The sequence below is a fragment of the Humibacter sp. RRB41 genome, assembly GCF_022761015.1.
GTDB lineage: Bacteria > Actinomycetota > Actinomycetes > Actinomycetales > Microbacteriaceae > Humibacter.
Window position 1 is genome coordinate 1 of record NZ_JAKWJQ010000006.1, and the last position, 115,343, is coordinate 115,343.

The 115,343-nt window shown below is 66.4% G+C and carries 98 protein-coding genes (1 of these 98 running past the window's edge); 68 read left to right on the forward strand and 30 right to left on the reverse strand.

What is annotated here, in order from left to right; all coding sequences use genetic code 11:
* The 11 genes from MJ603_RS15065 to MJ603_RS15115 all read left to right on the forward strand — a co-directional run.
* Window positions 1–3,724, forward strand: a 3,724-nt coding sequence (locus MJ603_RS15065; RefSeq protein WP_243064570.1) for an Ig-like domain-containing protein, incomplete at its 5' end; no start/stop codon positions are given.
* A gap of 57 nt (window positions 3,725–3,781) precedes the next feature.
* Window positions 3,782–4,750, forward strand: coding sequence for a MoxR family ATPase (locus MJ603_RS15070; protein WP_243064571.1), 969 nt, complete (start codon window positions 3,782–3,784; stop codon window positions 4,748–4,750).
* Window positions 4,751–4,754: 4 nt separating this feature from the next.
* Window positions 4,755–6,047: a DUF58 domain-containing protein gene (locus MJ603_RS15075; protein ID WP_243064572.1), complete on the forward strand. Its 1,293-nt coding sequence runs from the start codon at window positions 4,755–4,757 to the stop codon at window positions 6,045–6,047.
* On the forward strand, window positions 6,044–8,380 hold the full coding sequence (locus MJ603_RS15080) for a transglutaminase family protein (protein ID WP_243064573.1): 2,337 nt from the start codon (window positions 6,044–6,046) through the stop codon (window positions 8,378–8,380). The genes MJ603_RS15075 and MJ603_RS15080 overlap by 4 nt, the downstream gene beginning before the upstream one ends.
* An 8-nt stretch (window positions 8,381–8,388) precedes the next feature.
* Window positions 8,389–8,871, forward strand: a complete 483-nt coding sequence (locus MJ603_RS15085) for an FHA domain-containing protein (RefSeq protein ID WP_243064574.1) — start codon at window positions 8,389–8,391, stop codon at window positions 8,869–8,871.
* Window positions 8,872–9,100: 229 nt separating this feature from the next.
* Window positions 9,101–10,594 (forward strand): 3-isopropylmalate dehydratase large subunit, encoded by a 1,494-nt coding sequence (leuC, locus tag MJ603_RS15090; RefSeq protein ID WP_243064575.1) that lies wholly within the window; start codon window positions 9,101–9,103, stop codon window positions 10,592–10,594.
* 3 nt (window positions 10,595–10,597) lie between these two features.
* Complete coding sequence (gene leuD, locus MJ603_RS15095; protein WP_243064576.1) at window positions 10,598–11,197, forward strand: 3-isopropylmalate dehydratase small subunit; 600 nt, start codon at window positions 10,598–10,600, stop codon at window positions 11,195–11,197.
* Between the two features lie 47 nt (window positions 11,198–11,244).
* Window positions 11,245–12,564 carry a UDP-N-acetylglucosamine 1-carboxyvinyltransferase gene (gene murA / locus MJ603_RS15100; RefSeq protein ID WP_243064577.1) on the forward strand — a complete coding sequence of 440 codons (1,320 nt, stop codon included), beginning with the start codon at window positions 11,245–11,247 and terminating at the stop codon, window positions 12,562–12,564.
* Window positions 12,565–12,797: 233 nt separating this feature from the next.
* Window positions 12,798–13,622, forward strand: a complete 825-nt coding sequence (locus MJ603_RS15105) for a 1-acyl-sn-glycerol-3-phosphate acyltransferase (RefSeq protein ID WP_243064578.1) — start codon at window positions 12,798–12,800, stop codon at window positions 13,620–13,622.
* Window positions 13,612–14,736, forward strand: coding sequence for an NAD(P)H-dependent glycerol-3-phosphate dehydrogenase (locus MJ603_RS15110; protein ID WP_243064579.1), 1,125 nt, complete (start codon window positions 13,612–13,614; stop codon window positions 14,734–14,736). Before MJ603_RS15105 ends, MJ603_RS15110 begins: the two co-directional genes overlap by 11 nt.
* Window positions 14,639–15,766, forward strand: coding sequence for a D-alanine--D-alanine ligase family protein (locus MJ603_RS15115; RefSeq protein ID WP_243064580.1), 1,128 nt, complete (start codon window positions 14,639–14,641; stop codon window positions 15,764–15,766). The genes MJ603_RS15110 and MJ603_RS15115 overlap by 98 nt, the downstream gene beginning before the upstream one ends.
* A 42-nt stretch (window positions 15,767–15,808) precedes the next feature.
* On the opposite strand, the gene MJ603_RS15120 is transcribed toward MJ603_RS15115, so the two are convergent.
* On the reverse strand, window positions 15,809–16,354 hold the full coding sequence (locus tag MJ603_RS15120; protein WP_243064581.1) for a DUF3515 family protein: 546 nt from the start codon (window positions 16,352–16,354) through the stop codon (window positions 15,809–15,811).
* A gap of 24 nt (window positions 16,355–16,378) precedes the next feature.
* Between MJ603_RS15120 and MJ603_RS15125 the strand changes: the two genes are divergently transcribed.
* Window positions 16,379–17,392, forward strand: a complete 1,014-nt coding sequence (locus MJ603_RS15125; protein ID WP_243064582.1) for a thiamine-phosphate kinase — start codon at window positions 16,379–16,381, stop codon at window positions 17,390–17,392.
* On the opposite strand, the gene rsmD is transcribed toward MJ603_RS15125, so the two are convergent.
* Window positions 17,362–17,955 (reverse strand): 16S rRNA (guanine(966)-N(2))-methyltransferase RsmD, encoded by a 594-nt coding sequence (gene rsmD, locus MJ603_RS15130; RefSeq protein WP_243064583.1) that lies wholly within the window; start codon window positions 17,953–17,955, stop codon window positions 17,362–17,364. The genes MJ603_RS15125 and rsmD overlap by 31 nt on opposite strands.
* Before the next feature lie 173 nt (window positions 17,956–18,128).
* Here rsmD and MJ603_RS15135 point away from each other — a divergent pair, with 173 nt between their 5' ends.
* From MJ603_RS15135 to mutM, 9 genes are all read left to right on the forward strand, one after another.
* Window positions 18,129–20,357 (forward strand): ATP-dependent DNA helicase RecG, encoded by a 2,229-nt coding sequence (locus MJ603_RS15135; protein WP_243064584.1) that lies wholly within the window; start codon window positions 18,129–18,131, stop codon window positions 20,355–20,357.
* A gap of 94 nt (window positions 20,358–20,451) precedes the next feature.
* Window positions 20,452–20,934, forward strand: coding sequence for a pantetheine-phosphate adenylyltransferase (coaD, locus tag MJ603_RS15140; protein WP_243064585.1), 483 nt, complete (start codon window positions 20,452–20,454; stop codon window positions 20,932–20,934).
* Window positions 20,931–21,962: a MoxR family ATPase gene (locus MJ603_RS15145; protein ID WP_243064586.1), complete on the forward strand. Its 1,032-nt coding sequence runs from the start codon at window positions 20,931–20,933 to the stop codon at window positions 21,960–21,962. Before coaD ends, MJ603_RS15145 begins: the two co-directional genes overlap by 4 nt.
* A 9-nt stretch (window positions 21,963–21,971) precedes the next feature.
* Window positions 21,972–23,306, forward strand: a complete 1,335-nt coding sequence (locus MJ603_RS15150; protein ID WP_243064587.1) for a DUF58 domain-containing protein — start codon at window positions 21,972–21,974, stop codon at window positions 23,304–23,306.
* Entirely contained in the window at window positions 23,299–25,650 is a 2,352-nt protein-coding gene (locus MJ603_RS15155) for a DUF3488 and transglutaminase-like domain-containing protein (protein ID WP_243064588.1), read from the forward strand. Before MJ603_RS15150 ends, MJ603_RS15155 begins: the two co-directional genes overlap by 8 nt.
* A gap of 123 nt (window positions 25,651–25,773) precedes the next feature.
* Entirely contained in the window at window positions 25,774–26,268 is a 495-nt protein-coding gene (locus MJ603_RS15160) for a DUF177 domain-containing protein (protein ID WP_243064755.1), read from the forward strand.
* 5 nt (window positions 26,269–26,273) lie between these two features.
* The gene (gene rpmF, locus MJ603_RS15165) at window positions 26,274–26,477 is read left to right on the forward strand and encodes a 50S ribosomal protein L32 (protein WP_243064589.1); all 204 of its coding nucleotides are present in this window, start codon (window positions 26,274–26,276) and stop codon (window positions 26,475–26,477) included.
* A gap of 97 nt (window positions 26,478–26,574) precedes the next feature.
* The gene (gene rnc / locus MJ603_RS15170; RefSeq protein ID WP_243064756.1) at window positions 26,575–27,264 is read left to right on the forward strand and encodes a ribonuclease III; all 690 of its coding nucleotides are present in this window, start codon (window positions 26,575–26,577) and stop codon (window positions 27,262–27,264) included.
* Window positions 27,242–28,183 carry a bifunctional DNA-formamidopyrimidine glycosylase/DNA-(apurinic or apyrimidinic site) lyase gene (gene mutM, locus MJ603_RS15175; protein WP_243064590.1) on the forward strand — a complete coding sequence of 314 codons (942 nt, stop codon included), beginning with the start codon at window positions 27,242–27,244 and terminating at the stop codon, window positions 28,181–28,183. The genes rnc and mutM overlap by 23 nt, the downstream gene beginning before the upstream one ends.
* 5 nt (window positions 28,184–28,188) lie before the next feature.
* On the opposite strand, the gene MJ603_RS15180 is transcribed toward mutM, so the two are convergent.
* Window positions 28,189–29,175: an NADPH:quinone reductase gene (locus tag MJ603_RS15180; protein WP_243064591.1), complete on the reverse strand. Its 987-nt coding sequence runs from the start codon at window positions 29,173–29,175 to the stop codon at window positions 28,189–28,191.
* Window positions 29,172–30,284 carry a GNAT family N-acetyltransferase gene (locus MJ603_RS15185; RefSeq protein ID WP_243064592.1) on the reverse strand — a complete coding sequence of 371 codons (1,113 nt, stop codon included), beginning with the start codon at window positions 30,282–30,284 and terminating at the stop codon, window positions 29,172–29,174. The genes MJ603_RS15180 and MJ603_RS15185 overlap by 4 nt, the downstream gene beginning before the upstream one ends.
* A 127-nt stretch (window positions 30,285–30,411) precedes the next feature.
* On the opposite strand from MJ603_RS15185, the gene smc reads away from it, so the two are divergent.
* On the forward strand, window positions 30,412–33,954 hold the full coding sequence (gene smc / locus MJ603_RS15190) for a chromosome segregation protein SMC (RefSeq protein WP_243064593.1): 3,543 nt from the start codon (window positions 30,412–30,414) through the stop codon (window positions 33,952–33,954).
* Window positions 33,955–33,968: 14 nt separating this feature from the next.
* Here smc and MJ603_RS15195 read toward each other — a convergent pair whose 3' ends face one another.
* Window positions 33,969–35,330: an FAD-binding oxidoreductase gene (locus MJ603_RS15195; protein ID WP_243064594.1), complete on the reverse strand. Its 1,362-nt coding sequence runs from the start codon at window positions 35,328–35,330 to the stop codon at window positions 33,969–33,971.
* Window positions 35,331–35,508: 178 nt separating this feature from the next.
* Between MJ603_RS15195 and ftsY the strand changes: the two genes are divergently transcribed.
* From ftsY to ffh, 3 genes are read left to right on the forward strand one after another with little or no spacing between them, the layout of a single operon-like run.
* Complete coding sequence (gene ftsY / locus MJ603_RS15200; RefSeq protein WP_243064595.1) at window positions 35,509–36,381, forward strand: signal recognition particle-docking protein FtsY; 873 nt, start codon at window positions 35,509–35,511, stop codon at window positions 36,379–36,381.
* A 2-nt stretch (window positions 36,382–36,383) separates the two neighbouring features.
* Window positions 36,384–36,884 carry a DUF2004 domain-containing protein gene (locus MJ603_RS15205; protein ID WP_243064596.1) on the forward strand — a complete coding sequence of 167 codons (501 nt, stop codon included), beginning with the start codon at window positions 36,384–36,386 and terminating at the stop codon, window positions 36,882–36,884.
* Window positions 36,885–36,932: 48 nt separating this feature from the next.
* On the forward strand, window positions 36,933–38,489 hold the full coding sequence (gene ffh, locus MJ603_RS15210) for a signal recognition particle protein (RefSeq protein ID WP_243064597.1): 1,557 nt from the start codon (window positions 36,933–36,935) through the stop codon (window positions 38,487–38,489).
* A gap of 41 nt (window positions 38,490–38,530) precedes the next feature.
* On the opposite strand, the gene MJ603_RS15215 is transcribed toward ffh, so the two are convergent.
* Complete coding sequence (locus MJ603_RS15215) at window positions 38,531–39,664, reverse strand: glutamate--cysteine ligase (RefSeq protein WP_243064598.1); 1,134 nt, start codon at window positions 39,662–39,664, stop codon at window positions 38,531–38,533.
* A 168-nt stretch (window positions 39,665–39,832) separates the two neighbouring features.
* On the opposite strand from MJ603_RS15215, the gene aroA reads away from it, so the two are divergent.
* From aroA to rimM, 7 genes are all read left to right on the forward strand, one after another.
* Entirely contained in the window at window positions 39,833–42,976 is a 3,144-nt protein-coding gene (gene aroA, locus MJ603_RS15220) for a 3-phosphoshikimate 1-carboxyvinyltransferase (RefSeq protein WP_243064599.1), read from the forward strand.
* The gene (locus MJ603_RS15225) at window positions 42,973–44,124 is read left to right on the forward strand and encodes an acyl-CoA dehydrogenase family protein (protein WP_243064600.1); all 1,152 of its coding nucleotides are present in this window, start codon (window positions 42,973–42,975) and stop codon (window positions 44,122–44,124) included. The genes aroA and MJ603_RS15225 overlap by 4 nt, the downstream gene beginning before the upstream one ends.
* Before the next feature lie 47 nt (window positions 44,125–44,171).
* Window positions 44,172–44,990 carry an SDR family oxidoreductase gene (locus MJ603_RS15230; protein ID WP_243064601.1) on the forward strand — a complete coding sequence of 273 codons (819 nt, stop codon included), beginning with the start codon at window positions 44,172–44,174 and terminating at the stop codon, window positions 44,988–44,990.
* Window positions 44,991–44,993: 3 nt separating this feature from the next.
* Window positions 44,994–47,081: an FAD-dependent oxidoreductase gene (locus MJ603_RS15235; protein WP_243064602.1), complete on the forward strand. Its 2,088-nt coding sequence runs from the start codon at window positions 44,994–44,996 to the stop codon at window positions 47,079–47,081.
* 167 nt (window positions 47,082–47,248) lie between these two features.
* Window positions 47,249–47,662, forward strand: coding sequence for a 30S ribosomal protein S16 (rpsP, locus tag MJ603_RS15240; RefSeq protein WP_243064603.1), 414 nt, complete (start codon window positions 47,249–47,251; stop codon window positions 47,660–47,662).
* Between the two features lie 4 nt (window positions 47,663–47,666).
* Complete coding sequence (locus MJ603_RS15245; protein WP_243064604.1) at window positions 47,667–47,894, forward strand: RNA-binding protein; 228 nt, start codon at window positions 47,667–47,669, stop codon at window positions 47,892–47,894.
* Window positions 47,895–47,899: 5 nt separating this feature from the next.
* Window positions 47,900–48,505 carry a ribosome maturation factor RimM gene (rimM, locus tag MJ603_RS15250; RefSeq protein ID WP_243064605.1) on the forward strand — a complete coding sequence of 202 codons (606 nt, stop codon included), beginning with the start codon at window positions 47,900–47,902 and terminating at the stop codon, window positions 48,503–48,505.
* 78 nt (window positions 48,506–48,583) lie between these two features.
* On the opposite strand, the gene MJ603_RS15255 is transcribed toward rimM, so the two are convergent.
* The 10 genes from MJ603_RS15255 to nirB all read right to left on the reverse strand — a co-directional run bounded on the left by MJ603_RS15255 (window position 48,584) and on the right by nirB (window position 61,272).
* On the reverse strand, window positions 48,584–48,940 hold the full coding sequence (locus MJ603_RS15255; protein ID WP_243064606.1) for a group 1 truncated hemoglobin: 357 nt from the start codon (window positions 48,938–48,940) through the stop codon (window positions 48,584–48,586).
* A 12-nt stretch (window positions 48,941–48,952) separates the two neighbouring features.
* Entirely contained in the window at window positions 48,953–51,088 is a 2,136-nt protein-coding gene (locus MJ603_RS15260) for a molybdopterin oxidoreductase family protein (RefSeq protein WP_243064607.1), read from the reverse strand.
* Window positions 51,089–51,194: 106 nt separating this feature from the next.
* Window positions 51,195–52,805 carry an FAD-dependent oxidoreductase gene (locus tag MJ603_RS15265; RefSeq protein ID WP_243064608.1) on the reverse strand — a complete coding sequence of 537 codons (1,611 nt, stop codon included), beginning with the start codon at window positions 52,803–52,805 and terminating at the stop codon, window positions 51,195–51,197.
* Window positions 52,806–52,847: 42 nt separating this feature from the next.
* Complete coding sequence (locus MJ603_RS15270) at window positions 52,848–54,254, reverse strand: MFS transporter (protein WP_243064609.1); 1,407 nt, start codon at window positions 54,252–54,254, stop codon at window positions 52,848–52,850.
* 220 nt (window positions 54,255–54,474) lie between these two features.
* Window positions 54,475–54,720 (reverse strand): DUF6457 domain-containing protein, encoded by a 246-nt coding sequence (locus MJ603_RS15275; RefSeq protein WP_243064610.1) that lies wholly within the window; start codon window positions 54,718–54,720, stop codon window positions 54,475–54,477.
* The gene (locus MJ603_RS15280; RefSeq protein WP_243064611.1) at window positions 54,698–55,438 is read right to left on the reverse strand and encodes a molybdenum cofactor guanylyltransferase; all 741 of its coding nucleotides are present in this window, start codon (window positions 55,436–55,438) and stop codon (window positions 54,698–54,700) included. Before MJ603_RS15280 ends, MJ603_RS15275 begins: the two co-directional genes overlap by 23 nt.
* The gene (gene glp / locus MJ603_RS15285) at window positions 55,435–56,640 is read right to left on the reverse strand and encodes a gephyrin-like molybdotransferase Glp (protein WP_243064612.1); all 1,206 of its coding nucleotides are present in this window, start codon (window positions 56,638–56,640) and stop codon (window positions 55,435–55,437) included. The genes MJ603_RS15280 and glp overlap by 4 nt, the downstream gene beginning before the upstream one ends.
* 107 nt (window positions 56,641–56,747) lie before the next feature.
* Entirely contained in the window at window positions 56,748–57,875 is a 1,128-nt protein-coding gene (locus MJ603_RS15290; RefSeq protein ID WP_243064613.1) for a uroporphyrinogen-III synthase, read from the reverse strand.
* On the reverse strand, window positions 57,872–58,648 hold the full coding sequence (gene cobA, locus MJ603_RS15295; RefSeq protein WP_243064614.1) for a uroporphyrinogen-III C-methyltransferase: 777 nt from the start codon (window positions 58,646–58,648) through the stop codon (window positions 57,872–57,874). The genes MJ603_RS15290 and cobA overlap by 4 nt, the downstream gene beginning before the upstream one ends.
* Window positions 58,645–61,272, reverse strand: coding sequence for a nitrite reductase large subunit NirB (gene nirB / locus MJ603_RS15300; RefSeq protein ID WP_243064615.1), 2,628 nt, complete (start codon window positions 61,270–61,272; stop codon window positions 58,645–58,647). Before nirB ends, cobA begins: the two co-directional genes overlap by 4 nt.
* A 235-nt stretch (window positions 61,273–61,507) precedes the next feature.
* Here nirB and nirD point away from each other — a divergent pair, with 235 nt between their 5' ends.
* The 12 genes from nirD (at window position 61,508) to MJ603_RS15360 (ending at window position 70,738) form a co-directional block, all read left to right on the forward strand.
* Complete coding sequence (gene nirD / locus MJ603_RS15305; RefSeq protein ID WP_374230942.1) at window positions 61,508–61,906, forward strand: nitrite reductase small subunit NirD; 399 nt, start codon at window positions 61,508–61,510, stop codon at window positions 61,904–61,906.
* Window positions 61,903–62,631, forward strand: coding sequence for a sirohydrochlorin chelatase (locus MJ603_RS15310; RefSeq protein WP_243064616.1), 729 nt, complete (start codon window positions 61,903–61,905; stop codon window positions 62,629–62,631). Before nirD ends, MJ603_RS15310 begins: the two co-directional genes overlap by 4 nt.
* A gap of 101 nt (window positions 62,632–62,732) precedes the next feature.
* Window positions 62,733–64,370 (forward strand): acyl-CoA dehydrogenase family protein, encoded by a 1,638-nt coding sequence (locus MJ603_RS15315; protein ID WP_243064617.1) that lies wholly within the window; start codon window positions 62,733–62,735, stop codon window positions 64,368–64,370.
* 213 nt (window positions 64,371–64,583) lie between these two features.
* Complete coding sequence (locus tag MJ603_RS15320; RefSeq protein ID WP_243064618.1) at window positions 64,584–65,357, forward strand: sirohydrochlorin chelatase; 774 nt, start codon at window positions 64,584–64,586, stop codon at window positions 65,355–65,357.
* A gap of 46 nt (window positions 65,358–65,403) precedes the next feature.
* On the forward strand, window positions 65,404–66,093 hold the full coding sequence (gene trmD, locus MJ603_RS15325) for a tRNA (guanosine(37)-N1)-methyltransferase TrmD (protein WP_243064619.1): 690 nt from the start codon (window positions 65,404–65,406) through the stop codon (window positions 66,091–66,093).
* A 100-nt stretch (window positions 66,094–66,193) separates the two neighbouring features.
* The gene (locus MJ603_RS15330) at window positions 66,194–66,661 is read left to right on the forward strand and encodes an MFS transporter (protein ID WP_243064620.1); all 468 of its coding nucleotides are present in this window, start codon (window positions 66,194–66,196) and stop codon (window positions 66,659–66,661) included.
* A 187-nt stretch (window positions 66,662–66,848) separates the two neighbouring features.
* Window positions 66,849–67,196: a 50S ribosomal protein L19 gene (rplS, locus tag MJ603_RS15335; RefSeq protein ID WP_243064621.1), complete on the forward strand. Its 348-nt coding sequence runs from the start codon at window positions 66,849–66,851 to the stop codon at window positions 67,194–67,196.
* A 100-nt stretch (window positions 67,197–67,296) separates the two neighbouring features.
* Window positions 67,297–68,031, forward strand: coding sequence for a signal peptidase I (gene lepB / locus MJ603_RS15340; protein ID WP_243064622.1), 735 nt, complete (start codon window positions 67,297–67,299; stop codon window positions 68,029–68,031).
* Between the two features lie 10 nt (window positions 68,032–68,041).
* Window positions 68,042–68,818 carry a ribonuclease HII gene (locus tag MJ603_RS15345; RefSeq protein ID WP_308220607.1) on the forward strand — a complete coding sequence of 259 codons (777 nt, stop codon included), beginning with the start codon at window positions 68,042–68,044 and terminating at the stop codon, window positions 68,816–68,818.
* A gap of 32 nt (window positions 68,819–68,850) precedes the next feature.
* On the forward strand, window positions 68,851–69,174 hold the full coding sequence (locus MJ603_RS15350; protein ID WP_243064623.1) for a DUF2469 family protein: 324 nt from the start codon (window positions 68,851–68,853) through the stop codon (window positions 69,172–69,174).
* A 146-nt stretch (window positions 69,175–69,320) separates the two neighbouring features.
* Complete coding sequence (locus MJ603_RS15355; protein ID WP_243064624.1) at window positions 69,321–69,686, forward strand: YraN family protein; 366 nt, start codon at window positions 69,321–69,323, stop codon at window positions 69,684–69,686.
* On the forward strand, window positions 69,686–70,738 hold the full coding sequence (locus MJ603_RS15360; protein WP_243064625.1) for an ATP-binding protein: 1,053 nt from the start codon (window positions 69,686–69,688) through the stop codon (window positions 70,736–70,738). Before MJ603_RS15355 ends, MJ603_RS15360 begins: the two co-directional genes overlap by 1 nt.
* A gap of 10 nt (window positions 70,739–70,748) precedes the next feature.
* Here the strand turns inward: MJ603_RS15360 and MJ603_RS15365 are convergent, their stop codons facing one another.
* Window positions 70,749–71,546, reverse strand: coding sequence for a DUF2971 domain-containing protein (locus MJ603_RS15365; protein WP_243064626.1), 798 nt, complete (start codon window positions 71,544–71,546; stop codon window positions 70,749–70,751).
* Window positions 71,547–71,753: 207 nt separating this feature from the next.
* Here MJ603_RS15365 and MJ603_RS15370 point away from each other — a divergent pair, with 207 nt between their 5' ends.
* The 4 genes from MJ603_RS15370 (at window position 71,754) to MJ603_RS15385 (ending at window position 77,937) form a co-directional block, all read left to right on the forward strand.
* Window positions 71,754–75,425: an SIR2 family protein gene (locus tag MJ603_RS15370; protein WP_243064627.1), complete on the forward strand. Its 3,672-nt coding sequence runs from the start codon at window positions 71,754–71,756 to the stop codon at window positions 75,423–75,425.
* 327 nt (window positions 75,426–75,752) lie between these two features.
* Window positions 75,753–76,373: a type II toxin-antitoxin system HicB family antitoxin gene (locus MJ603_RS15375; protein ID WP_243064628.1), complete on the forward strand. Its 621-nt coding sequence runs from the start codon at window positions 75,753–75,755 to the stop codon at window positions 76,371–76,373.
* A gap of 83 nt (window positions 76,374–76,456) precedes the next feature.
* Window positions 76,457–77,122 carry a hypothetical protein gene (locus MJ603_RS15380; RefSeq protein WP_243064629.1) on the forward strand — a complete coding sequence of 222 codons (666 nt, stop codon included), beginning with the start codon at window positions 76,457–76,459 and terminating at the stop codon, window positions 77,120–77,122.
* A 59-nt stretch (window positions 77,123–77,181) separates the two neighbouring features.
* Window positions 77,182–77,937 (forward strand): hypothetical protein, encoded by a 756-nt coding sequence (locus MJ603_RS15385; RefSeq protein WP_243064630.1) that lies wholly within the window; start codon window positions 77,182–77,184, stop codon window positions 77,935–77,937.
* A 302-nt stretch (window positions 77,938–78,239) separates the two neighbouring features.
* Here the strand turns inward: MJ603_RS15385 and MJ603_RS15390 are convergent, their stop codons facing one another.
* The 4 genes from MJ603_RS15390 to MJ603_RS15405 form a co-directional block, all read right to left on the reverse strand.
* Complete coding sequence (locus MJ603_RS15390; protein ID WP_243064631.1) at window positions 78,240–78,812, reverse strand: hypothetical protein; 573 nt, start codon at window positions 78,810–78,812, stop codon at window positions 78,240–78,242.
* A gap of 103 nt (window positions 78,813–78,915) precedes the next feature.
* Window positions 78,916–80,580 carry a UvrD-helicase domain-containing protein gene (locus MJ603_RS15395; protein ID WP_243064632.1) on the reverse strand — a complete coding sequence of 555 codons (1,665 nt, stop codon included), beginning with the start codon at window positions 80,578–80,580 and terminating at the stop codon, window positions 78,916–78,918.
* Entirely contained in the window at window positions 80,577–82,220 is a 1,644-nt protein-coding gene (locus MJ603_RS15400; protein ID WP_243064633.1) for an ATP-dependent endonuclease, read from the reverse strand. Before MJ603_RS15400 ends, MJ603_RS15395 begins: the two co-directional genes overlap by 4 nt.
* Before the next feature lie 142 nt (window positions 82,221–82,362).
* Window positions 82,363–82,530 (reverse strand): hypothetical protein, encoded by a 168-nt coding sequence (locus tag MJ603_RS15405; RefSeq protein WP_243064634.1) that lies wholly within the window; start codon window positions 82,528–82,530, stop codon window positions 82,363–82,365.
* 173 nt (window positions 82,531–82,703) lie between these two features.
* Between MJ603_RS15405 and MJ603_RS15410 the strand changes: the two genes are divergently transcribed.
* Window positions 82,704–84,251 carry a recombinase family protein gene (locus MJ603_RS15410; protein WP_243064635.1) on the forward strand — a complete coding sequence of 516 codons (1,548 nt, stop codon included), beginning with the start codon at window positions 82,704–82,706 and terminating at the stop codon, window positions 84,249–84,251.
* Between the two features lie 406 nt (window positions 84,252–84,657).
* Here the strand turns inward: MJ603_RS15410 and MJ603_RS15415 are convergent, their stop codons facing one another.
* Window positions 84,658–85,374 (reverse strand): hypothetical protein, encoded by a 717-nt coding sequence (locus MJ603_RS15415; protein WP_243064636.1) that lies wholly within the window; start codon window positions 85,372–85,374, stop codon window positions 84,658–84,660.
* Window positions 85,375–85,858: 484 nt separating this feature from the next.
* Here MJ603_RS15415 and MJ603_RS18805 point away from each other — a divergent pair, with 484 nt between their 5' ends.
* The 3 genes from MJ603_RS18805 to MJ603_RS15430 all read left to right on the forward strand — a co-directional run bounded on the left by MJ603_RS18805 (window position 85,859) and on the right by MJ603_RS15430 (window position 88,721).
* Window positions 85,859–86,494, forward strand: coding sequence for an ATP-binding protein (locus MJ603_RS18805; protein ID WP_243064637.1), 636 nt, complete (start codon window positions 85,859–85,861; stop codon window positions 86,492–86,494).
* Window positions 86,491–87,726, forward strand: a complete 1,236-nt coding sequence (gene dprA / locus MJ603_RS15425; protein ID WP_243064638.1) for a DNA-processing protein DprA — start codon at window positions 86,491–86,493, stop codon at window positions 87,724–87,726. The genes MJ603_RS18805 and dprA overlap by 4 nt, the downstream gene beginning before the upstream one ends.
* A 68-nt stretch (window positions 87,727–87,794) precedes the next feature.
* On the forward strand, window positions 87,795–88,721 hold the full coding sequence (locus tag MJ603_RS15430) for a tyrosine recombinase XerC (RefSeq protein ID WP_243064639.1): 927 nt from the start codon (window positions 87,795–87,797) through the stop codon (window positions 88,719–88,721).
* A gap of 42 nt (window positions 88,722–88,763) precedes the next feature.
* Here MJ603_RS15430 and MJ603_RS15435 read toward each other — a convergent pair whose 3' ends face one another.
* Window positions 88,764–89,357: a murein hydrolase activator EnvC gene (locus MJ603_RS15435; RefSeq protein WP_243064640.1), complete on the reverse strand. Its 594-nt coding sequence runs from the start codon at window positions 89,355–89,357 to the stop codon at window positions 88,764–88,766.
* Window positions 89,358–89,518: 161 nt separating this feature from the next.
* Between MJ603_RS15435 and MJ603_RS15440 the strand changes: the two genes are divergently transcribed.
* The 9 genes from MJ603_RS15440 to MJ603_RS15480 all read left to right on the forward strand — a co-directional run bounded on the left by MJ603_RS15440 (window position 89,519) and on the right by MJ603_RS15480 (window position 97,615).
* A complete protein-coding gene (locus MJ603_RS15440; RefSeq protein ID WP_243064641.1) occupies window positions 89,519–90,994 on the forward strand; it encodes a sugar porter family MFS transporter in 1,476 nt (491 codons plus the stop codon).
* Between the two features lie 295 nt (window positions 90,995–91,289).
* Window positions 91,290–92,291, forward strand: coding sequence for a 30S ribosomal protein S2 (gene rpsB, locus MJ603_RS15445; protein WP_243064642.1), 1,002 nt, complete (start codon window positions 91,290–91,292; stop codon window positions 92,289–92,291).
* A gap of 31 nt (window positions 92,292–92,322) precedes the next feature.
* Entirely contained in the window at window positions 92,323–93,150 is an 828-nt protein-coding gene (gene tsf / locus MJ603_RS15450; protein WP_243064643.1) for a translation elongation factor Ts, read from the forward strand.
* Between the two features lie 189 nt (window positions 93,151–93,339).
* Window positions 93,340–94,050 carry a UMP kinase gene (gene pyrH / locus MJ603_RS15455; protein WP_243064644.1) on the forward strand — a complete coding sequence of 237 codons (711 nt, stop codon included), beginning with the start codon at window positions 93,340–93,342 and terminating at the stop codon, window positions 94,048–94,050.
* Window positions 94,051–94,340: 290 nt separating this feature from the next.
* Window positions 94,341–94,895 (forward strand): ribosome recycling factor, encoded by a 555-nt coding sequence (frr, locus tag MJ603_RS15460; RefSeq protein ID WP_243064645.1) that lies wholly within the window; start codon window positions 94,341–94,343, stop codon window positions 94,893–94,895.
* 6 nt (window positions 94,896–94,901) lie between these two features.
* The gene (locus tag MJ603_RS15465) at window positions 94,902–95,900 is read left to right on the forward strand and encodes a phosphatidate cytidylyltransferase (RefSeq protein WP_243064646.1); all 999 of its coding nucleotides are present in this window, start codon (window positions 94,902–94,904) and stop codon (window positions 95,898–95,900) included.
* Between the two features lie 47 nt (window positions 95,901–95,947).
* Window positions 95,948–96,490 (forward strand): DivIVA domain-containing protein, encoded by a 543-nt coding sequence (locus MJ603_RS15470; protein WP_243064647.1) that lies wholly within the window; start codon window positions 95,948–95,950, stop codon window positions 96,488–96,490.
* A gap of 169 nt (window positions 96,491–96,659) precedes the next feature.
* On the forward strand, window positions 96,660–97,307 hold the full coding sequence (locus MJ603_RS15475) for a lytic transglycosylase domain-containing protein (RefSeq protein WP_243064648.1): 648 nt from the start codon (window positions 96,660–96,662) through the stop codon (window positions 97,305–97,307).
* Window positions 97,308–97,318: 11 nt separating this feature from the next.
* Entirely contained in the window at window positions 97,319–97,615 is a 297-nt protein-coding gene (locus tag MJ603_RS15480; protein ID WP_243064649.1) for a hypothetical protein, read from the forward strand.
* Window positions 97,616–97,631: 16 nt separating this feature from the next.
* On the opposite strand, the gene MJ603_RS15485 is transcribed toward MJ603_RS15480, so the two are convergent.
* Both MJ603_RS15485 and MJ603_RS15490 read right to left on the reverse strand, forming a co-directional pair.
* Window positions 97,632–98,672: an AI-2E family transporter gene (locus MJ603_RS15485; RefSeq protein ID WP_243064650.1), complete on the reverse strand. Its 1,041-nt coding sequence runs from the start codon at window positions 98,670–98,672 to the stop codon at window positions 97,632–97,634.
* A gap of 28 nt (window positions 98,673–98,700) precedes the next feature.
* Window positions 98,701–100,149, reverse strand: a complete 1,449-nt coding sequence (locus MJ603_RS15490) for a DivIVA domain-containing protein (protein ID WP_243064651.1) — start codon at window positions 100,147–100,149, stop codon at window positions 98,701–98,703.
* Between the two features lie 332 nt (window positions 100,150–100,481).
* On the opposite strand from MJ603_RS15490, the gene MJ603_RS15495 reads away from it, so the two are divergent.
* Both MJ603_RS15495 and MJ603_RS15500 read left to right on the forward strand, forming a co-directional pair.
* Window positions 100,482–102,353: a hypothetical protein gene (locus MJ603_RS15495; RefSeq protein ID WP_243064652.1), complete on the forward strand. Its 1,872-nt coding sequence runs from the start codon at window positions 100,482–100,484 to the stop codon at window positions 102,351–102,353.
* On the forward strand, window positions 102,353–103,306 hold the full coding sequence (locus MJ603_RS15500) for a tetratricopeptide repeat protein (RefSeq protein ID WP_243064653.1): 954 nt from the start codon (window positions 102,353–102,355) through the stop codon (window positions 103,304–103,306). The genes MJ603_RS15495 and MJ603_RS15500 overlap by 1 nt, the downstream gene beginning before the upstream one ends.
* On the opposite strand, the gene glgB is transcribed toward MJ603_RS15500, so the two are convergent.
* Together glgB and MJ603_RS15510 are read right to left on the reverse strand one after the other, a co-directional pair.
* Window positions 103,303–105,516 (reverse strand): 1,4-alpha-glucan branching protein GlgB, encoded by a 2,214-nt coding sequence (gene glgB / locus MJ603_RS15505; RefSeq protein WP_243064654.1) that lies wholly within the window; start codon window positions 105,514–105,516, stop codon window positions 103,303–103,305. The genes MJ603_RS15500 and glgB overlap by 4 nt on opposite strands.
* Window positions 105,513–107,570 (reverse strand): alpha-1,4-glucan--maltose-1-phosphate maltosyltransferase, encoded by a 2,058-nt coding sequence (locus MJ603_RS15510; protein WP_374230948.1) that lies wholly within the window; start codon window positions 107,568–107,570, stop codon window positions 105,513–105,515. The genes glgB and MJ603_RS15510 overlap by 4 nt, the downstream gene beginning before the upstream one ends.
* A 118-nt stretch (window positions 107,571–107,688) precedes the next feature.
* Here MJ603_RS15510 and glgP point away from each other — a divergent pair, with 118 nt between their 5' ends.
* The 4 genes from glgP to MJ603_RS15530 all read left to right on the forward strand — a co-directional run bounded on the left by glgP (window position 107,689) and on the right by MJ603_RS15530 (window position 111,652).
* Window positions 107,689–110,247, forward strand: a complete 2,559-nt coding sequence (gene glgP, locus MJ603_RS15515) for an alpha-glucan family phosphorylase (protein WP_243064655.1) — start codon at window positions 107,689–107,691, stop codon at window positions 110,245–110,247.
* A 53-nt stretch (window positions 110,248–110,300) separates the two neighbouring features.
* On the forward strand, window positions 110,301–110,738 hold the full coding sequence (locus tag MJ603_RS15520) for a VOC family protein (RefSeq protein ID WP_243064656.1): 438 nt from the start codon (window positions 110,301–110,303) through the stop codon (window positions 110,736–110,738).
* Between the two features lie 65 nt (window positions 110,739–110,803).
* Window positions 110,804–110,956, forward strand: coding sequence for a hypothetical protein (locus MJ603_RS15525; RefSeq protein WP_243064657.1), 153 nt, complete (start codon window positions 110,804–110,806; stop codon window positions 110,954–110,956).
* A 72-nt stretch (window positions 110,957–111,028) separates the two neighbouring features.
* Window positions 111,029–111,652, forward strand: coding sequence for a class I SAM-dependent methyltransferase (locus tag MJ603_RS15530; protein WP_243064658.1), 624 nt, complete (start codon window positions 111,029–111,031; stop codon window positions 111,650–111,652).
* On the opposite strand, the gene MJ603_RS15535 is transcribed toward MJ603_RS15530, so the two are convergent.
* From MJ603_RS15535 to glgX, 3 genes are all read right to left on the reverse strand, one after another.
* Window positions 111,627–112,163: an AAA family ATPase gene (locus MJ603_RS15535; protein WP_243064659.1), complete on the reverse strand. Its 537-nt coding sequence runs from the start codon at window positions 112,161–112,163 to the stop codon at window positions 111,627–111,629. The genes MJ603_RS15530 and MJ603_RS15535 overlap by 26 nt on opposite strands.
* Before the next feature lie 230 nt (window positions 112,164–112,393).
* Window positions 112,394–112,882 (reverse strand): Cys-tRNA(Pro) deacylase, encoded by a 489-nt coding sequence (gene ybaK, locus MJ603_RS15540; RefSeq protein WP_243064660.1) that lies wholly within the window; start codon window positions 112,880–112,882, stop codon window positions 112,394–112,396.
* A gap of 9 nt (window positions 112,883–112,891) precedes the next feature.
* Entirely contained in the window at window positions 112,892–114,940 is a 2,049-nt protein-coding gene (gene glgX / locus MJ603_RS15545) for a glycogen debranching protein GlgX (RefSeq protein ID WP_243064661.1), read from the reverse strand.
* 19 nt (window positions 114,941–114,959) lie between these two features.
* Here glgX and MJ603_RS15550 point away from each other — a divergent pair, with 19 nt between their 5' ends.
* Window positions 114,960–115,343 carry the beginning of a cysteine desulfurase family protein gene (locus MJ603_RS15550; protein WP_243064662.1) on the forward strand. 861 nt of this gene lie beyond the right edge of the window, so only the first 384 of its 1,245 coding nucleotides appear in the window; its start codon is at window positions 114,960–114,962; its stop codon lies off the right edge, out of view.

Here is a 115,343-nt window from a genome sequence, read left to right on the forward strand (position 1 = left end):
GGATGATCAGGTGCAGTTTCAACCGGATGGCACGATCACGTTCGTCAGCAAGAACGGGCAGACCGGTGTCAAAGAGGTGCGTTATACGGTCTCGGACGGGCACGCCAGCGCATCCGGTTCGCTGATGGTGACGGTGAAGGCCCAGGGATCCCTGGCTCCCGTCGCGACGCCGGACTTCGCCTCAGGGGTGACGGGTCAGGCGATCACGATCAACCCTCTGACGAACGACCTGTCGCCGTCCGGTGATGAGTTGAATCTCGTCGGCGCCAACTTCGACACTGGGCCGTCCGAGCCGCAGGTTGCCACCGATGCTCAGAAGGGCACGGTCACGGTCACCGCGAGCGCGGTCGGCGAGTACTACCTCAAGTACACGCTCGGCGCGGGGGCGAAGACGACCACGGGACTCATCCGGGTCGACGTCGTACAGGGCAACGATGGTTCCGGGCCGATTGCCGTCGCCGACGACGCGTACGTGCGCCCCGGCGAGACGACGACCGTGAATCCGCTGGCCAACGACAGCTCACCGTCCGGAAAGGTGCTTGCAGTTCGCTCGGTCACGAAGGCGGATGCCTCCTCCGACCTGAACGTCGAACTGCTGGACAACCAGGTGGTGAAGGTCACGTCGCCGAACGTGCTCCCGCAGCAGGTGCAGCTCAACTACGTGGTCTCCGACGGCGTCAAGCAGGCGACGTCGACGATCACCGTCGTGCCGATCCCGCCGCTCGTGGTGCACCAGCCGCCCGTGGCGCTCGACGACGAAGCGACGGTTCGCATCGGCGACATCGCCACCGTGAAAGTGCTCGACAACGACTATTCGCCGGACAACGAGCCGTTCACGATCGATCCCAAACTTCACGACACATCGAATCAGGGTGCTGGCGCGACGGCGTTCGTGAGCGGCAGCACCGTGCGATATCAGGCGCCCGAGAAGGCCGGTCAGTATTCGGTCTCGTACAGCATCAGCGACAAATGGGGTCAGAACGCCATCGCCACCGTGACGTTCCAGGTGAAAGGCAAGGACGGCAAAGACAGGGCCCCCATCCCCACTGAGCTGACCGCGCGCACTTTCGCGGGATCGAGCATCCCGATCACCGTTCCCGTCAGCGGCATCGACCCGGATGGCGATTCCGTGACCCTCGACGGCATCGTCAGCCAACCGACGCTCGGACGGATCGTCAGTTCCGGTTCGACGTCGTTCACGTATCAGGCCTATCCGGCATCGGGCGGCACCGACGTCTTCACCTACCGAGTGATGGACACGTACGGCAAGACGGCGACCGGAACGGTGCGGATCGCTGTCGTCCCACGGCCGAGCAGCCTGCAGCCTCCTGTCGCAGTCAACGACACCGTGCAGGTGAAGCCGGGCAGGACGGCATCCGTTCCCGTTCTGAACAACGATTCGGACCCGAACGGGTACACGATCTCGGTCAAGAAGAAGCTGTCCGATGTCGACTCCGCGCTCAAGGCATCGGTGCACGGGCAAATCGTGCTTGTTCAGGCGCCCGCGAAGCAGGGCGTCTACGTCGCGCGCTACACGATCACGAACGGGCAAGGCGGGCAGGACAGCGCCTACGTGCAAGTCATCGTCACCGACGACGCCAAGCCCGTCTACCCGACCGCCGTCGATCAGGTGGTCGAGTCCGACAAGGCGGCCGGCAAGAAGAGCCTCAAGGTCAACGTGTACGAGGGTGCGGTGAATCCGTCGGATCTCGTGAACAAGCTCCAGGTGGGACTCAACGGGCCGAACGCGAAGTCCGCGACCGTCGGGCAGAACGGTTCCGTCACTGTGACGCCTGGACACGAGCGGATGGCCGTGGCCTACTCGCTCACGGACCCCGCGACCGGGCTGAAGGGTGAGGCATTCATCGTTGTGCCACCGGCGTCGGACGGCACTGCACCGCCTCACGTGAAGGTCCCGCAACAGATCGTGTCGATGAACGCGACAAAGTCGTGGAAGCTGTCCGACATCATCGCCGTGCCGTCGGGCAGGCCGGTCAAGATCACCGGGGCTGCAGGGGTCGCCGTGTCGCACTCGACGTCCTCCGCATTCGTGGACGATCAGACGTTGACCTTCACGGCGGAGAAGGATTATCGCGGTCCTGCCGAGATCACGTTCGAGGTGAACGACGGTCGAGAGCCCGGCGCCGGCAGGGATCGCGTCACGTCCCTTGTTCTTCCCATCACCGTCGGCAATCCGGATCAGTCGGATGTTCCGCCCACCTTCACCCCTCCCAACGTGACCATCGAAGCCGGCGAAAGCGCGACGACGGTCGATCTGCGCGCTTCGAGCTATCACCCGAACCCGCAGATCCTGAACAAGCTGACGTACTCCGACTTCTCCGGCGCGTCCAACGGGGTCGTGGCGACGCCGAGCGGCTCGACGCTGTCGATCTCCGCACCCTTCGGCGTGCAGCCTGGAACGACATCCGCGATCACGTTCAAGGTGAACTCGCCGACGACCTCCGTCACAGGGACGGTGAACGTGAAGGTCGTGAGCTCGACGCGGCCGCTCGCCCAGCAGAAGGACCCGCCGTTCACGAAGGAGATCCAACGCGGCCAGTCGTACACCTGGACCGGGGCGACAAGCGACGACACCTGGGTGAACCCGTTCCCAGGGCACGGCCTCACGATCACCACGGCCAAGGCCGTCAGCTCGCCGACCGGGGTCGACGTCACGTTCACGGACACGTCCATCTCGGTGAGCGTCGGAACCGGAGCCGCCATCGGCACGGTGAACATCCAGTTCACGGTGCAGGATGCCACCAAGGATCCCTCGCGCACCAAGGCGACGATCGGCCAGTACCAGGTCGTCATCCACGACGTTCCGTCGAAGATGTCACCACCGTCCAGTGTCAGCGCAAGCGATGCTCAGGCGACGATGTCGCTCGCCGCGGCGACGGCGAACGGCATGCCGGTGACGCAGTACCAGATTCGTGCGAATCAGGGTGATCCGGTCTCTGCACAGGTGGGGTCCAACACGATCAAGAACCTCACCAACGGCACGTCGTACACGTTCCAGGCCAGGGCCTACAACGCCGACGGCTGGGGTGAGTGGTCGGATCCGTCCAGCGCAGTGACCCCGTACGGCACGCCGAGCGCGGTGACCAAAGCGAGCATGAGTGCCAACGGCACCGCGCCAGGAACGTTCAACTTGAATTGGAACGCCGTCGGCGATACCGGGGGCGGCAGCGTCACGTACCACTGGTCATTCAGCGGCGGAGGATCGGGTACGACGACCGGTACCTCCGTGACGACGAAGGCGGTCGGGGCCGGCACATACTCGTTCACCGTGTATGCGACGAACGACCACAGTGGCAAACAGGGCGATTCCGCGTCGGCCAGCGGCTCGATCGCGGACCCGCCGCCAGCGAACCCGTCGGGCTCGGTCGTCAAGGGTGTGCACCCGCCGTCGGGGTGGGGCACGTGCAGCACAGGTTGGAACTTCGTGGCTGCCAGCTACCAAGACGTCCCGAACGGCAGCTACAAACTCGTGCCGTCCCTGTCCAACAGCCCGGCGGGCAACGGCCAGATCGGAAGCGACTTCATCACCGTCACATTGAGCGGGTCCGGATCGGTGTCGACTCATGGATGCCTGGGTAATCCGGGCGCCGGCTCGACGGTGACGGTAGAGTTCCAGGCCGTCGGAGGCGGCGCCAAGTCGTTCAGCGTGTCCATTTCAGGGGCCGGTTGGAATGCCCTGCCGACGACCGGCGTAGGCCCGTGATGCGCGGCCGGCAATGAGCACGACTGACGACGAACTCAGACCGAAGGGGAACCAACCATGGCAGTAACACAGGAGCAGGCAACGTGGTTCGCCACAGCCTTCGGGCAGCTGGTGGGCAACGTCGACCAGGCGATCCTCGGCAAGGAGCACGCCATCAAGCTGGTCGTCGCGGCCATGCTCTCCGGCGGCCACGTGCTGCTCGAGGACGTGCCGGGTACGGGCAAGACGGTGCTCGCCAAGGCTTTGGCGAACACGATTCAGGGCACGCAGTCGCGCATCCAGTTCACGCCTGATCTGCTTCCCTCCGACGTCACCGGCGTGACGATCTACGACCAGTCGAACGGGCGCTTCGAGTTCCACCCCGGCCCGATCTTCGCCTCGGTCGTGCTCGCCGACGAGATCAACCGCGCATCGCCCAAGACCCAGTCGGCCCTGCTCGAAGTGATGGAGGAGGGCATTGTCACGGTCGACGGCGTGAGCCATCCGGTGGGGACCCCGTTCATGGTCATCGCAACGCAGAACCCGATCGAGCAGGCGGGAACGTATTCGCTGCCCGAGGCGCAGCTCGACCGCTTTTTGATCAAGACGTCGCTCGGCTACCCGGATCACGACACCACGGTGCGACTTCTGATGGATTCGTCGAACCGCGCGCGTGCGGCATCCGTCTCGGCGATCATCGCCTCGGACTCCGTCACGACCATGTCTCAGTTGGCGGCCGACGTGCACACCGACGGCGCCGTCATGGGCTATCTGAGTGAGCTCGTCAGCGCGACTCGAAACGACAAGGATGCCTCGCTCGGCGTCAGCATCCGCGGAGCGCTCGCCCTTGCGCGAGCGGCCAAGACGTGGGCCATCGCGGACGGACGCACCTACGTCACACCCGACGACGTGCGCGAGCTTGCCGTGCCGGTGCTCGCGCACCGCGTGATCGTCGATCCTGAGGCCGAGTTCTCCGGCGTGCGCGCCGAAGACATCGTGGACCGCGCCGTTGCCACCGTGAACCCTCCGGTGTACCGGGCGGCCTGATCCGATGACCACGGCCGAGCAGCAGCCCCGATCGCAGGCGACCTTCGCCTTGCGACAGCTCGCGCGCGCCGTCGGCGCGGGTCTGACGAGCCTCGGCAACGCACTGGAGCGCGTCTTCGCGAAACCCATCGCCGTTGCAATGCGGGCTGGTCGTGTCGTCACAGGCGTCGGATGGATCGTGCTGCTCGCGGCCGTCGCGTCGCTTCTTCTTGCCTTCGTGCTCGGCTGGGCCGAGTTCGGGTTCATCGGCTTCACCCTGCTGGCCGGGATGCTCGTCGCGTGCGCCTATCTCTTCGGTCGCGCCACCTACCGGGTCACCATCGAACTCAATCCTCGCCGGGTCACCGCGGGCGACCGGGCGATGGGCAGCATGGCCGTCACGAACTCGGGTCAGCGCCCGGTGCTGCCGACGCGCATGGAACTGCCCGTCGGCGAGGGACTCGCCGAGTTCATCGTGCCGCGCCTTGCCGCGGGTGCCGACGAGGAGAACCTCTTCACGATCCCGACCGAGCGCCGTGCTCTGATCGTCGCAGGGCCTGCGATCAGCGTTCGCGGCGATCAGCTCGGCCTTCTGCGTCGCACCACGAAGTGGACGGACCAGGTCGAGCTCTTCGTGCATCCGAAGATCACCAGGATCGCGGCGACCGCTCGCGGGCTCGTGCGCGATCTCGAAGGGCAGACGACGAAGGCGATCACCGACAGCGACCTCGCGTTCCACGCGCTGCGTTCGTACGAGCCGGGCGACGACATCCGCAACGTGCACTGGCGCAGCTCGGCCCGCACCGGTCAGTTGATGGTGCGTCAGTATCAGGAGACCCGCCGCTCTCAACTGCTCTTGTTGATGAGCGCGGAGAGACGGTTGTATGCGTCCGCCGAGGAGTTCGAGCTCGCGGTGTCTGCCCTCGCGTCGATCGGCGTCGAAGTGATCACCGAGGAGTCGGAGGTCGACGTCATCTGGGAAGGGGCGACGCTCCGCGCACGCACCCCGATGACCCTTCTCGACGACACGTGCCGCATCGAGCAGGTGGACAGCCGGTACTCGACCCTGCGTGACTTCGCCCGCACTGTCGGCATGCGGCTCGATGCGCCCAGCCTCGTGATCGCGGTGGTCGGAAGCACTGCAAGCAACCGCGACCTCCACGCACTTTCGTCGCTCTATCCGAGCGACACTCCTGTCATCGCCGTGCGCGCCGCAGTCGGCGGCGAGCCCGGTCTACGCAAGGCGGGCAACGCGATCGTGGCGACGGTGACGAAGCTCACAGAGCTCTCACCCCTACTGCAAAGGGCTGGACGATGACCGCGGCGGCCACCGCGACCACGCGCGCGGTGCGCGTGTCGGCGATCACGGCATCCGTCTGGACCGACGTCGTCGTCTTCGCCGTGCTCACGCTCATCGGTGTGCTCGGGTTCGCTCCGGCGTTCGGTCCTCTCGGATACCTGGTCGCTGGAATCGGAGGCCTCGTCGTCGGCGCCGCTGTCGCGGTCGTCGGTGTGCTGCTGCGCCTTTCCGTCCTGATCACCTCTCTCATCGCAGTCGGCGCCTACTTCGTGTTCGGCACCGCCCTTGCACTGCCTGCCGAAGGCATCGCGGGAATCGTGCCGACCCCGACGTCGCTGCTCGATCTGGCCACCGGCTCCGTGTTCGGATGGTCGGATGCCGTCACCCTGCGCGCCCCGCTCGAGGCGCCTCCGTACATCGCCGTCGTCCCGTACGCGACGACGCTGTTGGTGTCGCTCGTCTGCGTCTCGATCGCCCTGCGCTGGCCGGCAGGAAGCAAGCGGGCCACGTTGCGCGCCGCGCTGATCCTTGCAGGACCGGTGCTCGTCTTCCTCGCAGCCATCCTGCTCGGCACGCGCGATCCTTTCTATGCGGGCATGCGCGGCGTGCTGTTCGCGGCCATCGCGCTCTGCTGGCTGGGGTGGCGCATCCGGCTTTCGAAGCGATCGATCGCAGCCGACCCCGGCTTGACCCGCAAGGCCATCGCCGGCTCGGCCGTCGTCGTGCTCGTCGCCGTGGTGATCGGCGGCGCGGCGGGAATCGTCACGGCACCGTCATCCTCATCGCGTCTCGTCGTGCGCGATGCCGTGCAGCCTCCGTTCGACCCGCTGGAGTACCCGGCGCCGCTGGCCGGGTTCCGCAAATACACGAACGACCTGCAGAAGACGAAGCTCTTCACCGCGACCAACCTGCCCAGCGGCACGCTCGTGCGCCTGGCGACGATGGATGCGTACGACGGCGTCGTCTGGAGCGTCACCGGTCCCGGCGAGCAGACCAACGGCTCAGGCAGCTTCGAGCTGCTCGGCAGCAGCATCCCAGCGCCGTCGCTGTTCACCGCCGGCGCGACGACGACGACGAAGTTCACGATCCTCGGATACGACAACGTCTGGATGCCCAACCTCGGCTACGTCGACAAGCTGACGTTCGACTCGCACCCTGGCGACACCGATCCGACGACGACCGTGCGCGTGAACACGACGACGGGAACCACCGCCGTGACGAGTGGCGTCTCTCGCGGTCTCAGTTACACGATCAACGCCACAGCGCAGAAGATCCCGAACGACAAAGCGCTGAAGAACGTGCCGGTCGCATCGATCGCCATGCCGAGCGTCACGAACGTGCCCGACGTGGTCGCCACGAAGGCCGAGCAGTACGCAGGCGGCTCCGCCAGCGCCATCCAGAAGCTCCGCAACATCGAACGATCGCTGAAGAAGCTCGGATACCTGAGTCACGGTCGCGCCTCCGACCCGGTGCCGTCGAGGGCAGGGGAGGGTGCCGATCGCATGAGCGATCTGCTGCAGAAGACCCCCATGGTCGGCGATCAGGAGCAGTACACGTCGGCGTTCGCCCTGATGGCTCGCCACCTCGGCTACCCGGTTCGCGTCGTGATGGGTTTCAAGGGACACACCGACGGCAAGGGCACCGTGACGTACACCGGTGACGACATCACCGCGTGGGACGAGGTCGCGTTCCAGGGCGTCGGCTGGGTGCCGTTCTTTCCGACCCCGACGAAGACGGATGCCCCGAAAGACCAGACGGTCAAGCCCAAGCTTCAGCCGCAGCCGCAGGTGCGGCAGCCCCCGAACACGCCGCCGAAGGCCGACGACCTGCTCACGCCTGTGAAGACCAAGGACAGCAAGCTGCCGACCGACAAGCACGCGTTCGTGCTGCCGACGTGGGCTTACTACGTGGGCGGGGGAGTACTCGTCGTGCTGCTCGCGATCTTCGTGCCGATGCTGATCGTGACGCTCCGCAAGTCCAGACGGCGCAAACGAAGAGCCAGGGGTCCCGGCGACCGACAAGCCGCCGGTGCCTGGGACGAGCTGGTCGACAGATTCGGCGAACTCGGTTTTCGGGTGCCGCCGGTAGCGACCCGCAGTCAGACGGCTTCGGCACTGACGACGCAGTCGGGTCAGCAGGGAATTCCGCTCGAAGCGGAGGCACTGCACGGCTTGGCAGCAGACGCGGATGCCGCGGTGTTCGATGGCACGGTCGTGGGGGCAGAGCGCAGTGCCAACGTGTGGGACAGGGTCGACGCGGTGGTGCAATCCGTCTCGAACTCCGCGGGGTGGCTCCGCCGCCGTATCGCCTCGTACCGCTTCGCCAGGCGGCGTTCCACCTCATCGGTATAGTGACTCGGGTGGACACGCCGGGTTTCATCACGCCGCCTCCAGGCCTGATACCGCCGCGTGAAGACACCGGGAACCGCACCGAGCGGATGCCACCACGCACGTCGCTGCCCGTCTTCAACCCGCCAGGGACGAGTCAGGCTTCGGCACCGACATCCTTATCGCGTACCTGGCTGGTAGTGCTTCCCACGGGTGCCCGCGTGCCGGTGAACGGAGCGCTGCTGGTCGGCCGCAATCCAGTGCGGTTCGACCCGTGGAACGACGCTGAGCTGCTGCCCGTCGATGATCCGGCCAGGAGCGTCTCGAAGACGCACGCCGTCATCGAGGCAGCCGACGACGGCGTGCGGATCACAGACCTGCACTCCACCAACGGGGTCAGCGTCGTCGATTCGTCGGGAGCGGCGACCGCGCTGACCGCGGGGGCGCCCTCGCCGGTGGCTGCCGGAGTCACCGTGCTGCTCGGGAGTTTCCGCCTTCAGGTCGCTCAGGGGTGACAGGCGCCACCCGCGTGGAGCGGCAGGCGCATCCGGGGGACTTCGGTGCAGCGGATGGATTCACGAAAGTGGTATCCCACGGTGGTACTCTGAACGGGTGTTGGTCGTCTTCCTCCTCCTTAGCAGCCGCGACGAGTCCTAGTTCTCTTGGCCTCCCTCGTCGCGGAGTTCTTTCGTGGCTGAACAAACGGGTATTTCACCCGAACACACGCAAGGAGAATTCGACAGCATGACCACAGCATCCGATGCCGTGCGCACCGACGAGACGACGACCGGCGACCGCCGTCCGCGTACTCTCGCCGAGAAGGTGTGGGACGATCACCTGGTCGTCAAGGGCGAGAACGGCACGCCCGACCTGATCTACATCGACCTGCACCTGGTTCACGAGGTCACCAGTCCTCAGGCGTTCGACGGTCTGCGCGTGGCAGGCCGTCCGGTGCGCCGGCCCGATCTGACCATCGCGACCGAGGACCACAACACCCCGACCATCGGCATCGACAAGCCGATCGCCGACCTGACGAGTCGCACGCAGATCGAGACGCTGCGCAAGAACGCGCAGGAGTTCGGCATCCGCCTGCACTCCCTCGGCGATCTCGAGCAGGGCATCGTGCACGTCGTCGGGCCCCAGCTCGGCCTGACCATGCCGGGCATCACCGTGGTCTGCGGCGACTCGCACACGTCGACGCACGGTGCGTTCGGCGCCATGGCGCTCGGCATCGGCACCAGCGAGGTCGAGCACGTGCTGGCCACGCAGACCCTGCCGTTGAAGCCGTTCAAGACGATGGCCATCACGGTCGAGGGCGAATTGCGCCCCGGAGTCACGGCGAAGGACATCATCCTGTCCGTCATCGCGAAGATCGGCACAGGCGGCGGGCAGGGCTATGTGCTCGAGTACCGCGGCAGTGCCATCCGCGCGCTGTCCATGGAGGGCCGCATGACGATCTGCAACATGTCGATCGAGGCGGGAGCCCGCGCCGGCATGGTGGCCCCGGACGAGACGACCTTCGCCTACCTGAAGGGGCGTCCTCACGCGCCGGCTGGTGACGACTGGGATGAGGCCGTCGCCTACTGGAAGACGCTGGTGACCGACGATGACGCGGTGTTCGACGCCGAGGTCTTCATCGACGCGAACGAGCTCGAGCCATTCGTGACCTGGGGTACCAACCCCGGGCAAGGTGTGTCGCTGAGCGACGTCGTTCCGACTCCCGAGGACTTCGCCGATCCCAACGATCGTGCTTCGGCCCAGCGTGCGCTGGAGTACATGGATCTGCAGGCGGGAACACCGCTGAAGGACGTGCATGTCGACGCCGTCTTCATGGGCTCGTGCACCAACTCGCGCATCGAAGACCTGCGGGCGTTCGCCTCCGTGATCAAGGGACACACGAAGGCCGACGGGGTTCGCGTGATGGTCGTTCCGGGCTCCGCCAGGGTGCGCATCGAGGCCGAAGCAGAAGGCCTCGACAAGGTGTTCGAGGAGTTCGGAGCCGAGTGGCGCTTCGCCGGATGCTCGATGTGCCTCGGCATGAACCCCGACCAGTTGGCGCCGGGGGAGCGATGCGCCTCGACGAGCAACCGCAACTTCGAGGGCCGCCAGGGCAAGGGCGGTCGCACTCATCTGGTCTCGCCGGTGGTCGCGGCGGCAACCGCCATCCGCGGCACGCTTTCGAGTCCGTGGGACCTCGAGAAAACGGATGCCCGTGACGACGTGAAGGCAGGTGCGTGAAGCATGGAGAAGATCTCGACACTGACCGGCGTCGCCGTTCCGCTGAAGCGCTCGAACGTCGACACCGACCAGATCATCCCTGCCGTGTTCTTGAAGCGCGTCACGAAGACGGGCTTCGACGACGCCCTGTTCTATGCGTGGCGACAGGATCCTGATTTCGTGCTGAACCAGGAGCCGTTCCGGGCGGGCAAGATCCTCATCGCCGGCCCCGATTTCGGCACGGGGTCGTCTCGTGAACACGCCGTGTGGGCCTTGCGCGACTACGGCTTCACAGCCGTGCTGAGCCCCAGGTTCGGCGACATCTTCCGAGGCAACTCCGGCAAGCAGGGCTTGCTGACCGGCACGATCAGCGAAGAGGACGTCGAGAGGCTCTGGGCCGCGATCGACGCGAATCCGGGAATAGAGGCGACGGTAGATCTGGTTGAGCGAAACGCGAGCATCGGCGGGCTGACCGTCGGATTCGACATCGACGATTACACTAGGTGGCGATTGCTCGAGGGGCTGGATGACATCGGCCTCACGTTGCGTAACGAAGCGCAGATCACAGAATTCGAAGCCCGTCGCTCCTCGTGGCGGCCCAAGACATTGCCGGTGAAAATCTAGTGAACTCACTTCTTCAGGACGCGCAGGCCGCTGGTGCGAGAGTCGGAATGACAGCCGAAAAGATCACCATCAACGGTGGAAGGCCTCTCAAGGGGCGCATCCAGTTGAAGGGAGCCAAGAACCTCGTCACCAAGGCGATGGTCGCGGCGATTCTCGGTGACGGTCCGAGTGAGCTGCGTGACGTGCCCGACATCAGCGACGTGCGTGTCGTGCGTGGCCTCCTGGAGATCCACGGAGTCAAGGTCACGGACGGTCCAGAAGAAGGCGTGCTGCTGCTCGACCCGAGCAATGTCGAGAGTGCCCACATGGCCGACATCGACGCGCACGCCGGATCGAGCCGCATCCCGATCCTGTTCTGCGGGCCGTTGCTGCACGCGCTGGGCGAGGCGTTCATCCCCGACCTCGGCGGATGCCGCATCGGCGACCGCCCGATCGACTTCCACCTCGAGGTGCTTCGCCGGTTCGGCGCGGTCGTCGAGAAGCTGCCGAGCGGCATCCGCATGACAGCGCCGAACGGCCTGCACGGCGCCAAGGTGGAGTTGCCCTACCCGAGCGTCGGCGCCACGGAGCAGGTGCTTCTCACGGCCACGAAGGCCGAGGGCATCACCGAACTGCGTGGAGCGGCGATCGAGCCGGAGATCATGGATCTCATCAACATCCTGCAGAAGATGGGCTCGATCATCACGGTCGACACCGACCGCGTGATCCGCATCGAGGGCGTCTCCCGCCTCAGCGGGTACAGCCACACGGCGCTGTTCGACCGCAACGAGGCAGCCAGCTGGGCTGCTGCTGCTCTGGCGACCGAGGGCGACATCTTCGTCGGCGGCGCCCGTCAGGCCGAGATGCTCACCTTCCTCAACGTGTTCCGCAAGGTCGGCGGTGCGTTCGACATCAACGACGACGGCATCCGCTTCTACCACCCGGGCGGCGACCTCAAGCCCGTGGTCATCGAGACGGATGTCCACCCCGGCTTCATGACGGACTGGCAGCAGCCGCTCGTGATCGCCCTCACCAAGGCGAAGGGCATCTCCATCGTGCACGAGACCGTGTACGAGCAGCGGTTCGGCTTCGTCGACGCGCTGGTCGAGATGGGCGCGACGATCGAGATTCACAAGGAGTGCCTCGGCGGGCATCCGTGCCGTTTCGGGCAGCGCAACTTCGACCACTCGGCGGTCATCGCGGGACCGACGGAACTGCACGCTGCAGATGTCGAGGTTCCCGACCTGCGCGGCGGCTTCAGCCATCTCATCGCTGCACTGACCGCCAAGGGCGAGTCCACCGTGAGCAACGTCGGCATCATCAGCCGCGGCTACGAGAACTTCATCGGCAAGCTGGAGCAGCTCGGCGCGGACTTCGTGCTTCGCTGAGCCTATTGCGCGCCGGGCTGCGTCGTCTTGCGCGCCGGTCCCTGCCCGGCGCGCCGCTGTCGGCTTGAAGCGTGGCGTACGGCGGCGGCGTAGCCCCGCCTTGTGGAGCGTGTCGTGTTGGGTGCGTGCGTCGTTTGTCACCACCACTGGTTGGTCTCCGGAGTGAGTGACTGCGGCGACAGGCTGCGGCATCCATTCCCGGACCGGCACAGGGCATGACGGATAATGGGCGGGTGCCTAAAACACCTGAAGAGCCCGATGCTGGTCTCGTTCCCGAGAATGATGAGGCGCAGGTCGCAGTACCGGCGAAATCTCGCCGGGTGCGTAAGGAGACCCATCGTCCCAGCGTGTTCTGGCCGATGGCCGGCATCGTCGTCCCGTTGATCGGGTCGATCGCGAAGTTCAAGGTGCACGGCCGTGAGAACCTCCCGCTGACGGGCGCATACGTCATCGCACCGAACCACTACAGCGAGATCGACCCTCTCGTCGTCGGGTCGATGATCTGGCGGCGCGGGCGAGCTCCGCACTTCCTCACCAAGGAGAGCCTGTTCAAGGTGCCTGTGGTCGGCTGGTTCCTGACGAAGTCCGGCCAGGTGCCGGTCAGCCGCAGCCATGGCGGACGTGGTGCCCCCATCGCCCAGGCGCAGCACATCGTCGACAACGGCAGCGTCGTTGTCGTGTATCCGGAGGGCACGCTGACGCGTGACCCCGACCTGTGGCCGATGCGGGGCAAGACGGGAGCGGCGAGGCTCGCGCTCGACTACGGCATCCCGGTCATACCGGTGGCCCACTGGGGAACGCAGCAGATCATGGGGCGTTACTCGAAGAAGATCAGCCTCTTTCCTCGCAAGACCATCACCTTCTCGATCGGAACGCCCGTCGACCTCTCCGAATATCTGGGCAAGCCGCGCACCGCGACCGTCGTCTCAGGGGCGACCGAGACGATCATGCAGGCGATCACGCACGAGCTCGAGAAGCTGCGTGGCGAGAAGGCGCCGGAGAAGCTGTGGGATCCGGCGGACCACGCGCAGAGCGAGACGGGGCGTTTTGAGGGCTAAACCACCGCCCGCGCGGCGCGTCACCGTGCTCGGGGCCGGCAGCTGGGGGACGACGTTCGCGAAGGTGGTCGCCGACGGCGGCTCAGACGTGACACTGTGGGCCAGGCGTCCAGAGGTGGCGCGCGAGATCCGCGAGGCGCGCCGCAACAGTCAGTACCTGCCCGGCATCAACCTGCCTCGCAACGTTACAGCGACGCCCGATCTCGCCGCCTCGCTGCGCGACGCGGAGCTGCTGTTCCTGTCGGTGCCGAGCCAGAGCCTGCGCGAGAACCTCATCGCCATCGAGTCGATCCTGCCTGCGGACATCCCGGTCGTGAGCCTCATGAAGGGTGTCGAAAAGGGTACCGGCCTGCGCATGAGCGAGGTGATGGCCGAGGTGCTGTCGATCGACCAGGAACGCATCGCTGTGGCATCCGGTCCCAACCTCGCGCTCGAGATCGCACAGCGGCAGCCGACGGCGGCCGTTGTCTCTTCGACGAGCATGGACACGGCGCACGAGGTCGCCCTTGCGGCCCGCAATCCCTACTTCCGCTCGTTCGTGAACACGGATGTGATCGGCACCGAATTCGGCGGTGTGCTGAAGAACCTGATCGCGGTCGCGATCGGCATCGTCGACGGCGTCGGCTATGGCGAGAACACCAAGGCGTCGATCATCACCCGCGGGCTCGTGGAGATGACGGACTTCGCCGTCGCTCACGGAGCGGAACGAGAGACCCTCGCCGGTCTGGCGGGTCTCGGCGACCTGATCGCGACGTGCCAGTCGCCGCTTTCGCGGAACAACACCGCAGGCAGGCTGCTCGGTCAGGGTTATGCGTTCGGCGAGGTCGTCAAACAGATGAATCAGACTGCGGAAGGGCTGGCATCCGTGGCGCCGATCCTCGCGTTGGCGAAGGCCAAGGGCGTCGAGATGCCGATCGTGGAGCAGGTGGGTCAAGTGCTTGCCGGTACGCTCGAACCGAAAGATCTGGCCCCCCACCTGACCACGGACGACACACCCCGTGGTGAAAGGACTTCGGATGACTCACAAGCGCGTCCTCGTGCTGCTTTTCGGCGGGCGTTCGAGCGAGCATTCGATCAGCTGCGCCACGGCGGGCGGGGTTCTCGGGGCGCTTGACCGCGACCGCTACGACGTGATCCCGGTGGGCATCACACGTGACGGCGCGTTCGTGCTGGAGCGCGACGACCCGACGGCGTTCGCCCTGGACCCGCACTCGATGCCCGAGGTGCGCGACGACGGCAGCAGGGTGCGCTGGCCGGAGTCGGTGCGCTCGCGCGAACTGACGGTGGAGCGAGACGGCGTCGTCACGTCGCTCGGCGAGGTCGACGTGGTGTTCCCGATCCTGCACGGACTGTGGGGAGAAGACGGCACGGTGCAGGGCCTGCTCGAGCTGACGGGCATCCCGTACGTGGGATCCGGCGTGCTGGGCAGCGCACTCGGCATGGACAAGCACTTCACGAAGACCGTGCTGCAGGCGGCGGGCATCGAGGTGGCGCCCTGGGTGACGGTCACGCGCGAACAGTGGGAGCGAGAGCAGGATGTCGTCGCAGACAGCCTGCGCGGGCTCGGGTCGCCGCTGTTCGTGAAGCCCGCCAGAGCGGGTTCGAGCGTCGGCGTGACCAAGATCACGTCGGCCGAGGGACTCTCCGGTGCGCTCGACGTCGCGTTCGCCGAGGACGGCAAGGCACTCATCGAGTCGGCCATCGCCGGCAGGGAAGTGGAGATCGGCGTGCTCGGCGCGCGGCCGGGTGAGCGGGCACGGGCATCCGTCGCCGGTGAGATTCTCGTGACCGAAGGCGGTTTCTACGACTTCGACGCGAAGTATCTGGATGCGCCGGGCGTCGAGCTCGTGTGCCCCGCCGACCTGACCGATGAGGAGCTCGCCGAGATGCAGTCGCTCGCGGTGCGGGCGTTCGAGGCGATCGATTGCGCGGGTCTCGCGCGCGTCGACTTCTTCTTGACCGCGGACGGCTGGGTCGTCAACGAGCTGAACACCATGCCGGGGTTCACCCCGATCTCGATGTTCCCCAAGGTGTGGCAGGCGAGCGGGTTCAGCTACCCGCAGCTGATCGACGAGCTCATCGAGCTCGCGCTGCAGCGCACACCCGTCGACGAGACCGCACGGGAGCGGCGAGACCGTGGTTGACACCCACGGTCTCGGTGCCTGCTCGCGGTCTCGCGGCCGCGGCTAGCCGACCTGGGTCGTGGTGGGCGATGGAACGGATGTCGGGGTCGTCGTCGGAGAGGTGACGTCGGCGGCGTCCTGGCACTTCTCCTTCTTCTGCTGCGGGATCGAGCCGATCGCGTCGGCCAGATCGGGCAGCACCGCAGCATCGGTGACGCCGCCCTTTCCGTGCTGGATGACGATCTCGGTCGCGGGCGTCCTGCCGAAGGTGATGTAGCGCAGGGCGGATGCGGCGGGATCGTTCTCGAGCACCCAGTCGATGCCGTTCACCGTGATGCACGGCTTGGTCGTCGGGCCTATCGGTGCGACTCCGCATCGCAGCAGCACCACGGCCGGGTCGCCCCACGCCCCGGTCGCCTGAGCGTTCGTCACACGCTTCGCTTTGCCGGCCACAGTGTCCGGCAGGTGCACGGTGATGTCGGCGCACTTGGGGGAGTTCGCGTCGGGCGCGGCATCGAGCGCGACGGCAGGCGCGCACGCGGCGAGCAACATGACGGCGGAGCAGGCGGCGAGGACGGCAAGCAGGCGGCGGGCGGAAGGAAAGGGCATCGTGGTCACGATAGCGTGAGCGGCATGACGGAATCTGGGCGCGGTGAGCACGCGGATGTCGCAACCCTCGCCTCGATCGGCGAGGTCGCGACCCTGCGGCGCATCTTCCCCCGGCTGCCGGCGTCTGCGGCGGCCATCGTCGGCCCGGGCGACGACGCAGCGGTCTTGGCCGCACCGGACGGTCGTTACGTGGTGACGACAGACATGATGATCGCCGGACCTGACTTCCGATGGGCTTGGTCGAGTCCCACCGACGTCGGCTGGAAGGCCGCTGCCACGAACCTCGCCGACGTTGCGGCCATGGGCGCGAAGCCCACGGCGCTCGTCGTCGCGATTGCCGCACCCGCCGACACGCCCGTGACCACGCTGGAGGCGTTCGCCGACGGCCTGCGCGAGGGGTGTGAGGCACTCGCGCTCGGGTGCGGTGTGGTCGGTGGCGACCTCTCCGTCTCCGATGTCTTCACCGTGGCCGTGACCGCGTTCGGAGACCTGGAGGGCAGGCAACCGGTGCTGCGTTCCGGTGCGAGCCCTGGAGACGTTGTCGCCGTGGCCGGCACGCTCGGCAGAGCAGCGGCGGGTCTGGCAGCTCTCTTCGCCGACGGCGTCGACGACGACGGCGTCCCCGATCGGGCGCGCGGAGCGGCCGTCGCCGCCCGCAACCCGGATGTCAGGGTGCAGCTGCGACCGACACCTCCGATCGCGGCCGGAATCGCCGCTGCTCGGGGCGGCGCCACCGCGATGCTCGACGTCAGCGACGGCCTCGCGCTCGACGCGGGACGCATTGCAGAGGCGTCGGGTGTACTCATCGACCTACGCTCCGGCGAGCTCGGCGCGGACCCCGCACTCGCGCTTTCAGGCGGCGAAGACCACGCCCTGCTCGCCTGCTTCGCTCCCGGCGTCGAACCGCCCGCCCCTTTCATGGTGATCGGCCGCGTCGAAGAGCGCGGCACGGCCGGGGGAGTGACCGTCGACGGGCATCCGTACGACCGGCGCTCCGGTTGGGATCCCTACGCTGGCTGGGACGGCGCGGCCGGCTGAGCGAACCACACGGCCGTCTCCCCGTACCGCTTCGAGCGGAACGGCTCGAGCGTCGCCGGCCATACGGGCTCCGGAGATCGTGCGCTGCGTTCCACGACGACGACGGCATCGTGCGCGAGCCAGAGCTCGAGCGCCGCGAGCACCCGGGAAAGCTCCTGCTCGTCGACATCGTAGGGCGGGTCGATGAAGACGAGGCCGACCGATCGAGTGCCAGGGTGCGCAAGATAGGAGCCGACGGTGCTCTGGCGCACGTCGATCGCCGGCCGCATGTCGCCGCCCGCCTTGGCAGCAGCCTTCATCAGAGCTGCGGCATTCGCCCGGCACACCGACGCGGCCTGAGCGCTCTGCTCGACGAGTACCGCGGATGCTGCGCCACGGCTCACCGCCTCGAGTGCGAGCGCACCCGAACCGGCATACAGATCGAGCACGTGTATGCCGTGCAAGGCATCCATCGCCTCGAGCGACGAGAACATCGCCTCTCGCACGCGATCGCTGGTGGGGCGGGTGCCGGACTTGGGCACCGCCAGGCCGAGAGATCCTGCGAAGCCGGCGACGATGCGCATGTGTCTATCTTGCATGCCCGTCCCTGCCGGGCATGCCGCGGCAGGCCGGGAGCGCGGCCCAGCTCGATTCGCCGTCGCGCGGACGCCGAATCGTCGAGCGCGGTGCGTTGTCGAGATGGTCGGCGTGTCGTCAGCGGATCGACGACATCGGCAGGTGCCCCTAGCCTGGGAGCATGGCGCAGACGGGATCGGAACCGACGAAGCGTTCCGTGTCGCAGCACGACGACGTGCCGTCCGGTCCTGTGACGCTTGCCAGCCCCCTTCAGGCCGGAATCGGGCCTCGGCAGGCCGCGTTATTCCACCGTGCGTTCGGCCACGAGACCGTCGGCGACCTGCTTGCGCATTACCCGCGCCGCTACGCCCATCGCGGAGAACTCACCGCGCTCGCCGAGCTGCCGGCCGGCGAAGACGTGACCATCGTCGCCGAGGTGAAGAGCTGCAGCAAACGTGCCATGCGGCAGCGGCACGGGTCCATCGTCGAGGCCACGATCTCCGACGGCACCGGCATCCTGACGCTCACGTTCTTCAACCAGGCCTGGCGCGCCAATGAACTGATTCCCGGCAGGCGCGGCACCTTCGCAGGCAAGGTCAACAGGTACAAGAACTCGCTCCAGCTCACGCACCCCGACTACGAGCTCTTCGACGACCCGTCGGAGTCCGTCGTCGAGGCGTGGCAGATCAGGCCGATCCCGATCTACCCGGCGACGTCCACTTTGGCGAGTTGGAAGATCGCGAAGGTCATCCGCGAGACGGTGCTTCCGAAGCTGAGCGATGTGGACGACCCGATGCCGGCAGAGGTCGCGGCGGAGCACGGGCTGGAGCAGTTCCGGGTCGCGTTGACGGGCATCCACACGCCAACCGACGACGCGGACTGGCGAAAGGCCCGTGACGCGCTGCGCTTTCAGGAGGCGTTCGTGCTGCAGGCTGCGCTGCTGCAGGAGCGCGCTCGTCTGCGCGAGACCGCGGCGACGGCACGGATGCCCGTGCCCGGCAAATACGTCGCCCGCTTCGACGCCGCGCTGCCCTTTCAGCTCACCGATGACCAGCAGGCGGTGGGGGAGCAGATCGCCCACGACCTAGCGCAGCCCGTTCCGATGAACCGGCTCGTGCAGGGCGAGGTCGGCAGTGGCAAGACCGTTGTCGCGCTGCGCGCCATGCTGCAGGTGGCCGACAACGGCGGGCAGTCCGCGTTCCTCGCTCCGACAGAGGTGCTCGCCTCGCAGCACCTCAGGTCGATCGTCGCCGCGCTCGGACCCGATCTCTCCGCGGAGTTGATGCCGACGTTGCTCACCGGGCGCCTCTCGGCATCCGAGCGCAGGAAGGCCATGCTCCGGGCGATCAGCGGGCAGGCGCAGATCGTCGTCGGCACGCACGCTCTGCTCGGCGAGAACGTGTCGTTCTTCGATCTCGGCCTCGTGGTCGTGGACGAGCAGCATCGCTTCGGTGTTGAGCAACGCGATGCGCTGCGCGCCAAGGCGTCTTCTCCGCCCCACCAACTGGTGCTGACTGCCACACCCATTCCGCGCACGGTGGCGATGACGGTGTTCGGCGACCTCGACGTGTCGACCATCGCCCAGCTGCCGGCCGGGCGGCAGCGCATCGAGAGCTTCGTGGTGCCGCTTGCCGAGCATCCGCGTTGGGAATCGAGAGTGTGGGAGCGCGCGGCCGAGGAGATCGCCGCAGGACACCAGGTGTTCGTGGTGTGCCCGGCGATCAGTGCCAAGGAGGCCGAAGAGGAGGAGCTCGAAGGCGGCGATGACGATGCGGATTCCGCGAGGCCGCCGACTCCCGCCGCGTCGGTCGAACAGACCCTCGCCGCCGTTCGATCCGACCCCCGGCTGGCCGGCGCGCGCACTGCAGCCCTGCACGGGCGCATGAGCGCCGATGACAAAGACGCCGTGATGCTCGCGTTCGCCGCCGGAACCCTCGACCTGATCGTCGCCACAACCGTGATCGAGGTGGGCGTCGACGTGCCGAACGCCTCAGCGATGATCGTTCTCGACGCCGACCGGTTCGGCGTCTCGCAGCTGCACCAGCTGCGCGGCAGGGTCGGCCGCGGCGGCGTTCCCGGTCTGTGCCTGTTCGTCACCGCCGCGGAGCCCGGCACGACGGGGCGTGAACGCGTCGATGCCGTCGCCGCCACCCTCGACGGTTTCGAACTCGCCGAGGCAGACCTCGAGCTTCGCCGCGAGGGCGATGTTCTCGGCAGCAACCAGTCCGGCGGACGTTCGTCGTTGAGGTTGCTGCGGGTGGCACGAGACGGCGAGATCATCGAGCAGGCGCGAGCGGATGCCGGCGCCATGCTCGACGCGGACCCCCACTTGGAGGGGCATCCGGCACTGGCATCCGCGATCGCGTCGCGCCTCACCGACAGGTCGCGCGACTTCCTCGCCAGAGCATGACTGGCCATCGGGTATATGCCTCGCCGAGCATCCGCTGGCAGTCGCATCCGAACCGTAACGATCCGATAACCTCGCCCGGCTATCCTGGAGCCCTATGAACAGGATCGCCGTTGTCCCTGGTTCTTTCGACCCCGTCACCCTCGGGCATCTCGACGTGATCGGACGAGCTGCGCGCCTGTTCGACGAGATCCACGTTCTGGTGGTGCACAACCCCGACAAGGACGCGATGCTGCCGATCGCGCAGCGCGTGGCTCTGATCGAGCGCTCCATCGCCGACGAACGGCTGCCGCCGAACATCGTCGTTGCGGCGTGGAGCGTCGGCCTCCTCGTGGACTACTGCACAGACGTCGGCGCGAAGGCCCTGGTCAAGGGCATCCGTTCGCAGGTCGACGTTGCCTACGAGACGCCGATGGCGATCGTGAACCGAGACCTGGCCGGCGTCGAGACGGTCTTCATTCTGCCCAATCCGGCGAACGCGCATGTGTCGAGTTCACTGGTGCGTCAGGTCGCCGCGCTGGGCGGCGACGTGAGCCCGTACGTTCCGCGTGCGGTGTACGAGTACCTGCAGGAGCCATGAACAGTCTGCCCACCAAACAACCGACGGATGCCGCGTCGGCCGCCGACGACGTCGACCCCGACATGACACCCGAAGAGCTTCAGACGGTCGCCGAGCAGATCGCCACCAACGTCGAGGCGGTGATCGACGGCAAGCACGAGGCGGTGCGGGTCGCATTGACCGTGCTCCTCGCCGAGGGCCATCTGCTCATCGAGGACGTGCCAGGAGTCGGAAAGACCATGCTGGCGAAGGCACTGGCGAAGTCCGTCGACAGCAGCGTCAGCCGCATTCAATTCACACCCGACCTCCTGCCCTCCGACGTCACCGGCGTCTCGGTCTACAACCAGCCCGATCGCCGGTTCGAGTTCAAGCCAGGGGCGGTCTTCGCCAACATCGTCATCGGCGACGAGATCAACAGGGCGAGTCCGAAGACGCAGTCGGCGCTGCTGGAGTGCATGGAGGAGCGACACGTCACCGTCGACGGCTCCACCTATCCGCTGCCCGATCCGTTCATTGTGATCGCGACCCAGAACCCGGTCGAGATGGAGGGCACCTACGAGCTGCCAGAGGCACAGCGCGACCGGTTCATGGCCCGGATCGCCATGGGCTACCCCGACGAGCAGGCCGAGATCGAGATGCTCACCGGACGTGACACGTCCAGCCCGCTCGCGCGCATCGGCGCCGTGGTCTCGACCGAGCGCCTGCGGCAGATGATGAGCCTCGCGCGTCGCGTGTTCGCCTCGGATGCCCTGAAGCAGTATGCGGTCGCGATCGCGCACGGCACGCGCGAAGACCCGGATCTGCGGCTCGGTGCGAGCCCGCGGGCAACGCTGCAGCTGGTGCGCGCCGCCAAGGCGAGGGCGGCCCTGGCGGGACGTGACTTCGTGCTTCCCGACGACATCGACGACCTCGCGATTCCGGTGCTCGCGCATCGCCTGCTGCCCACAAGCAGGGCGATGGGACAGCACCACGAACGCACTGCCGTGCTGTCCGAGATCGTCGCCAGAGTCGTGGCGGCGACGCCGGTGCCGACGGGGCAGCAGAAGTAGCCTGACGACATGAGGGCCACTCGAGTCTGGTCAGCAGCGCAGCGGCCGAGACCAACCTGGCGGGGCGCCGGAATCGCCCTCGCGGGTGCGCTCGCGATGGTGGGCGCCGCAGTGCTCGGGCGCGTCGATCTGCTCGTTCTCGGCATCGTGCTCGTGCTGCTTCCGCTCGCGGCGGCCATTGCCGTCACCATCGACCGGCCGTGGATCAGCGTCAGCCGCACCTTCGAGTCCGACCTGGTGGTCGTCGGCGAGACCGCGAACGTCGCACTCCTGGTACGCAACGAGGCGAATCGCAAGTCGCCCGGCCTGCGATGGCGGGATGCCTGCCCTGCGCCGCTGGAGGCATCCGGCTTCTCCGCGCTTCCGCAGCTTGGTGAGCACGCTCGCGCGAGCAGGGATCGATCCGACAGCGTCGTCGTGCGATATTCGATCAAGGCCGCGGCACGAGGCGTGTACGACGTCGGCCCCTTGTTGCTGGAGCGCACCGATCCGTTCGGACTCGTGCGGTGCCTGTACGCGATCGGAGCGTCGAAGCCGCTGATCGTCGTGCCGAGGGCGCGCGATCTGGGGCAGGCGGAGTTCGAGCTGTCGCGCAGTGAGGGCTACGAGCACGAGCTGGTCAAACACAGCATCCCGAACGCCGACGAGCTGATCGCCAGAGAGTATCGCCCCGGTGATCCGTTGCGCAGGGTGCACTGGAGGGCCACTGCGCGGCACGACAAGCTGATGGTGCGTCAGGAGGAGCCTCGTAGCAATCCGGAGACCTGGGTTCTGTTCGACACCGATCAGGGGCCGCATCCAGAGCACCACATCTTGCACGCGGATGCCCGCAATCCGCGCTTCGAGGCCGCCGTCGACCTGCTCGCATCGATCGGGACCCACCTCGTCGCTCAGGGGTTCGTGCTGGGTGTCGTGGAGACGGCGCCGATCCAGATGCTGGGGCGCGCCGGGACGGGCAGAGCGGGGATCGGCGGACTTCCAGTCGCCGCATACGACCCGCCGGGAGGCGGCCAGACGCTTCTCGCCGGACTCGCCGGCGTGAGCCAGACGTCCAAGGGGAACGCCGACCCGGCAGGCGTGCTCTCGGCTGCTCTGCGGCGCAACCCCCAGGCGGTGCCGGCGTTCGTGGTCGTGGTCGACGGTGATCGCGACGAACTGGCCGCCGTCTCGGCCCTGCGCATCCTGTGCGACCCGGCTGTCGTATTCTTCGTGGGGGATCGGCCCGACCTGCGCGAGCACTTCGAGCGCAGGGGATGGACGTGCGTCGACGTCGCGCCTGACGACTCGCCCGAAGCGGTCTGGCAGCGGGCGGGCATCCGGTCGAGGACGGCGCGCCATGGCTGAAGTCGTCGGCACGCAACATCGCTCCCCGCTCGGATCGTGGCGCACGACCACGTCGCAGACGACGCCGGCGGGCGACAGCCGGCAGCGTTCGCAGATCGCGGCCGATCTGAGGCTCGGCCTGGCTCTGTCGGCCGTGATGGTGGCACTCACCGTCGCGCTGGGCGGGCTTATCACGGGCGCAGGCTGGTGGCTCGAGCTCATTCTCGTCTCGGTGGTGGTGCTCGGCGTCGCAACAGGATGCCGTCTCGTGCGCCTGCCCCGCGCCGTCGCGCCGATCGCGTCGCTCGTCGCCTTCGTCTTCCTCGTCACTGCGCTCTTCGCGCCCGGATCCGCCGTGCTCGGCTTCATTCCCACTCCCGCGACGGCCACGGAGTTCACGCAGCTCATCAACCAGGCGAGGGTGTCGTTCTACAACCAGGGAGTGCCCGCCGATCCGCTGCCGGAGTTCCTCTTCCTGCTCGTTGCGGCAGGTGGTGTCATCGCCTGGACGGCTGATCTTCTCGCGGTCGTCCTCCACCGCCCGGCGTTCGTCGGGGTGCTCGTCGTCGCCGCGCTCAGCGCACCGGCAGCCCTGCTCGACGGCGGTCTCTCGCCTCTGGCCCTCGTGCTCTGCCTGGTCGCCTACCTGTTACTCCTGCGTGCCGACGTACGGACCACGCGCGGTGCCGGGTCCGAGACCGGGGCGTCGCTGGCCATCGCGACGGGTGCGATCGTGGTCGCTCTCGTGATCGGAACGACGGCGCCCGGGTTCCAGCAGGTGGGACGACAGGCGATACCGGCATCCGGCGTGCTGTTCGGCCAGGGCGTCAGCCCGCTGATCGATCTCGGCGCCGACCTGCGTCGCCCGTTGCCCGTGACCGTGATCGACTACACGACGACCGACGCGACGCCCGCCTATCTGCAGATGACCACGCTCGATGCCTTCTCGGGCGCCGTATGGCGACACCAGCGCTCCGCCTCCACGTTCTTCACGTCCTCGACCTCGATCTCGAAGACCCCTGGACTCACCGACAAGGTGAAGTCGACGAAGGTGACCACCGACGTGCAGGTGCACAACATGACGAGCGAGTGGCTGCCTGCGCCCTATCCGGTCAAGAGCGTTGCGGGACTCAACGGAAGCTGGGGATGGGAGCAGAAGGACCTCACGATCGCCGGTTACACGGCCACCACGGTGAACCAGCAGTACACGGTCACCTCGCGGGATCTGAAACCGACCGCCAGACAACTGCGGTCAGCGGGAACGAACTATCCGGGTTCGGTCGAGAACGACCTGCTCGTTCCGTCCAGCTCCCCGTCGATCATCGCCGCGACGGCGAGGTCGGTGACGGCGGGCGCGAAGACTCCCTATGACAAGGCCGTGGCGTTGCAGGCCTACTTCCACGATGGCGAGTTCCGCTACTCGCTGACCGCTCCGAAGGACGGCGGATACGACGGAGACACCCCAGGCACGATCGCGACGTTCCTCGAGCAGAAGGCCGGCTATTGCGTGCACTTCGCGGCGGCCATGACCTTCATGGCGCGCGACCTCGGCATCCCGGCGAGGATCGCCGTCGGCTATCTTCCCGGCACTCAGACCGGTGTCTCCGGCTCGAAGGCCGTCTATTCGATCAGCTCCGACGATCTCCACGCGTGGCCGGAGCTGTTCTTCCCCGGAGTCGGCTGGGTGCCGTTCGAGCCGACCGTCGGCCGTGGAACCGTGCCGGACTACGGCACGTCGACGACGACTCAGACGCAGACCACGACGACCTCGACGGCGACTCCCTCCGCCGGCAACGGGCTGAAGCTCGACACGAACACTCCTGCGTCGACAGGCACGACCGATGATCCGACCGCGACTGCGATCTCCTCGAGCGGAAGCGTCGCGGCCGTGGTGCTCGTGGTGCTCGCCCTGCTGCTCGCACCGTCGATCGTGCGCCGGCGCCTGAGAGCGAGGCGGCTGGCGTCCGTCGGCAACGGCGGCGGCAAGGTCTCGACGGCGTGGACGGAACTGCGCGCGTCCTGCCTCGATCTCGGCCTGGCGGTGCCGGCCACCGAAACCCCGAGGGTGTTCGCCGGCCGTCTGAGACGTACGTGGGATGAGGCTGCAGGGGCGGTGCCGGATGCGGATGCCCGCGCCGCGGCATCCGCTGCACTCGACGAACTCATCGATGCCGTCGAACGCGACAGGTTCGCTCCACGCACCGGTGGTTACGCCGATCCGAAGCTCGCGGACGACGTCACAGCCGTGATCTCCGCCGTCGCGGCGACCGCCGGATGGGCACGTCGCGCGCGCGCGCTGCTGGTACCGGTCTCGCTGTTCGAGGGGCGCATGAGATCGCCGGGCGCCGCGCGGTTCAGCAGCTAGACACGTGCTCGAGGTGACCGAGCGTTTCAGCGGCACACCGCGATAGTATTGGCGCTCGTGTCTGCTTCCGTGCGCAATCCGTACTCCATCAACGTGCGCGACCTTCTGCACCGTCCGGGCGAGATGCGTGAAGAGTCGCTCGTCATCGACTCGCCTGAAAAACTCGGCGAAGGACTGATCAGCGTCGACGCCGGTACTGCAATCGACCTCGACATTCGACTCGAATCCGTGCACGAGGGCATCCTCGTCTCCGGGGAAGCGTCGACCGTCGCAACGGGTGTCTGCGGCCGCTGCCTGATCGACATCGCCCAGAGCGTCCAAATCGACTTCCAAGAGCTTTTCGCGTATTCTTCTGGGGAAGCTTTTGACTTTGAGGTTCACGACGACCACGTGGATCTTGAACCTCTCGTCAGGGATGCGGTGGTGCTGTCACTGCCGTTCCAGCCGGTGTGCCGGCCGGATTGCCCAGGTCTCGATCCCGAGACGGGTGAACGGCTTGCCGATCTGCCGGATCGCGAACCAACCAAGACCATCGATACGCGTTGGTCTGCGCTCGCGGACTTTCCCGCTTCCGATGACGTAGCCGGCGGTGCCGGCGCCCCAGACAGAGAAGAGTAGAGATCATGGCTGTTCCGAAGCGGAAGAAGTCGCGCTCCAACACGCACTCCCGGCGTTCACAGTGGAAGGCCCAGGTTCCCAACCTGGTCAAGACCGTCGAGAACGGCAAGGTGACCTACAGCCTTCCCCACCACGCGAAGGTCGTCGAAGACTCGGCCGGTACCCCGCTGTTCCTGGAGTACAAGGGCCGCAAGGTCGCCGACGTCTGAAGTCGTGTCCGGCGACACGGCACGCACAGCGACGAATGCCGGCTTCGAGCCGGCCGAGCGGCGTGCATCCGATTCAGGGCGGTCCGATCAGGCCGCCCTGCAGTCGCGTCTGGGCATCGACATCGATCCCGATCTGCTGACGCTGGCGCTCACGCATCGCTCATATGCGTACGAGCACGGTGGCATCCCGACGAACGAACGCCTCGAATTCCTAGGCGACTCGATCCTCGGGCAGGCCGTGACGGTGAAGCTGTTCCGTGACAACCCCCGGGTCGACGAGGGCGGGCTCGCCAAGCGGCGCGCCTCGCTGGTGAGCAGTGTCGCCCTCGCGGAGGTTGCGCGAGGCATCGGTCTTGGTCGATTCGTGCTGCTCGGCAGGGGAGAGACCCAGAGCGGCGGCGCCGACAAATCGTCGATCCTCGCCGATACGGTCGAGGCGATCATCGGTGCCGTGTACCTCGATGCGGGTGGCGACGTGGCCACCGAGTTCGTGCTTCGGCTGGTCGAGCCGCTCTTCGACGACCCCGACAGGTTCGGCGCCGCCATGGACCCGAAGACGAGTCTTCAAGAGCTCGCTGCGCACAACGGCGCGCCAGCCCCCCAGTACACGGTCACCGACACCGGTCCCGATCACAGCAAGACCTTCCACGCCGTCGTTTCGGTCGACGGACTCGTGACCGCCGATGGCGAGGGCACGAGCAAGAAGAATGCCGAGATGGCGGCGGCGCTGAAGGCGTGGACGCTGGCCAACGCACGCGATCCCCGTGCCAGAGCTTCCCGAAGTTGAAGTGGTGCGCGCCGGCCTCGAGCCGGCGGCGACCTCGTCAACCATCTCCTCGGTCGAGGTGCTCGACGAACGCGGCATCACCCGGCACGACCGCGCGCTCGGCGACTTCTCTGCGCTGCTGACCGGCAGACGGATGCTCGGCGCCGCCCGCCGGGGCAAGTTCCTCTGGCTGCCGCTGGACTCCGACCTCGAACCCGACGCTGAAGCGCGGCAGGCGGTGCTCATCCACCTCGGCATGAGCGGGCAGGTGCTGCTGCGCGAAGCGGGGGAGCCTGCTGGGCGGCACGCGCGCGTTCGGCTGGTGGTGGAGCATCCGCTGCACGGCGAACTCGCCATTCACTTCGTCGACCAGCGAACGTTCGGCTCTCTCGCCGTCGACTCCCTGGTGCCGACGCTGGATGGCGGAGCGGGTGGCGTGGGCTCGGACCTCGCGCTGGTGCCGAGCCAGGTGGTGCACATCGCACGCGACCCGCTCGATCCCGCGTTCGATGACGCGGGCTTCCTGGCGGCGCTGGTCGAGCGTCGCACCACGGTCAAGCGCGCGCTGCTCGACCAGACGCTGATCAGCGGCGTCGGCAACATCTACGCCGACGAAGCGCTCTGGGCGGCCAGGATGCACTTCGAGCAGCCGACGCAGACGCTCTCGAAACGGAAGGCGCGCGAGCTGCTGACAGAGGTGCGCTTCGTGCTGCAGAAGGCGCTTGCCGAGGGCGGCACCAGCTTCGATGCCCAGTACGTCAACGTGAACGGCGCATCGGGATACTTCGCCAACAGCCTCAACGTCTACGGCCGACAGGGACAGCCGTGTCCGCGCTGCGGTACGACGATCGTGCGGGCGTCGTTCATGAACAGGTCGTCGCACTTCTGTCCGCACTGCCAGCGGATGCGCACCCCGGAGCGGTCCGCGCTCGCGGGGTGATGAGGTCAGGGCGCGATCACGAACCGTCGTCCGCGGGCGTCACCGGCCTCCAGGGCGGCGTGCGCGTCGGCCGTCTGCTCCAGCGAGAGCCGGTCGATCGGGGGCGAAGGGAGATCGCCCGCAGCGAGCGCCGTTCCGACGGCATCGGATGCCCTGCGCAGCTCGTCGACGGTCGCGTTGCTGATCGCGAAGCCGACGATGCTGCGGTCCTGCGTGTACAAGTCGCCGAATGCGAGATCGTCGTGTCGGGAGATGCCCGCGATCAGCACGATGCGTCCTCGTTCGGCCAGAAGCGGCACCGCCTGCGCGAGGCGGAGCATGCCCGAGGTGTCGAACCAGACATCCGCGCCGTTGGGCAGCGCGGCCGTGACACGTTCGTCGAGGTCGGATGCCCGGTAGTCGATCGCGACCGAGCCCGCTTCGTCGAGTCTGGACACGTCGCCTTCACCCACCGTCGTGACGACGTGCGCACCGGCACCGGCGGCGATGCCGACCGCGCAGCCGCCCACGTTGCCGCCGCCTCCGCCCACGAACGCCGTGCCGTGTGCCGCGAGGCCGCCGTGCTCCACGATGCCCAGCCATGCGGTGCTCGCGGGATGCGCGATCGCGACCAGAGCGATCGGATCGACGCCATCGGGCACCGGGTACAGACGGTCGGCCGGCACGACGGCGAACTCTGCTGCTGCGCCCTGGCGCCCGTGGTGGCCGAGACTCGTGCACCAGACGGCATCGCCGCGGCGGAAACCGTCGACCGAGTCGCCAACGCGCTCCACGGTGCCGACGAGATCGCGGCCGACGACGAACGGGAACGTCATCGCGGTGCGATACGCGCCGCTGCGCACGAACGTGTCGACGTGGTTGACCGTCGTCGCGCCGACCCGCACGAGCACCTCCGACGGCGAGGGCTCCGGCATCGGAATCTGCGCGACGTGGATCGATTCTGCCGGTCCGCACTCGTTGATCACGGCGGCACGCATCGTCCCGGGCGTCATGTGCCGACCCTCTTCTGCCAGTTGCCGTCGAGGGCGTAGGCCTCGAAGCCCATCGCGGCGTTGATCGCCAACATCGGAGCGTTCTCCCCGGCATTCCAGGTCAGGATGCGCTCGACGCCGGGCGCCACCTCGGCGAGAGCACGCAGGTTGGCGAGCTTCACCGCCAGGCCGAGCCGGTGGCCGCGGTGTGCTGCGACCACCAGTGTGTCCCACTGCTCCACCTTCTTGGAGTCCTGGGCGACCAGCAGGATCGTGTACGCGACGACCTCGTCCGAGCCATCGCGCACGGCCGCGGCGACCAGCATCGGCTCGGCGGCATCGATCCAGCGCTGCTCCTCCTCGCGCACCCGCTGGGCATCCCAGCGCTCGGTGTCGAGCGCGATCCCGTCGTGCGGCACGTCGATCACCATTCGAGCCCTGGCTGCTGCGAAGCTCTCGACCAGTTCCTCCGGACAGTGCTGCCACCACGTCACGGTGCGATACCCGTCGGAGTGCGCGTCCGCCTGCGCCTGCAGGGCGGAGGCGACGGCATCCGGCAGCGGGACCGTCAGCCTGCTGACCTCCTCGACCTGCCCGAGGGCGTAGCCGTTCGCCAGCGCGAAGCGTACGGAGTCGTCGTCGGCGGGCAGCCCGACAGGACCGGCCTCCGGTGCGATCGTCCGTGCTCCCGACGGGATGTCCGCGAGCACGTGCTCCGTGAAGGTCGAGACGTCCACGCGGCCGGCATCGCCGACCAGGTCTTCGCCGCGCCGCAGCAGCGCCGTGCCGATCCCGTGTCGCCTCGCTGCCGGAATGACGTGCACCTCGACTTCCGCCGTGGTCGCCTCCTCCTCGAGAGGAACGGTGACGAGCAGCCGTCCGGCCGGCTCGCCGTCGAGTCTGGCGAGGTAGAGCATCCTCAGCCGGAACGGGCTCGGCCTGTACCACGCGAGCTGGTCGGCGGGGTCGTACACGAAGTCGTCGTTACGCCACAGATGCAGCGCGCAGTCGTTGCCCACGTCGACGAAGCCCACGAAGTCGCCCGTCGTGTCGTCGGCGATCCGCTCGGGTACTGCGACGCGTTCGATGATCACTCGCACGACGAAGAACCCCCGATCCCCAGTGATCACGAGCCTAGGACAACGCCCGGGAGGAGCGGCAGAGCGACCGGCCCAGCCGGCTGCCCGGTGCGGGCCTGGGTGTCGGGTACCGTAGAGACGGCCTCACCGGCGGGGCGAAGAAAAGGGGGCGTCGGGCGTGCATCTGAAGAGCTTGACGCTCAAGGGATTCAAATCCTTCGCACAGCCGACGACGTTCGCCTTCGAGCCGGGGGTGACCTGCATCGTCGGGCCGAACGGCTCGGGCAAATCGAACGTCGTGGATGGCCTCGCCTGGGTGATGGGGGAGCAGGGCGTCAAGACCCTGCGCGGCGGCAAGATGGAGGACGTCATCTTCGCCGGCACCTCGACACGCGGTCCGCTGGGTCGCGCCGAGGTCACGCTCACGATCGACAACGCCGACGGCGCGCTCCCGATCGAGTACAGCGAAGTGACGATCAGCCGCACGCTGTTCCGCAACGGCGGCAGCGAATACGCCATCAACGGCAAGCAGTGCCGCCTGCTCGACGTGCAGGAGCTGCTGAGCGACTCCGGGCTCGGCCGCGAGATGCACGTCATCGTCGGCCAGGGACAACTCGACGCCGTGCTGCACGCGAGCCCCGAGGAGCGACGCGGCTTCATCGAGGAAGCCGCCGGCATCCTGAAGCACCGCCGTCGTAAAGAGAAGACGCTGCGCAAGCTCGACGCGATGCAGACCAACCTCACCAGGCTGAGCGATCTCGCGGGGGAGATCCGCCGCCAGTTGAAGCCCCTGGGCGCTCAGGCCGAGGTGGCGCGCGAGGCGCAGACCATCGCCGCCGTCGTGCGCGATGCCAGAGCACGACTGCTCGCGGATGAGGTCGTCACGCTGCGCGGCTCGCTCGACGGCTACTCGCGCGACGAGTCTCAGCGCCACAGCGAACGCATCGTGCTTCAGGAGCAACTGGAGCAGAAGCAACTGCGCATCTCGCGCATCGAGCAGGAGCAGGTGGGAGACGCGGTCGACTCCGCCAGGCGCACCGCGTTCGCCCTGGAATCGGCACAGGAACGGTTGCGGTCGCTGTTCACGCTGGCGAACCAGCGTCTTGCGCTGCTCGGCTCGCAGGCCGAGAGCGCCGAGTCGGCGTTCACCGTGACGCCCGACATGATCCAGGCATCCAAGACCGAATCGGCCATGCTGCGTGACGGCATCGGCGAGGCGGATGCCGCGGTCGCGGCCGCGCAGACCGCGACGCGTGCCGCGCGTGGCCGGCTCGACGCCCTCGACGAGCAGATCGCGGCGCAGAGCGCACTGGTCTCCAAGCACGACCTCGAGCTGACCAAGCTCGCCGGCCAGGCGGATGCCGCAGCGCAGCGTCTGGCTGCCCTCCGCGGCGAGGTGCTCCGTCAGCAGAACCAGCTCGAGGCAGCGGAGCAGCGACGTACTGCAGCAGAGGACGCACTGGCAGACAGCGAAGGCGACTCTCCGCTCGGTGCTGACGCGCAGAGCGAACTCGCCGAGGGGTACGAGCTCGCTCAAGCGGCAGTGTTCGAAGCGGAGGCCGAGATCGAACGGCTCCGCGACGAGCTGCGCACGCTCGAGCGCGAACGAGATGCCCTCTCGGGCCAGGTGAAGGCACTCGGTCGCGCCCTCGAAGCGCGCGACGGCTCAGCGGCGCTGATCGCCGCAGGGCGTGCTGGTGTCAGGGGACGCGTCGCCGACGTCGTTAAAGTGAAGCCGGGCTACGAGTCGGCGATCGCAGCCGCGCTCGGCACGCTCGCGGATGCCGTGCTCGTCTCCGACCGCGACGCCGCGGTCGAGGCCGCACGATTCGCATCGGCAGAGGACCTCGGCTCGATCGAACTCGTTGTCGAGGGCACAGCTTCTGACCGTGATGTCGCTGCGGTCCCGAACGTTCCGAAGGGCGCGAGGATCGCCGAAGATCTGCTGGTCGAGGCGACTCCGAGCATCCGTGAGCTGCTGCGCAGCGCCATCGTGGTCGACGATCTGCAGACGGCGCAGAGGCTCTGGCCCTCGCTCGCACGCGAGGTCTCTGTGCTCGTGGCTCGTACCGGCGAAGTGTTCTCCAAATACACCCTCAAGGGCGGCTCCGGGCAGGGCGCCGGCCGCATCGAGCTGCTCGCGGAACGGGATGCCGCCTCGGCCAGGCTTCAGGAACTGGAATCCGCCATCGCGAAGGCGAAGAGCGAGCACGATGAGCAGCGAGAAGCGCTGCACGCCGCGAAACAGGCATCCGCGGCGGCACTGACGCACCTGCGTGCCTACGATGCTCAGCTCGCCGAGCAGTCGGAGAAGAGCAGCAGACTGACAGCTCAGGTCGAAGCTGCCGGCGCCGAAGCGGAGCGCATCGCACGCGGCATCGCCGAGTCCGAGGCGAAGGCCGAGGAGGCGAACACCGCTGCCGCTGCGGCGAAGCGCGCCCACGAGACGCACGCGTCGAAACCGCGGCCGATCCTCGACGTTGGCGAGCGGGATGCCGTCTCCGCCGAGCTCGAGGCGTGCCGCGAGGCCGAAGTGCAGACGAGGCTGGCGGCAGAGACCGCCAGGGAACGGGTGCGGGCGGAGGACGCCCGCACGACATCCCTCACGCAGCGTCTCGAGGGCGAGCGCGCGGCGGCGGCGGCAGCGGCGAGACGTGAGGTGATCCGCAGGCACCAGGTGGATGCCGCGGAGAGCGTGGCGTCCGTGCTGCCCGGCGTGCTGGACTCAGTCGACCGGTCGGTGAGCCTGGCACGCACAGAGCTCGCCGCGGCGGAGGCGGCACGGGCTGGGCAGAACGAGGAGTTGCTGGCCCTGCGTCGCGACGACGCGTCCCTCCGCGATCGCCTGCAGACCGTGAGCGAGAGCGTGCACGGACTCGAGCTGCAGATCTACGAGAAGAAGCTGCACCTGTCGAGCCTGCTCGAGCGCGCTGGGAACGAACTCGGGCTGGTCGAGGACGTGCTCGTCGCCGAATACGGTCCGCAGGCGCCCATCGCGGCGGAGACGGAGGACGGCGATGAGCGTCCGTTCGTGCGTGCCGAGCAGGAGAAGCGGCTACAGGATGCCGAGCGCAAGTTCGCCAGACTCGGTCGCGTCAACCCGCTGGCGCTGGAGGAATTCGCCGCCCTCGAGCAGAGGCACAAGTTCCTCACCGAGCAGCTCACCGACCTCTCGAACACGCGCAAAGACCTGCTGACGATCATCGCCGACATCGACGAGCGCATGCAGGGCATCTTCACCGAGGCGTTCGATGACACCCGTCAAGCATTCTCCGATGTCTTCCCCGTGCTGTTCCCCGGCGGAAGCGGCAGCATCCGCCTCACCGACCCCGACGACCTGCTCGCAACGGGCATCGAGGTGTCGGTGAAACCGGCGGGCAAGAAGATCGAGCGCTTGTCGCTGCTCTCCGGGGGAGAGCGGTCGCTTGCGGCGGTTGCTTTCCTGATCGCCATCTTCAAGGCGCGACCGAGCCCGTTCTACATCATGGACGAGGTGGAGGCGGCGCTCGACGACGCCAACCTCGGCAGGTTGTTGACCGTGTTCGAGGAGCTGCGCGAGTCGAGCCAGTTGATCGTGATCACGCACCAGAAGCGCACGATGGAGATCGCGGATGCCCTGTACGGCGTCTCGATGCGGCAGGACGGCGTCTCCGCCGTCGTCGGCCAGCGGGTGGCCGAGCGAGACGACTCCGCACGCGACGAGGAACGCAAGTCCGCCTGAACGGTACGGCCCGTTCAGGCCGAGAGACGACGCGCTCCGCGGATGACGTCGCTCGGGTCCCGCTGTGCCTTCAGCGCCTTCAGCCGTGCGATCGCCGACGGGTCGAAGGCGTCTCCGAGCGTCGCTCTGCCGTCGAGGAAAGTGGGCACGTCGCCCGTCGCCGGTGTCGAGGCGACTGCGGCGTCGAGCGGCGCGAACGCACGCTCGGCGGCGGCGAGGGACTCGAGACTCGGCCCGATCACGCTTGCACCCACATACGACGCTGCGTCGATGCGCCCGGCGACCGCGTGATCGCGGCTGCCGGCGAGCAACGATCCGCCGAACGGACGCACCTCGATCCTGGTGAGACCGGCCGCACTGGCTTCGAAGAAGGCGTCGACGAGTCTCTGCGCCGATGTCGCGTCGTATCCGCTCGAGGCGCTGCTCCAGTCCTCGTACAGCATGGGGTTCGTCGGTTCGGCAGCGACTTCGGCCAGCGACCCGATGCCGAACACGGCGGTGCTGTCGCTCACAGGCGTGCCGAGTGCGCGCAGCGGAGCGATGATCTGGTTGCCGCCGGCGAAGCCGCCGATGTGCAGAACGTCGACCGACGCGAGCGTCTTGCCTCGCATAGGCTCTGGCACGAATGGGGCGTCGGGAAAGTTCATCATCCCGAACGCGAGCCCGAGCGTCGGCTCCGACCGGGCGAGCTCGAACACGGCCGACAGCAGATCCGATGCCCGGTCCGACGTGAACGTGAGCTTGCCGCCGTAGAGCTCGTCGCCGTCGAACAGCGAGAACTCGATCGTGGTGACGACGCCGAACAGTCCGCCGGCGCCGCGCAGCGCCCACATCAGTTCCGGGTCCGAATCCTGGGTCACACGAGCGACCTCACCGGAGGCGTCGACCAACTCGACGGCGGTCACCGCTGGCGACTGCAGCCCGTAGCTGCGGGCGAAGAGCGAGTGTCCGCCTGCCAAGGAATAGGCAACGGTGTTCACCTCCGGGTTGCTGCCGGCCAGCGCGACGAGGCCGCTGCCGTCCAATGCGGTGAGCACTCGGCCCCAATTCACGCCCGCCCCGACCCTGGCCACGCGACGATCGACGTCGATCGTCACCTCGTCGAATGCTCGGGGCCGGATCAGAACGACGTCGTCGAGATCGGCGCCGGCCGAGTGGCCGTTCGGCTGCGTCAGCACACCGAGACCATTGGCCGCCGCGCTACGCACGATCTGCTGCACATCCGCGACGTCGGCCGGAATCGCAACAGCCGCAGGTCGCTGATCCACAGCGAGGTTCCATGCACGTCTCGCGTCGTCGTACCCGTCGTCGCCGGGTAGCAAGAGGGAGCCCGTCAGCCTGGAGCGAAGGTCGATGAGTGTGGATGCCTGTGCCATGCGCACGACCGTAGCGTCGGCCGCCGACATGCGGCGGGTATCACGCTCGCCTCAATCGCCCTTATCGCGGCTGCGCCTCAATCGCCCTTATCGCGGCTGCGCCGCTCAAGGGCTCAATCGGCCCGGCCATGCGAGCAAGCTCGCACGGCCGAACCTCGATCGCCCTTACGCTTGGGGCATGGCTGAACGCTCCTGGTCGCTTGCCGGCGCGCTGCGCGGCATGTTCGCGAAGCGCACGATCGACGACGAGACCTGGGACGACCTCGAGACAGCGCTGATCACCGCCGACTTCGGTCCGGCTGTCACTGATGCGGTGATCGAGGAACTTCGCGCGAAGGTCGACCGCTACCGCACGACCGATCCCACCGATCTGCAGCGGATGCTCCGCGAGACCATCGAGGAACGCCTCGCCCGCTTCGACCCGACTCTGAAGCTCACGGATCGCCCGGCCGTCGTATTGGTCGTCGGGGTGAACGGCGTGGGCAAGACGACGACGATCGGCAAGTTCGCGAGGTTCCTCCGCGGCTACGACCGCACCGTCGTGGTCGGCGCGGCGGACACGTTCCGCGCAGCGGCCGTCGAGCAGTTGGCCACCTGGGCTGAGCGGGCGGGCGCACAGATCGTGAGGCCGCAGCAGGAGCGGCAGGATCCGGCATCCGTCGCGTTCCAGGCCGTGGAATACGCCAAGAGCACGGGAACCGAGATCGTCATCATCGACACGGCCGGCCGGCTGCACACCAAGGGCGGTCTGATGGACGAGCTGTCGAAGATCAAGCGCGTCGTCGAGAAGCAGGCTCCGATCGCGGAGGTGCTGCTCGTGCTCGACGCGACAACAGGGCAGAACGGCGTTGCACAGGCCCAGGCCTTCATCGAGCACGCCGGTGTGACAGGTCTGGTGCTCACCAAGCTGGACGGCTCGGCGAAGGGGGGCTTCGTGCTCTCCGTTCAGGAGCGCACAGGGCTGCCGATCAAGCTGATCGGCCAGGGCGAGGCCATCGGCGACCTCACCGGCTTCACGCCGCACGTCTTCGCACAGCAACTGGTGGGGTGAGCATGTCCATCGAACACGACTACTTCGGCGTCATCGCGCAGGATTCGACGGGCGGACTGTACTGGTCGGAGACCATCGAGGTCTCGGAGCAGCCGGTCGAGGTCGATCTCACCGCACCGCAGGCCGCCGACGTCTCCGAGGCGGGACTCGACTCGGCGGCGGCGGTGATCCACGCGCTGGAGGGTCTCGACGGCCGAGCCCGTGAGGCGCTCGTCGCAGATCTGAGCGAGCGCGAATCGATCACGACGCAGTACATCGATCAGCAGGTCGACGACATGGGGCAGTCGCTTCTCGATGTGCTGGTGCACAACTCCGGCGACATCGCCATGGACGTGTTGCGCTCCCTGCAGCTGCTGCGCGTGTCGCTTCGCCCCGACCGCACGGCGGACGACGACGTGTTCGCCGTGTTCGTCTACTCGATCGACCCCGACGAGACGGATGCGGTCCTCCAGGTCGGCTTCGACGACCGCGGTGACGTCGTCTCGGTCGACGACGGGCAGTAGCAGGCGTACGTCGAACCGTCAGCGCGGTCCATTACGATTGACCCCACCATGGCTACCTTCGGCACGCTCTCCGACCGGCTCACAGAGACCTTCAAGAACCTTCGCACCAAGGGCAAGCTGTCGGCATCGGATGTCGACGGCACGGTGCGCGAGATTCGTCGCGCACTGCTCGACGCCGACGTCTCCCTCGACGTCGTCAAGCAGTTCACCGCGACGGTGCGCGAGCGTGCCCTCGGTGACGAGGTCAACCAGGCGCTGAACCCCGCCCAGCAGGTGGTGCAGATCGTCAACGAGGAACTCGTCGCCATCCTCGGCGGCCAGCAGCGTCGTCTCGAGTTCGCGAAGAACCCGCCGACCGTCATCATGCTCGCCGGGCTGCAGGGCGCCGGGAAGACGACTCTCGCAGGAAAGCTCGCAAAGTGGCTGAAGAAGGAGGGGCACACGCCCATCCTGGTCGCAGCCGACCTGCAGCGGCCGAACGCCGTCACGCAGCTGCAGGTGGTGGGGGACCAGGCCGGAGTGCCGGTCTTCGCTCCCGAGCCGGGTAACGGCGTCGGCGATCCGGTGCGCGTCGCGAAGGATGCCGTCAAGCAGGCCGAGCGACAGCAGTACGACGTGGTCGTGATCGACACGGCCGGCCGCCTCGGCATCGATGCCGAGCTCATGAAGCAGGCTTCGGACATCCGCAAGGCCACTCACCCCGACGAGGTGCTGTTCGTCATCGATGCGATGATCGGTCAAGATGCCGTCAACACGGCCAAGGCGTTCCAAGAGGGCGTCGACTTCACCGGTGTCGTTCTCACGAAGCTCGACGGCGACGCCCGCGGCGGTGCCGCACTCTCGATCGCGTCCGTCACCGGCAGGCCGATCATCTTCGCCTCGACCGGTGAGGGTCTTGATGACTTCGAGCCGTTCCACCCGGATCGCATGGCGAGCCGCATTCTCGACCTCGGTGACATCCTCACCCTCATCGAGCAGGCGCAGGGCGCCTTCGACGAGGAGGAGGCCCGTCAGGTCGCTGAGAAGTTCGCGACCGACAGCTTCACGCTCGACGACTTCTTGAAGCAGATGCAGCAGCTGCGCAACATGGGCTCGATCAAGAAGATGATCGGCATGCTGCCGGGAGCCGGTCAAATGCGGCAGCAGCTCGACCAGTTCGACGAGAAGGAGATCGTGCGCACCGAGGCGATCATCCAGTCGATGACGCCATCGGAGCGGCGCAACCCCAAGCTTCTCAACGGTTCGAGGCGCCTTCGTATCGCGAAGGGCTCGGGTATGACCGTGACCGAGATCAACCAGCTCATCACGCGCTTCGACCAGGCATCGAAGATGATGAAGACGGTGGCCAAGGGCGGCGTGCCGAACGTGCCGGGCATGGGCCCGGTCCCCGGGGCCGGCTACGCCGGTGGTCGCAAGCAGCAGCAGAAGAAGAAGGGCTCGCGATCCGGCAACCCGGCCAAGCGAGCCGCGGAGAACGCGGCGATCGCCTCCGGCACCCCGGCTACGCGCGGTTCAGCTGACGGCAGCGGGTTCGGCCTCGGCGGTCCCAAGGCCGAGGGCGGAGAAGATCTCGCTGCGGTGCAGAAGCTGTTCGGCAGGGGTTGAGACCGCAGGTCGGCGTCGTCGGCAACTCACGTGGTCGAACGTCAGCCGAGCCCGTTGCGTAGTTCGCGCGTGAGCGACGAGACCACAGCGGGCAGACTGCCGCCGTTCGCCTCCGCCACGGCCAACTGGCGCTGGTAACTCACGCCCTTGCCAAGGATCATCTCCACGTCGGCGAGCTCGCGACTGCAGCCGAGCCGTTCGGCGGTCGACGCGAGTTCGTCCACGAGGGCGCGGATGCCGTCGGCGACCCGCCCTTGCGCGCCTCCCGGGTCGAGGATGATGTCGGCGTCGATGCCGTACCTCGCTGCCCGCCACTTGTTCTCGCGCACGAACCAGGGCTGCAGCACCATCGGTTGCTCGCCGTGGTCGAGCTGGGCGGACATCCGCTCGACGAGGCGGTGGATGACGGCGGCAAGCGCTCCGAGCTCGGTCGCGGTCGACACGCCGTCGCAGGCGCGCATCTCCACGGTGCCCCAGCGAGGCGATGGCCGGATGTCCCAGCGCACCTCGCTGTAGTCCCTGATCACCTCCGTGGCGATGAGATCGTCGACATAGCCCTCGTAGTCGTGCCAGGTCTCGAGCTGCCACGGGAGGCCGGCGGTCGGAAGCTGCTGGAACATCAACGCCCTGTTGGACGCGTACCCGGTGGCGGTGCCGCCCCAGAACGGGCTGGACGCGCTCAGCGCCTGAAGGTGCGGATAGTACGTGAGCAGTCCGTTCACGATCGGGAGGACCTTGTCGCGGCGCTCGATGCCCACGTGCACGTGCACGCCCCAGATGAGCATCTGGCGGCCCCACCATTGGGTGCGCTCGAGCAGGTGGTCGTAGCGCTCCGACGGCGTCGCCCGCTGGTCGAACCACTGCGCGAACGGATGCGTGCCTGCGCACATCAGCTCGACCCCGAGCGGGTCGGTGGTCTCCCTGACACGCTCGATGAGCGTCCCCAGATCGGCGACGGCGTCCGGAACGGTGCGATGCACGGTACTGACCAGCTCGATCGTGTTCAGCAGCAACTCGTGCGTGATCTGCGGATGCTCGCTGCCGTCGCCGGGACCCGCCGACTTCAGCACGTCGTCGGCGATCTGCACCAGGTCGCCCGTGTCGCGGTCGACGAGGGCGATCTCCCACTCGATGCCGACCGTCGATCGTTCGGATGTCGCGAAATCGATACGCATGCGCCGCTCTCCGGACGTCGATCGAGTGTCACTCGCCACGAGTTCGAGTCCCGGTCGCTAGCCTATCGACCGCCATGGGAAAGGCACAGGAGCCTGAGGGCCGTCAGTACGTCCGCGCGGGCGTGAGCGTACAGGTTGCGGTCGTCGGCGGAGCGGACGAAGGAGACTATGCGACTGATAGTTGATGGAACCGAAGCAGGACTGTCCGGTGAACTGGATGTTCCGGTGTCGAAATACCACGCGCACCGCGCCCTCGTGCTCGCTTCTCTTGCAGAAGGCACGAGCGTCATCTCCGGGCTGTCGTCGACGCGGCAGATCGAGTGGACGGTGAGTGCGCTGCGGGCGCTGGGAACCCGAATCACCTCGGACGGCGACTCGTACGTGGTGCAGGGCGGTCGCTACAAGGCGTCGAAGGTCGTCGAGCGCGGATCGAGCGGTCCCGACGGCGTTCTGAACGTCGGCTCGAGCGGGACGACCCTGTACTTCATGGTCGGGCTGGCCGCGCTCGCCGACAGACCGATCGTGCTCACCGGAATGAAGTACTTCCGCCGCCGGCCGATCAAGGCACTTCTGGATTCGTTGCAGCAGATGGGCGTCGAGCTGACGAGCACGGATGACTGCCCGCCGATCACGGTGCAGCCTCGGCGGCCCCGTGGCGGCGACGTCTCCATTGCCGGAACACTGTCGCAGTGGCTCAGCGGTCTGCTGCTCCTCGCCCCGTTCGCCGAGAACGACACGACCATCCACGTGACGGGCGGTGCGTTGAACGAGCAGCCCTACGTCGAACTGACCGTGCGCATGATGCGCGAGTTCGGTCTGCGCGTTGAGGTCTCGGATGACTGGCTCACCTACCGTGTGCCCGCCGGACAGCAGGCTCGTCCGGCCGACTACCGGGTGCCGCCGGACATCGGCTCCGCGGCCTTCGGCATCGTTGCGGCGGCGATCCATCCCGGGGACGTCCTTCTGCGGGGACTGTCTGCCACGAGAGCGGAGGACACCGATCACCCCGAGGCAGAATTCCTCGATTTGGCGGCTCGCATGGGTGTCCCGATGGTGAGCGACCCGGAGACGGGATTCGTACGCATCGCGCACGACGGGCTCGACCTGCACCCCATCGACGTCGACTGCGGACCGATTCCGGATCTGCTCCCCGCGCTGGCAACGCTTGCCACCTTCGCGAACGGTACTTCCAGGTTCCACAACGTGCGGCACATCCGGCTGAAGGAATCGGACCGAGTCGCCGCGATGCTCCAGCTGAACCGCATGGGCGGCCGCGTCGAGCAGTCCCCGGACGAACTGCGCGTGACAGGCGTGAAAGGGCTGCACGGGGCGAGCATGTCGTCCTTCAACGACCACAGGGTGCTGATGGCGCTCTCCGTCGCTGCCACGCGCGCGCAAGGAGTCTCCACACTCACGTATCCGAGGGCGTATCGGATCTCGTATCCGATGTTCCTCGACGCAATGAACAGCATCGGTCTCGATCTCGAGATCGGTTCGCTCGCCATCGATGAGGAGCGGGAGGAGCCGACGATCAGTTCCGCCTCCGACGTCGAGTCGGCGCTCGGTGCGACAGCCGAGCCACTGATGCTCACCGACGCCGTTCGCCTGAAGGTGGAGGCGGCTCCGGACGAGCCGGCCGTGGTCGAGGTCGGCGGCCATGCCGCTACCACCGTGACCTGGCGCGAGCTCGACGAGGAGGCCGACCGTGTTGCGGCACTGCTGCTCGACCTGGGCGTTCGGCGTGGCGAGCCGGTCGCGCTCCAACTCCCCAACTGGACGGAGTTCGTCGCGATCGCACTCGGCATCATGCGGGCCGGAGGCGTCGTCACGCCGATCATGCCGGTCTTCGGGCCGCGCGAGACGGCGATGACCCTGTCGCGTTCCCGCACGCGCATCATCTTCCTTCCGAACTACTTCCGCGGCCGCCAGCCGGTGGTCGAACTGCTCGCGGCGATCGGCGAGGCGGAGGCGCAGGGCCGACGGCTCTCGCTCGAGAACGTGTTGGTTCTGCGCAGCGAGAACAGACATGGATCGGACCCGACCGTCGAGGTGCCTCCGATCCCGAGGGACGCGGTCGAAGACGCCAGGGCTACGGAGTGGACGTGGCGCTACTACGACGCGGCGCTCGACTCCGTCAGAGTCGACAGCGATGCCATCGCAGCGGCAGCTCCCGGCCCTGACGACTACTGCCAGTTGTTGTTCACCTCGGGAACGACAGGTGAGCCGAAGGGCGTGCAGCACACATACCGCAGCCTCGGTCTCGCCACCGCGATGGAGGTGCGTCACCTCGGGCTCACGGCACGTGATCGTATCTACGCGCCTACCCCGCTTGCGCATCAGACCGGATTCCTCTACGGCATGCTGCTGTCGTGGCGCCTCGGAGTGGCCGGCGTGATCCAACCCGTGTGGGACGGGGCGGTGTCGCTCGACCGTGCCTTCGGCGAGGCTCACGCGACGTTCGTGCAAGCGGCGACGCCGTTCCTCTCCGACCTCGTCTCGCTCGTCGAGTCGGGGTCGCGCGTGCCGAAGAGCCTGCGCATCTTCGTCGCCACCGGAGCGGCCGTGCCGCGGGCACTCGCCGAGAAGGCGACCCGGGTGCTGGGAACGAAGGTGCTCGGCGCGTTCGGGACGACGGAGACGTGTCTCGGCGCACTGGCGTCCCCCCGGGATCGAAAGCGTCACGCCTGGGGGAGCGACGGGCGCGCTCTGCCTGGGGTCGACATCCGCATCGTCGACGACGAGGGAGAGGAGCTCCCGGCCCGCACGGAGGGAAACTTCGAACTGCGGTCGCCCACGGTGTTCCAGGGCTATCTGGAGCGACCGGACCTGACCGCCGATGTCTTCACGAAAGACGGCTGGTACCGAACCGGCGACCTCGCCTACCTCGATGAATCGGGCTTTCTGCACATCACGGGGCGGGTGAAGGATGTCATCAACCGGGGCGGGGAGAAAGTTCCCGTTGTGGAGATCGAGAACCTGCTCTACCAGCACCCCAAGGTCACCGACGTGGCGATCGTCGCCATGCCCGATCCGCGGCTGGGTGAGCGAGCGTGTGCGTTCATCGTGCCCGCCGACGCGGATTCGCCGGTCACTCTTCGCGAGGTGCAGGATTATCTGGGTCGGCACGGCACATCGAAGTACTACTGGCCGGAGCGCATCGAGGTCCTCGACGTGCTGCCAAGGAACGTCGTCGGCAAGGTGCAGAAGAACATCCTTCGCGAACGCGCGGATGCCCTGGTAGCCGGTGGATCGGAGCCCCGCAGCGGGGGCGAACAGAAGAACAAGTCCCAGGACAAGAGGGAGAGGGCATGACGGAGCTCGTGGACGAGGAGTTCGATCGACTGAAGCGCGAGGTCACCGAATGGGTGACCGGCCCTGGAGAGGACTATGCCGAACGCATCGAGGAGACCGGCAACGTGCCGGCCGAGCTGTTCGCGGAGCTGCGAGACAACGGCTTTCTGAACCTCGCGGCACCGCAGCGGCTCGGAGGCCGGGACGTCCCGTTCGCCGAGTATCTCGAGCTGATGGAGATCTTCTCGCGTTCCCACGCTTCGATCCGCATGCTCGTCCACGTGGTGAACGGCACATGGCGTGCGATGGATCCGTTCATGACGCAGGAGCAACGCGAGACGTTCATCGTGCCGTCCGTGAAGGGCGAGAAGCTGATCGCGTTCACGCTCACGGAGGCGACGGCGGGCACCGGTGCAGACATCCGGACGACAGTGCGCCGTGAGAGGGACACGTACTACCTGAACGGTGAGAAGCACCTCATCACGTTCGGCGTGAAGTGCGACTGGTGGTTGCTGGCGGCGCGCCTCGATGGCACGACCGGCAAAGACGGAACCGTCGCCATCATGGTGCCGAACACCGGCCTGCCCGGTGCGGAGGTGATCGACGACTCGCAGACGATGGGGGTGCACGGCACGGACCACGCCATCCTGAACTTCCATGACACTCCCGTGCCCGCCGCGAACCGGGTGGGCGAGGAAGGGCAGGGCCTCGACGTCATGCTCGGCGGCTTCCTCCTTCCCAGCAGGGTGTCGGTGGCGATGAGCTGCGTCGGTCTGGCCGAGCGGGCACAGGAGCTCGCGGTGGATTACGCGCTTCGTCGAGAGACGTTCGGCAAGCGGCTGGCCGAGCGCCAGGCGATCCAGTTCTATCTCGCCGAGAACTATGCGGACATCCAGGCGGCGAGGGCACTCGTGCTGGAGGCCGCTCGGGCCTACCAGCGCGGCGATGCCAACGCCGGCGTGCTCTCGAGCGCGTCGAAGATGGTCGCGGTCGACATGCTGACGCGCGTCACAGACAAGGCGCTCCAGATTCACGGCGGCGAGGGCTACTGGAAGCGCAACGCCATCGAGCGCGTCTACCGGGATGCCAGGGCGCAGCGCTTCGAAGAGGGCACCAACGAGATCCAGAAGCTCGTCGTCGGGCGAGCCGTGGTCACTGGCAAGGTCTGAATCGGCCATCATCGAACACCGACGTACGACAGAAACGAAGGAAGAACATGGCCTCGGATGCGCCACGCGTCACCCTCATCACAGGAAGCTCCCGCGGCATCGGCCGGTTGCTCGCGCTGAAACTCGCCGCGAAGGGCGAGCATGTGGTGGTCAACTACAAGAAGAACGTCGAACTCGCCGATGACGTCGTGCGCGAAGCGCGCGCGGCGGGCGGCGGAGGCATCGCGGTGCAGGCCGACATCGAGGAGCCCGACGACATCGACGCGCTCTTCGAGGCGGTGCGCGCCGAGTACGGCAGGCTCGACGCGTTCGTGGCGAACGCGGCGGCCAGCGCCTTCAAGCCGGTCACCGCGCTCAAGCTCCACCACCTCGACCGCAGCTGGGCGATGAACGTGCGCTCGTTCGTGCTCGGCGCACAGCGTGCGCTCTCGCTCATGGGAAACGACGGCGGACGCATCGTGGCTGTGACGAGCTATGGTTCGCTTCGCTCGTTCCCTACCTACGCGTCGCTGGGAGCGGCGAAATCGGCTGTGGAGACCTACGTCAGGTTCATGGCCACGGAGTTCGGGCCGAAGAACGTGACGGTCAACGCCGTGAACGGCGGACTGATCGACACCGACTCGCTCGAGTATTTCTATCAGCGCGTGCCAGGCATGGCGCCCATGCAGAGCGTGATCGAGAAGATTCCGCTCGGTCGTCCCGGCACGGCGGACGACATGGCCTCCGCCGTCGAATTCCTGCTCGGTCCGACGGCCGGCTACATCACGGGTCAGACCCTCACCGTCGACGGCGGCCTCACCGTTGTCGCCCCGCCGTTCTGGGCCGACACCAGCGGTGAGCTGCGGGCAGCGGTCTACGGAGACTGACGGATGCCCTCGCCCGCGCTGACGAGAACCTTCTCGCCGTGGTCGATGGGCGGGCTCCGGCTCCCGCATCGCGTCGTCGTCGGCAGCATGCACACCGGCTTGGAGATGAGCGACGACGAAGGCGCCGGTCTCGCCGCCTTCTACCGGGAGCGGATCGAGGGAGGAGCGGCCCTCATCATCACCGGGGGCCTGGCCGTCGGGCCGGCCGGCCGCGGCGGACCGGACTACGCCGTGCTGACCGATCCCGTGGCCGGCGCACGGTTGGCGGCGGCGGTTCTGGCAGTGCACGAGGCCGGCGGATTCGTCTGCGCCCAGCTGTTCCACGCCGGCAGGTATGCGCTGCTGGATGGACTGACCGACCCTGACGGAAGCCCGAGCGAGGCGGTCGCGCCATCCGCCGTGCCGTGGTCGGCCGCTCGCGGAGCCGTACCACGAGCCCTGACAGGTGGCGAAGCCTGGTCGATCGTGGCCGAGTTCGCCGCTGCCGCTGCGACAGCGAAGGAACTCGGATTCGACGCCGTCGAGGTGATGGCCTCCGAGGGCTACCTCATCAACCAGTTCTGCTCGCCGGTGACGAACCTGCGCGACGACGAGTGGGGCGGCGATGCCGAGCGGCGCTCGCGGTTCGCGCTCGAGGTGGTTACCGCGGTGCGCACCGCGGTCGGTGGCCTTCCGATCTCCGTTCGCCTGTCGGGCGACGATCTGATGCCAGGGGGTCCCGATCCCGTCGAGTACGCCGAGCTGGCCGTACGCCTTGCCCGCGCGGGCGCTGATGCGGTGAGTGTCGGCATCGGATGGCACGAGTCGAGGGTCCCAACCGTTCAGGCCACAGTTCCGCACGGCGCCTGGCTGGCGGCGACCGAACGGATCGCCGCAGCGCTCGCCGACGCACAACTGCCGACGGCGGTCATCGCGAGCAACAGGTTCACCGACCTGCGCGACGTGGAACTCGTGCTGAAGCGCGGCACGGTGCAGGCCGTTGCGTTGGCGCGGCCGTTCCTCGCCGATCCGCGGCTGATCGAGCGTTCCCGGGCAGGCGACTTCGCGGCCGTGAACACCTGCATCGGCTGTGATCAGGCCTGCATCGATCGTTCGCTGGTGTTCGCACCCGTTTCGTGCCTGGTGAACCCGCGGGCGGGGCGGGAGGCCGAGCATCCCATCGTCATCACACGCTCGCGATCCGACATGGCCGTCGTTGGCGGAGGCCCGACGGGCATGGCAGCGGCATTGGACCTCGCTCGACGCGGACACGGTGTCACCCTGTTCGAGTCCTCGCCCGAACTCGGCGGCCAGTTCTCGCTAGCGGCTCGCATTCCGGGCAAGGAGGACTACGCGGCATCGGCACGCGCGGCACGGCTGGAGCTGGGGGCCCTCGGTGCGACCCTTCGACTGGGCGTCAGGGCAGTCGTCGACGATCTCGAGAGGTTCGATGGCGTCGTGGTGGCATCCGGCGTCAGACCACGAACCATCGACGTGCCCGGTGCGGATCTCCCGCACGTCATCGACTACGAGACGGCGATCATCGACGGAGTCGCACAGGGCCCCGTGGTCATCGTCGGCGGAGGCGGCATCGGCGTCGACGTCGCGACCCTGCTCGTCGAGCCCTCGGATGCCCGCGAGCGCGCCGCACGCTTCGGCCCGGCATTCGACCTTCCGTGGCCCGCCGACCTGGTCGAGGCCGGGCGCCGCGACTGGGCCAATCGCGCGCCGCGCCGCTCGCCGCTGCCCGGCAAGGACGTGACCGTCCTGCGGCGCACCGGCAAGTTCGCCGCAGGAGTGGGCATCACGACCAGGTGGGTCGTGCTCGGCGCGCTACGAGCTGCAGGGGTGACCATGATCTCCGGGGTCGGCTACCGTGCGATCACTCCGCACGGCGTGCTGATCGAGACGTCGGAGGGCGAGACCCGGCTGCTGCCCGCGGCCACGGTCGTGGTGTGCGCCGGCCAGGAGCCGTACGCGCCGCTGGCGTCTGAGCTCGAGCGGAGAGGCATCCGATTCGAGTGTGCGGGCGGAGCGCGCGACGCGCGGGGGGTCGACGCCGCGCGTGCGACGTCGGAGGGGCTTGCTGCGGCACGCAGGCTGGCACTGTGAACCGCACGATTATCGTTCGGGGCGTGAATCTGCAAGAATGATCAGTCGAGTTCGTACGGGACGACCCTCTATCAGACCGTACTGGAACTCTCCATCAGACCTCCTGCCGCGTGTGCCCCACGCCCTCGGCAGTCAGTTCGCGCGAAACACGTTGAATCAGGAGAATTGTGGCTGTCAAGATCCGCCTCAAGAGGCTCGGCAAGATCCGAGCCCCGTATTACCGCATCGTCGTCGCCGACTCGCGCACCAAGCGCGACGGTCGCGTGATCGAAGAGATCGGCAAGTATCACCCCACCGAGGAGCCCTCGTTCATCGAGGTGAACTCCGTGCGTGCCCAGTACTGGCTCTCCGTCGGTGCGCAGCCGACCGAGCAGGTCGCGGCCATCCTGAAGCTGACCGGTGACTGGGGCAAGTTCAAGGGCGACAAGGACGCCGTGAGCACCGTCAAGACGCGGGAGCCCAAGGTGCCGTTCGTCGCAGACGAGAAGAAGAAGCCTGTGCTCAAGCCGAAGACCGAGAAGCCGGCCGCCAAGGCCGAGCCTGCGGCCGCCGAGCCGGCTGACGAGACGACTGAGGCGTAATACCTTGCTCGCTCCTGCTCTGCAGCACCTGGTCGAAGGCATCGTCGATCACCCCGACGATGTGCACGTCGTTGCGAAGGAATCTCCGCGCGGCGAGGTCCTCGAGGTTCGCGTGAACCCCGAGGACCTCGGCCGGGTGATCGGCCGCTCCGGCCGTACCGCGAAGGCTCTCCGCTCGGTCGTCAGCGCGCTGGCCGACGGCCATCGCGTTCGCGTCGATCTCATCGACTGACCAAGGTGAGCGGGAAACAACCCAAGGCGCAGCTTCGCGTCGGACGACTGACCAAGGCCCATGGTCTCAAAGGGGCAATCAAACTCGAGCTCTTCACGGATGACCCCGAACGGCGGTTCGTTCCCGGTGCAGAGTTCTCCCTGCAGGTGCCGACCGGGTCGAAGTGGCACGGTAAGACCCTCACGCTCACCGAGCTGCGTTGGTATAACGGTCACGCCGTGGGCTTCTTCGAAGGCGTCGCCGACCGCACGGAGGCGGAGTCGCTGATCAAGGCGATTCTCTGGGTCGACCAGGACGACAGCGTCGAAGAGGATGCCTGGTACGACCACCAGCTGGTCGGCCTCTCGGTACTCCGAGACGGCATCGAAGTCGGCACCGTCGCACGCGTCGACCACCTGCCGGCCCAGGACCTGCTCGCCGTGAAGACGCCGAGCGGCGAGGTGTTGGTGCCGTTCGTCTCCGCGATCGTGCCGGAGGTGGACATCCAGGCCGGAACGGTCATCGTGACGCCGCCGCTCGGTCTGTTCGAAGAGGTGCCTGACTCGCTCGACGACGACGACGACACCGCCGTCGAGAAGGATGATGACGACACGGCGGGCGAATCGGACTGAACGCACCGCGAACGGCGGCACTTCGGAGTGGGCCGGCAGCCCTGGCCTCCGAAGTACCGCCGTTGTGCTCGACGTGCGCTACGCGGTGACGATCTCGGACTCGAGTGGCGCGATCGCGCCGATGATGGTGGTCACGGTGTCCGCCGGAACTCCGGCGTCCGTCAAGGCGGCGGTGAGGTGTCCTGCCACGAGTCCGAAGTGGTTCCGGCCGATCTCCAGCCCCTTGTGGACCTCGGCCATCGGGGCGCCCGTATAGGCGTCTTGCGGGCCACCGAGAGCGACAGTGAAGAATTCGACCTGCAGCCGCTTCAGTCTCGTCATGTTGACGCCGACGAAGAAGTCCGCCAGGTCGTCGTCTGCCAGAACTCGGTCGTAGAAGTCTGCGACCACAACGGTCAGCGCGTCGGCGCCGCCGATCTCTTCGTAAATGGACATGGGTGGTTCTCCTTATCGGTCGGGGTTGAGCGCCGTGGTCAGCGCGTGGATCGTCACCACGCTGTTCTTGAATTCGGGCATGAACGAGATCGGGTCCGTGGCATCGGAGACCAGAACGTTGGCGCTCTGAACGCCGGGAAAGTGGAACGGCAGGAATACGGTGTCGCGGCGGATGCCTCGTGTCGTCTGCGCGATCGCCACGACAGTGCCGCGCGCGTTTCGCAGCTCGATGGTGTCGCCGTCCACGATGCCTCGATCAGCAGCCGTCGCGGGGTGCAGTTGAGCACGCAACACCGGTTGCGCTTCATTCAATTCGGGCACTCGTCGGGTCTGACTCCCCGACTGGTAGTGCTCGAGAAGGCGGCCAGTGATCAGAACGAGTTCGTCGCCAGCAGGCAGCTGGGCGGCATCGGCATGCACGTGCACCGGGACGACGCGGGCGAGACCGTCTTCGGTCCCGAATCGATCGGAGAACAACCGCGGGGTGCCGCGGCTGCCTGCCGGGTAGGGCCAGTAGGCGGGGCGGCCGGCATCCAGGAGTTCATAGCTGAGACCCGAGTAGTCCGCGATACTACCCTCTGAGGCGCGGGCCAGCTCATCGAACACGGCCGAGGCCTCGATGTCGTACGTGCCAGGGGCATCCAGCCTCGCCGCGAGCTCGGCCATGATCCACAGCTCGCTCCGCGCGCCCGCCGGAGGGGAGATGGAGCGCCTGCGTCGGATGACGCGTCCCTCGAGGTTGGTCATCGTGCCTTCCTCTTCTGCCCACTGCGTAACAGGAAGGATGACGTCGGCGAGCTCTGCGGTCTCGGAGAGGAAGAAGTCGCAGACGACGAGCAGGTCGAGGCGGGCCAGGGCGGCTCGCACCTCCGAGGCATTCGGCGCTGAAACCACGACGTTCGCCCCGTGCACCAGCAAGGCACGTACGCCGTCGGGCTGTCCCAGCGAAGCCAAGAGCTGCACCGCGGGGAGTCCCGCGCCGGGGATGGCCTCCTCGTCGACGCCCCAGACGGCGGCGACGTGGCGACGGGCATCCGGATCGGTGATCTTGCGGTAGCCGGGCAGTTGATCGCACTTCTGTCCGTGTTCTCGTCCACCTTGCCCGTTACCCTGACCGGTCATCGTTCCGTACCCGCCGGATTCGGAGCCGGGCAGACCCAGAACGAGAGCGAGGTTGATGGCCGCAGTGGCGGTGTCGGTCCCGTTCACATGCTGTTCGACGCCGCGCCCCGTCAGAATGTAGGTTCCGTTTCCGGAAGCCAGACGACGCGCGACCTCACGTAACTGACCGGATGGAACGCCGGTCACAGCCTGGGTGCGCTCGGGCCACCACTCCGAGACGCTGCGCCTGAGTTCGCCGAATCCACTGGTGCGTTCCGCGATGTACCCGGCGTCGTAGAGGCGCTCCTTGATGACGATGTGCGTCAGACCCAGGAGCAGCGCGAGATCGGTTCCAGGCATCGGTTGAAGATGGATTCCGGCTCCGTCAGCTGTCAGCTTCGCCGTGGAGCTCTCGCGGGGGTCGACGACGATCAAGCCACCTGCCTTTCGCGCTCCCTCCAGATGCGACAGGATCGGTGGCATCGTGTCGGCCATGTTCGAGCCGAGTACGAGGATCGTGCCGGCCTCGTCCAGGTCGGCCACCGGGAACGGCAGGCCCCGGTCGAGACCGAATGCGCGGTTCGCCGCTGCCGCAGCAGACGACATGCAGAACCGGCCGTTGTAGTCGATTCGAGACGTACCCAGTGCGATCCGGGCGAACTTTCCGAGTTGGTACGCCTTCTCGTTGGTGAGGCCGCCGCCCCCGAAGACGCCGACCGCGTCGGCGCCATGCTGTCGTCGGCAGTCGATGAGACGATCGGCGATCAGATCGAGGGCCTCATCCCACGACACCGGGCAGAGCTTTCCGTCCTCGTCGCGGATCAGAGGCTCGACGACACGATGGGGCGAATTCAGCAGCGATGCGGATGTCCAACCCTTCTTGCAGAGGCCGCCGCGGTTGGTCGGGAAGAACAGGCCGGAGACCGTTACCGGCTCCTCGCCAGGGGCACCCGTGACCTCGTTGCGAGTGAGGGTCATCGCGCACTGGAGTGCACAGTACGGACAGTGGGTGTTCGTCTCGTGCGGTGCGGCAGGGGCCAGGGGCATGCCTCGACGATACGGACGTCGTATTTCGCCTCTCGCGCCCTCCGGTAAGGATTGTGTCACCGTGGACTCACACCGCGGCACGTTCGCTGTGAGGTGGTTCCGTCGCTCAGACCGCAACACCGTCCGCATCGGTAAAGCGCTCGAGAAGCTCGGCGATGCGGCCTTTGCAGCCTCCGCAGCCGGTGCCGGCCCTTGTCGCCTTGCCGATGCAGGCGACGGTGTCGTTGCCCTCGGCCGCCGCCGACTGAATCTGTGCGACCGATACCCCATTGCACCAGCACACCGTGGCGTCGGGAGCGAAGGCGTCGGCGTTCGCTTCGGGACTGTAGTCCGGTCCATCGAACCGCAGCAGGAGGGACCTGTCGGCGGGGAGTTCGCCGCCGCGTTCGAACAGCAGCGTGAGTTCAGCGGACGTGCGGGGCATCCCGACGCTGACGAATCCTTCGAGCACGCCGTCGCGCGTGATCATCTTCACGTACCGGCCGTGTTCGGGGTCTGCCCATTGCGAGACCGCTCGTGCGGACCGGTCGTCCTCGTGCTCGACGTCCCACGGTTCGACGCAGACGTCGCCGACCGCGACGATATCGACATCCTCGCCCTTCAACATGACGACCGCCGGGCGCTCAACGAGCGGATCGGTGTCGTGCTCGCCTCCTGCGCCGATCGACGCGAATCGTGCGGCGAGCCATTCCGCCTGCCGCCACCCGGGGCCGATCAGCCCTGAAGGACCTCCCGGGATTCGGGTATCGGCATCCGCAGCGTAGTTCACGGCCACATGAGCGCAATCGCCGATCGCGTAGATCTTCGGATCGGTCCACGACCGCAGATCCGGCGTGACGACGATGCCCGCTGCCGTCTTCAGGCCGGAGGCGGTCGCAAGTTCAGAGCGTGCGCCGACCCCGCACGACAACACGAGGAGGTCGCCGTGGATGTGTTTTCCGTCCGCCGTTCCGAGCGCATCGAATCGTCGTTCGCCGTCATCGTCTGTTCGGAATACGACGGCTTCCGCCCTGCTCTGGCCTACGACTGCAACGCCTGCACGACGTAGGGATGCTGCCAGCACCGTTCCACCGCCGATGTCGAGGTTACGGGGCATGGGAACCGGGCCGTGGTGCACGACACACGTCTCGGCTCCGGCGCGTGCAGCGAGCAACGCGAGCTCGAGCCCGAGCACACCAGCGCCGAGCACAACGATCTTCCGCCCGTTCCTGGCCGCGTCACCGACTCGGCGTGCATCGTCGAGATCGCGGAGCACGGTGATCCCGCGAGGCAGATCGTCATCCGTGCCGATGAGTCGCGTATCCGACCGCTCGAGGGCGAGCGCGTCCCGTGACATCCGCTGAACGCCATCCAGCGTAGGAACGTTGGCCCGGGCTCCCGTTGCAATCACCAGCCGGTCGTACTCGATGAGCTCACCGTCGGCCAACTCGACGGCTGAAGCCACTCGGTCGATGCGCACCACGCGCATCCCCAGCTCGACCCGTGCTCCGGCAGATCGTACGTCGTCGCCCGAATGGAGCACCATGTCGTCCCACTCGGTGTTTCCGACCGCATACTCGGCGACGAGCACACGATTGTAGGCGTCAGCAGTCTCGGCCCCCACCACCGTCAGCGCGACGTGGCCCGCTCGCACCGACGGCAGCAGCGCGTCGGCGAAACGCGCACCGACGGGACCGTAGCCGATGACCACCACCCGGAGTGCCGTGACGGCCGTCATCGCCCGACCGCCCGCGGATGCTCCCGGCGGGACGGCCCCGGATCACACACGTCGGCCGCTCTTCATCGCCGGCACCAGATACACCGCAACCGTGATGACCAGGAAGCCGGCGTAGGCGATGACGAACCACCAGAGGCCGTGCGTGTAGTCCCCGAATCGTGTCTTCGACGCGCCGAGGATCTGAGGCACCAGGAATCCGCCGTACGCCCCGACTGCGGAGATGATTCCGATCGCCGCGGCGGTGATCCTCTGCACACTCACGTCACCCGCGTGATTGTGCGCATCCGCGCTGCCGCCTCGCAGCGCGAACACCGTCGGGATCATGCGGTACACGGCGCCGTTGCCAACCCCGCTTGCGATGAACAGCACAATGAAACAGGCGAGGAAGGTGGCGAATCCGCCGACCGGTAGCGAAATGATGACGAAGACCGTCGCAGCGGCCATCACCACGAACGATGCCGATGCCACAGCAGCGCCCCCGAGACGATCGGCGAGCCGACCGCCCCAGGGGCGGGCCAGGGATCCGACCAGGGCGCCCAGGAACGCCAGAGAGACCACAGCGGTGCCGACGTGGAGGGCGCTGAACTGCGGGAACTCATCCGCGATGAGCTTCGGGAAGACTCCGGAGAAGCCGATGAAGGATCCGAAGGTGCCGATGTAGAGCACGGCGAGCACCCAGAGGTGCGGCTCTTTGACGACGGCCAGAGACGCCGTGAAGTCGGCCTTCGAACCACGCAGGCTGTTCATGCGGGTGGCGGCGCCGATGATCGCGATCCCGATGAAGGGAATCCAGAACCACCCGGCGATCGGCAGGTTGACGGCATCCGCGGCCGTCACGGTGATCAGGATGGGCACCAGGAACTGGGCGACGGCGGCGCCGAGGTTGCCGCCGGCGGCGTTGAGGCCGAGCGCCCAGCCTTTCATGCGCTGCGGGTAGAAGAACGTGATGTTCGCCATCGAGCTGGCGAAGTTGCCGCCGCCGAAGCCCGCCAGCCCTGCGATCAACAGCATCACGACAAATGGCGTCCCGGGATTCGCGACCGCGATCGCCAGCGCCACTGTGGGGATGAGCAGCAACGCCGCCGACACCATGGTCCAGACCCGGCCACCGAACTTCGGAACCATGAACGTGTAAGGCAGTCGCAGGGTGGCGCCGACAAGGCTCGGCACGGAGATGAGCCAGAAGATCTGCCCGTCCGTGAAGTGGAATCCCGCGGCGGGCAGTGCGACGACCACGACGCTCCACAACTGCCAGACGACGAATCCGAGGAACTCCGTGAAGATCGACCAACGGAGGTTGCGCGCCGCGATCGCCTTGCCCTTGGTCGCCCACTGCTCCGCGTCTTCGGGATCCCATCCCTCGATCCATCGACCGGACCCATGCACGAGAGCGGTCGGCTGTGCTGCGGAGGTGGTGGTGGTGTCGGTGCGATTCGAGGCAGAGGTCATGGCACTCTCCAGAGGACGGGATGCAGCGAACTGACGGATGGCTGGAACGACGGATCAGATGGGCGGTCGCCCTAGGTGTGTCGTCGAGGCTAAGCGGGGAGGATTTCGGCGGGCGACCTCCGCCGTATCTGCTCCGTAACGAAGACCTCTCGGTGACGATCGCTCCCGGTGAGGTGCCGGACTGTCGTCGTCTTCGGAGAGGCCGGATGCGACGGCCACGTCAGGACGCGTGATCCTTCAACAGCAGGTCGATGCGCCGCCACGCTTCGTCAGCACTCAGGCCTCGACCTACCGCCAGACCCGCCACGAACGCGCTCACGGGTGCGCCTGCCCGTGCGACGCCGTGGGCCACATCGCGGGCGAGGTCCAGCACTCGGCCGATCGGCACATCGGCGACCGGCACTTGGAGGGTTTCAGCAAGGTCGCGCACCCATGCTGCGAGGTCATCGGGGGTGGTGTCGCTCATTCGTCTCTCCTTCGTCTGGACGCACGCATGCCCCGCCGGTCGTGGGATCGACGGCGCCGAACCGATCGACGTCGTCCCAGGTGTCGATGTCGACGGAGGTGCCGTGGTCGGGGATGCGCTCCAACCGCAGGCTGCGCATGACCGCGTGCAGAGATGCGTTCGTGCTCCCGGCGGACAGGCCACCGATCGCGGAGCGCAACGACTCGGCCCGGTAGATGCCTGTGAGCCACTGGTCCCTTCCTGCTTCATCGACGAGCACGACGCCGTCGACGGCTGTGCCTTTCTCCGGGTCCGATCCATCGACGACGTGCTCGATCATGGCGGCGAGCCGATCGCCGGCGAGTTCGACATGAGGAAGATCTGCGGCCAGCAGCAGCACGAGCGTGGCTGTGACCTTCGAGAGTCCGGCGGCGAGGGCGGCGACCGGCCCACCGAACGGCGGATCCTCGCGCACAGAGACGAAGAAGGCGGTCGAATCGGGTGCGGCCGTTCGGGCACGCTGCGGACCGACCAGGACGATCCTGTCAGCGCCGACTACGCCGGCGGCCGCGATCGCGCGATCCACGAGGCGCGTACCGCCCACGATCAGTGCGGCCTTGTCGATCCCGTCGAGACGCGACGCACGGCCACCGGCGAGGATGATCGCGTCGATCCTCGACGAGGCATCCGTGCACGTGGGCGCGTGGTCGGCTCGGGCCCGGTTCGTGAACTCGGTCATGGTCTCAGCGTGACCGGAACGAGGTCGCCGACCCGGACCTCGGCCGACTCGGCAGGGATCACGGCATAGCCGTCGGCGCGGGCGAGGCGGCCGATCAGGTGGGAGCCGCTGCCGCGATCGTTGGCGGGACGCACGTGAAGGCCGCCATCGACCCGACGCGCGACGACCGGCATGTATTGCCGACGCATCGGTGGCTTCGCCCATCCGGTCTCTGCCACGGCCACCTCGGTCGGTGACTCAGAGGGCAGACCATGCAGGGTTCGAAGCAAAGGCAACACGAAGGCGTCGAACGACACGGCCGCTCCGACCGGATTCCCCGGCAGACCGAACACGGCGGCGCCTCCGAGCCTTCCGAACGCTTGCGGTTTGCCCGGCTGCATCGCCACCTTCGCGAACTGCAGATCCAGCCTTGTCACGGGGTCGTGAGCACCGACGCTGACGCCGCCGGTGAGGATCACGACGTGCGGCGCGTACCGCAGCGCCTTCTGAAGCGCCAGATCGAGCTCTCCGACGAGATCGCCCGCACGGGAACGGTGCACGACGTCGGCACCGGCTGCTGCCGCGAGTCCGCACACCAGGGGGCTGTTCGAGTCATGGATCGAGCCTCGTCGCAACGCGACACCCGGCGGCCGCACCTCGTCTCCTGTGGCGATCACGGCCACGCGCGCTCGGGCACGTACCTCGACACGCTCGACCCCTGAGCTCACGGCGGCCGCGACGTCATAGGGCGTCATGACTCTTCCGGCGGACAGCACGAGGTCGCCAACCGCCAGGTCCTCACCACGGCGACGGATGTTGGCGCCCGGCCGGGGCGCGGTCGTCACCGTCACGCGGTCAGCGGCCCAGTCCGCTTCGGCCGTACGCTCGATCGGCACGACGGCGTCGGCGTCGGTAGGAACCGGGGCACCCGTCATGATGCGCACGGTGGAGCCGGACTCGATCAGGGGATCGTCCGCGCTCCCCGCCGCGACCTCGCCGACGACGCGCAGCTCGGACAGCGAGCCGGGAGTCGCCTCGAGCAGATCGCCCCGGCGCACCGCGTAGCCGTCCATCGCAGAGTTGTCGAAAGGCGGCGACGGGTGCACGCAGACGACATCGGTCGCGAGCATCCTGCCGTACGCGAGATCCACCCGGACGGACTCGGGTTCCAGAGGACGCACGTCGACCAGAACTCGCGCCAGGTGCTCATCGACGGTGATCATGGTTCCCCCGAAGATCGATCACGCGGGTGAAGACGGCCACGACGACTCCTTTGGTCGCAGGTGGAGCGGCGGCTGCCATGTGCTGTCGGCGGCAGACCCGCGTGGGCTCAGACATTGAGCCGATATCCGCGTTTCACCACGGTGGTGATGAGGCTCGGAGCACCGATCGCCAGGCGAAGGCGGCTGAGGGCGACTTCTACCGCATGGTCGTCCGGGCGGCCGGGGAGCGAATCCGCGAGCTGTGCTCTCGTCACGACCGCCCCGCCTGCTCTCGCGATGATGCGGAAGAGCGTGAGAGCGGAAGGCGGCAGGGTGGTGCACACGCCGTCGATGGTGATCATCGAGCCTCGCATCTCGATGGTGCCGTGCGCGCTCGTCACGTACTCGACTCGGCGTTGCTCGAGCTCTTCGCACACGAGGCGGATCAACGCACCCATGCGGTGACGCTCCGGCTGAATCGGGTTCAGCCCGACGGCGATCAGCGGTGCGGCGGTCACGGGACCCACCGCGGCGGCGAGCACGCGAGTCGACATCGCATCGATCAACTCGTCACGTCGCCCGAGCAACTCCGCCGTGCCGAACAGTGCATCCACCGCGGGCGCGCTGGTGAACGTGATGCAGTCCAGCCTGCCTGAGCAGGCCGCGTCGATGAGCCGCAGCACGCGGTTGTCGGAGGCGTCGGGGGCGAGCCAGCGGTACGGCGAGGCGGTCAGCACCCGGTGTCCTGCCGCCCGCAGCCGATCGAGCTGCGGCTCGTCGGTGTAGCCGTGTACCTGAACGGCGACGACCTGTCCTTCCGGATAGCGTTCGAGCACCCGATCGATGAGCGACGCGGTGGTCTCCTCGTCGCTCATGCCACGATCGTCGAGTCCGGCTGCCCGGATGCCGCCTCTCGCCTTCGGACCGCGAACCAGAATGTCCGCATCGGCGAGCACCGCGACGAGCGCGTCGCCGAGGCCGGCGGCATCCGCCACCTCGAACCAACGGCGGATGCCGTACGCGGTCGTCGCGAGCAGGATGCCCGGCCGCGCTTCGAGAACCGCGCGGGTGTCAGCGATGACGGGACCGTCGGCATCCGCATTCGCCATCTGGATCGTCGGGGCGTGCAGTACCTGTGCACCGCGACGCTCCAATGCATCGATGAGGTCGCCACTGCGACGATCGCTCGTGACGCCGATGCGGAAGCCGTGCAGCTGGTCCGGCCTGAAGACCGGTACCTCCAGGTCGCCGGTCATGGCTGCACGAGTTCCACCGCGTCGGTGAGACGTCGAGCGGCGCTCGCGTCGCCCTGCCACGCGAGTCGCACGACGTCGCCGATCACGATCACGGCAGGCGACGAGACCCCGGCTGTCGCGGCGACCGTGACGATGTCGGCGAGCTCGGCGATGGTCGTGCGCTGTCCCGGAGTGTGCCCCCGCTCGATCACGGCGACCGGCGTGCGAGCATCCAGACCGTGCTTCGCGAGTCCAGCAGAGAGGGTGGGCAGTGTTCCGGCTCCCATCAGCACGACGATCGTGCCACCGAGACCGGCGAGGTGCCGGTGTTCGTCGTCGCTGAGCGGCGCGTGCCCCGACACGACGGTGAACAGGTGGCTGATGCCGCGGTGCGTGAGCGGGATGCCCGCTGCGGCCGGCACAGCTGTCGCGCTGCTGACTCCCGGAATGACGCGCACCGGAACACCGGCCTCCCGGCAGGCGAGCACCTCCTCTCCGCCTCGCCCGAACACGTAGGAATCGCCGCCCTTGAGCCGAACCACGCGTGAGCCGTCCAGGGCGTGCCGCACGAGCATCCGCTCGATCTCGGGCTGCGCGACCGCATGATGGCCCGGTTGCTTGCCGACGTCGACGAGCAACGCGCGCGGTGCCCAGTCGGCCAGCCGATCGTGCGGTGCGAGCCGGTCGTAGAGCACGACGTCGGCGTGGGCGAGGGCATCGAACGCGGCCGCCGTCATGAGCTCGGCTGAACCCGGTCCGCCACCGACGAGGGTCACGCTCCCGGAGGCGGTCACGAGCGGCTCCCCTCGGTCGAGAGAGTTTCTCTCGGCGGCGCCGTCGGCATGCCGAGCGAGACGGGCATCGGCGCCTCGCCAGGGCGAGCAGGCCGTGGTTGGCCGCGTTCGATCACCCGCGGAAGCCCGGTGTCAGGGGCGTCTGGAGCATTCACGAAGGAACGGAAGCGGCGCAGCCGCTCGGGGTCTGCCAGTGTTGCAGCCCACTCGTCCTGGTAATCGTCGACATGGCGGTGCATCGTCGCCTCCAACTCGTCGGCCAGCCCGAGCGCGTCGTCGACGACGACGCTGCGCACGTGGTCGAGCCCCCCATCGAGGTCCTCGATCCAGCGGGCGGTGCGCTGCAGGCGATCAGCCGTGCGGATGTAGTAGATGAAGTACCGGTCGATGTATCTGATCAGGCTCTCGTCGTCGAGATCCGTCGCCAGCAGCTGTCCATGAGCAGGCTGCAGACCGCCGTTGCCGCCCACGTACAGATTCCAGCCCTCCGCCGTGGCGATCACGCCGACGTCCTTGCCGCGCGCTTCCGCGCACTCGCGTGCGCATCCGGAGACACCGATCTTCAGTTTGTGCGGCGCTCGCAGACCGCGGTATCGCAGTTCGAGACGGATCGCCATCGCCACCGAATCCTGCACGCCGAAGCGGCACCACGTCGAACCGACGCAGCTCTTCACGTTGCGCAGCGCCTTTCCGTAGGCCTGGCCGGACTCGAAGCCCGCGTCGACGAGTATTCGCCAGATGTCGGGCAGCTGATCGAGGCGTGCGCCGAACATGTCGATGCGCTGGCCGCCGGTGATCTTCGTGTAGAGACCGAACTTCTCGGCCACGGCGGCGATGACCGCCAGCTTCTGCGGTGTGATCTCGCCGCCGGGGATCCGCGGCACGACGGAGTAGCTGCCGTCCTTCTGCATGTTCGCGAGCGCGCGGTCGTTCGTGTCCTGCAGCGAGCCGCGACCATCGTCGAGGATGTATCCGCCCTGGCTCGCCAGCATGGATGCCACGGCCGGCTTGCAGATGTCGCAGCCGCGCCCTGAACCGAAGCGCTCGACGATGGCGTCGAACGACGCCAGCCCGAGCACCCTCACGCCGTCGAACAGCTCCTGCCTGGTCATCGCGAAGTGCTCGCAGAGAGCATGCGAGACGGCGACTCCCGCAGCGGTCAGCTCCTGTTCCATGAGCTTCTTCACGAGCGGGACGCACGAACCGCACTGGGTACCGGCCCTCGTGCAGGCCTTGAGCGAGCCCAGGTCATGACATCCCTCGCCGGAACCGCCCCCGCTGCGAACGGCCTCCCGCACCGTGCCGGCGGTCACGATGTTGCAGGAGCAGACGAGCGCATCATCGGGCAGGTCCGCACCCGATGGGGCCTCGCCACCCGCCGAGAGGTAGGCGGCGGGTTCGGCGCCGAGCTCGCGCCCGAGCATCGGCCGCAGCGAGGAGTACGGCGCTGCGTCGCCGACGAACACTCCGCCGAGCAGGGTCTTGGCATCCTGCGAGACGACGATCTTCTGGTAAAGCCCGCGGGCCGGGTCGGCGTAGACGATCTCGAGTGCGCCGGATGTCGCGCCGAGCGCGTCGCCGAACGACGCAACGTCGACGCCGGAGAGCTTGAGGCTCGTCGCGTCGTCGATCGATGAGAACTCGGCGTCGCCACCCAGCAGGCGGTCGGCGACGGTCTCGGCCATCGCATTCGCCGGCGCGACCAGGCCGACGCAGCGGCCGAACACGTTGGCGACCTCCCCGATCGCGAAGACGTTCGGGTCGGAACTGCGGCAGTCCGCGCCGACCACGACGCCGCCGCGCTCGCCGATGTCGAGGCCCGCGGCGCTGGCGAGCCCATCGCGCGGGGTCACCCCGATCGCGAACACGACGATGTCGGCGTCCACCACTTTGCCGTTCGTCAGCTTGACAGCGTGCACGCTCCCGTTTTCGACCAGCAGCTCCTGCGGTCGCGTGCCGAGCTCGAGCCGGATGCCGTGCCCTGCGATCAGCCGCGACAGCGCCTGCCCGGCTCCCTCATCGAGCTGAGCCGACATCAGCCAGCCACCGGAGTGCACCACTGTCGCTTCAGCACCGAGCCCGGTGAGCCCGCCTGCAGCCTCGAGGCCGAGCAGCCCACCGCCTGCCACGAGCACGCGCGGTGCGCGACCGGAGCGTTCGACCACCTGCGCGCACTCCGCGACCAAGGCGTCGACGTCCTCGAGCGTGCGATACACCCTGGCGTGATCGCTGCCTCTGATCTCGGGCACGGGAGCGGTCGACCCGGTGGCGAGCACGAGCTCGTCGTACGGATGCTCGGCGCCGTCATCCGTGTGGACTCTGCGCGCCGCGCGGTCGATCCTGGTGGCGCGAACGCCGGTGAGCAGACGCACGCGGGCGGCATCCCACGGCCGCGTCGGCACGAGAGTGAGATCCTCCTCGCCCAGCAGCCGGTGGCTGAGCGAGACCCGGTCGTACGGCTGGTGGGGCTCGTCACCGAGCACCGTCACGTGCAGCGTTCCCGCGTCGTCACGCGAATTGATCGCGTCGGCGAGGCGATGGGCGGCCGGACCCGCACCGATCACGACCACGCGCCGTGCATCCGTTGCCGGCTCGTCGACGGCGTCGCCTCGATCGTCGCTCATCTGGGGTTTCCCTTCGGTCGCCTGGCTCGTGAAGCGAGCCTAAGAACGGGCTGTTTCGACTTCTTTTCGGGAGCGTGAACGACCGTTACAGCGCCCCTACACCCGAGGCGCCGCAGTGTGAGATCGAAGTCACTCGACTGAAACACGCCTTCGATCGCTCGTAACATGCGCTGCCTACCCTCGAGTACGAAGCCCGCGATCCGCGGCGAACCGTCCCCGGCGTGAGGAGACCACGGTGACACTGACCATCGAACCGGCCATTCACGAGGACATCGTTCCTGCGCCGCGGCACGCCAGTGCGCACGCGGTCGCATGGCAGCGCGTGTGCCGGATCGACGACCTCGAACCAGGATGGGGCGAGGCCGTGCTGTTGCCCGAGAGACAGGTCGCCCTGTTCCTGGTAGGCGCCGGAGAGCTCTACGCCGTCGACCATCGCGACCCGAAGACCTCCGCTCCCGTGATGGCGCGTGGCATCGTGGGCTCGAAGGGCGCTCGCCCTACGATCGCCTCCCCGCTGCTCAAGCAGGTCTACGACCTGGCGACGGGCGAGTGCCTGAGTGAGTCGGGTCCCTCGCTGGCCACGTACGCCACTCGAGTCGTCGGCGAGTTCGTCGAGATCGCGGCGGCGGCGTGACCCAGCAGCACTCGGTGGCCCTCGTCTCGCACGGCACGTCGTCCCCGCTCGGCCGCACGGCGGTGGCAGCGCTGGTCGACGCCGTCGGCCGACGTCTCGGCGATCGCCGCGTGGTCTCCGGCTTCGTCGACGTGCAGCAGCCGGACCTGCCGTCGACCCTCGCAGGCGGACGCGGTTCCATCGTGGTGCCGCTGCTGCTCTCCGCCGGCTACCACGTGCATGTCGACATGCGCGAGGCAGTACACGCGGATGCCTCGCCTTCGGTCCTCGCCGCGGCGCTCGGCCCCGACGACCGGCTGGTCGACGTGCTCGCGCGCCGACTGCGCGAGGCAGGGCTGACCGAGTCCGACGGGAGCGACGACGACGTCGTGGTGCTGGCGGCGGCCGGCAGCAGCGATGCGCGGGCTGTCGCGGACTGCCGCGACATGGCATCCAGACTCGGCTCGGCGCTCGGCCGCGAGGTGACGTGCGCGTTCATCTCAGCGGCGACCCCGCGGCTGACGGATGCCGTCAGCGCGGCGCGCAGGCGGCATCCGTCGAGCCGTGTCGTCGTCGCCACCTACCTTCTCGCCTCCGGGTACTTCGCAGACCTCGCCGCCGCGTGCGGTGCAGACGTCGTGACCGGCCCGCTGTTGTCGGCACAAGGCGTGGTTCCCGAAGAGCTCGTGGATGTCGTCGTCGATCGGTGCCTCGTCGCCGAGAGCGAGGCCCTGATCGCGTCATAACCCGTCGGTTCCCCGCCCGGCACGCCGCTGCGCGGTATGACTGGATGGGCGAGGATGGGGGCACCGCCGCACCAGAAGGCGGGGCGAAAGGACGGGTTTCGATGACGAAGCCGGCACCCCATCTCACGCACGCTGTCGCCAACCAGGCGCCCGACCGCGTCGACGTGAACGAGTTCACGACGAACGTTGCGCTCGTCGAGTCCGCCAGGCGCTTCGACGCCGAGTGGGCTCTGGATGAACTCACCGACACGGGTCGGCTGGTAGGGAGCGCCGAACTGCAGAGGGCGGCAGCGCTCGCCGAACGCCGTGAGCCCGTCTTGCACAGTTTCGACCGGCACGGCAATCGGATCGACGAGGTCGAGTACGACGACTCGTACCATCTGGTCGCTCGCGAGTCCGTCGCGCACGGCTCGCACACGGCAGCGTGGGCCGATCCGCGGCCGGGCGCGAACGTCGCACGCGCCGCCACGTTCATGCTGTTCGCGCAGGTCGAGCCGGGGCACGCCTGCCCGATGTCCATGACCCATGCGGTCGTGCCGGCGCTTCGTCAGCAACCGGAGCTGGCAGACCGGTGGCTGCCGCGCATCCTGAGCCGTGACTACGACCCCCGACTGGTCGTCGGCAAGTCGAGCGCGCTGTTCGGCATGGCGATGACCGAGAAGCAGGGCGGCAGCGACGTGCGGGCGAACACCACGATCGCCGTGCCGGACGGCGACGGCTGGCTCATCACCGGCCACAAGTGGTTCTGCTCAGCACCGATGAGCGACGCGTTCCTTGTGCTGGCCACGACGGACGCCGGCATCGGCTGCTTTCTCGTTCCGCGCGTGCTCGACGACGGAACGCGCAACGTGTTCCGCATCCAGCGGCTCAAGGACAAGCTGGGCAACCGGTCGAACGCGTCGAGTGAGGTCGAATTCGACGGCACCGTCGGCTACGCGGTGGGGGAGCAGGGGCGCGGTGTGCGCACCATCATCGAGATGGTCGCCCGCACCCGGCTCGACTGCGTGCTCGGCACGGCGGCCGGCATGCGGCAGTCGGTCGCCGAGGCGGCATGGCACGTACGGCATCGCGCGGCGTTCGGCCGAACGCTCGTCGATCAGCCGTTGATGCGCAACGTGGTGGCCGATCTCGCTCTGGAGTCCGAGGCGGCGACGGCGATGGCTCTGCGGCTGGCGAGGGCTCACGACGACGACGCGTCCGATGCCGAGGTGGCGTTCAGGCGGCTCGCCACCGCTGTCGAGAAGTACTTCATCTGCAAGCGCGGACCGGGCCACGCGTACGAGGCGCTCGAGTGCCTCGGCGGCAACGGCTACACCGAGGAGTATCCGCTCGCCAGGCGATATCGGGAGCAGCCGGTGATGGCGGTCTGGGAGGGCTCGGGCAACGTGATCGCGCTCGACATCCTGCGGGTGCTCGCGCGGGAGCCGGATGCCGTCGCCGCCGTGCGCGACGAGCTCGCCTCGGCCGCGCACGTCGATCGGAGGCTCGCCGACCTGCTGCGGTCGATCGACGTCAGGCTGGTGCAGGCATCCGGCCGCGAACCGGATGAGATCGCCTTCGACGCCCGCGTGCTCGCCGAAGACCTCGCCGTTGCGTTGCAGGCTGCTGTGCTGATCGGCGGCGGATCCACCGCGGTCTCCGATGCGTATTGCGCCTCGAGGCTGGGCGAACGTCGCAGCCTCCTGTACGGAACGCTGCCTGCCGGCCTCAACGTCGAGAGCATCCTGTCCCGCGCCTGAGCTCAGGATGCCCGCGGCGAGATCCCGCGAGATGCGGCTGCGATCCCGCTGAGATCCCGCCGAGAGCACCTGTTCATCCGCCCGAAACACGCCAGGCCGAACCATGAAACACGCTCTGCTTAGCGTCGGATCACGGCGTAACTCGAGAGGGGCGGTCGACATGGCTGGCAGAAGCGTGGTGCGATCGTCGTCGCTTCGAGGGGACGGTCCCGCGTGACTCTCGCCACAGACGGCGGCTCGACCGGCGCGCTGCACGAAGCATCATCCGATGCGCCGGCGCTGGTGGTCGTCGCCCACTCCGGCAACGACGCAGAAGGGCGAGAAGCCGTCGCGCAACTCGTGGCATCCGTCATCGCGAACCTCCCAGGGGTGACGGGTCTTGCGGCATTCGTCGACGTGCAGCAGCCCGACGTGAGTGATGTGCTCGACGCACTTCGACCTGGCAGGGCGGCCGTCGTCGTGCCGCTGTTGCTCTCCACCGGCCACCACGTGCACTCCGACCTCGTGCGCGAACTCGCTCACCGCCGCGACCGAAGAGTGCGCGTCGCCGACCTGCTGGGGCCGGACGACGCCATCATCGACGTGCTCACCCAGCGGCTCGCCCAGGCCGGCTTGCGCGACGACGACCTCGTGGTGCTCGCAGCGGCGGGCTCGAGCGATCATCGCGCGGTACGGGACTGCCTCGATGCCGGCCGGATGCTGGCATCCCGTCTCGAACGCCCCGTCACGGCAGGCTTCATCACGGCCGCCGTCCCGCATCTCAGCTCGGCGATCGAGACGATGCACCGGCTGCATCCCTCGGCACGGATGCTCCTGAGCAGCTACCTGCTCGCCCCCGGCCTGTTCGCCGACCTCGCGACGGCCGCCGGAGCCGACGTCGTGTCCGGCACCCTCCTGGTGCCGGGAACACCGGCGCCCGAAGGGCTCGTCGACCTCGTCGCCCGTCGCTACCTCGACGCCGCGCAGGGACTCGCCGCCGAGACCTGACCGGCCCGTCTTCGCGTTCGCACCCGCCGGTTCCTAGACTTCGGGTGTGCGCATCGACATCGTGACGATCTTTCCCGCGATCTTCGACGCCCTCGACATCTCACTGCTCGGCAAGGCGAAGCAGAACGGCATCATCGACCTGCGGGTAGCGGACCTGCGCGACCACGCGCACGACAAGCACCGCACGGTGGACGACACCCCCTACGGCGGAGGGGCGGGCATGGTGATGAAGCCGGAGCCGTGGGGTGAGGCGCTGGACAGCGTGCTCGCCGACGACGTCGATCCTGTGGTGATCTTCCCCTCGCCTGCCGGTGAGGTGTTCACCCAGCGCATGGCCCGTGAGCTCTCCGAGGAATCGCACGTCGTCTTCGGGTGCGGAAGGTATGAGGGCATCGACCAGCGTGTCTTCGACGATGCGGCGAGCCGAGCCCGCGTTCACCTCGTGAGTCTCGGCGATTACGTGCTCAACGGGGGAGAGGTGGCAGTCATGGCCATGGTGGAGGCGATCGTGCGTCTCATCCCCGGCGTGATCGGCAATCCGCAGAGCCTCGTCGAGGAATCCCACGAGGACGGCCTGCTCGAATACCCGTCGTACACGAAGCCGCCGGTGTGGCGCGACCGCGAAGTCCCGCCCGTTTTGCTCAGCGGCAACCACGGCGCCATCGCGAAGTGGCGGCGTGAGCAGCAGCTCGAGCGCACCAAGCGCGTGCGACCGGATCTGATCGCGGAGGAATGAGCGGCTCCGTCCGCCACCTGCGAGTGGATGCCGTCACGCCGGCGGCGAACACCGCCCGACTCCCAGCCGGGTGGCCGTGGAGCGCGCGTAGCCTTGGGCTATGAATCCGGGCAGGGCGCTTCTGAGGTGGCAGTTGATCGCCATCCCCGTGCTGCCGCTCTGGCTCCTCATCGGCTACGGCATCTTCGGCGGGGGCGCCGGAGGCTTCTTCCTGCTCTTCCTCAGCAGCGCCGTTCTGTTCGTCTTCCAGGCCGTCATCGCCGGTCTGACCCGTATCAGGCCGCGGGTGCGCGAACGCCGCGCGCTCGGCGGATGGGATGCCGCAGCACTCGTCGTCTGGCATCTGGCGCTCATCGGACTCGGCTTCTTCGGTGCGACCGGCATCCCGTTCGGCGTGACGAGCGTTGTGCTCGGACTCGGCGTCTTCTGGCTGACCGTGTGGGAGTTGGCGCGCGAGTGGCGTGACCGTGTCTCCGGCACCGTCGCTGAGGCATCCGCTGCTCAGCGCCCCACAAGGCGACCCGGCGACGACGGCGACGTGATCATCGTCCACGAGGGTGGGCGGTAACGCCGGTTTGGTCGCCTTCGGGCTTCATGGCAGAATAGAAGACTGTGTCGCGGCACGGTCTCTGCCACCGGGGAGACACGCACTGCGAACCGCGTTCATGTGACACGGGGCGCGAGCGGCACGCAATCCTTCTTTCAGACCATCTGATCCGTGTTCGACCGGTTGCGGGCACAGAGAGCGAAACATCATGCACATCCTCGACGCCGTCGACGCGGCCTCGCTGCGTTCCGACATTCCGGATTTCCGCCCGGGTGACACCGTCAAGGTGCACGTCAACATCACCGAGGGCAGCCGCTCCCGTGTCCAGGTCTTCCAGGGCGTCGTCATCTCGCGCTCCGGTGAGGGCGTCCGCGAGACGTTCACCGTTCGCAAGGTGAGCTTCCAGGTCGGCGTCGAGCGCACCTTCCCGGTGCACTCGCCGGTCATCGACCACATCGAGGTCGTCACGCGCGGCGATGTGCGTCGCGCGAAGCTGTACTACCTGCGCGAGCTGCGCGGCAAGAAGGCGAAGATCAAGGAAAAGCGCGACGCGTAAGCCGCGTCCCTCGACACGACCACCGGCAGAGCATTCGCAGCCGGCTCTGAGCTCCCGATCCAATACACTTCAGGACGGGAGCTCAGGCGGTTAAGGACATATGACAGACGAAACTCTGCCCACTCGGTCGGACCGCGTGGCTTCGGAGAAGAAGACGCGCCAGCGCAGCGTCAAACTCTTCCTTCGCGACCTGGTGATCATCTTCCTGGTCGCGATCCTGGTCTCTTTTCTGATCAAGACGTTCGTCGTCAGGTCGTTCTACATTCCGTCGGGGTCGATGGAGAACACGCTGCAGATCAACGATCTGATCATCGTGAACGAGCTGGAGCCGAACGTCATGCCGATCAAGCGCGGCGATGTCGTGGTGTTCACCGATCCGGGTGGCTGGCTTCCGGCATCGACCGAGAAGTCGAACGTCAACCCGATCGAGTGGGCGCTGTCGCTGGTGGGTCTGGCTGCGCCCGACAGTGATGATCATCTTGTCAAGCGCGTCATCGGGTTGCCGGGTGACCACGTGTCGTGCTGCAATGCGCTCGGTCAACTGAGCGTCAACGGATCACCTCTGAACGAACCGTACGTCAGACTGGACGGCCATGATCAGGTGGCGTCGCTCGACTTCAATGTCGTCGTTCCCAAAGGTGATCTCTGGGTGATGGGTGACAACCGCTGGGACTCCCAGGATTCCTCCCGCAACCAGAATCTGCCAGGCAAGGGCTTCGTGCCCGAGAAGGATGTCGTCGGCAGGGCCATCCTGATCAGCTGGCCGATCAGCCACTGGAGCTGGTTGTCGAACTATCCGGATGTATTCCGCGGCGTCGAGGACGACAAGCAGTAACCTCGACCACGTGGTGACCCGGAGCACAGTCGAGAACGCGACAGGCGGTAAACCGCCCAGACCCAAGAAACGTGCGCATCCCGTCGTTCCGAACTACCGGTTCGAGACCGAGCTGCACGCGTCGGGCAGCGCGAGCGTGATCGGATGCGACGAAGTCGGCAGAGGAGCACTCGCCGGTCCCGTCGCCGTCGGCATGGTCGTGGTCGACGCGCACGTCGGACGCTGGCCGAAGGGCCTGCGCGACTCGAAGCTGCTCGCCGAACCCAAGCGCGAAGAGCTCGCGCCGCTGTGCATGTCGTGGGTGCGCCATCACGCTGTCGGCATGGCGTCGGCTGAGGAGATCGACGAGTTCGGCATCATGGCCTGTCTGGGCATGGCGGGCGCACGCGCCTTCGCCGTGTTGCAGGCATCCGGTGCGTCGTTCGACGCCTGCACGATCGTGCTCGACGGCAACTACGACTACCTCACCCGTGCCTTGCCGGTCAGGGTTCCGGTGGTTTCTCGCATCAAGGCGGACCAGTCCTGCGCATCGGTGTCGGCGGCATCCGTGATCGCCAAGGTGCACAGGGACGCGGTGATGATCGAGCAGGATGCCGTTCATCCCGGGTACGGCTGGGCGAGCAACAAGGGCTACTCGTCGAAGGGTCATTTCGAGGCGATCGGGCGGCTCGGCGCGAGCCCGCTTCACCGGCTCACCTGGCTGAAGCCGGAGCGCACGCAGCCGCAGCTCGCCCTCGACGGACTCGAGTTCCCGGAGGATGCCCTGCACGTCGAGCAAGCCGTCTGAAGGCGGCGGCCCGCAGCGTAGACTTGCCGGCGATGGACGACGACGAATTCGACGACTACGACCGTGAAGTCGAGCTGGCGCTGTATCGCGAGTACCGCGATATCGTCTCGCAGTTCAAATACGTGATCGAGACGGAGCGGCGTTTCTATCTGGCGAACGAGGTGGACTTCGTCCGCCGTGACACCGCGAACGACTTCTATTTCGAGATCACCATGCATGACGTCTGGGTGTGGGACGTCTACCGGGCCGATCGCTTCGTGAAGTCGGTGCGCGTTCTCACGTTCAAGGACGTCAACATCGAGGAGCTCTCCAGCAAGGAATTCGAGCTCCCCAAGGAGCTCGCGCTCGACGAGTAGCCGGCCCGTTCTAGCGATGATCCGGCGGATCGTCGGGTCATCGACTTATCGGTAACAACCGGGGCATTTCACGATTCGTCCCCGGATGCCGCCGAACGGCCCCGACGATCGGATGCTTCCCTGCACGCTGTCAGGGGAGGCATTCGATGGCGAGAAAAGACGAACTTGGCAAGCGCGGCGAGGAGCTGGCGGCCCGCTACCTGACGAAACGCGGCTACCGTGTCGTCGCGCGAAACTGGCGATGCAAGCTGGGCGAAATCGACCTGGTGGTCGAGCGGTCGGGCGAACTGGCCATCGTGGAGGTGAAGACGCGCTCCTCGATCGCGTTCGGGCATCCGTTCGAGGCGATCACGCCGGCCAAGGCTGCACGGCTGCGTCGCTTGACTGCCCAATGGTGCGAGGAGCACGAACCCGTCCATCACGGAGTGCGTGTCGATGCGATCGCCGTGATCGCGCCTCCGGGAGCGGGGGACGACGACGTGATCATCGAGCACCTGGTCGGGATCTGCTGATGGCCATCGCCCGCACAAGTGCGATCGCCCTCGTCGGTCTCACGCCGAGCGTGGTCGACGTCGAGGCCGACATCTCTCCGGGGCTGCCGGGCTTCGCCGTCATCGGACTTCCGGATGCCGCGCTCGGCGAATCCCGTGGCCGCGTGCGTGCCGCAGCCCTCAACTCCGAGCTGCCGATCACGCCTCGCAAGCTCACCATCAGCCTGTCGCCGGCCGCTCTGCCCAAGCACGGTGGCGGATTCGATCTCGCCATCGCCCTTTCGGCGCTGGCTGCCGCCGGTGACGTGCCGGCAGAGTCCGTCGCCTCGACCGTTCACATCGGAGAGCTCGGCCTCGACGGAAGACTGCGACCGACGCCCGGAGTGCTCCCCGCCGTGATCGGCGCGGCGCGCGCAGGCTTGCGCCGGGTGATGGTGCCGGTCGCCAACGCCGACGAAGCCCGCCTGGTGCCCGATGTCGAGGTGATCGCCGTGTCGTCCCTGAGGGACGCGGCGATCCGGCACGGGGCCGAACTCGACCCGGTGCCCGTCGAGCCCTGGCCGTCTGCAGGCGCTCTCGTGGACGAGTCGTCCGCCCCCGAACTGAGCGACATCGTCGGCAACGATGAGGCCATCGAAGCACTCATCGTGGCTGCGGCGGGCGGACACCACATGTTCCTGCTCGGTCCGCCCGGCGCGGGCAAGACCATGCTCGCCGAACGCCTTCCCGGGTTGCTGCCCGACCTCGACGTCGACGCTTCGCTCGAGGCGACGTCGATCCGCTCTCTCGCGGGAGTGGCGGCCTCCTCACTCGTCACGAGACCGCCGTTCGAAGCGCCGCACCACACGGCGACCGCAGCGGCGATCGTGGGAGGCGGCAGCGGTCAGATCAAGCCCGGCGCGGCGGTGCGGGCGTCGAACGGCGTGCTGTTCCTCGACGATGCGAAACAAAGCGCTACACATCTCGTTAGGTGCGTTTCCTGCTTAGGGCGCCGGACGTGGCCGTGGCCAGCGTCCTACGAATCCGTTCGCTCGTCCCGGCTGAGCCGCAAGTCGTTCAATCTCGGGGAGTGACAAGCGTTCGCTATCGATAGGGCGATGCCGTGTGCTCGATCGCGTATACCCAACCAAATTCCGGGGGAGTCAATGCTCGAATCGCCTCGTCCATTCCGTCAGGATCAACGTTGGGCCCGATAACCGGACGGAATCCTTGCCGCTCAACGACTATCGCCCCCATGTTCTCGTCGTCGTAAGTGGTGTTGACAACGGACGGGTGCTCCGTAGTGAGAAGGGAGAATAATCGGAACTGCTTGATCCCGGAAGGGCTGGGTACGTGGATTAGCTCGAAGGCGGATTGCCTTTCAAGAAGAGGCGAGATGAGCCGCCATTCGCGTTCAGCTGCAAATGAGCGGTGCTTGAGGAGCGCAGCGAAGCGCTCAAGATCCGAGATCAGGTCGCGAACGAGGTGACTACTGATTCCTTGTCGAAGTTCAGTCAAAGTCTTGCGCTTGTTCCAGATGTCGAGGTGATGCTCGATGATCTGCCTGACGATGGCCTCTTGCTCCGGCTCGTCGTAGACGCACGAGGCAAGAATGAATCCTTGGTCAGCGGCCACCGCCTTCAGATGCGCCGCCGAGAAGCCGAGTGCTACGCCTCCGCTCCGTGGGCAATACGCTCTCCATTGTTCGAGCGAATCCGATTCGGAGGACAGCGAGACCGTGTATGTACGCGATATCTCGAAGGGGAGTCGCCGGCCGCGCTCGAGGAGTTCGAGTGCGTACTCGACCATGCCTTCGCCGAATGAGCGTTTCGGGAATCGCAGCGCCGACAGGATGTCTACGGCGTACTGGCTGGCCAACAACTGCTCAGTGGAGTCGTTCATGTCCGCTGGCCGACCTGCCCACAGGGTCCGAGTCCGCAAAATTCCTATTACGCCGGCGGGACCGGTGTAGTGATAAAGATGAGTAGGTAGCGGCCGCTCCAAAAGCTCGCCGAGAGGTCCTGAATCGGTTAGGAACGGCACTATCCGATCATGACACGTCTCGTGTCCGCGTCAGAGGACAGTCGTTGACACGCTCGAACCAATAGCGTGGCAATTCCCTCCGAAACCAAGCGCTACACGCTGTGCGCACTAGTGACTGGTCCGCGCACTTTGAGAGGCGTCGTTGACGATCAACTGATCGGTGGCGTGGACATCTGCGCGCGCACCAATGGGATGATTGTGCTTCGGCAGATCAGGAGCAGCGCGATGGGGGTTGAGTGGGAGTCCGATGGTGTCGAGCTGCCGGCGGCTGTGGAGCGGGCTCTGGATGTTGATCGGTTGGTGCTCTTTTGCGGCGCGGGTGTCTCCGCAGCTCCTCCTTCGCTGTTGCCGGGCTTCCGAGGCCTTGCCGAAGAAATCGCAGGGGAACTCGGACGTTCGGATCTCATCCCCAGCGATCCCGACGAGCCCGTTCAGTTCGATCTCGTGATGGGTGAGCTCAACGAGCTCCAGCACGACGTACATGCCCGCGTCAGCTCACGGTTGCGCTCAACGGTGGAACCAAACAGCTACCACTTCGATCTCCTTCAACTAACCAGCGGACAAGGACGTGTGCCGAGAATCGTTACGACCAATTTCGATTTGCTTTTCGAGATCGCCGCAGCTCGTCTAGACATCTCGTTGCCCGTCAACCTTGCTCCCGCGCTCCCACTTGGCAACCAGTTCGACGGCCTCGTGCACCTTCATGGACCCGTTGATCCATCACCCAGTCACCGCATGGTCGTCACGGACATCGATTTCGGCCAGGCGTACATCACGGACGGTTGGGCGACGCAGTTCCTCACACGGATGTTCGAAAACTACACGGTGGTCTTCATCGGCTACAGCGCCGACGACACGGTCATGCGATATCTCGCACGTGCGCTTCCAGCAGAAGGCAACACCCGGTTCGCATTCATGGAGGCGGAGCAAGCCACGACGATGAAGCCCAAATGGGAACGGCTGGGTGTTAGACCTATCCCGTATCCCTCTCCAGCTGATGCTCGTCACCTCTCCCTGCAGAACTTCATTAAGCACTGGCATGAGCGGGTTAGAGCGACACCGCAGCAGCGCTTTGATCTCGTGCAGGCAATTGTGCAGCGCGGACCGGAGGACCTCCCGATCAGTGAGCGGGAGCTCCGCTGGCTATTAGGGGAGTGGGAGTACGCGCAGCACTTCATGAATGCGTCGGACCCCGCCGTGTGGATCCAGAGGCTAGACGAACTTGACATCGTCGGGGATCTATTCGATCCAGCAGCTCCCGCCACTGAGGTTCTCGCAGCATGGGCGCAGTGGGCGGCCCGCGCCCTTCAAACAGACGACGGCACAGCGTTCCTTTCTGTGGTTAGCCGACATGATGGTCACCTTGCATGGACAATGTGGTTTCAGATATGGGTGCGTCTTTATCAGGACTACAAACCGGTAAACCAGCATCGACAGCTTTTGCTCCTGCTCGCGGCAGATCAGCTTTCGAGGGACAACGAACGCCTATCAGGCCTTCTGCGACCTGTCGCCGAGAAAGACAGCCAGGCCGCGGAGATTCTGCTTCACCATCTCCTTACTCCCAAGCTCAAGTTCCGACCTCGACGAGGTTGGTTGGGCGGGAGGGATTCGTTGGACACTGACTTGGCTCTCGGATGGAAGAATTCCTCTATTCGAGATGCGTGGCCCACGCTCTTGGCTCAATTGTCAGACCCTGATCACCTGTTATCGATTGTGCTCGATCTGATCCGAGAGGTAGAAGCCACCGAGTCACTGTTCAGCGGAAATGACCGTCGGTATGCACTGTCTCTTCGACGTCGTCAAGTCGATGGCATAGAGCGATACGGGCGAGATGACCCATACGTCCTGGTGGTGGACATTGCGCGGGATCTTCTGCGCGAATTCGTGCGAAGCGAGGGAACGCAGCGAGCGATCCGATACCTTGACAGTTCCTCGGAGATGATTCGACGTCTCGCGCTCGATGCGCTTGCTGAAGCGCGAAGCGGCGAAGCCGATACCTTGCTCAGGCTCATGATCGACCGCGACCTTATCTTCGGCATCGCTACCAAACCTGAGGCGTATCGACTAATGCGGAGTAGTTATCGACATGCGTCTGCGGAAGTGAAAGCCGAACTCATCACGCACATTCGTGAATCGGCGGCGCCAGAACGCGAAGAAGAAGTTCGAGACTACGAGCGTTATAACGCTCTTGTCTGGCTCCGTGACGGCTTGCCCGCCGACGACCCAGTCGTTGCTGCGCTCGCCGACGAGCAACGGCAACACGGAGACTTCGGACCTCGCGAGCACCCCGACTTGAACACATGGATCATCGAAGATTTTGAGCCGGAACCCGAGCCGACAGCGGAGGGACGTTTTCGAGGAATGTCCGTTGGAGAGGTCGTTACTGCACTGGCGGCCGATCCAACTCTCAATGATGTGTACGACAGCCGACAATTGCTGCGCGAATTGGGCGCCTACCTCGAAGAGGTTCCGAGTCTAGAGATGCCGCTAATGGACGAACTGGTCGCCCAGTCGCTCTGGTCGGCTTCGGTATGGTCTGCCGTACTCGGCAACGCCATCCGTCCGGGTTCGACCTGGACTGCTGAACCGCTGCTTGAGCGACTCGAGCAAGTGCCCGGCGATCTCGCAGACATTGCTCGCGGGTTGGTTTTCTCTATTACCTATCCCGCGGCAGAGCCGCAGCGGCCCCTCGAAAATGCTACGGAGAGGTGTCGCCTTCTGCTTGGACTTTGGCGACGTGTCATTGTTGATCCCTCCTCCGACCCGCCCACGGATCCGTCGGCGGCGCACGCAACGGCTCGTGGCTCCCTCGCGTACGCCTATGTCGAGACCGTGTTGCGCACCACGCAAGAGCGAGGTGACTTGCAAGTCGACGCCGAGGGACTCGCCGGTTTCACCGAGCTCGTCGCTGCGCAAGGGACCAACACGGCCGACCCAAGCCCCATGATGTTGGCGCGGTACGCCGGTCACATTCTCGCGCTGGCCTCCGATTGGTTCGATTCGTATCTTGGGCCGTCGGTGAGCCACGTAGACGAGTCACCTCAGAATGTAAGTCTTTGGGCCGGCGTGCTATCGGGCAACTTCATCTCGAAGGCATTGCGTCTTCGCACGCGGGACGCCATGCGCGTGGCTTGGCCGCAGATTTCGGCCGCCCTCCCCGGGGCGGTTGAAGCGTTTATCGACCAGCACGCCGCACAGTTCGCCTGGGACACTCCTTCGGATCAATACGCCTGGGCGGATCCCTTCATCGCGATGGCCCCGGTTGCTATACGGGTGCGGTGGATTCGCTCGGTCGCGAGACGCGTCGACGGCGAGGAGCCGACCTTCCAAGACTTGTTGTTTGCGCAGTGGCAGCATCGACTCGATGGCCAACCGCCACTTCAGGGGTCCGAACAACGTGCCCTTCTAGAGTGGGTGACGCTACCGGGAATCGACGTTGATAGGGCAGCTGACCTCTTTACAGCGGGTCCTGTCGCCACCCCGACCGACGAAGATCGTGGTTTCGACTACTACGATTTCGATGACTTCCCGGTGAACAACAACTCGGCATTTCTCACGGTGGGTCTTCACCTTCTCAGAGGACGAACCTCGCTGCCTTCGTTCCTCCAGCTGTTAGTAAACGGAGCGAGCGAAGCGCACGATGATGACAGCGAATTGGCGAGCCAGGTGTGGGAAGAGTTGTTGAGGCTGGGGTACGGGCCTGCACGCGACCATCTCAATGACGAGGCAAACGATTGATCGGCGGAGTCAGTCCGCGCAGTGTTGATCCTTTGACCCTCACTACTATCGCTGGCAACGCGGTCGGCCCTTATGCCCGCCAAGGCAAGCGCCCGACATGGTCTGCGATATGCAATCGCAGACGGGTCTAACAGGCATCCATCCGCAGGGCGAAATGAATTCGGCAGGCACTCGAGTTCGCTCACGATTTGGATCGTGACGCCCGCCATTGATGTCGTCGCGTTCGAGGCCGAAATGGTGAACGTGAACGTGAACGTGACGGGTCGCGCGGGCTAGGTTTGGTGCGGATGGCCAAACCGCCGCCGTTCACGTGACAGAGAGGTCAAGATGGCCAACCATGAAGGCAATCCATACAACAGGATCCCTGTCGAACTAGACCTCGGCGATTATCTCGTGACGGCCACCTCCTTCCACGGGTGGGAAACGGAGCAATGGTGGAAAGATCTGGGTGACCTGCTCTACGGGCGGCCAGGCTGGAATTGCCACATTGCAAACACCGGCCACGCCATTGAGGTGCTTTGGTCGTTCGGTGCTTTAGGTTCATCGCTTTTTGTCATCTCCGTGGGACACGCACCGGCGTACCACCTGTACGACCATGAAGCAGACACTGAGCTGGTTTTCGACACCATCGACACGCTTCGGCGGTGGTTGGACGACAATGAACAACGCCACTCGGAATACCCCCAGCGGCTCAGGAACTACGCCGCCGATTCCGACTGGGCCCTACTGCGATCCCTACCGTTCGAGGTGGACGTCACCTTCGATGGTTCGGTGTGGATCGCAACCTTCAGGCAGCTGCCAGTCACGTACAGCTCCGGCCCGACGCTGGCGCAGGCGGTATCGAACGCCCGCGAAGCGATCACTGATGCGTTCGATGCGCCGCGGACTGTGGCGAAGAGTTTGCAGGTCATCCTTCGCTTGGATGTTGCTGCCTCAGCCGCTCTATAGGCACGATGGCAGTTATAGCCACGACGTTGAGCACACCTGGCTGTGTCGGTCACAGTCGACCGCGCGAAAACGGACATGGCGGAGTGACCGCCAATAAGCTGGCGCGCATGAATCCACCTCCGCAGTTCTGGGTCGAGTTACTAGCAGAGCTACGACGCCTCCAACCCAACACCACAGTCGAGATCCTGATACCGGCACTCACCGGAGCCGTTGGTCTCGTCGGCGGATTCCTGCTCTCCATATGGAAAGACGCCCGTGACAGGAAACGAGGCGGGTTGGAAGCGGCCGCGCAGCGCGCGTCATTGCGAAGAGCGGAGGCCGTCGAGTCTCTCATCGAAACAGGGCGCCAGTGGGTGCGGCATTTCGACATTGCTGGCCGCGAATGGGAATCAAGCGACAAAGTTGTCAGCGACCGGTTTCTCAGCATAGGAATTCAAAGCGATGCACTTATTCAAGCTCCCGCGCTCGATCTCATCGAACGCATCAAGACCGCCGTGCGGTCATATCGCCAAACGGACAGCGAGGGCAACATTGTCACGAATCAGAGCGGGTTGCCGGAGCTAAGTCCCCGTTACAACGCCGATCTCGTGGACGCGTTCCAGCGGCCGCTAAACGTATTGCAGGGACAAGCACAATTGTGGGTTGAGGGCGCCTTGGCCGCCCCGTTCCTAATCGAGGCTATAGACGTTGCCGCCCGGGACATCGACCAACTCGCAAACGAAGTCTCTGTGCCACATGGGCACGTCTGATGCCCGTACGCCAGGCCTGAGCCACGCAGAAGGTCAGCGGCCGACGGCACTATTGATGTATGAGCGATGCTGAAGAGTCTGACGAGAGCGATCTAGAAGGAGCTACCCCGGAGAGCAGTGGCGATCCGCAGAACGACAGGGACGACCCGGGAGAAGTTGCTGTGAGCCGGCCGTGGGCGGATCCATTCGCGGGGCTCGACGTCGGCAGGATTATGCCATCGATCGATTTCTCAAAGTTCGCGCCCACCATCGATATGTCCGCGTATCTGCCGAAGCTCGATTTTTCGAAGCACATACCAAAGCTCGATCCGGCAATCTTTGGTGCCATCGCAAAACTCGACTTCGGAATGAAGCCGGTGATCGACGCAGCCGTGCTGAAGAGTCTCGGTAATCTCGTCAACACGAAGTCCATGTTCCCGACCGGGTTCTTCCAAACCTTCGCCGACTACAAGTTCCCCGAGCTGAACCGGCACGCAGAGACGGTGCGGGCAATCGATGAGCTGTCGGTCCCGTCCCGTTCGACTGAGATTGAGCGGATCGACGAGGTGGTGGACGCAGAGATTGTGGATGACGAACCCGGCACCGATATCGATCCGGTGATCGGGCTTACGTTTCAGGCGCAGCACCTTGCCATGCAACAGCGCACCGTCGAGCTCCTCGAGCAGAGCCTCGAGGCGAACATTGAAGCGAACCAACGCGCAGACGCTGAGCGAGCCAATGCGCGCCGATCAAACCGGCTAAACGTGGGGTTTCTCATAGCTGGGCTGGTCATCGCGGTGATCGGAATAGTCGTCGGGGTCTTCGTCGCAAGGTAACCCGTTGAAGACAACGAGCGGCGCTCGGTAGTCTTACCGCGTCACGGGACGGGGACTTCCAGTGGTCTCGCGAGTTATCTCAGGTCGGCTCTGGTGCTGCTGCCTTCAGCCTTCTGACCAGGGGTACTCGGCATTCTGGTGGAGGTACTCGCCATCCCAAGTAGTGGGGCTGGGACTGAGCTTGTACACACCGGTGCCATGTGCGATCAATTCAGGCAGCCGGCCGCTGTTGGTAACTTCGACGGGCCTGTTTCCCGCACTCGGGCCGCCAAGGAAGGTAGCTTCGATCGTTCGTGCCATTTTCAAACCTTCCTGGACGATGTGCTCTCATGGCCTCGACCCAACCAGACCAGCGCTTGTTTAAGTGGTCCAGCGACAAGCTTGCCAGCGAAGTGCTCGGCGTAGGATTCCTGCTGCCGCTCGAGGAATCGCGACGGGCGTGGCCGCCATGGCCATTCCCTACTCGGCGCCCACACCCATGGTCCGAAATCCATGGGAAATTGCAACGGCCACTTGAGGCCTTCCGAGCGGGAGACAATCACCTGCCCGTGGGCGACGGCGTTGCGGGCCAAGGTCAGGCCGTCGAGTACACGTCCGTCCGGATTAGCAAGGCGCGACTTGTCATAGCGTGGGTTTCGATCACGACGTCCTTCGTGGATGGCGATCAACCAGAATGCGGCGGTGCCAGCAAGAAACGGTGTATTCGGATGACGGTCGTTGAGTGCGAGCTGCTCGATGATCTCCGACACCGCGCGCAAGGCGGTATTGGCCATCGGCGGCCAGGGCGTCCTCCATCCTTCGGCGGGGTCGTCACTGCCCTCAGCCGTAGGCCAGATCGGACGCCAGTCCTCCTCGTCTTCGGTTCCGGTTCCCATAATGGTAGGAAACCACAATCGTGTGACGCCGAGCCGGCGCCCTGCCTCCGATCCGTCACGGGGGTGGGCAGGATTGTCCAGTCGGCCGAAGGAGATCGCTGCGCTACTGTGCCGGAGTCAGGTTCTCAATGTGGTCGAGCAGTTGCGTGCTGTTCGCGATCAGCGCCGGGCGCACCTCTTGTGCCCAAGGGCTGATTGTTGTGCCGTAAGGGTTTCCACGCTTGGAAATGAGCGATTTGGCGCGGGTCAGAATCACACCGTGACGGGCGCGGGACAACATGACGAGAAGAACCCGATGTTCTTCCTCGATCTGTGCTTTCCCTTTCGCGAGGAAGCTGGGAATGTTGCCCTTCTCGAATCCTGGGATAAAGACCCAGTCGAATTGTTGGCCCTTCCCGGTGTGAGCGTTGAGTAGGTGCACGCCTGGCCCGATGGCTTCTTCGCCTTCCTCGAGGATTCGCAGTTGAGCCATTGCGGCCCCGATTGATCCCGCCTCTTCGGCCAGCCCCTCAAGTTGCTCGAGAGCGTCGATCACGTCTGCGGCAGTGTCCACGTCTGCGGAATCGATCCGTCCGATGACGTCAGTCCTCAGTGCCTCGAATGTGGGGGCTCCTCCGAGCCGCGTAACTCCCTCATTGAGCAGTTCGATGATTCGTGCGTCGTCGACTGTGAGATCCCATCTAGTGCTTCGGACGTCCGACGTCGCGAACACCGCATCGATGGGCTTTCGTCGCCACCCGGACCGACAGATGACCCCGATGGTTGCGTTCGGTTGCTTTGCCAATATCCGTGCAGAGGTTGCTTCGATGAATTTTGCCTCTTCTGCGCCGGTGTCGAACGTGAGCCCGCTGGTGATTCCACCGTCATGCCAGGCGTCCGCATCGTCAGGCTCGAGCGGTTGGCCGCCAAGACCAACGGAAACGGTGTTGAGCAGGTCGAGTACTCGCGGCGACGATCGGTAGGAAACTCCAAGACCGAGCGGGTCGCCGCTGAGCTTCCGGAGCAGCCTCTCCACCTCTACCGGTCTAGCTCCCGTCCAGCTGTAGATGCCCTGAAGAGGGTCGCCCACGAAGGTGCGGCTCTGCTCGGAGCTTCGCAGGGCGAGGTCGAGCTGCTGCGGTGAAAGATCCTGAAACTCATCGACCAGGATCGCGCCATAGTGATTGCGGTAGAGGGCCGCTATCTCATTCACGCGTAGCAAGCGTTGGGCGTGCCGGAGTAGGTCGTCGAAAAAAAGGATGTCACCGGCCTGTCGTGCCTCTTCGATGGTTTGAGACTGGCTGATCCCGGTCGCTCGAAGTGTTTGCAGCACTTGGGCGTCGTCGTGTGGGCGTTGCTTTGCGTCGCGGAGATCGTCTTCGATACGTCTGCTCAGTTCGCTTGCGTCTGCCTCCGATAACCCCTCGAGGAATGGTGCGATCGCATCAGCTTGAGATCGCTTCTCTGGCATCTCAAATCCGGGCTCAACGGCGAGTGTTAAACCGTGGGAGCGGACAATCTCCGCGGCGTGACCATGGAAGTTGTGAACGGTGATGTAACGACGTTTCCGTTCGGCACCGAGAACACTCACGAGGCGGCTATTGAGGTTGGCTTTTGCTTTGTTCGAGAAGGTGAGGGCGAGGATTTTCTGATGCGGGCGGAGGGTCGGGATGAGGAGTTCCGCACGTCGCGCCAGCAGTTCGGTCTTTCCGCAGCCCGGAGGGGCGATCACTAACAGATTTTGCGCGGGCGAGGTGACGGCATCATTGAACGCGGTGGAGTCAGTCATTTGCTTGAGAGTGTCTGAAGGCGTGCCACCAGCGACGACACGCTGTCGATCTTCAATGCATCGTCGGCGGTAAGCGATTTCGAGATCGCCAGCGCCGCGGGGACTTTCCGGTTCGCGGTCTTGGTGCTGGAGCGGCAAAATTTGGCCAATTCGGTGACTCCGACATCGGCGAGTGTGCTCACTCCGCATGAGGACAGAACGCCTGATTCTTGGGCTACTCGGGCGGTGATGAGTCGCTGTGCCACTTCGGGGGCGCCCAGTGCACGGCAATATTCTTCCTCGAGGTCGACTTTGGAGATGAACACGTCGCGGCCGATGACGTGCTTCGGCTTTCCGCCAACGGCGCCAACCCATCTCGGGCTTTCGGCTTCATCGACCAGCCCCAGCACCTGAACATTGAACCCGAGAGGGCCGAGCAGTTTGTATACGGTTGGGAAGTTCTCGGCCCCGCCGAGTTCGAAAACGATTGCCCCAATTCGGTCGAGAGAAAGCCCGCGGGCGTGGGCGACCGCTTCGACGATTAGTCGGTCCGCGATGCCCTCGACGAGGATTGCGAATCGAGCGGTGAGCGCCTCGAGCATGCGGGGTGACCACCAGTGGGCTTGTGTTCGTTCTTCTACTGAGAAGTGGGCAGGGTCGATTTGGTGGCAAGTGCCGTCTGGGCTGACGGCGACGACTTGGGTCGGGTCGAACTTTTGCACCACGTAGGGCGAGTGGGTCACGAGGATCTTCTGGTTGATCTGCTGTGTGAGAAGTTCGGCGACGGTGCGCTGACTCAGCGGGTGCAGGTGCAGTTCCGGCTCATCGATCGCGATGACGTTCGCAGCCCCCTCGGCTAGATCGAACAGGGTCATCGAGATCAGCTGTCTGATTCCGTCGGACTGTTCCGACAAGGGAACGAATGCGCCTTCTCGGGAGAAGTACATGGATACGTTTTCGAGAACGGATTCGGTGGGATCTGCGGAGGTGCGGATGGACAGATCGTTCGCGTCGATCGATCGCGGCATTGAGTTCGACAGGTGTTCAGCCATGCCTTCGCGGAGGGTCGTCAACGCTTTGCTCTCCTCGAGCTTGTCGTTGAACGAGTCCAGCAGGCTTCCGAGTGCGGCTTTCTCATCTCCTAGTTCGGACTCGACGGCTTTGAGCAGAACTTGAACGGCGCCGTTGGAGCCCTCGAGTTGGTTTGCCGATGAGGTCCGGACGGCTGGCAGGTAGCGCCAACCAAAAGCGACGAGTTGTTCGCGGGAGGGTGGGCGCACCTCGCCTCGGCCGGGGCACCATCGGGAGATGAGCACTGATTCCGGATCCTCAGGATCGACCTGGACTTCCAGTCGAACGTCAAGCGACTCTGACTTGTCTTTCGGGTCAATGTCGATCTCGCGATGGAACAGGGTTCGTTCATCCTCGGTGAACGCATTGAAGGTCGCGTTGATGGTGAGCGGCGTGTTGGGGTCGTGTAGGTCCCGGATTGAGAGTCCTTGGTACAACTGTGCGGTCGCGCCGAACAGGAGGTTGAGGAGACGTAGGAGTGAGGTCTTTCCGACATCGTTGGCACCGACGACGACGAGGTGCCCCCGGACGGCGACGTCGAGATCCCGCAACCGTGCGTAGTTGTTCACGGTGATCTTGATGAGACGCATCGGCGGGTCCTCCTTGCCCACACCACGTCTCCCGGAGCGAGACCTGAAAGCGCGTGCACTGCCATTGTGCCGGTCCAGGACCAGTTCCTGTAGCCCACGAACAGGTGGAGTCGAAACTGGCTCTGATGGCGAGCGCCGGCGACTAGATGCGGCGCTGTCGGACGCGGTATTCGTCTAGGTCGCGGAGATCGTCAATATCTAATGGTGGCCCGCTCATGCGTTCGGATTCTTCGTAGGCAGCTGCCACATCATCTGACGTAAGCCAGGTATCGGCCTCGCCATAAATCCCATCGAATGCCATCACGCCCATGCGGTCAGGGTAGTGAGCCGCATTGATGGAAGAGCGAAGTTATGCACAACGCCCGCGTCATGGGTCTACGCCAGACTACTTTTATGGAGAGGCCAGCCGTGACTAGCGCGCCTTCACGGCATCTCCCGTTTCGGTGGACAGGTCCCGAAGCGGCATCTCCCGGCACCCGACCGGTGTTCTTGTATCTGCGTCTTTCACGGGCGCATGGGGATGGTCAGGATGCGATCGAACGGCAACGTATCGACTTGACCCGGATGCTCACGGCTGAAGGCGGCTGGACGGTCATGGGGGAGTATGTCGACCGTGACTCGGCAAGTAGTTACGCGACACGGGAGCGTCGTGGGTGGCGTGCCTTGAACGCAGCGATCGTCTCCGGCCGGGTGGAGGCGGTGGCGTTTTGGAAGTTGGATCGCACCAGCAGAATCGCCGCACGGTGCCAGGAATGGGTTGCGCAATGCCAGCGTCGCGGTGTGACGCTCCTGTCTCATCAGGATTCCAGCGAGGAACTCAACAGTGTTGCCGCGGGCGCCAAGCTCGTGACCGGCGTAAAGGCTCTGTTGGCTGAGGCGGAGACGGACACGATGAGTGAACGTCAGCGTGCCGCGAAAAGGCATGCAGCGCAGGCCGGATTTATGAACGGTGGCCGGCCGCCGTTCGGCTGGCAACCCGGGCCGCGTACCGTCGACGATGTCGGCAGGTCCGGGCGCCGGCTTGTGCCTGACCCGGTCGAGCATCCAGCGCTGAAGGACGCCGTCACCTTGCTCTTGGGCGGGGCTGGCCTGCGGCAGGTGGCGACGCATTGGTATTCGACCTATGGCATCAAGGGTTTATCTGGTGGGCTGGTGGCGGAGGAGATGGTCAGGCGTGCGGTCACCTCACCGCGGATGCTCGGCTACCGGCTCCACCTTGTCCCTGAGCATCGGGCCGGGGTGAAGGTGGACCTGCTGGATTACATTGCGCGAACTCCCGAGGGTGAGCCGGTGATCAGCCAGGAGCCGGTGTGTGATTTTCCGACCTGGATGCGCGTGCAAGAAGCGCTCTCCTCCCGCGGCACGGTTGCCCGGAACGGGTGGGGGAGCCGTGCGTGGTTGCTGACCGGTCTCCTCACCTGCCCGTGCAGTCGCCCGTTGCATGGTGTCGCGCAGCCGCAGAAACCGGGGCCGGACGGTCAACGTCCGATGCGATACGTGTACCGGTGCAAGGCCAACCGCATCCACGGTGCGGGAGCGTGTCCGGCGGGAGCGTCAATCACCGCGACCGCAGCCGAGCAGCACGTCACACAGTGGTTCTTCGACTACCTGAGTGGTCCGCGACTCGAGGAAGACCATGCGCGGATGGTTGATGAACTGCACCATGCCGTCGGACGCGTTGAGGCTGAGCTCGCGGTCGCCCAGGAGGAACGCGAGGCCCTCGTGATGACGCAGGGGCAACGCCAATTCCGGAGTGGCATGGTCAGCGTGCTCTTCAGGATGCTGCGCGATGTGCAGGAACGCATCGACCGGCTTGAGGCGGAACTGTTCACGCTCGGCGACGGTCTACCCGCCATCCTGGCGTATGACCAGATTGCGGGAGCGTGGCCGAAGTTGAACAACGAGTCCCGGAAGATGCTGCTGCGGCAGGTGATCCAGCGGGTTGACCTACGGGCCGGTCGTGGCGCGGCGGCCGACCGTATGACGATAGTTCTGCGATCGACGGTCGCTGGCCGTGAGCTGTACATGTAACTCGTCGGCGCGCAATTGTGCGGCCGCGAGACGAGCCTGATGCGTGTTCACTCGATCATTGGCGCGTCGCGCTTGAAGGCGGATATCGGCGTCCCGAATAAGTTGATCGTGTTCAGCCGGTTGTTGATCCACCGCCGATACTTTCCGGTCCAGCGAGCAGGAGTTGCAGAACATCTGCGGCATATCCGGAGCATGCAGTGAAGCATGTTGCCAATAAGGGACCGAGTGACCGCAGGTGAGGACCATCTCCCAGCTGGTCAAAGGCGTTTCGATGGCTGTCGCGGCGTCGAGGATCGCGCGGATCTCTCGCAGCACGGACCGCGATGGAGTTGGTGGTGGCGTGCAACGGACACAATAGGTTCGCTCGCCATCGGACCACCATCCCGCCCCGCAGGAGTCGGTGACGTCAATATCCCCAACGCCGACGGGCAGTGACGTACTGGATGGGGATTTCGGATGGTGCGAGGGGGCGATCGACAATTGGCCTGGCTCTCTCCGGGGTGATCCGGTCTCTTTCGTGCTCTTCCTCGAATGCGCGGGCACCGTATTCATCACCGGCGCGTTTGAGTGCGTCGATCACTTCAGCGACAAGGACATCCAATCGCCGGTTCTCGGCCTCCGCAGCGAGCAGGCGCTCCTGGAACGTGACAGCCCTATGCCCGCACCATTGGCGCAGCAGCTCATGCCGCGGTCGGTCGTTCGTGAGATACCAGTGGTACTCCCATTCGGGAGAGGTCTGGACCTCTTCACGATCGATGGCGCTCATGTGCCGCCCGCCACGCTTGACCTTCTCCCGAAGCTCTTTCTCTTCCTCGATGACGTGAGCGAGCACGGGCAACGGATTCACCTGACAGGCTCGCTCCGCGATCATCAACGTTCCCACCGGGGACAGCATCAACTCCCCGTCGAGTTCGAACGATTCGACCTTCTCGACCACGTCCCCAATCGGCACACCTATGAGCGTGGCCAGTCGCTCTCGGTTATGAACGGACGCGGCAAAGCGCACGGGACTCCACTCCCACTCCGCGACATCCGTGGGGATCAGGAGCCTGAAGACGGTTTCGACAGCAGCCTGCTCCGACTCATCCAGCTCCAAGTCATCGATCCGCTGCCAGTCCGCCATCAACTTGTCGAACTCGGCGACTTTCGTTCACGGAACCCGTAACCGAGCGGCGGGGACATCTTGGCGCTGGCCGGCGTCGTCGTCGAGAAACTCAACCTCAACCCGCACGCTGGTTTTCTTCGGGTACACCGCAAGTACCCGAACCCGTTGAGATGGGGCGTCATCACGGAGCCGGTACGCCCATTCCGAGCCGGTCCCAAAACGGTCAGAATCCACAGGAGACATCGACTGGCTCGCTTTCTAGGGCCTGCGCCGCCCGGATATCTAGCGATTAGTCCGCGCGGGCAAAAAACAGGGGCCCCGAGGGGCCCCGTACCCGGTAGCCGAAGCATCCGGGGGTGCGTAACGACGTTCCCATTTTGGTGGCCGCGTTGTCAACCGAGCGGGACTGTGTTTCGCCGATGGTCCGGCCGAGGTCCGGCTCACAGGTGTCAAATTTCCGCAGTAATACCGGCCGTTGGGCTAAAATCGTGCCAACCCCGAGGTGTACTTTCCATCGCGCGATGAGGCTCCGGAATTCGCCGGCGCCGTCCTCGATGTGCTGCGCCAGCCGCTCGAGTCAGGTGAGATCCGCATCCATCGTGCGAACGCCGTCGCCACGTTCCCTGGTCGATTCCAGTTGGTCATGGCCGCCAACCCCTGCCCGTGTGGCCAGTACGGAGCGCCGGACGGCGAGTGCACGTGTGCGCCATCCGTGCGCCGCCGCTACCTCGCGAAGATCTCCGGTCCCCTGCTCGACCGCGTCGACGTGCGGCTCACCGTGAGGCGGGTCACCGCGACGCAGCTGAAGCTCGGAGCGACCACGCCGCGCATCACGACGGCGGATGCCCGGGCCCGCGTCATCGCAGCCCGCGCTGCGGCGACCGAGCGCCTCGTCGGCACTCCCTGGCGCACCAACGCCCAGGTGCCAGGGGCGTGGCTGCGCGAGAACGCGCGAAGGATGCCTGCCGGCGCCACCGCCGTGCTGGACCGCGCCCTCGAACGTGGTGCGATCACCATGCGAGGGTACGACCGCTCACTACGTCTCGCGTGGTCGCTGGCCGACGTCGCGGGAACCGATCGACCCACCGCCGAGCAGATCGCCGTCGCGTTGTACCTGCGGAAGGGGGCGGTGGCATGAGCACGTTCGGACTGCCCGAGCCGCGACTGCGCGAGTTCGTGCAGGCGGTCGGCGGGAGCGCAGAACTCGACGATGCCGCCGTCGCCGACCGATTCGCACGGGCGGCCTGGACCGTCATCGCCGAGCCCGGTGACGGGGCGGCAGGTGCTCTGATCGCGGAGGTCGGCGCGACAACGGCGCTGTCGCTCGTGCTGAGTACAGGAAGAGCCGCAACGTCCGTGCCGACCGTCGAAGCGGCTGCCGCACCGAACTCGGCGCTGGCAGCGGGGCTCGACCGCTGGCGGCCCCGGCTGCGGTCTGTCGACGTCGAACGCGCGTTCCGACTCGCCGCACGAGTCGGTGCCCGTCTGCTCGTTCCGTCAGCATCAGAAAGCGAACCCGGCGATTGGCCGGAGGGCGTCGACGACCTCGGCGACCACGCCCCGGTAGCGCTGTGGGCCAGGGGCGACCCCACTCGCTTGAGGGCCCCTCGTGCCGGAATCGCCCTCGTCGGCGCCAGGGCCGCCACCGGATACGGAGAGCACGTGGCCGGTGAGATCTCCGCCGGGCTCGTCGACCTCGGCCACCCGATCGTGTCGGGAGCAGCCTATGGAATCGACGGCATGGCACATCGGGCGGCACTCGCCGCGAGCGGCACGACCATCGCATTCCTTGCGGGAGGCATCGACAGGTTCTATCCCGCCGGCCACGACGAACTGCTGCGCGGGATCGTCGACCGTGGACTCGTGATGTCGGAGTTGCCGTGTGGGGCGGCGCCGACGAAATGGAGGTTCCTTGAGCGGAACCGACTGATCGCCGCCGCCAGCGCTGCGACCGTCGTCGTCGAGGCTGGCGCCCGCTCGGGATCGTTGAACACCGCCGGCCACGCGGCGGCGCTGGGCCGTGCACTCGGCGCCGTCCCCGGGCCCGTGACTTCGCCGGCGTCCGCAGGATGCCATCGCCTGCTGCGCGAGTACGCGGCGGTCTGCGTCACCGATGCGGCCGAGGCCGCCGAACTCGTCGACCAGCCCGGCGCCGAGCCCGAATCTCGGGAACTCCGGGACAGCACGGAGGTCATCCGGCTGCTCGACGCGATGAGCACAAGGTCGGCGCGAACGCCGACCGACATCGCGGTTCGTTCCGGACTCGCGATCGGAACAGTGCTCGGCACGCTCGGCACCCTCGCCGTGCAGACGCGCGTTCGCGAACGAGCGGATGGCTGGGTCGCCGTCCCGCACGCGCACTCGCACTGAAGAGGCGAAACCATCGAATCCCAGGGTGTCACCGGTGCGCGCCGCGTCTCCACCGCCAAGCTGGTGGCGTGCAATGGGATGATGCCATCTCGGGCTTCGAGGGCTACCTGCGTGCCGAGCGCGGATACTCCGCGAACACGGTGCGCTCCTACGTCGGCGACCTCAACGCACTCGCCACGTTTGCGGAGCACGAGAAAGTCGACGATCCCGCGACAGTCGGGCTTCCGCTGCTGAGGGACTGGCTGTGGCGATCGCAGGAGGGCGGGCTCGCCAAGGCATCCATCGCTCGTCGCGCGGCAGCCGCGAAGGGACTCACGGCGTGGCTGGAGCGCACAGGTCGCGCGTCAGTGGATGCCGGCCGACGGTTGCGTGCACCGAAAGCGGACCGGAAGCTTCCGCGGGTGGTCACGAGGGATCAGGCATCCGCACTCCTCGACGGTCTCGCGTTGCGCGCCGAGTCGGGCGATCCGGTCGCAGTGCGCGACCTCGCGGTCGTCGAGCTCCTGTACGCCTCGGGGCTCCGCGTGTCGGAACTGACCGGCATCGACGTGAACGACGTCGACCACGAACGACTCACCGTGCGCGTGGTCGGCAAGGGATCGAAGGAACGCGTGGTTCCGTTCGGTGTGCCCGCCGAACGGGCCATCACGGAGTACCTGCGCTCATCCCGACCCGCCTTGCTGGCACGACGCGGGAGTGAGGCGAGAACTGTCGACGCCCGCGCGCTGTTCCTCGGCGCGCGGGGAGGACGCCTCGACACCCGCGCCGTGTATCGCGTCGTGTCGTCACTGCTGGCGGATCTGCCGGGTACGGGTCCGTCCGGCCCGCACACGTTGCGGCACACCGCGGCGACGCACCTCCTTGACGGCGGTGCGGACTTGCGGGCCGTGCAGGAACTGCTCGGCCACGCGAGCCTGGGAACCACGCAGATCTACACCCACGTGTCGACGGAGCGGCTCAAGGAGAGCTACCAGAGGGCGCATCCTCGGGCGTGACCGGTCTTCGGTGCAGACCGGCGACCGCGACTCAGTGCCGACTCAGCGCATCGGGAGCAGCACGGCGCGCGGTACACCGCCGAAATACCGCAGGGGCGAGACGTACTGTCCCTCGACGCGCACGCCGAGGTGCAGGCATCCGTTCGCGCAGTGCCCACCGGTGGAGACGACGCCGAGCTTCGCGCCCTTGGCCACTGACGCACCGACGACAAGCTCGGATGTCACAGGCTCCATGCTGATCAGCACGCCGTCCGGCGTGGCGACGGTGACCGTCGACCTGTCGACGACGACACCGGCGAAGTGCACCGTCCCCGCCGTCGGCGAGACGACATCGGCGCCGGTGTTCGCGGCGATGTCGATACCCCGATGCCCGGCAGAGTAGCGCGACGCGGGAGCTTCGAAGCCTCTCACCACGTTGCGGCTGCCTGCGACCGGCCAGACCCAGCCGCCTGCGGCCGTCGCGTGGACGACGACGCCTGCTGGCCCCTTCGACCGTTCGATCAGGCCCGAGTCGGACACGTGATCAGCGACGCTCGCGCTCACCGGATCGGGGGCGCCGATGAGCGCGAGCGTCAGTGCCGCCGCCGACACGAGCATCCCTGCTCGGGTAGCGGGGGAGCGGTGCGACGACGGCATGGCAACGAGCATGCATCCCGACTCGGCGACGAGCAGCTCCCCTGCCCGCTTCCGTGCAGAACCGATGCTCGCCAGCGGCTGTGGACGACGAGCTCGATTTGGAACCTTGCGTCGAGCTCCCGCGGTGCTAGCGTGCAGAAAGGACACAGGGGGGAAGCGAAATGTCTGACGACCAATCGCACGCGCAAGGCAACGGCGGCACACAGTCCGCCACCGGAACGGCCCACAGAGGCAAGGTTCTCGGAATCACCATCGCGGCCGCTCTAGGCGGCCTGCTCTTCGGATTCGACACTTCGGTGATCAATGGAGCAGTCGACTCGATCCAGCACACCTTCGATCTCGGTTCCGGCGAGGTCGGATTCACCGTGGCGATCACTCTCATCGGGTGTGCGGTCGGCGCCTGGTTCGCAGGACAGCTCGCCGATGCGTGGGGCCGCAAGTCGGTCATGCTCTTGGCGGCGATCCTGTTCGTGATCAGCTCGATCGGCTCCGGATTCGCCTTCGCCGATTGGGACCTCATCATCTGGCGACTCATCGGCGGTCTCGCGATCGGCATCGCCTCGGTGATCGCGCCCGCCTACATCGGCGAGATCGCGCCGGCCAAGCTTCGCGGCAGCCTCAGTTCGCTACAGCAGCTCGCGATCACCCTCGGCATCTTCCTCGCGCTGCTGTCGGATGCCGCCCTCGCGGGCTCCGAGGGCGATGCGTTGCGGGAACTGTGGTTCGGCCTGCCTGCCTGGCGCTGGATGCTTTTGGTCGGCGTGATTCCGGCCCTCGTCTACGGCATCCTCTCGCTGTCCATCCCCGAGTCGCCGCAATACCTTCTGCGCAAGGGTCGTCGTGACGACGCCAAGGAGGTCGTGCGCGACGTGACGGGCGCCATCGACATCGACAAGCGCATCGACGAGATCGAAGAGAGCCTCGAGAACGAGCGGAGGTCGCGTTATCGCGACTTGCGGGGCAAGGCGTTCGGCCTGCAGCCGATCCTCTGGGTCGCCATCGGCATGGCCGCATTCCAGCAGCTCGTCGGCATCAACGCCATCTTCTACTACTCGACGACGCTGTGGAAGTCGGTGGGCTTCAGCGCCGGCGACTCCTTCGTGACGTCTGTGATCACGTCGGTGATCAACGTGGTCCTGACGTTCGTCGCGATCCTGTTCGTGGACCGGGTGGGTCGCAAGGCGCTGCTGCTGTGGGGATCGGCAGGCATGTTCGTCGGCCTCGTGCTCGCATCCGTCTCGTTCTCGCAGGCGCACACCGCGGCCAACGGTGATGTCACGCTGCCGCAGCCGTGGGGTGTGATCGCGTTGATCGGCGCGAACCTGTTCGTGATCTTCTTCGCGGCAACCTGGGGCCCCGTCATGTGGGTCGTCCTCGGGGAGATCTTCCCCAACAAGATCCGCGGGCTCGGGCTCGGCATCGCTGCGGCGTTCAACTGGGTCTTCAACTTCTTGGTCACACTGCTGTTCCCCGTGCTCAGCCAAGCGGTCGGCCTCGGCTGGGTCTACGCCGGTTTCGCGTTGTTTGCGGCGCTCTCGTTCTGGTTCGTGTTCTCGGCCCTGCCCGAAGTCACGGGTCTCGAGCTCGAGGACAAGAAGAAGCTCGACACGGTGCACAGACAGCGCGCTCAAGCCTGATTCCGGGTCGATGGCGAGCACGCCTTCGGGTAGTCGGTCACGAACGAGGTGAACGGCCCCGGATGTTATGATTGTTCAGCACCTCGCCCGTCGAGGTGACTACGCGCGCCCGTCAAGCAGTTGCGTACCCGACGCGAGTCGGTGACAACGCAGGGCGCAGACATCCAACGGTCTTCGATCGATATCGAAAGCGGATGCCTGCCGGGCGCCAGGCGCGAAGCCGTCCGGCTCTCGCTAGACAACCGATTCGGCACCGCCGCGCACGCGCCGTGATGCCGAGAAAAGGAGAACGGCCATGGCCGTCGTCACCATGCGCCAGCTGCTCGACAGCGGCGTGCACTTCGGACACCAGACCCGTCGCTGGAACCCGAAGATGAAGCGCTTCATCCTCACCGAGCGCAGCGGCAGCTACATCATCGACCTTCAGCAGTCGCTGGCGTACATCGACAAGACCTACGACTTCGTCAAGGAGACGGTCGCCCACGGTGGCACCATCCTCTTCGTCGGCACGAAGAAGCAGGCCCAGAACGCGATCGCCGAGCAGGCGCAGCGTGTCGGCCAGCCGTTCGTGAACCAGCGTTGGCTGGGCGGTCTGCTCACCAACTTCCAGACGGTGTCCAAGCGCCTCGCGCGCATGAAGGAGCTCGAGGAGCTCGACTTCGAGGGCACAACGAGCGGCTTCACCAAGAAGGAGCTGCTGATCAAGAAGCGCGAGCTCGACAAGCTCCACAAGTCGCTCGGCGGCATCCGCAACCTGACCAAGACCCCGAGCGCGCTCTGGGTGGTCGACACCAAGAAGGAGCACCTCGCCATCGACGAGGCGAAGAAGCTCGGCATCCCGGTGATCGCCATCCTCGACACGAACTGCGATCCCGATGAGGTGCAGTACCCGATCCCGGGTAACGACGACGCCATCCGTTCGGTGAGCTTGCTCACCCGCATCGTCGCCGACGCCGCGGCCGAAGGCCTCATCCAGCGCCACCAGAAGCCCGAAGAGGGCGAAGCGGGCGTTGCGGAGCCGCTGGCCGAGTGGGAGCGCGAGCTCCTCGAGACCGGTGACGGTTCCGTTCAGTCCAGCGCGGAGACCGCCAAGGTCGCCGACGCCGACCTCGCCGAGGGCAAGGCCGAGGCCGCCGCCATCGTCGATGAGTCCGCCGAGCAGGTCGGGGCCACCGAGTCAGAGGCCGACGTCGAGGGAGCCTCCAGCGAGGCTGCCGAGGTCGTAGAGGCCGACGCGGCCGCCGAGGGCGACGCGGCTGAGGCCGTTTCCGAGGCCGACGCAGCAGAGGTCAAGTAACCGTTCTTTCGAACCGAGGAGTTCACACCACATGGCAAACGTCAGCATTGCCGACATCAAGGCGCTGCGCGAGCAGCTCGGCACTGGCATGGTCGACACCAAGAAGGCGCTCGAAGAGGCCGGCGGCGACATCGAGAAGGCCACCGAGATCCTGCGCCTGAAGGGTGCCAAGGGCAACGCGAAGCGCGCCGACCGCTCCACCAGCGAGGGCCTCGTGACCGCTCGCGAGCACGGCGGCCGCGCGTACATGCTCGAGCTCAACTGCGAGACCGATTTCGTCGCGAAGAACGACAAGTTCATCGCCCTGGCGGGCGGCATCGAGGAGGCCGTGATCGACGCGGCAGCCACGACGATCGACGAGGCGCTCGCCGCTCCTGCTGCGACCAAGACCGTCGCCGACGTCATCAACGACGAGGCGGCCATCCTTGGCGAGAAGGTCGAGCTTCGACGCTTCGTCAGTCTCGCGGGCGACAAGTTCTCCATCTACCTGCACCGCACGTCGAAAGACCTGCCCCCGCAGGTGGGAGTCGTTCTCGCGTACACCGGTGACGACGCGGAGACCGCTCGCAGCATCGCGCAGCACATCTCGTTCGCCAACCCGGAGTACCTCACACGTGAGGATGTCCCGGCCGAGGCTGTCGAGAACGAGCGTCGCATCGTCGAAGAGATCTCGCGCAACGAAGGCAAGCCGGAGGCCGCCCTGCCCAAGATCATCGAGGGTCGTCTGGGTGCGTACTTCAAGCAGGTCTCGCTGTTCGACCAGGACTACGCCAAGGACAACAAGCAGACAGTCGCCAAGGTCGCGAAGGATGCAGGCCTGACCATCACCGGTTTCGCCCGCTTCAAGGTCGGCGCTTAGAGGCGATTGAGGTGAGTGCCATACGAGCTTGCTCGTATGGCCGACCTGATTGAGTCTTTGAGTGCGAAGCACGATAGGCACAGTAGGGGAGTCCGGATCGTGACATGCGATCCGGACTCCTTTGCTGTGTCCGCACAAGCCGCCGACCAGTACGTTAGATTCCGAACCGCATCAGAAGGGACTCGCCACATGCCAGCTGCCACGAGACGGAGGGTTCTTCTCAAACTGTCGGGTGAAGCGTTCGGAGGCGGATCGCTCGGCGTGAACCCCGACGTGGTCGGCTCATTGGCGCGAGAGATAGCCAAGGCCGCGGAAGACGTCGAAGTGGCGATCGTGGTCGGTGGAGGCAACTTCTTCCGCGGAGCCGAGCTCAGCCAGCGGGGCATGGACCGCGCCCGCGCCGACTACATGGGCATGCTCGGCACCGTCATGAACGCGCTGGCGCTGCAAGACTTCTTGGAGCAGGCGGGCGCCGAGACGCGCGTGCAGTCGGCGATCAGCATGACGCAGGTCGCCGAGCCGTACATCCCTCGCAGGGCCGAACGGCACCTCGAGAAGGGCCGCGTCGTGATCTTCGGCGCAGGCGCCGGGCTGCCCTACTTCTCAACGGACACCGTCGCCGTGCAGCGCGCCCTCGAGATCGGCGCACACACGGTGCTGATGGCCAAGAACGGCGTGGACGGCCTCTACAGCGACGACCCGCGCAAGAACCCCGACGCAGTCAAGCTCGAGCGCATCTCGTATCAGGATGCCCTTGTGCGCGACCTCAAGGCGATCGACGCCACGGCACTCAGCCTCTGCCGCGACAACTCTATGCGCATGCAGATCTTCGGAATCGAGCCGGAAGGCAGCGTCACCGACGCGATCCTCGGCAAGGAGATCGGGACGATCGTCGATTGAGCGCCGGTCTGTGACTGCTGTGCTCGTCCGCCCTCGTCGGTCGCGCCACTGTCGGCAGCGTGCGCGGTTGCGTTCGCCGGCGCACACGTCGCCGGCTCGTGGCGCGGGTCGCGTTGGCCGCGTAGTCGGCACTTTGCCGCGACGTACATGTGGACGCCGTTCGCTTGCTCTTCGACCCGTCTGACGCGGGCTGCCGACCTCCGGCGGCGCGGGTGACTGCAGCGACGAGGATGTGCAGGACCGTGGCGGCCCTAAGCTTGACCCTGATCGAACGAACGAAGGAGCCACACGTGATCGCGGACTCATTGGCTGCAGCGACGGAGCGCATGACGAAGGCCGTCGAGGCGGCCAAAGACGACTTCTCCACGGTGCGAACCGGCCGCGCCAACCCGCAGTTGTTCCAGCGCCTCCTGGTCGACTACTACGGAACGCCGACGCCACTGGCTCAGCTCGCCTCTCTGCAGGTCCCCGAGGCACGCATGATCGTCATCACGCCGTACGACAAGGCGGCGTTGAAGGACATCGAGAAGGCGATCGTGGCCGCCCCGAACCTCGGTGCGACACCGAACAACGATGGCCAGATCATCCGTGCCACCATGCCGGAACTGAACGAGGAGCGTCGCAGGGAGTACGTGAAGCTCGTGCGGGCGAAGGCCGAAGACGCGCGTGTGTCGATCAGAAACATCCGTCGAAAGACGAAAGACGAACTCGACGCTCTGAAGACTGAAGTGGGTGATGACGACGTGGCCCGCGCAGAAAAGGAACTCGAGACCATCACGAAGAAGCACATCGACCAGGTCGACGACGCACTCAGCCGCAAGGAAGCGGAACTCCTCGAGGTCTGATCGCAGATGACGACGCCGCCCGACGCCAACCCCGGCTCGCCGGGTGATGACGCACGCCAGGCGCGCCGATCGCTTTTCAAGCGCCGCATGCACGACCGACGCGCCGACATCGAGCGTCAAGTGCAGGCGACCAAGGCGCAGCTGGACGCCACGAACGAGCGGATCCAGCAGCGCACCGGCCGTAACCTGGTCTTCGCCGTGTTCATCGGCCTCGTGCTCGGCGGCCTGCTGCTGCTGAGCCTGGTCTTCATCAAAGAGCTGTTCATCGTCTTCGCGGCGGCCCTCGCCGGATTCACCGGGTTCGAGTTCGCCACGGCACTGCGCATCGCCGGGCTTCGTGTGCCGCGCGTCGCGCTCACAGTGGTGAGCGTCGCGCTCGTGCCGGCCGCGTATTACCTGCACGCGTCGGGGGAGTGGCTGATCGCGATCGTCGGTATCCTCTTCCTCTGGGTATGGCGACTCGTCGAGGGCATCCCGCGATCGAGGCCCAAGGCGGGCGCCGGCCTGACCAAAGACCTCATCGCGTCGTCTCTGGCGATCCTCTACGTGCCGTTCCTCGCCTCCTTCTCGGTTCTGCTCGTCGCTGAGCCGGAAGGCCAGTGGTGGACGCTGGCGACGCTGATCCTCGTCGTCGCCGTCGACACCGGGGCGTACGCTGCTGGACTGTCGTTCGGCAAGCATCCGATGGCTCCGACCATCAGCCCCAAGAAGACCTGGGAGGGTTTCGCAGGGGCCGCGGTGATGGCGCTCGTCGCAGGCGTGGTGCTCTCCGTCTTCATGTTGCACGCACCGTGGTGGTTCGGGCTGATCCTGGGCGGGCTCCTGCTGCTCACGGCCACGCTCGGCGACCTCACGGAATCGCTCATCAAACGAGACATCGGCATCAAAGACATGAGCTCGTGGCTGCCCGGGCACGGCGGGTTTCTGGACCGTCTCGACTCCGTCCTGCCCTCGGTCGCCCTCGCCTACGCCCTCTACGTGATCTTCGAACCGATTTTCCGGTAGCCGTGCGTTCATATGTTCCTGCTCGACACGTTTGAGAGAATGAGCCCGTGGCAACCTTCCCGACCGTGAAGCGCAGCAAGCGCGGATACGACACCGCAGAGGTCGACGACTTCCTCACACTGGCACGCAAGGCCTACGACGGCGACCCCGAGGCGCAGCTGATGTCGGAAGACATCCGTCGAACGGGGTTCTCGCTGCGCCGTGGCGGGTACCAGCCGGATGCCGTCGACGGGGCACTCGAGCGGCTCGAGGATGCTTTCGCCGTTCGGGAGAGGGAGCTCGCCAGGCAGGAGATGGGCGAGGCGCGCTGGCTCGACGATGCCAGAGGAACGGCGCAGGTCATCCTGAACCGGCTCGGCAGGGACGAAGGGCACCGGTTCTCGCGTACCAGTGTGTTCACCATCGGCTACAACCGTCGCGAGGTGGACAAGTTCGGCAAGCGCCTCTCCCGATACTTCCGTGACGGCATGCCCCTCTCTGTCGACGAGGTGCGCACCGTCGTCTTCCGGCAGCAGAGAGGCGGATATCGCGAGGGGCAGGTCGATCTGCTGCTCGATGCCGTCGTCGACGTGATGCTGGCCGTTCGTTGAGGGCGCTGCGTGCAGGCGTCCGTAGCCGTTCGGATGCCGCCGAGACTGGCTTTTGGCTGAACGGGCGGAGCATCACTTTGGCACAGCCGACGATCTTCGTTATCGTGGTGTGATCGTGGGCAGGCGAGTAAGACACCTAGCAGAGCCTCCAGCACCGACCCGAGATGCGGTGGAGGCGCGTGTTCGTCGACCCCGAGCGGCCCGCGCCGCGCGCCCCGTCGTCGTCGGGGTTGCGTTCCTGGCGGCCATCGGATTCTTCCTCGTGAACATCGTCGATCCGTACTCCGGTGCCGTCGCGTCGCCCGACTTCGCGTCGAGCCACTCGCGCTTCCTCGGCCAGTCGGTGCAGAAGCTCGCTGTCTCCGATGCCTCGTCCGACCAGAAGCTGATCGTCGACAAGTACTCCTCCAAAGCTGCGCCGAAGCCGAAGCCCGTTGTGACAGCACCGACCACGACGGCAACCTCCACGGATTCTTCGGACACGTCCTCCGCGCCGGCCGCCGGCACGCCGGACCCGGGCAGCGCTCAGGCATACGCACAGGGCGTGCTCACCTCGCAGGGCATGGGCGCCGACCAGTTCAACTGTCTCGTCGCGCTGTGGAACCGCGAGTCGAGCTGGAACATCTACGCGTACAACTCGAGCACGGGCGCTTACGGCATTCCGCAGGCGCTGCCCGGCAGCAAGATGGCCTCGTCGGGCGCCGACTGGGCGACGAGCTTCGTCACCCAGGTGAACTGGGGCCTCGGCTACGTCGACGGCCGCTACGGCACGCCCTGTGGCGCGTGGGAGCACTCCGAGTCGACCGGCTGGTACTGAGCCTCAGCCGGATGCCGCGCAGCAATCATCCGAAACGGCGGGGCACGCCCCGTGGTGACGAGCCCGACGACCTGAGCGGCCTCATGGCCGGTTGGCGCCGCACCGAAACGCGCAGGGGCCGAGAGTGGAACGTGCAGCCGGTGTCGTCATCCGCCGCAGTGAAGAGCTACACCTGCCCTGGTTGCGGGGGAGTGATCGATCCCGGCGTCGCCCACCTCGTAGTCTGGCGCGCGGACGGCGTGCTCGGAGATGCCGCCGATCTGCAGGCGCGCAGGCACTGGCACACATCGTGCTGGCGCGTGGCGTGACCCGACCGGCGGCAGGTCAGAGCTCGTTCTGACGCGGCACGACGACCTGCTTGATGATCAGCAGGATCGACGCGGCGACCGGGATCGCGATGAGCGCTCCGAGGATGCCGAGGAGCGATCCTCCGGCCAGCGCCGCTATGACGACGATGGAGCCGGGAACCGAGACGGCCCGATTCATGATGCGAGGGCTGAGAACGTAGGCCTCGACCTGCATGTAGATGATGTACCAGATGGCGGCGACGAGAGCGGTGAGCGGCGACGCGAGCAGCAACGAGAGCAGCACGATCACGATCGAACCCGAGATGGTGCCGACGAGAGGTATCAGCGAGAAGAGGAACGCAAGGCCGGCGAGAAGTATCGGGAAGGGCGCGCCGATGATCGTCAAGAAGATGGCGCTGGCTATGCCGTTGCACAGGGCCAGTGCCACCTGACCCATCACGTACTTGCCGACCGAATCGGTGATCTGCTCGGCGATGTCGGCGAACCGGGCTCGCCTGGAAGCGGGTACCAGTTCGTAGACGGAACGCTTGATGTTGTTCAGCGATGCGGTGAAGTAGATCGTGAGGATCAAGACGACGATGACGCCGAAGAAGCCGCTGACGATTCCGATGCCCGCCTGCAGCAGACCGCCGCCGATGTTGCCGAGATTCTTCTGGAGGCCGTCCCAGATCTGCGCGAGGGTCTGGTCGAAGTCGATGGCGGGGAACTGGTGTTTCAGGCCCGAGTACCAGTCCTGCGCCGTCCCCTTCTCGACGAACTTGGTGATGGTCTTCACCAAGCCGGTCGCCTGGGAGATGACCACGGGCACCATGGCCCAGATGATCCCTCCGAGCACGATCAGGATGCCGACCAGCACGATGATGATCGCCGACCAGCGCGGCAGCTTGCGTCGCTCGAGGAACGCGATGATCGGCTCGAGGCCGAGAGCGAGGAAGAGGGCAGCGCCGATGTAGGTGAGGATGGTCGACAGCGAGACGACCGCCGACAGGATGAGAACGCCGAGCCCGACGCCGAGGGTTCCGATCAGTCCAACACGGAATGCGTTCTGGATCTTCACTGAACGTGCCCCCTCGGCGTCATGTCGATCAGGCGTTTTCTGCAGACACCTGCTCTGCTTGCTTCAGAACGCCGCGGAGGCTCTCGAAGTACCCTGCGACGGCCTCGCGCTCGATCCTAATCTGCGACAGGCGCTCCTCGGCGTCCGCCACGAGCTTGCGGCTGCGATCGTCTGCCTGTTCGACGATCACGTGCGCGCGTTCTTCGGCTGCGTGCACGATCTCGCGGGCGGTCGCTTCGGCTTCCTTGCGGGCTCCCTTGACCTCGGAGCGCATCTCCTTCTCGATGGCGTCGCCCTCCGCCCGCACCTCGTTGGTGCGCCTGGTGGACTCGGCGAGTTCCGCGTTGGCGTCATCGAGGTACTTCTGCGTCTGGGCGACGGCCTCCTGGTGGCGGGCCAGGTGCTCCTTCTCCGACTCGTCGCGGCGAGCCTTGAGCTCGACCTCGAGTTCCATGCGTGCCCGCTCGGCCTCGTGCGCCAGTCGCTCCGACTCGGCTGCAACCTGCGAACGTACGCCGGCCAGTTCCTCGTCGAGCTCCTTGCGGGCCTTCTCCGTCGCCCGCTGGAATGCCTTGCGAGCCTTGTCGGCCTCGGCCTCGGCATCCGCCTTGCGCTGATCGAGCTCGCGGGTGAGCGCTGCACGACCCTGCTCGATCTCGTTGGCGAGATCGACGCGTGCCTGCTGCGTGTCGGCCGCGAGATCCCGCTTCGCCTGGGCGATCTCGGCCTCGAGGGCCGTGCGGTGATCGGAGAGCTCGTTCTCGACCTCCGCGCGACGCGCGTCGATCTCCCTGGCCAGCGTGGCTCGGGTCTCTTCGACCTCGCGGCTCAGGCCTTCGGCCGCTGTGCGTGCCTCGGCGGCTTCGCTGACCGCCGCCGCCTTGACCTCGGCTCCTTCGCGCTCGGCCTCCGCTTTGGCGGCTGCGGCCTCACGCTTGGTCGTTGCGCGCAGTTCAGCGGCCTCTGTCGCGACGGCACTGCGCAGCGATGCAGCCTCGCGCTGAGCCTCCTGAACGAGTGTGTCCGACTTCGTGCGCGCCTCGTTGACGAGTTCGTTCGCCTCGATGTTCGCGTCCTGAAGCGTGGTGTCGGCCTGAGCGTGCGCCTCGGCGAGGATGCGCTCCGCCTGCTCCTCCGCGGTGCGACGCGTGCGCTCGACCTCGCCGGCCACTGCAGCGCGAAGCTTCTCGGCGTCGATGTCGGCCTGTGCGATCATGCGCGTCGACTGCTCTTCTGCGACACGAAGTGTGTTCTCGAGCTTGGTGCCGAGACCGGAGAAGGTCGGGCTGCCGACCTCTTCGATTTCGGCGTTGAGCTCTTCGATGCGAGCGCTGAGGCGCTTGCTTTCTTTGGCGGCGTCGGCACTCTGGGTGTTGGCGTGGATCAGCTCGCGGCGCAGATCCTGGATCGCCTTGTCGACTTCGTCTTTGTCATAACCGCGGAAGACTTGAGTGAACTCTGTCTCTTCGGTGGCCACGTGCTTCTTCTCTCCGGTGGGGGGCATGTCGGGGGACGGGTCGCTCGGAGCTTGCGCAAAAGGCGCGTCAGCATCCGGCGCGTGCCCGCCGCTTCGGCGCGGGCGGGCTTTTCGAGTGTAGTCGTGCGGGGCTGGCGACTGCACCAGAAAGGAGGTAGGGACGCCCGCACCGGCGCGAGGCGACGTTCAGCGCGCTGGGAGGCGCTTTTCAGGCGGGTTTCGGTATCGTAGAGGTTCCGTGGGCGCTGTGCCAGAGCGCTGTTCCCACCCGAGAGGCCTCAGCGCCCGTCGCGCCGTACCCGGCAGAGAAGCGCGACAGTGAAGGAGAGTTCGTGCGATTTCTGGTCGCCATTCTGGCGTTCGTCGTCGCTGCGGTACTGATCGGAGCCGGCATCGCCCAGCGTACGATCTGGATCCCCGCTTCCAACGTCATCACCGCAACTGTTGTGAAGGGCGGTGCACCGTTCACCGTGATCGACGGTTCGGTGCTGCGCGCACGGGGCGGGCAGCAGACGCTCACGGTCTCTGGCAGCGCGAAGCCGTTCGTCGCATACGGCCGAACGGCCGATGTGTTGGCGTGGCTCGGCAAGGAGAAGTACGCCAAGGTCACGTACGACGCCGCGACGAACACGCTGACGTCGAAGGTGGTGAAGGGAAAGGTGAGCACTCCGTCCGGGTCGACCACGACCGCGACACCTACGCCGACACCAAGCGCGAGCGATTCGAAGAGCTCGACCACTGGCTCGACGACGACGAAGACCGGGCCGAATCCTGCGGGGTCGGACCTCTGGCTGGAGGAGTTCAGTGGTGACGCCGCGTCGATCACGAAGATGAACGTGCCAGACACCGTGAGTGTGATCATCGCCAGCGACGGCACGAAGCCTGCTCCCGACAAAGTGAGCCTCAACTGGCCGCTCGACAGCAGCACGCCGCTAGCCGGCCCGCTGATCGTCGGCGGCATCGCATTCGGCGCGCTCGGCATCCTGATGTACATCCTCGCGCTGCGCCATCTGCGTCGCTCGCGTGGGCCGCGTCGCGGAGGCGGCAAGCCGCCGAAGCTGCCTCGTGGCTCCAAGCCGCCGAAGCCGGGCAACTACCCGCCGACGCAAGAGGTCGAGCCGCCTGCACGCGGCAGGCGTTCGATCGGACGCACGTTCACCGCCGTACCGGTCGTGCTCGTCGGCACCCTGCTGCTTGCCGGATGCTCCTCCGACTACTGGCCGCAGTTCGGAGCATCGGAGACGCCGAAGGCCACCTCGACCCCGATCGCCACCGACCTGCCAGGGCAGGGCAAGGACACCCCGCCGCCTGCAGTGACGAGCCCGCAGCTCGACAACATCGTGAACGAGATCTCCAAGACCACCGCGAAAGCGGACGCCAAGCTCGACGCGACGCTCGCAGCGACGAGGTTCAGCGGACCGGCTCTGGCCGCACGGACGGGAGACTACGCACTTCGCGCGAAGAAGTCGGATGCCGCGGCGGAGCAGACGATCCCCGCCAACGCGGTCTCGCTCGCGCTTCCGGAGGCGACGGACACGTGGCCTCGCGTCGTCAGTGCCATCGTGCACGACCCCAAGGACGCGAAGGCCGCACCACTCGACCTCGTTCTCATCCAGGCGTCGCCCCGGGAGAACTACACGGTCGAGTACGCGATCGCACTGGAGGCCAACGCGAAGGTGCCCGATCTTCCGCCTGCGAACATCGGGACGTCGATCGTGCCGCCCGACTCCAAGCTCCTTCTGGTCGCGCCGAACCAACTCGCGACCGAATACGGCGACGTGCTGCAGAACGGCGAGAAGAGCAAGTACTACAAGCAGTTCGACTCGAAGTCCGACAAGCTCGCCCCCCAGGTCGGGGCCGCCTACAAGGCGACGGAGATCTCGCAGCTGCCTGCGACGGCATCCCTGCATTTCACGCAGCAGGCTGGTGAAGACGGGCCCATCGCGATGGCGACGAACGACTCGGGAGCCATCGTCTCGGTCAGTGTCAACGAGACATCCACTGTGAAGCCCGTCGAGGCGGGCGCAACGGTCTCGACGAGCAGCGCGAACGTGCAGGCGATCACCGGTGTGACCGACAGCACCAAGGGCTTCCAGACGACGTACGGCTATCAGTTACTGTTTTACGTGCCGCCCGCGGAGTCGAAGCAGAAGATCGAGATGCTCGGCTTCACCCAGTCGCTGCTCAGCGCGAAGGAACTGTGATGACCAACACGCCCGACGCCACGTCGTTCCGTGGCGCAGTCGACCTGTCCGCACTCGTGAATCGCCCAGCACCCGGTGCGCAAGGCGACGCGGATGCCGAGCCCCAGCAGAGCCTTCCCGGTCTGATCTACGACGGCACCGATCAGAACTTCAACCAGTTCATCGAGCTGTCGAACACGGTGCCCGTGATCGTCGATCTCTGGGCCGAGTGGTGCGAGCCGTGCAAGCAGCTCTCGCCGGCGCTCGAGCGCGTTGTGAATGAATACGCGGGACGTTTCGTGCTCGTGAAGGTCGATGTGGATGCCAATCCGCAACTCGCGCAGGCGTTCCAGGCGCAGTCGATCCCGACGGTCGTGGCGATCATCGGCGGGCGACCCGCTCCGCTGTTCGTCGGAGCCATTCCCGAGGCGCAGGTGCGCGACGTGTTCGAGCAGGTGCTGCAGATCGCCGAGCAGAACGGTGTGACCGGCAGCGTCGAGGTGGACGCCGAGGCCGGGCAAGAGGCGCAGGAGGAACCGACCGAGCCGGCGCCCGAACCGCTGCCGCCGCATCACCAGGAGGCGTACGACGCGATCGAGAAGGGCGACTTCGACGCGGCGATCGCGGAGTACAAGCTCGCGATCGCGCAGAATCCCAGCGACTCGCTCGCCGTCGCGGGACTCGCCCAGGTGAACCTGCTGAAGCGGCTCGCCACCATCGATTCCGGGCAGGCGCGCGCGGCTGCGGCATCCGCTCCGAGTGACCTCGACGCCGCACTTGACGTCGCGGACCTCGATCTCTCCGGCGGACACGTCGACGACGCCTTCGGGCGCGTGTTGGAGCTCTTCCCCGGCGCCGACCAAGCGGGCAAGGACGCGATCAGGGAACGCCTGCTCGACTACTTCGAGATCGTCGGCGTCACCGACCCCCGCGTGATCCGAGCCCGCGGCAGACTGGCGAGTCTGCTTTATTAGCGCTTCGCGCGGAGCCAGAGGGTTCCGAGCGGGGGGAGCGTGAGGGTGGCGGATGCCTGCATGCCGCCCCACGGGGCATCCGTCGCGTGCACGACGCCCAGGTTGCCGACCCCGGAGCCGCCGAACTCGATGGCATCGGTGTTCAGCACTTCCTCCCAGTCGCCGGCGAACGGCATCGGCAGTCGGTAGCCCTCGTGCGGGACGCCCGCGAAGTTCACCACGCACACCAGCGGATCGCCGTCGGCCACCCTGGCGAACGCCACGACGTTGCCCTGCGCGTCGCCTCCGTCGATCCACTGGAACCCGCGCGGCTCGAGGTCGTAGCGCCACAGGGCGGGCTCGTCGCGGTAGACCGCGTTGAGACGTGCGACGAGATCCCACAGGCCGCGATGCGCCGGCTGGTCGAGAATCCACCAGTCGAGCCCGCGTTCCTCGCTCCATTCGCTGAGCTGGCCGAACTCCTGACCCATGAACAGCAGCTGCTTGCCGGGATGCGCCCACATGAACGCCAGATAGGCGCGTGCGTTGGCGAGCTGCTGCCAGTGGTCGCCGGGCATCTTGCCGAGCAGCGAGCCCTTGCCGTGCACCACCTCGTCGTGGCTGATCGGCAAAAGAAAGTGCTCGCTGAACGCGTAGACGAACGAGAACGTGATCTCGCCGTGGTGGTACGAGCGGTACATCGGGTCCTCGTGGATGTACTGCAGCGAGTCGTGCATCCAGCCCATGTTCCACTTCAGCCCGAAGCCGAGACCGCCCGCGTTGGTCGGGGCAGTGACGCCCGGGTAGGCGGTCGACTCCTCGGCGATCATCACGATGCCGGGGTTGCGCTTGTAGGCGGTGGCCGTCACCTCCTGGAGAAAGCCGATCGCCTCGAGATTCTCGCGGCCGCCGTGCACGTTCGGAAGCCACTCGCCCTCCTTGCGGGAGTAGTCGAGGTAGAGCATCGACGCGACGGCATCAACACGCAGCCCGTCGACGTGGAACTCCTCCAGCCAGTACAGCGCGTTCGCGACCAGAAAGTTGCGCACCTCGCTTCTGCCGAAATCGAAGACGTAGGTTCCCCAGTCCTTCTGCTCGCCGCGGCGCGGATCCGCATGTTCGTACAGCGCCTCACCGTCGAACCTGGCGAGCGCCCACTCGTCCTTCGGAAAGTGACCTGGCACCCAGTCCATCAGCACACCGATTCCCGCACCGTGCAACCGGTCGATCAGGTATCGCAGGTCGTCGGGATGCCCGAACCGGCTCGTCGGCGCGTAATACCCGGTCACCTGGTAGCCCCATGACCCGCCGAACGGATGCTCGCTCAGCGGCAGAAACTCCACGTGCGTGTAACCGAGGGGGACGAGGTAGTCGATCAAGGCATCCGCCGCCTCGCGATACCCGAGCCCGGGGCGCCACGAACCGAGGTGCAGCTCGTACACGCTCATCGGACCGTTGTGCGGGTTCGAGGCCGCGCGTGCGCGCATCCACTCGCCGTCGCCCCACTCGTAGGCACTGACGCCGACGACGGAGCCCGTCGCAGGCGGCACCTCGGTGAACCTGGCCATCGGGTCGGCCTTCAGGTGCCACTGGCCATCTCGCCCGAGCAGCTCGAACTTGTAGACGGCTCCCGGAGCGACGTCGGGCAGGAACAGTTCCCATACCCCGCTGCCGCCCATCGACCGCATGGCAGTGCCCATGCCGTTCCACTCGTTGAAGTCGCCGACGACGCGCACCGCCGTCGCGTTCGGCGCCCACACCGTGAACGCCGTGCCGGCGACGCCCTCGTGCTCGCGGTGATGTGCGCCGAGGGCATCCCACAGCCGTTCGTGTCGACCCTCGCTGATGAGGTGAAGATCGAGCTCACCGATCGTGGGGGTGAAGCGGTACGGGTCGTCTGAGATCCAGCTCGACCCGTCGTCGTACGTCGCCTCGATCAGATACGGCTCTGGCCCGAGGATGCTGATGCCCTGCCAGACGCCGTGCCCCACGTGCGCGAGCGAAAGCCTGGCACCGGTGGCGACGACGGCCGTGACCGCTTCGGCAAGCGGGCGCAGGGTGCGGATGACGGTGACGCGGTCCGCGACGCCCGGCTCCGCCACGACGTGCTGCCCGAGCACCGAATGCGGGTCGTGGTAGCGGCCCTCCGCGACGGCGGAGAGCACGCCGTCGTCGACGGCCGTGCGGCGCATGGCGGAGGATCCGTCGGCGTGTTTCGTTGTGGTGGTCATGATGCCTTCACGGTGAGGATGTGCACGGGCTCGTGGAAGGCATCCAGCCGCACGTAGTTGGCCGAAGTCCAGTTCCAGGTCTGACCGGTGACCATGTCCGTCACCGTGAATGACGATCCGGCTGGAAGCCCGATCGCCGGCAGATCGAGATGAACGATCGTCTCGCGCACCGAGTGCGGGTCGACGTTGGCGACGACGATCACGGTGTCGGATGTGCGGGTTCCGGTGAACTCGCGGTCGAGGTGCTTGCTGTAGACGAGGACGGCGTCGTCCTCGCTGGAGTGCACGTGCAGGTTGCGCAGCTGCCGGAGCGCGGGATGCTCGCGCCGAGCCTTGTTCAACATGGTGAGGTAGGGCGCAAGCGATTCGCCTGCCGCCTCTGCCAGCGCGAAGTTCCGCGGCCGGTACTCGTACTTCTCGTTGTCGATGTATTCCTCCGCGCCGCTGCGGGCGACCGATTCGTACAACTCGAATCCCGCGTACACGCCCCAGAGCGGCGACCCGGTAGCGGCGATCGCTGCGCGGGTCTTGAACGCGGGACGCCCGCCGAACTGCAGGTAGGCGGTGAGGATGTCCGGAGTGTTCACGAACAAGTTCGGCCGCAGGAAGGCATCCGTCTCGTGTGCCGCCTGATCGAGGAACTCCTCGAGCTCCTCTTTGGTGTTGCGCCAGGTGAAGTAGGAGTACGACTGCTGGAAGCCGGCCTTCGCCAGCGTCTGCATGACGGCCGGGCGGGTGAACGCCTCCGCCAGGAAGATGACGTCGGGATGCTTCGCGCGCACCGTGTGGATGAGCCACTCCCAGAAGTCGAGCGGCTTGGTGTGCGGGTTGTCGACCCTGAAGGTGCGGACGCCCGCCGAGATCCAGTGCTCGAGGAGTCGCAGCGACTCGGCCCTGATGCCGGCGGGATCGTTGTCGAAGTTGATCGGGTAGATGTCCTGATACTTCTTCGGAGGGTTCTCTGCGTAGGCGATCGAGCCGTCGGGCAACGTCGTGAACCATTCGGGATGCTCGCGCACCCACGGGTGATCGGGGGAGGCCTGCAGGGCGAAATCCATCGCCACTTCGAGGCCTGCCTCGCCTGCCTTGCGCAGGAAGTAGGCGAAATCCTTCGCGGTGCCCAACTGCGGGTGCAACGCGTCGTGCCCGCCGTCCGTGTCACCGATCGCCCATGGCGATCCCGGATCGCCGGGCTCCGGAGTCAGGGAGTTGTTGCGCCCCTTGCGGAAACTCTCGCCGATCGGATGCACCGGCGGCAGGTACACGACGTCGAACCCCATCACGGCGACGGCCGGCAGGCGTTTCGCCGCCGTACGGAATGTTCCGGATGCCCAGCTTCCGTCGGAACGCCGTTTCGCCCCCTCGGAGCGGGGAAAGAACTCGTACCAGGACGCCACGCCGGCACGTTCGCGCTCGACCTCGACGAGGTGCTCGGCGCTGGTCGTCGTGAGCGAGGCGATGGGACGTGCTGTGAGGATGCCTGCCACCTTGTCCGCACTCACCGCGGTCAGGCGGGCGGCTGGGGCGGCATCCGTGTCGGTGATCGCGGCGAGCAACTCGCTCAGCGCGGCACGGTCGGACGGTGGACGCCTCGTTCCGAGCGCCCTGGTGAGCAGATCGGCGCCCTCGGCGAACACGAGCTCGACATCCTGACCGATGGGCACCTTGATCGACGCGGCGTGGAGCCAGGTCGCCCAGTCGTCGGCCCAGGCGCGCACCGAGAACCGCCAGACGCCCTGCGTCGGCAGCTGTGCCAGCGCGTGCCAGCGATCGAGACCTGGCGCGCCGGGCGACATGCGCCCCAGCGTGATGCGGCCCTGCGGGTCGCGCAGCTCGAGATCGACGCCGATCACGCCGTGGCCCTCACGGAACGCGACGGCGGAAAACGGGACCACCTCGCCGGCGAAGGCCGTTGCAGGCCACGCACCGCCGTCGACGACGGGGCTCACGTCGAGGATCGGCAAGCGGCCGAGCACGGTCCGGTATTCGACGCCCGGTTGTTCGGCGGGCGCTGCACCCTTGCGGCGCGGTGTTGGTGACGTCGAGGTCGGCACCCTCCGACCGTAGCGCTCGCCGGGTCGGATGTCAGTGCGCGCCGCGACTGCCGGCGAGACGGGAACGGGAAGAGCGACGTTCACGTCGGAGAAACCTCTCGCCGGTAGGGTGACCCGAGTGAAGGCAATCCGACGATTCACCGTCCGCGCGGTCATCCCCGAATCGCTTCAGGCCCTCGACGAGCTCTCGTCGAACCTTCGCTGGTCGTGGCACGAGCCCACTCGCGATCTGTTCCGCCACGTCTCGGAGAAGCTCTGGGTGGAGACGAATCACGACCCGATCGCCTTGCTCGGCGCCGTGAGCCCCGAACGCCTCGCAGAGCTGGCAGGAGACGAGGGATTCGTCGGCTGGGCGAATGGTCTGCGCGACGATCTGCGGCACTACATCTCCGAGCCCCGCTGGTACCAGACCCTGGAGGATGCGCCGCAAGCCATCGCGTACTTCTCGCCCGAGTTCGGCATCGCCGCCGCGCTGCCGCAGTACTCGGGCGGGCTCGGCATCCTGGCCGGCGATCACCTGAAGAGCGCATCGGATCTCGGCGTGCCCTTGACCGGTGTCGGACTCTTCTACCGGTCCGGATACTTCGCGCAGTCCCTGTCGTCCGACGGATGGCAGCAGGAGAGCTACCCGGTGCTCGATCCGGACGGGATGCCGTTGTCCGTGTTGCGGCACCCCGATCGCGCCGCGGCGCACATCGCCCTCGCGTTGCCGGACGGCCGCACCCTGAGCGCACGCATCTGGACCACGCTCGTCGGCCGCGTTCGCCTGCTGATGCTCGACACGAACATCCCGGAGAACGACGACGACCTGCGGGGCGTCACCGACAGGCTGTACGGCGGAGGAGGCGAGCATCGTCTGCTGCAGGAACTCCTGCTCGGCATCGGGGGAGTGCGTGCTCTGCACCTGGCCGGAACGCTGCTCGGCGGACCGCAGCCGACCGTGTTCCACACCAACGAAGGCCACGCGGGATTCCAGGGCCTCGAACGCATCGCCGAGTTGATCGGCGAGGGTCTCGCCTTCCCCGCCGCGCTGGAAGCGGTGCGCGCCGGTACGGTGTTCACCACCCACACACCGGTGGCGGCAGGGATCGACCGTTTCGAGGCATCCCTCGTGCGCCGCTACTTCGAAAAGCATGAGCTCGTACCGGGCATTGACGTTGACGATGTGCTGCGCCTCGGAGCGGAGGACTACGCAGGCGGCACGCCGGATGTCTTCAACATGGCGGTGATGGGCCTACGGCTCGCTCAGCGCGCGAACGGAGTGTCGAAGCTGCATGGGAACGTCTCCCGGCACATGTTCGCCGGACTGTGGCCGGGGTTCGACCCGGACGAGGTGCCGATCGGCTCGGTCACCAACGGCGTGCACGCACCGACCTGGACCGATCCGCTGCTGCTCGAAGTCGCCGAGAGCACACTGGGTACGGCCGACACGACGCACGCCGACTGGCTCTCACCCGAACTCGGCGACGACCGGCTCTGGCAGGTGCGAGGCAGGATGCGGGAAAACCTCGTTCAGGAAGCCCGTTCCCGCGTCGCAGGCGCATGGCACCGCAGGTCTCCCGACACGATCGTGCCCGGCTGGGTGAGTGACATCCTCGATCCGGGTGTGCTCACGATCGGATTCGCACGGCGCGTCGCGACGTACAAGCGGCTCACGCTCATGCTGCACGACAAGGAGCGTCTGACGCGCATCCTGAACGATGCCGAGCGACCGGTGCAGCTGGTGATCGCGGGCAAGGCGCATCCGGCCGACGACGACGGCAAGCGGCTCATCCAGGAACTGGTCGACTTCGCGGCGCGGCCGGAGGTGCGCGAGCGGCTTGTGTTTCTGCCGGACTACGACATCACGATGGCGCAGACCCTCTACCCTGGCTGCGACATCTGGCTGAACAATCCGCTGCGTCCGCTGGAGGCGTGCGGCACGAGCGGCATGAAGGCCGCGTTGAACGGCACGCTGAACCTGTCGATCCTCGACGGCTGGTGGGCGGAGTACTTCGACGGCGAGAACGGCTGGGCGATCCCGACGGCGGATGCCGCGGGGGATGCCGCAGAACGCGACGCACTCGAGGCGAACGCCCTCTACGACCTCATCGAGCACCAGATCGCGCCGAGGTTCTACGACCGCGACGACCGCGGCGTTCCGGTGCGGTGGATGCAGCAGGTGCGCCACACGCTGAAGACTCTCTCGCCTGAGCTCAGCGCCGACCGGATGGTGCGCCAGTACGTCGACGACCTCTACGTTCCGGCCAGCCACGAGGCGCGCGAGCTGCAGGAAGCACGCTATGCGGGCGCCCGCGAGTTCGCGGCGTGGAGAGAACACGTTGAGGCAGTGTGGTCCCAGGTGAGCGTCGTGCACGTCGAGTCGGGCGGCGTGGATGCCGTGCCGCAGGTGGGCGATCTCCTCCGCTTGCGCGCGCACGTCGCGCTCGGCGAACTGACGCCAGACGACGTGGCCGTCGAAGTCGTTTACGGACATACCGGCGAGGACGATGCGCTGCTCGACGTGCGCCGGGAAACCCTGGAGCCCAACGACGGCGGGACGGGAGCCACTGTCGCCTTCGAGGGCGTCGTGCCGCTGGACCGCTCCGGCTCCTTCGGCTATACCGTTCGCGTGGTGCCGAACAACGCCTTCATGGCGAGCCCAGCCGAGCTGGGCCTCGTTGTCACGGCGGAGTAGCTCAGACATCCGCTCACTGTGCACGGCTTCTGTGGGTCGGTAACCTGAAGCGCATGCCTATCAAACTCGAGAACGTCGGCATCGCCGTTCGCGACCTGGAAGCGACGATCGACTTCTTCACGGACCTGGGGCTGACGGTTCTCGGCCGAGACACGGTCAGCGGCGACTGGACCGACACCGCCGTCGGCCTCGACGGCAACCACGCCAAGATCGCGATGCTGCAGACGCCGGATGGACACGGTCGGCTCGAGCTGTTCGAGTACCTCCACCCCGACGCGATCGAGACGGACCCGACCCTTCCCAATGAGATCGGCATGCACCGTGTCGCGTTCTCGGTCGACGACATCGACGAGGCGCTGGAGGTCGCCGCACGGCACGGCTGCTACCCGCTGCGCGGCGTGGCGACGTATCAGGATGTCTACAAGCTCACCTACGTTCGCGGCCCCAGCGGGATCATCGTGATGTTCGCGGAAGAGTTGAAGAAGAACTGACTGCAGGTCTCGCTGATCGACGAATCAATCACCCGCAGCCCTCGTTGCGGGAGTACCGTCAAGGCATGCGGGGTCGGCTCTGGCGGTTGCTCGGTCGCATCTCGTCGTGGATCGCGGGAGTCGTGAAGCAGGTCGGTGGCGGCCTCAACGGCGGTCGGAATGCAGACGAATACGCATCGAAGCTCTACGAGCAGCCTCGGGACGAGTATCGCCCCTGAGCCGGTTCCGTTCCGGGCTGCGTCAGGCCTTCTCTGCTGCGTCGTCGGATGATGCCTCGTAGTGTTGCTTTCGTGTCGCCTGACCCCGATTCCGCGCCGCACCGCGACGTTGCAGCGTTCGACGAACGCGCTCTCGACTACGACGCGGGATGGCGTGGTCGGATGCATCACGAGATCTCCGATCACGTCCGTGATCTGGCGGTCGCGATCGCACCAGACGCACGACGCATCGTGGATGTCGGATGTGGCACCGGATACCTTCTGCGCGCGCTCGCACAGGGGCTGCCGGATGCCGTGGATATGGTCGGCATCGACGCCGCACCCGGCATGGTCGGTGCTGCCGTCGCCAAGGTCGCCGATCCGCGCATCCGTTTCGCCGTCGCCACCGCCGAAAGACTTCCGCTTGCCGGTGGCTTCGACCTGGTGGTCTCCAGCACCTCGTTTGACCACTGGCGCGACCAGCGCGCCGGCCTGTCCGAGTGCGCGCGCGTGCTACGACCTGGCGGCCGGCTGATCCTGTGCGACATCTTCTCCCCGCTGCTCGCTCCGACTCAGGTGGCCACCCGACGCAGGAAAGCGCGCACTCCTCTGCGGGCGGCGAACCTCGTGGCGGAGTCGGGATTCGTCGACCTGGAGTGGCACAGCGTGTACGCCGTGATCATCAACGCGATCAGCGCGCGCAGGCCATCCGGATAGCCGCTGTCGTCGTCTGCAAGGATCCGCGAGCGTCGATCCATATCGCCGCCGGGCGGGTCTGTCGCAATCCCTCCAGGGAACGCACGAGGTCCACGGCGTCGTCAGGACGGACGAGTCTGTTGTTGATGTCGTGCTCGGGGCGATCTGGGTTCGTCGTTCGTGCCGCGATGCGGTCGGCGAGCGTGTCGGGATCGACATCCAGCACGAATTCGTAGAACTCGGCGTCGCCCTCGAACGCAACGTGTTCCAGTTCTTCGATGAACGCGGTCTTCGCGAGGTACTGTCCCACGACGACATCGAACCCCGTGCGGAGTTGTTCTCTGGCCACAGCGATGCTCAGCTGTCTAGCGTGGAGACCCGAACGAATCGGGTCATCGTCCCATCGCCCGAGCGCGTGCTTGATCGCGTCGACATCCAGAGCCAGCGTGAGCGATTCGTCGTGAGCGAGTGCGGCGGCAACTGTCGACTTGCCTGAGCCGGGAGCTCCGTTGATGAGGATCAGGCGAGGCATGACCACGAGCGTAGGCGGGATGAGCCCGAATGCCCGCTATCGTCGGTCAGTTCGTCACATGAAGCGAATTGCGACCCGCGACCGGGCGATTCACTGATGATTTCGAACCAAGGTCGGCGACAGCCGATCACCGGATCAGACGCCACAGCGACTCTGCGGTGGAGCTGGATCGGCTCAGCCGCATACGGGGACTAGCAGTGGGTACGGCGTCTTTGATGCTTCGCGATCCGTCACCGCCCGATCGGGACCGCCGTCCCGCCCGTGATCCTCAGCAGATCGGCTGGAGCGAGTTCGATGTCGAAACCGCGGCGACCGCCGGAGACGAAGATCGTGTCGAAGGCGCTCGCCGAGGCATCCAGAACCGTCGTCAGGCGCGTCTTCTGCCCGATCGGCGAGATGCCACCGACGACGTAACCCGTCTTGCGCTGCGCGACAGCCGCGTCGGCAAGGGTCGCATGCTTCGCGCCGACCGCAGACGCGAGCGCCTTGAGGTCGAGCTGCCCCGTGACGGGGACGATGCCGACGACGAGCCGGCCGTCGGCATCCGCGAGCAGGGTCTTGAAGACGCGCGAGGCATCCACTCCGAGCTTGCGGGCGGCCTCGAGCCCGAACGCCGTCTCGGATGGATCGTGTTCGTAGGCGTGCGGCGTGAACGGGATGCCCGCCGACGTCAATGCGAGCGTTGCGGGTGTTCCTGCGGGGTGCTTGGCCCTGGGCATGCTCAACATTCAATCGCGCGCGCGGAACAGCTTCATCGACGTCGGTCCCAACGGCACGGTGTTGCCGGGGGAGAACTCCGCTGTGCCCTCGGCGACGGTCTCGTCTGCACTGTCCCAGAGCAGCGTGTAGCCGGCGACTCCTTCGTGCGCCGGCAGCGTCACCGTCGTCTCGGTCTCGAGGCCGTGCACGATCAGCAGGATGCGGTTGAACTGCTCGAACTCCGGGGTCGAAGCCGCGAGGTACTGCAGCGTGCGGTTCTGCGCGGAGTCCCAGTCATCCTCGGCCATCGTGTCGCCGCCGGCGTCGTACCAGTCCAACTGGCTGGCGCTGGGCACCGTCTCGCCGAACTTGCCGAACCGCACGGGGCGAAGCGCCGGATTCTCTTTGCGCAGCCGGATCAGCTCAGCGGTGATCGTGGCGAAGTCCTGCTGGCGCTGCGACCAGTCCCATGAGAACCACGTCAGCTCGTCGTCGTGGCAGTAGGCGTTGTTGTTGCCGTTCTGCGACCTGCCGTACTCGTCACCCGCCGTGAGCATCGGGATGCCCGCCGACAGCAGCAACGTCCCCATCAGATTGCGGGCGGCCTTGCGCCGCGCCGCGAGGATGCCCTCATCGGTGGTCGTGCCCTCCGCGCCGTGGTTGAACGAGCGATTGTCGTCTGTGCCGTCGCGATTGCTCTCGCCATTGCCGAGGTTGTGCTTCTGGTCGTACGAGACCAGATCGGCGAGGGTGAACCCGTCATGCGCGGTGACGAAATTGACGGATGCCAGCGGGCCGCGCTCCGGACTGAACAGGTTCGACGATCCCGCCAGCCGGGTCGCCAGCGAGCCGATGCCGGTGGGGGCTGCTCCATGGGTACGGGCATCCGCGATGTCCGTCAGCCAGAACGAGCGCACCCGGTTGCGATACCTGTCGTTCCACTCGGACCAACCGGGCGGGAAGTTGCCGGTCTGCCAGCCGCCGGGGCCGACATCCCACGGCTCGGCGATGAGCTTGACCCCTTCGAGGAAGGGGTCGTCGGTGATCGCCGTGAGAAGCGAGTGGTCGTTGTCGAACTCGCCGGTCTCGTCGCGCCCGAGGGTCGCGGCCAGATCGAACCTGAAGCCGTCGATCTGCACGTCGTTCGCCCAGTACTTCAGGGAGTCCAGCACGAGCCGCTCTGCGACGGTGTTGCCGAAGTCAATGGTGTTGCCGACGCCCGTCGTGTCGATGTAGGAGCCGTCGGCGTTCTGCCGGTAATACGTGGCGTTGTCGATGCCGCGCAGACTCGTCGTCGGCCCGCCGAGCCCCTCCTCGGCGGTGTGGTTGTAGACGACGTCGAGGATCACCTCGAGGCCGGCCTCGTGCAGCAACCGCACCATGCCCTTGAACTCACGCAGCACGGCCTCGGCCCCCGACGTCTGCGCCGCCTTCGTCGCATACGGTGCGTGCGGTGTGAAAAAGTTGAGGGTGTTGTAGCCCCAGTAGTTCGAGAGGCCGAGTCGGGTGAGACGCTGTTCGGTGACGAACGCCTGCACCGGAAGGAGCTCGACACTCGTCACACCGAGCTTGACGAGGTGCTCGATCGTGGCCGGGTGTGCGAGGCCGGCGTAGGTTCCTCGCAGCTCGGCCGGGACATCCTGATTGAGGGCCGTGAGGCCTTTCACGTGCGCCTCGTAGACGACAGTGTGGTCGCGCGGAACTCTGGGCTTCGACGCGCCTGCCCAATCGAAGCCTCCGTCGAGGGCGACGGACCGCCACTCGTTCGTTCCGGAGCGCACCAGGCCGCGCGAGTAGGGCTCGAGCAAGAGCTTGCGCTCGTTGTAGTGGAACTCGGGACCGCGCGGCCCCGAGCAACGGATGTTGTACCGAGCTCCCGGCTTCAGGTGCTCGGAGTGAGCCGTCCACACCTCACCGTCGCCACGCGTCAGCGGCACCCGCTCGACGAGCCAGTGCAGATCGTTGTCGTCGAAGACCAGCAACTCGACGGCGGTGGCGTTCTTCGCGTAGACCCCGATGGTGCCGCCGTCTGCGTTCGTCGTGACGCCGAGCAGCGACAGGGGATCCTCCGAAGGCATGCGTCTTACAGTAATTCCTATGCCGGTCTACCTTGACCATGCCGCGACCACCCCCGTTCTGCCCGAGGCGATCGAGGCGTACACGCGCGCGCTGGCGACGGTCGGCAACCCGTCGAGCATCCACACGGCAGGGCAGACGGCGAAGAGACTGCTCGAGGATGCCCGCGAGCAGATCGCGGCGACGCTCGGCTGCCAGGGCATCGAGCTCGTCCTCACCTCGGGAGGCACCGAGGCGATCAACCTCGCCATCAAGGGGCTGTTCTGGGTGCGCCGCAGCGTCGGCGCCACGCGCATTCTGGTTCCGGAAGGGGAGCATCACGCCACCGTCGACACGGTCGAGTGGCTCGCAGCGTACGAGGACGCCACGATCGAGTGGCTTCCGCTCGACGAGCAGGGATTTCTG

Coding starts and splice junctions, on each gene's coding strand:
- MJ603_RS15070 (WP_243064571.1), top strand. CDS start 3,782: ATGGCAGTAACACAGGAGCAGGCAACGTGGTTCGCCACAGCCTTCGGG.
- MJ603_RS15075 (WP_243064572.1), top strand. CDS start 4,755: ATGACCACGGCCGAGCAGCAGCCCCGATCGCAGGCGACCTTCGCCTTG.
- MJ603_RS15080 (WP_243064573.1), top strand. CDS start 6,044: ATGACCGCGGCGGCCACCGCGACCACGCGCGCGGTGCGCGTGTCGGCG.
- leuC (WP_243064575.1), top strand. CDS start 9,101: ATGACCACAGCATCCGATGCCGTGCGCACCGACGAGACGACGACCGGC.
- leuD (WP_243064576.1), top strand. CDS start 10,598: ATGGAGAAGATCTCGACACTGACCGGCGTCGCCGTTCCGCTGAAGCGC.
- murA (WP_243064577.1), top strand. CDS start 11,245: ATGACAGCCGAAAAGATCACCATCAACGGTGGAAGGCCTCTCAAGGGG.
- MJ603_RS15115 (WP_243064580.1), top strand. CDS start 14,639: ATGACTCACAAGCGCGTCCTCGTGCTGCTTTTCGGCGGGCGTTCGAGC.
- MJ603_RS15120 (WP_243064581.1), bottom strand. CDS start 16,354: ATGCCCTTTCCTTCCGCCCGCCGCCTGCTTGCCGTCCTCGCCGCCTGC.
- MJ603_RS15125 (WP_243064582.1), top strand. CDS start 16,379: ATGACGGAATCTGGGCGCGGTGAGCACGCGGATGTCGCAACCCTCGCC.
- rsmD (WP_243064583.1), bottom strand. CDS start 17,955: ATGCGCATCGTCGCCGGCTTCGCAGGATCTCTCGGCCTGGCGGTGCCC.
- MJ603_RS15135 (WP_243064584.1), top strand. CDS start 18,129: ATGGCGCAGACGGGATCGGAACCGACGAAGCGTTCCGTGTCGCAGCAC.
- coaD (WP_243064585.1), top strand. CDS start 20,452: ATGAACAGGATCGCCGTTGTCCCTGGTTCTTTCGACCCCGTCACCCTC.
- MJ603_RS15145 (WP_243064586.1), top strand. CDS start 20,931: ATGAACAGTCTGCCCACCAAACAACCGACGGATGCCGCGTCGGCCGCC.
- MJ603_RS15150 (WP_243064587.1), top strand. CDS start 21,972: ATGAGGGCCACTCGAGTCTGGTCAGCAGCGCAGCGGCCGAGACCAACC.
- MJ603_RS15155 (WP_243064588.1), top strand. CDS start 23,299: ATGGCTGAAGTCGTCGGCACGCAACATCGCTCCCCGCTCGGATCGTGG.
- MJ603_RS15160 (WP_243064755.1), top strand. CDS start 25,774: ATGCGTGAAGAGTCGCTCGTCATCGACTCGCCTGAAAAACTCGGCGAA.
- rpmF (WP_243064589.1), top strand. CDS start 26,274: ATGGCTGTTCCGAAGCGGAAGAAGTCGCGCTCCAACACGCACTCCCGG.
- MJ603_RS15180 (WP_243064591.1), bottom strand. CDS start 29,175: ATGACGCCCGGGACGATGCGTGCCGCCGTGATCAACGAGTGCGGACCG.
- MJ603_RS15195 (WP_243064594.1), bottom strand. CDS start 35,330: ATGGCACAGGCATCCACACTCATCGACCTTCGCTCCAGGCTGACGGGC.
- ftsY (WP_243064595.1), top strand. CDS start 35,509: ATGGCTGAACGCTCCTGGTCGCTTGCCGGCGCGCTGCGCGGCATGTTC.
- MJ603_RS15205 (WP_243064596.1), top strand. CDS start 36,384: ATGTCCATCGAACACGACTACTTCGGCGTCATCGCGCAGGATTCGACG.
- ffh (WP_243064597.1), top strand. CDS start 36,933: ATGGCTACCTTCGGCACGCTCTCCGACCGGCTCACAGAGACCTTCAAG.
- MJ603_RS15215 (WP_243064598.1), bottom strand. CDS start 39,664: ATGCGTATCGATTTCGCGACATCCGAACGATCGACGGTCGGCATCGAG.
- aroA (WP_243064599.1), top strand. CDS start 39,833: ATGCGACTGATAGTTGATGGAACCGAAGCAGGACTGTCCGGTGAACTG.
- MJ603_RS15225 (WP_243064600.1), top strand. CDS start 42,973: ATGACGGAGCTCGTGGACGAGGAGTTCGATCGACTGAAGCGCGAGGTC.
- MJ603_RS15230 (WP_243064601.1), top strand. CDS start 44,172: ATGGCCTCGGATGCGCCACGCGTCACCCTCATCACAGGAAGCTCCCGC.
- MJ603_RS15235 (WP_243064602.1), top strand. CDS start 44,994: ATGCCCTCGCCCGCGCTGACGAGAACCTTCTCGCCGTGGTCGATGGGC.
- MJ603_RS15255 (WP_243064606.1), bottom strand. CDS start 48,940: ATGTCCATTTACGAAGAGATCGGCGGCGCCGACGCGCTGACCGTTGTG.
- MJ603_RS15260 (WP_243064607.1), bottom strand. CDS start 51,088: ATGCCCCTGGCCCCTGCCGCACCGCACGAGACGAACACCCACTGTCCG.
- MJ603_RS15265 (WP_243064608.1), bottom strand. CDS start 52,805: ATGACGGCCGTCACGGCACTCCGGGTGGTGGTCATCGGCTACGGTCCC.
- MJ603_RS15270 (WP_243064609.1), bottom strand. CDS start 54,254: ATGACCTCTGCCTCGAATCGCACCGACACCACCACCACCTCCGCAGCA.
- MJ603_RS15275 (WP_243064610.1), bottom strand. CDS start 54,720: ATGAGCGACACCACCCCCGATGACCTCGCAGCATGGGTGCGCGACCTT.
- MJ603_RS15280 (WP_243064611.1), bottom strand. CDS start 55,438: ATGACCGAGTTCACGAACCGGGCCCGAGCCGACCACGCGCCCACGTGC.
- glp (WP_243064612.1), bottom strand. CDS start 56,640: ATGATCACCGTCGATGAGCACCTGGCGCGAGTTCTGGTCGACGTGCGT.
- MJ603_RS15290 (WP_243064613.1), bottom strand. CDS start 57,875: ATGACCGGCGACCTGGAGGTACCGGTCTTCAGGCCGGACCAGCTGCAC.
- nirB (WP_243064615.1), bottom strand. CDS start 61,272: ATGAGCGACGATCGAGGCGACGCCGTCGACGAGCCGGCAACGGATGCA.
- MJ603_RS15315 (WP_243064617.1), top strand. CDS start 62,733: ATGACGAAGCCGGCACCCCATCTCACGCACGCTGTCGCCAACCAGGCG.
- MJ603_RS15330 (WP_243064620.1), top strand. CDS start 66,194: ATGAATCCGGGCAGGGCGCTTCTGAGGTGGCAGTTGATCGCCATCCCC.
- rplS (WP_243064621.1), top strand. CDS start 66,849: ATGCACATCCTCGACGCCGTCGACGCGGCCTCGCTGCGTTCCGACATT.
- lepB (WP_243064622.1), top strand. CDS start 67,297: ATGACAGACGAAACTCTGCCCACTCGGTCGGACCGCGTGGCTTCGGAG.
- MJ603_RS15350 (WP_243064623.1), top strand. CDS start 68,851: ATGGACGACGACGAATTCGACGACTACGACCGTGAAGTCGAGCTGGCG.
- MJ603_RS15355 (WP_243064624.1), top strand. CDS start 69,321: ATGGCGAGAAAAGACGAACTTGGCAAGCGCGGCGAGGAGCTGGCGGCC.
- MJ603_RS15360 (WP_243064625.1), top strand. CDS start 69,686: ATGGCCATCGCCCGCACAAGTGCGATCGCCCTCGTCGGTCTCACGCCG.
- MJ603_RS15365 (WP_243064626.1), bottom strand. CDS start 71,546: ATGAACGACTCCACTGAGCAGTTGTTGGCCAGCCAGTACGCCGTAGAC.
- MJ603_RS15375 (WP_243064628.1), top strand. CDS start 75,753: ATGGCCAACCATGAAGGCAATCCATACAACAGGATCCCTGTCGAACTA.
- MJ603_RS15385 (WP_243064630.1), top strand. CDS start 77,182: ATGAGCGATGCTGAAGAGTCTGACGAGAGCGATCTAGAAGGAGCTACC.
- MJ603_RS15390 (WP_243064631.1), bottom strand. CDS start 78,812: ATGGGAACCGGAACCGAAGACGAGGAGGACTGGCGTCCGATCTGGCCT.
- MJ603_RS15395 (WP_243064632.1), bottom strand. CDS start 80,580: ATGACTGACTCCACCGCGTTCAATGATGCCGTCACCTCGCCCGCGCAA.
- MJ603_RS15400 (WP_243064633.1), bottom strand. CDS start 82,220: ATGCGTCTCATCAAGATCACCGTGAACAACTACGCACGGTTGCGGGAT.
- MJ603_RS15405 (WP_243064634.1), bottom strand. CDS start 82,530: ATGGGCGTGATGGCATTCGATGGGATTTATGGCGAGGCCGATACCTGG.
- MJ603_RS15415 (WP_243064636.1), bottom strand. CDS start 85,374: ATGGCGGACTGGCAGCGGATCGATGACTTGGAGCTGGATGAGTCGGAG.
- dprA (WP_243064638.1), top strand. CDS start 86,491: ATGAGCACGTTCGGACTGCCCGAGCCGCGACTGCGCGAGTTCGTGCAG.
- MJ603_RS15435 (WP_243064640.1), bottom strand. CDS start 89,357: ATGCCGTCGTCGCACCGCTCCCCCGCTACCCGAGCAGGGATGCTCGTG.
- MJ603_RS15440 (WP_243064641.1), top strand. CDS start 89,519: ATGTCTGACGACCAATCGCACGCGCAAGGCAACGGCGGCACACAGTCC.
- rpsB (WP_243064642.1), top strand. CDS start 91,290: ATGGCCGTCGTCACCATGCGCCAGCTGCTCGACAGCGGCGTGCACTTC.
- tsf (WP_243064643.1), top strand. CDS start 92,323: ATGGCAAACGTCAGCATTGCCGACATCAAGGCGCTGCGCGAGCAGCTC.
- pyrH (WP_243064644.1), top strand. CDS start 93,340: ATGCCAGCTGCCACGAGACGGAGGGTTCTTCTCAAACTGTCGGGTGAA.
- MJ603_RS15465 (WP_243064646.1), top strand. CDS start 94,902: ATGACGACGCCGCCCGACGCCAACCCCGGCTCGCCGGGTGATGACGCA.
- MJ603_RS15480 (WP_243064649.1), top strand. CDS start 97,319: ATGCCGCGCAGCAATCATCCGAAACGGCGGGGCACGCCCCGTGGTGAC.
- MJ603_RS15500 (WP_243064653.1), top strand. CDS start 102,353: ATGACCAACACGCCCGACGCCACGTCGTTCCGTGGCGCAGTCGACCTG.
- glgB (WP_243064654.1), bottom strand. CDS start 105,516: ATGACCACCACAACGAAACACGCCGACGGATCCTCCGCCATGCGCCGC.
- MJ603_RS15520 (WP_243064656.1), top strand. CDS start 110,301: ATGCCTATCAAACTCGAGAACGTCGGCATCGCCGTTCGCGACCTGGAA.
- MJ603_RS15525 (WP_243064657.1), top strand. CDS start 110,804: ATGCGGGGTCGGCTCTGGCGGTTGCTCGGTCGCATCTCGTCGTGGATC.
- MJ603_RS15535 (WP_243064659.1), bottom strand. CDS start 112,163: ATGCCTCGCCTGATCCTCATCAACGGAGCTCCCGGCTCAGGCAAGTCG.
- ybaK (WP_243064660.1), bottom strand. CDS start 112,882: ATGCCCAGGGCCAAGCACCCCGCAGGAACACCCGCAACGCTCGCATTG.
- glgX (WP_243064661.1), bottom strand. CDS start 114,940: ATGCCTTCGGAGGATCCCCTGTCGCTGCTCGGCGTCACGACGAACGCA.